Source organism: Sphingomonas sp. YR710 (genome assembly GCF_900101455.1).
In the GTDB taxonomy this organism is placed as follows: domain Bacteria; phylum Pseudomonadota; class Alphaproteobacteria; order Sphingomonadales; family Sphingomonadaceae; genus Rhizorhabdus.
Genome location: NZ_FMZJ01000007.1, coordinates 56,964 through 172,306 on the forward strand (window position 1 = coordinate 56,964; position 115,343 = coordinate 172,306).

Genomic DNA, 115,343 nt, shown 5'->3' on the forward strand with positions numbered 1-115,343 from the left:
CAATATCACGGTAGCCGCCGCCGCGCCGGTCTATTCCCAGCCAGCCCCCGCGGCGCCCGTCGCTGCTCCCGCCGCAGCGGCGCCCGCCGCACCAGAGCATGCCGCCGATCATCCCGGTGCCGTCAAGTCGCCGATGGTCGGCACCGCCTATCTTTCGGCCGAACCCGGCTCGCGCCCGTTCGCCTCGGTGGGCGACAAGGTCGCCGTCGGCCAGACGCTGTTGATCGTCGAGGCGATGAAAGTGATGAACAGCATCGCGTCGCCGCGCGCCGGCACCGTCAGGGCCGTGCTCGTCGAAAATGGCCAGCCGGTGGAATATGATCAGCCGCTTGTGATCGTCGAGTAAGATATGGCCATCACCAAGGTCCTGATCGCCAATCGCGGGGAAATCGCGCTTCGCATCCACCGCGCCTGCCACGAAATGGGCATCCAGACGGTCGCCGTGCATTCGACCGCCGACGCCGATGCGATGCATGTGCGATTGGCCGATCAATCGGTGTGCATCGGCCCGCCGCCGGCGACCGATAGCTATCTGAACATCCCCAGCATCATCGCCGCCGCCGAGATTTCGGGCGCCGACGCGATCCATCCGGGTTACGGCTTCCTCTCCGAAAATGCGCGCTTCGCCGAGATCGTTGAATCGCACAATCTGATCTGGATCGGCCCGAAGCCCGAACATATCCGCACGATGGGCGACAAGATCGAGGCAAAGCTGACGGCGGCCAAGCTCGGCCTGCCGCTGGTGCCGGGATCCGACGGGCCGATCAGCTCGTTCGAGGAAGCACAGAAGGTCGCGGCCAGGATCGGCTATCCGGTGATCATCAAGGCGGCATCAGGCGGCGGCGGCCGCGGAATGAAGGTCGTCGAGAGCGACGCGCTGCTCGAAACCGCGATCCAGCAGGCGGGCTCCGAAGCCAAATCGGCGTTTGGCGATGCCACCGTCTATATGGAAAAATATCTTGGCGATCCGCGCCATATCGAATTCCAGATCTTCGGCGACGGCAACGGCAACGCTATCCATCTCGGCGAGCGCGACTGCTCGCTGCAACGCCGCCACCAGAAGGTGCTCGAGGAGGCGCCCTCCCCCGTCATCACCCATGCCCAGCGCAGCGAAATGGGTGCGATCGTCGCCAAGGCGATGGCCGACATGGGCTATCGCGGCGCCGGCACGATCGAATTCCTGTACGAGAATGGCGAATTCTACTTCATCGAGATGAATACCCGGCTGCAGGTGGAACATCCGGTGACCGAGGCGATCACCGGCATGGATCTGGTGCGCGAACAGATCCGCATCGCCGAGGGCAAGCCGCTGTCGGTGAAACAGGAAGACCTCGAATTTCGCGGCCATGCGATCGAATGCCGGATCAATGCCGAGGATGCGCGCACCTTCGCGCCCTCGCCCGGCACGGTGAAGAGCTTCCACGCCCCCGGCGGCATGCATGTGCGCGTCGATAGCGGCATCTATGCCGGCTATCGCATCCCGCCATATTATGATTCGATGATCGCCAAGCTGATCGTCTATGGCCGCGACCGCGCCGGCTGCATCCGACGCCTCCGCCGCGCGCTCGAGGAGTTCGTGATCGAGGGTGTCAAGACCACGATCCCGCTCCACCAGGCGTTGATCGAGGACCCGGAATTCCAGCGAGGCGACTATACGATCAAGTGGCTCGAAGACTGGCTTGCGCGCGAGAACGAGGCCTGATCGATCTTTCGAAGGACGACACGGTTATGAAGGCGACCATCTGGCACAATCCGCGCTGCTCGAAATCGCGGGAGGCGCTGGCGATCCTGCAGGAGGCGCCCGGCCTCGACGTGGAGATCGTCGAATATCTCAAGACCCCGCCGGCCCGCGCCGAGATTGCGGCCTGGTATAAGCGCGCGGGGATGACCGCGCGCCAGGGACTGCGCACCGCCGAGCCCGGCGCCAAGGCGCTCGCCGGAGCGAGCGACGACGCTATCCTTGATGCGATGGCGGCGGAGCCGATCCTGATCGAGCGGCCGCTGGTCTCTACCGACAAGGGCGTGCGGCTGGGCCGGCCGCCTGAAAAAGTGCGCGAGATCCTCTGAGGTCGGCGCCACCGCCACAAGGCGGCGATCGGGGAAGCGGGCGTGCATCACCGGCGCACCTTCCGGAAAATTGCCTATTCCCTGTCGGCTGCGGAAGCGATCAAGATGTGGGGACCGCTTTTTTCCGAAGCCCGGAGCCATTGCCGGGGCGGATCGTTGGGCGCTCGCCACGATGGAGCACATGATGATTCGAATTCTTCCAGCGCTGACCATAGCCCTGCTTGCCTCGGGGGCCTGGGCGCAGTCGTCACCGCCGGCGGTCGTGTATAATGCGCCGCTCAATCCTGCGGTAAAGCTCGGCGGAGTCAAAGAGGGCTCTGCGCTGGCCGCCGGATATAATTCGTTCACGCAGGAGCAGGCCCGCGCCCGGATCGCCAAGGCGGGCTATACCAATGTGTCGCCCCTGAAGAAGGATGACACCGGGCTCTGGCAGGGGACGGCCACCCGCCAGGGCAAGACCGTACATGTCGCGCTTGATTACAAAGGCAATATCGCGAGCGACTGATTGTTGAAGGAAAAGCGACATGTCCAAGACGATTACACGATTGTTCGACCGTTACGCCGACGCCCATGAAGCCGTTACCGATCTTGAGCTTGCCGGCGTGAATGCGGACGACATCAGCCTCATCGCGAACAACACCGATGGCGTGCTCGGCCCCGATGACGTCGTGACCGCCGACATCGGCAAGGGGGCAACCGCAGGCGGCCTGATCGGTGGCGCGGGCGCCCTGCTCGCCGGCGTCGGCCTGATTGCCATACCCGGGCTCGGCCCCGTCGTGGCCGCCGGCTGGCTCGTAACGATGCTGCTGGGCGCTGGAGTTGGTGCGGCGGCGGGGGCCGCCACCGGGGGCATCGTCGGCGTGCTGCAGGCGCACGGCGAAAGCGAAGACGACGCGCATGTCTATGCCGAAGCCGTCAGACGCGGCAGCACACTCGTCAGCGCGAAGGTGGCTGACGAACTGATCGATGAAGCCGAAGCCATTCTGGCCCGCAATCGTTCTGTGGAAGCGGCAGCCCGCGCGGCCAAATATAAGGCGGCCGGCTGGAGCAGGTTCGACGATAAGGCCCCGCATTATACCTTGGAGGAAATCGAAGCAGAGCGCCGTCGCCACGCATCCGCAGCCGTCGATGAATGAGGGCGGGCGCGATGATTCGCTGAAGCCCTTGCTTGGCGCTTGCGCCGTGCGGTGGTAAACTGCTGGTCGGGGGCGTTAGACTCCAGCAGGAGAGTGAAATGCAACTCGAAAGCCAAACCGACCACATCGCCATATTGTCGCTGATGCTCGTCGGCATGCTGATCAAACGGCTGGAGGAAGTTGGGCAGCTCGACGACGGCACCGCGCGCCATATCCACCGCCTTGTCGGCAGCGTGCGAACCCATGCCACCAATGCGGGCCTCAAGGATCTCAACATCCTGTTCGACAATATTGATCGGTCGCTGGGCGAGCGTCAGCTCGTTTCCTGATCGGAGACGCGTTTCACATCGCCTCAGGCGCACCATAAGGCCGGGTGATCAATTCCAGCAGGTGGCCGTCGGGGTCTTCGAAATAGACGCCGCGCCCGCCCCAATGGCGATTGATCTCGCCAGCCTGGCTCCGCGCCGGATCGGCCCAATATGTCAGCTGAGCGGCCTGCGCTTTCGCAAGGCCGGCATCGAATTCGGTGTCGTCGACCAGAAAGGCATAATGCTGCGCGGCGACCGGCCCGGCCTTCTCCATGAAATCGAGCGACACGCCATTGGCAAGCTGCACCACCAGGAAGTGGGAAAAGGGCTCGGCCGGCGGCAGGCCGAGAATATCGGTAAGGAAATCGGCCGATCGTCGCTTGTCGCGGCACCAGACGATGCTGTGGTTGAGTTGTGCCGGCATATCATCGCCTTCCCGGTTCGAGGGGCGATAATATCACGGCGTCATGCCGTGAGCCAGTTCCGGCATAGTATCCATGTCGATCGGGTGAACAAGACAATGCTTCGCCGGTGAGGCTTTTCGCCCAAAATTGATCATCCCGACGAGCGCCAAGTTCAGACCGATATCACGGGAATGTAACATCTTTCGTCAAGAGGCGACCTCCCTTCACCTTCATTCCCGCGCAAGCGGGGACCCATGGACGGGGGCAAGTACCGACTCCAGTGTGTCGCGACCGTGGGTTCCCGCTTGCGCGGGAATGACGATCGGAGGCTGGCGTCGCTCGCATTCACCCGCTTGCCCTGCTTCCGCCTGCCCTCGACATGTCGCTGTTCGGGTCGCCGGGAATCTTTTCTCACGCACTGGCGCGGAACCACGACCGTTAGGCGCCGGCGGCAAAATCAAGCGGCACGGTGGGATACTGGTTGAGGTTCTGCGGCGGGCGCGATGTCGGCGGACTCCATCGCGATTTCGGCGCGGTGGATGATATCGTCGGCGTCGGCTTGCGGATCGTCGACGACCGCACTGCCGATCGAGCAGGTCGCGGTGATCGTCCCGCCCTGCAGCGCAACGGGCGTTGCCATCGCGTCCGACAGCCGCGCGCCGATAGCCTGTGCGTTGTCGCGGTTGCATCCGAGCGAGAGCACCACGATCGAAGTGGCCGAACGCCGCGCGATGATGCTGTCATCGCGACACAGCGACGCCAGCCGCTGCTCCGCAATGCCCATGAAACTTTCCCCCGCTGGATCATCGGCAGCCGCCAGAGCATCCTCGGACAAGGCGAAGCCGATGCAATGGACGACAAGGCTATCAATGCCCTGGCCCAGGCCGCCAATTTCCAGCGCGAGCTGATCCCGAAAGGTCGGAAATTCAACGATCACATAGTCATCTGCCGCGACAGGCCGCACGGCGCTCTGCGCAATCAGTTCATCGGCGAAGCCGAATATCCGGCGCAGCTGGGTGAACACCACAGCCAGCAGGATCAGGCATGCGATCAGGATTTGCGGCCAGAGCCGCCGCAGCATGCCATAGCCCGGGTTCAACGGATGCCATGCGAGCAAGGCGACCACCCGCCCGGTTTCGTCCGTTGCGGGGATCGACGTTTCACCTTCCGCCGCGAGCTGCCCGAGAAACCGCACGTGGACATCGTCAAACAGGAACCGGCTCGAAAAGCGCGACAGGAAGGACGGATCGACCGGCATCGTCGTAACGACAATGGGTGCGCGCGGGCCCGCCGGCATCGCGGTTCCGAAATCGGGTTGGACAAGGGTTACCGTCAATATCGTCAGGCTCCTGCCGACGACCTTGAGGGCGCTCGCCTGAATCGGGCGGGACATCATGCCCCTGGCACCGTCCTTGTGCAGCGGAGGGCGCTGCGATTCCTGCAGCCTCACCATCTGAATCAGATCGGCGGCCAGAGTGTCGATCGGCCGATAGGCGGAGATGGGCGCCTTCGCCCCCCTGAACGAGGCAAAGATCGGTCGGTTGGCAGCGTCGAGAACGAAACTGCGATCGAATCCATCGGTCTGATACAAGAATTTTCCGATATTGGTCTCGGCCCAGTCGGGGGCATAACGATTGTCGAGATTGCGCACGGCATCATCCCAGTCGGTCTGCGGCACAACCATGTTCGCCACCTCTGCCACACGCTGCGTGAACCCGTTCCGGGCGAGATTCTGTTCCCGGACTTCGCTCTCGCGATCGAAAGCCCCAAGCGCGAAATGGATGCCGAGCGTGAGGACAAGCACCGTCAATCCAGCAATGACAGCGAGCGGCCAGAAGAAGTCGCTTCGCCGGATCGGCATTTCGTCGCCCGGCCGAACGATCCCATAGCTTCGTCCAGAAATGCTCATCACATATGCTTTCCGATAGCGGCCAGCGGGGCCGACAATGTCTTGTAAACTTCCCATGCGACGCTGACCGCCACGCAGCCGCCGACTGCCAGAACGATCGCAAACTGCATCGAAGCGGAGCGGCGCCTGCTGCGCTCCGCTTCGGCACGTAAATCCGCACGGGACGTCCTGGGCTTCGGGTCTGCGGCGACCGGCGCCGGACGGACCAACCCGCCGCGACGGCCCCTGCTTTTCAGGATCGCCGCGACGTCCAGCTGGTCCTGCAAGCGCAGCCCGCATGACTGTCCCGACGCCCACATCGATCGCGCGGTGACGATTCCGTAGGGCAGCTCGAGATCGACATAGGTGCCGGGCGGTGGAGGCTTCACCGTGCGCAGCATCGCCCCCCGCCGGGAGATGTTCCGCACACTGGCGGCGCACCACTGCTTTTCCCAGCGGATGCGTGCCGGCATGACGATATCGTAACGGTCCTCGCGCTGAATCATCCGAAGCACGGGTCCTGATCGGCGAAATCTTCGCATGGCTTCGGCAGCAGCCGGATCGCCGCGGCATGCGTCCGCGCGCACCTCCCTGGCTCCCACTCCCGCAAGTTCCGCTCCCCAGCCACGCGCCTTCTCAACCGGGCGACTTCTATCGAGGCAACTTCTTGGCGGAGATTTCTTAATTTCGCGCTAATGCATGGCAGCATTTACATATGCACCGCCGCATGATCGAAATCTCTCCGCAATGACTGATCGGCACCTCAAAGGGTACTTCATCGGTTTGATCATTACCTGTCAGAAACATTTTGGTCTGCTGCGTCGCAATAAACGGCTTGTTCTGGCGTACCATATGTTGCATTCGACGAGGTGATAGTTCCCGCAACGCAGCGGGCGCGAATATAGCCACCGACCTCAACGATGAGGGCCGGAGGCGCATCGAACCATTGATCGGCGCGAGCCGGCCGATGGGAAGGATGATTGGCAAGGCCGCCATGTGGACACCCTGATGCGGGAGCCCACATGGCGGCCTTTTTCAGTTTCGGAGCACGAACATGAAGATACGCAGCGGCGGCGCAGGTAGATTTTTCCCAATAACTGTTCGCGCCTTTCAGCCGTCAGTCGTCCGATGACCAGGCATGTTGCGTCGCACAATTTTAACCATATTTCGTCCATGATCATGTCTGGATCTGGAATCCCATTTGCGGGCGAAATCGAGTTTCGGGTGACGATATGACCAGAACCGACGAATTTTTGGATACGGCCTCCGCACTGGGCCTGTTGATCAATCTTTCCGGCAAGATGCGCATGCTATCGCATCGGGCGGCGATGCTCATTCTTGTGAAAGATCGCAATATACGGAAAAATCCCGCGGCAGCGGATCTTCCCGACGCAAGGCTTCAGGCCGCGCTGGACGAGTTTCAGTTCATTTATTCGGCCATGCGCAAAGGCTGTTCGCAGTTGCGCATCGCCCCCGATGTGGCGCGATTGCTGCACGATCGGAATGCCCTGGGCGATGATGCCATCAGAACGATCGATTCCTTCCTTCAGCGCGCGGAATGGCTGAGCCAGGGCCGGCACGACGACCTGATCATGGAATTTGTCGACTTCGTCGCCGGCGCGCTGCTCACGCAACTGAACCAGACGACCGATGGCGTCAGCCGGCTGCTCGAACGGATCCACGAGGAACAGCGCGCGATCGCCCAAAAGAGCGAGACAACGATTTCCGAAACCTTGACCGCCATCGAACAGGTCAGCTTCAGCGTTCGCCTCATCGCGCTCAATGCCAGCACCGAAGCGGTACGAGCCGGGGATGTCGGAAAGGGATTTGCGGTGATCGCCCAGGAGATACGCTCGCTGAGCGACCGGGCATCCGAACTGGTGAGCTCCGCCCGATTGCTTCTGCAATGAGGGGCGGACAGCAATCGTCATGCTCGACGTTCTCGACTGCGGCGATCCTGCAGTGGTGGCAAAGCACAAGGCCCTCTATGTGGGTTATGGCTTTGTCCCCTTACTCTCCAACCCGCTGCGACTATCCCTACAAATGGCCACGGTTCGCACGCTTATAGAAAATCTCGATGACAGCGCACAAGGCGGGTAAGATTGATGCCGCAATCGCTCCACCGGCCCCGAAATCTACCCCAGCTTCACAGCCGCCACCTTGGCAATCGCCACAACATCCCCATGCTCCGCTCGCGGCACCTTCGTGGTCGCAGTTCCCTGCACCCTAAACACCGCACCCGCCCGCATCGCCTGACCGCCGGCCCCTGTCAGCGTCCCGCCTTCGGCAATCCCCCCGCCAAACACCCGCGCCAGCGCCAGCCCGCCCGCCGCGCGGCCATAGCCGGTCTTGAACAGCCGCACCGTCGCCCCCACGATCCCCAGCCGCTCGGCGGTCGCGGATGGTGGCGGGGTGTCGTGGCGGAGCATCTTGAGCAGGCGCCTGATGCCGAAGCCGTTGAGCGCCGATCCAAACAATACGGGCACGATCCGGCCGTCGGCCATCTCGCGGGTGAGATCGCCGAAGATCGTGTCGAGGCTCGGCACCTGATCGGAAACGAGTTGTTCGAGCAGATCGTCGTCATGATCGGCGAGTTGCTCGAGCATGTGCACCCGCGCCGCCGTCTCGTCCTCGCGCAGATGCGGGGCGAGCGGGACTTGCTGGGAGCGCTGGCCCGGCCGGTAATGATAAGCGCGTTCCAGCGCGAGATCGACGAAGCCCGCGACGCGCTCACCGGCGAGGATCGGGATCTGCCGCGCGACCAGGGTCGCCGCGCTCATCGGCGCGAGCGTCGCCAGCAGATCATCGATGCTGCCATGCGCGCGATCGATCTTGTTGACGAACAGGGCATGGGGCACGCGCGAAGCCTCCAGCCGGCGCAAGGTCGGCTCGACCGAGGCGGCATGCGCCGTATCGGGATCGATCACGACCAAAGCGAGATCGGCGATCGGCAGCGCCATCGCGGCATCGGCATCGCATGCCGCCGCGCCGGGCACATCGATGATCTGATAGGGATCGCCCATCCAGTCGAAGCGCATCAGATTGAGCTCGGTCGACGCCCCACGCTTGCGCGCCTCCGGGCTGGCATCGCCGACGCTGTTATGGCCATCGACCGAACCGAGCTTCGGGATCGCGCCGGCCGCGAACAGCAGCGCCTCCGCGAGGCTGGTCTTGCCGGCGCCTTCAGGCCCGACGAGCGCGATCGTCCTTGCACCGCCGCCGATCGCTTTCATGCATCTTCTCCTGCCGCCCGATCCCTCGTTGCGAAGATCGTAAGCCGAGCGAGGCTCGACCTTTACGCGGGCGAACGCAAGTGTGGAGAGGATCGCATCACGTTCGTCCACGCGGCGGTTGGCGCGGGCGCTCCATCGTCTGAGGATGTGCAGCACCCTTCATCGCCCTCGCCTCACGCGCAGTCGAAAGGTTCGTCGCCCTTCAGGACCGTGCGGTGCATCAGCCGTCCGCTATCCGCCGCATAAGGCAGCGCGCGGTGCAAGGTGCCGCTATTGTCCCACATCACCGTGTCGCCAATGCTCCAGCGGTGGCGATAGACGAATTGCGGCTGCGTGGCCCAATCGCGCAGACGCACCAGCAGGTCGAGGCTGTCGAGATAATCCATGCCCTCGACATAGGCGGCGGTCGCCCCGATCACGAGCGACTTGCGCCCGCTGCGGTGCTTCCAGACCAGCGGCTGCGAGCGCGAGGGGCCGCTGCGCTGGCGCTTGAAATCGGCATAGGATGGCTCCGGATCGGCATTGCGCTGAAGCGCCCAGGCCGCATGGACGACCCGCAGATGTTCGAGAGCCGCCTTCTCCAACTCGGGCAGCGCGTCATAAGCGGCATAGGTGCTGCAGAATTCGGTGTCGCCGCCCGTGTCCGACAGGCGCTTGGCCGAAAGGATCGACGCGAAGATCGGCACCTCAGCCATCGATCCGTCCAGATGCCAGAAAAACGAATTCCTGAGGCTTTTGGCGGTTCTGGCGACATTCTCGTCAAGGCTGACCTTGTAGATCCGCTCGCGCACGCCGTTTTCCGGCACCGTTCCGCTAAACTCATCGATCTGCTCGCCGATCGTCCCGGTGAAGACGACCTGCTGTTCGTCGCTGAGGCTGACCCCGGGAAAGACGAGCACCCCGCGCGCCTCCAGTAAGCTCCGGATCTCATCGGCATAGTCGCCGCTCAACATGGCATCGACGCCGATCTCAACGCGTGCGCCGATTGCCGGCGTCAGGTGGGTCACAGCCATGACCGGGTTTTTGATGAGCATTTTATATCCGATGCCAGACTAGAGTATCGCGCCGGGAAGCGTTTGCCCTTTTACAGAATCTGAAGGGCATGGTGCAAACACATCATATTGCGAAGCGACGATAAGACAGGCGCGCAGGCCGATCACCGATCGTCATTGCCGATCACGGTGAACGGCGCCCACGCCGCCGGCCAGGCCCAGCTCTCCCGCCAGCCGGGCAGCGGCGTACCATCGGCGCGACGGCCGGTGCGGACCGCGCGCATCGCGACCTGCAGCGCGGCGGCGCGCGGCAATCCGGCCTTGCGCGCGACCAGCGTCTCGACCGTCAGCGCGGCGGTGGCATCGTCGGCGACGCGCCAGCGGCTCGCGAGCAACGATCCCGCGCCGGCATAGAGAAACGCGCGGCCGAGGCTCGACAGGCTATCGGCACCCGGCGTGCCATCGGCCGAGGCGGTGTTGCACGCCGACAGGATCACCCAATCGGCCGACAGGTGCATGCCCGCCACTTCGGATGCCGACAGCACGCCGTCATCCTCGGGTGAGCTTTTGTCGGGCGGGGTGAAGGCGAGGCCGGGTTCGCGCAGGCCCTCGATCTCGCCGGGCAATATGCCATGGGTGGCGAAAGCGAGGATGCGCGCGCCGCTCACCGCCGGATCGGAGCGGACCGATGCTTCGGTCGCGGCCGTGCCGAGATGGAGAGTCGCCGCCGGCACCTGCATCGTCGTCGCCATCGCCTTCAGCTCGACCTCGGTGCCGGGCAGCGGGCTCAATTCGCGCAATGTCGCGAGATCGGCGAGACCCTGACCGGCGCTGTCGACCGGCTGCGGAATCCGGAGGAAGGTATCGAGTTGGCGATCGGAGCCCGCAGGCCCCACGAAATGCGGCGCGCCATAGCCGACGAACGGGGTTGCCCCGGTGCCTCCGCTGACGGCCGGCATGACGGGTGTTACGCGCAGCACCGAGACCGCGGGCAAGGTGCTGATCGCATAGCGATCGCCGAACCAGAGCGTGCGCTGGAGCACGGCCGCATCGTCATCCTTCTCGCCCGCAACCGGCGGGGCCACCGGCAGCAGGCTGAACGGCAGTTCGGCCAGCGCGCCGCCGGTCACCACGAACAGGCCTTTGACGCCCTTCAGCGCCGGCTCGACCGGCGCGACGAGATCGCGGTAGAGGCCGAAGGCCGCGGCACGATCGAAGGCCGGCCAGCCGCCCGCACGATCGCCGCAGCCCTGCGGATCGAGCTGGCAGCGCAGCCCGTGGACGGTCGCGGCAACCGGCGCGGCGGCATTCGCCTGCCGCGACCAGACGATCGTCCGCGGCCCGATCGCGAAACTGTAGAGATCACCACCCGCGGGCACGATCAGCAACAGCCCGGCGTGGTGATCGAGCCGCGCCTGCGTGGCAGCGAGCGGCAGACTATCGGAGCCGATCAGTCGGGCATAATCAGGGAAGGCCGTCTTGAGCCGGCGGTCGGCATCGGCGAGATCGCGCGCCGCGCCGTCGAGCTTCGCACGCGTCTTCGCGATCTGCGCCACATCGCCCTGCACCAGCTGGCGCAGCAACCGCGCATCGAGCTCGGCGGCGAGATCGGACAGGACCTGCTGGCGGCGCACAAGCTCGCCGAGCGGCCCCGGCCCTGCCGCCGTCCGCGCCGCCGTCCGCGCCATGCTGCGCGCCGCGGCCGAAATCGAGAGATCCTGCGCGGCGAGGAAGGCTTCAGCGCGCAGGCCCGCCGCCTCGCTCGGGGCCTGCGCGGCGCGGGCCCAGCTCGCGCGGAGCAGCGCCGCGAAGGCGCCCGCGAGCGGATCGAAGCGGCTGGCATCGGTCGCGTCGCGGCCCGCCGCCTGCTGGGTGCTGCCGCTGTCACGGGCGTCACCGATCCGGCCGAGCCGACGGCGGCGGGCGATGTCGGCGGCCTCGCGCGCGGCCGCCACGGCATCGGCGGTGCGCCCGACCGCGAGATAGAGATCGGCCTGATCGATCAGCGCCTCGGCGAGCGCGGGATGATCGGGCCCGAACGCCGCGCGCCGCGCCGCCACCGCCTGCGCGTAAAGCGGCAGCGCGGCGTCGAGCTTGCCCTGCGCGGCGAGCACATGACCCAGCCGCAGCTGCGCGGTGGCGATGTCGGGATGGCCGGCGCGCAGCGCGGCGACGCGGATCGCCAGCGCCTGTGCCAGCATCGGCTCGGCCTCGGCCGCCCTGCCCTGCCGCTCAAGATTGACCGCGACGTTGGACAGGCCGATCGCGGTGATCGGATGGTTTGGCCCGTACACCGTCTGCCAGATCGCGAGGGCCTTGGCATAAAGCGGCGCGGCGGCGGCATAATTGCCCTGGCGGTTCAAATTATGCGCGGCATTATTATAACTGGTCGCCGCCGCCAGCCCCTTGCTATCGATCGCGCTGCGGATGGCGAGCGCGCGGGCATAAGCCGGGGCGGCATCGGCATAGCGCCCCTGCCCGTCGAGATTGAAGCCCAGGTTGTTATAACTGGTCGCCACCGCCGGATCGTCGGGGCCCAGCTCGGCGATCCGCACCGCGAGCGCCTGGCGGTACAGCGGCTCGGCCTCCAGCGGACGCCCGAGCGCATCGAGATTGGCCGCGACATTGCTTTCGATCAGCGCGAGATCGAGATCGCCGGGCTCCCACCCCCGCGCGATCGCCAGCGCCTTCGCATAAAGATCGCGGGCCTCGGTGAAGCGGCCCTGACGCCCGAGCGCGAAGGCGAGATTGTTATAAGCGAGCGCGGCCGGCCGGCCGCTCGCGCCCTTCGCCAGCGCGCGTTGCAGCGCGCCGCGATAGAGTGCCTCAGCCTCGTCATATTGCCCGAGCGCCTGCAGATTGGCGGCAAGGTTGGACATCGCCTCCGCCGTCAATGCGTGATCGGGGCCAAGCTTGCTCAGGAAAATGCCGAGCGCCCGGCGATAGAGCGGGGTCGCCTCGGCAAGCTTGCCCTGTTCGACCAGCCAGCCGGCGATCAGCGACAAGGTGCCCCCCACTTCGGGATGATCGGGGCCTTTGCTGCGCTCCTCGATCGCGAGCGCCGCCTGGCCGAGTGCAACGGCATCGGCCCAGCGCCGTTCGGCGGTGGCGGATTGCAGCCTGTCCTCGATCCGCGCGATGTCCGCCGCCGGATCGGGTGCCGCGAGCGCGGGGACGGCGCCGGCAAGTGCGAGCGCGAGCGCGAAGGAGCGGCGCGCCATCAGCCGCCGAACGGCAGCTTGATGCCGAACGGGCTCGCCTTTTGCTGCGCCGCGGGCATCGCCGCCTTGCAGCGTTCGGTGATATAATCCCGGCCCTTGATCGCCATGCACGCGCTATAGTCCGATTGGGCGGCGGTGCTGTCGCCGGCCGCGAGATCGCGCTTGATTTCGATGCTGCGGAAGTGATCGGGATCCTTGAAGCGGCTCTTGCCCTCAGCGATCAGCGCGTCACTGTCGCGCACGTCGCCATTGCCGAGCTCCATCTCGGTATAGGTTTCGTAGAGCTGGAGATTCTGGACGCCGCTGCCATAGCGGCCGGCATCGAAATAACTTGCCGCCACCGGGACATTACCCTGATCGCGCGCGGCCAGTGCTGCGACATAGTTGACGAAGGTCGGCGCCGAACGGCTCCCCGCGCCGAGCGCGCGAAGCTGCGTGGTCGCGCCGGCATAATCCTGCGAGAAATAGCTGCCGCGCGCCCTCATATAGGCATTGCGGGTCGCGATCGCGCGGCCATAATCAGGCCTGGCCTTGATCCGGGCGACCAGCGCGCCGGTATCGATCGGCGGGTCGGCGGTCGGATAGCCGGCTTGGAAATAGGCCGCGAGGCCGTTGCGCCGTTCCTCCGGCGGCAAATGGGTATCGCCGCCCAGCGACTTGGTGATGCCGCCGAGATTGTTGAGCAAAGCGCCGCCCGCGCTCTTGAGCAGGCCCGATCCCAGGCCGCCGATGCCGCCGCCGCTCATCAGGCCGGCGGCCCCGGTGCCGGCGAACCCCTTCATCGCTTCGCCCATGCTCTTCTGGACGGCTTCGGCGGCCTGCTTGCGTTTGTCGCGCGACGCCTTCTCGGTCTCGAACGCCTTTTGCAGCCGCGCGAAGACATTGGCATAGCTGTCGATCGTCATATTGCTGCGGATCAGCAGATCGACCGCCAGCGCGTCGGCCTGATTTTCCTGATCGCGATTCCACGAAGGCGCGAAAATGTCGTCGACCGCGAAGCGCAGCGCCTCCGCGACGGGCGCCGCATGGCGGGCACCCGCCGCCATCCCACCCTGCGCGCTGGAGAGCATGTTGGTGCCGCCACTGTTCTTCATCGCGCTGACCGCGCTGCCTGCCTGCCAGGCGATCGAAACCGCCTGGGTCGCGTTCCTGGCGCCCGCGATCGTCTCGGCCTTGGTGAAATGGCCGAGCAGCAGGTGCGAATATTCATGCGCGAGCACGAATAGCACTTCGGAATCCGATTGGGCGGCCTCGATCAGCCCCAGCGACACGATGATCGTATTGTCGGGCAAAGCCTGCGCCTGATAGGCCTCGTCGGCGCGGAACAGGATTTTTGGCGTGCGTTCGAGCGGCGCATAGGGCCAGGCTTTGGCAAAGGATTCGAGCACCGGCCGCAGTTCAAGTTCAAGCGCGGGGATCGCCATCAGGTCCATCCGCGCCGAGCGGGTGTTCATCACCTGCGCCGACAGCCCCATCGATCCAGCCGTATCGCCTGCCCCGGCGCGCATCTTCTGATTGTTGGCGCAAAGATCAGCCGAATTGAGCGTCGAAATATAGGGCGCCTTGTCGATCGAGAATTTGCCGCGCGCCTTGGCGTCGACCTTCTTCACCGCTGCCAGCGTGCCGGGTGCCGGCGCCGGGCAACCGGTGAGCGGCACATATGGCGCATCGGGAAGCGCCATGACGGCGGGCGCGGAAGCAACCGGCGCCGCCGTCGGCACCGATCCGCCACCCTTTTTTCTGGGAGCGGCATCGACCGGCGGAGCCGCCCCCACAGCGGCCGCCACAACGACCAGAATTACGCCGTTTCGCACCTCAATACCCTCCAGCTATCCCCCCGGACGCCCGTTGCTTCCCCCTTATTTCGCTCCACTTCCCGCGCAGCCCAGCCCCAGCGACTGCTGCAACCCATCCTCTTCCATCTTGGCGAATTTCATCGCATTGGCATCGCACTTGATCGCCGAAATGTCCCCGACATAGTCGACCGTCGAGAGCCGCAGCCAGACGAGCTTGCCGTCGAGCTGAATCCCCGCGAACCCGGTCCTCGCGCGGATCACCTGCGCGCCGGGCGAGCCCACCGCCGGCATCGATGCGACCGGCACGTCGCGAACCTTGATCCCGGCATCGTCGTAAATCGGCAGCGGATCGCGCTTATAGGCCTTGATTGCCGGCGCTTCGGCCGCACTGCCAGCAACCGGCATGGCCACCGCCACGCCCAGCAGGCTGATCATGAAAAGGCGCGCTATCCGGTCGGCCATCGTCCCATCCTGTCTTGGCTGCCCTTCGTTATACGGTGCGAAGGGCCGCCGGGTTGCGCCCTCGGCAAAGGCAATCGCGTCGATGCCGAAGTCTAAGACTTTTCGAACCTAGCGCTGTGAGCACCGTCACGGCGGTACCCTCAAGGATGCGGCGGTTCGAAGCCCTTGGCGCCGATGTGCATCTTCATGCCGTTCGGGCCCATCACATCACCCGGCACCATCCCGCTTGGGCAGGCGCCGGTCCATTTGCCATCCTGCACCGATTGGGACTCGGTCTTGCCCATGAAGGGCGGTGAAAAGCTCGTATGGCTTTCGGTGTGGAAGGCGGTATCGCCCTGATAAGTGACCACCGAGTTCGTGGTCATCGTCGATCCGCCCATCTTGCACACCGCCTGGGTGGTTGCGACCGCCCCGCTCACCTGCGTCGCCATTTTCGAACACATCGACTTGACCATGCTATTGCCCATTCCGGTCAGGTTCGCCTGCGTCGACCGATCGATGCACATCTTCGTCTGGAAGCTCTGCTTGCCATGCATCTGGGTCATGACCCACAGCCCCGGCTTGGAAAATGGCGGCGCGGCAGCGATGGCCACCGATCCGGCCGCCAACACGCCGGATGCCAACAACAGGCCGCGGCCGGCGGCAATGACAGAGCGATGTCGTGCGGAGCCAGGAAGGTTTCGGATCATGGGAGGACCATCCTTTTGAAAAACAATGGCTATGCCAATCATCTCAAGCGCATTGTCGATGCCGGTCGCCCACCGGCTGCGTTCCTGACTCGTTAACTATCATGGATACCGAAGCCGGGCGAGACTGTTGATGTGCCCGGCTTTACGGGCATTTAGTATTACGTCCCCGAAACTACTTCTGGCAGGCGACGATTGCGGCAATGACCGACAATGTTTCTTCGGGATCGCGGACACGGACGGTATCGAGGCCGAGTTCTTTTGCCGGATAATCATTGCCGCCCGGAAAGATCGCATCGCCGATGAACATCATCGCATCGAGTGCGATGCCGCTGGCCGCGCTCAGCTTCTTCAGGCCGTAAGCCTTGTCGACTCCTTCGCGGGTGATATCGATCGAGGTTGCCCCGCCCATGTTGATCGAAAGGCCAGGGAGCCGCTGACGCAGATCGGCCTGGATGATCCTGCGCTTTGCGAAATCGGGATCCCAATGCTCCTTTGCCCCGATCGGCGCCTGCTGGCCCAGCGCCGAAAAGGTGATCTGGCTGCCGCGATCCTCGATGCGCTCGCCCCAGGTCTGTTCGGGCACGAAGCCGGTCGCCACCAGCGCGGCATCGAACGCCGAAAGAATGGCCGCTTTCTGGGCATCATCGAACAGTTCGGCATAGATTGGCTGCCAGCCGCCATCATGCCGATAGAGCTTGGTGCCCGTCGTCGGCATCAGCCACAGCCGGCTCGCATCGGCGCGATCCGGCAGCCGGCTGGCGACCTGCTTGTCGAACTGGGGCCAGTCGCCGCCGGAGATCACCGCGACATGCGCGACCTCCAGCAGATCGGCCAGTGCCTCCGCCATCGGCTCGCCGAGCGGCTGCTTGCTTTCGGCGAGGGTTCCGTCGAGATCGAAGGCGACCAGTTCTTTCATTATCGCTCCTGAATATCACTGAATAAGCAAAGATGGTGCCGGTAGCGGTGACGACCGGCGGTTCGCAACACCCTTCAGTGGATCAGCGCCATTTTGGTTCCGTCTCCGACCGGCTGCGACCCTATGCCTCCGGATCGATGAGGTCACCGGTGATGCGGATGCCGGCGCCGTCAACCTTGTAGGTCTTGTTGAGGAAGATCAGGATCGAGGTCAGCGCCTCAGCCGCCGCCGAATTGGCGAGTGCACCGGCGTGAAGTCCGCGCAGACCCGCGGCATTGGCAAGGCCGACGACCACGCTGCGGGCGGCCTTGTCATCGCCGAACACCAGCACGTCGCAGCCGATATCGGCATCGGTTGCCAGCTTGTGCGCGGCGACATTGTGGAAAGCCGAGACCATCCGCACATCCTCACCCAGCATCCCCTGCGCCCGCACCGCGGCCGATCCCTCGGGCGGGAGCTGCACACGCATCACCTTCGGCGGCACCAGCGGCACGGTGGTATCGACCACGATCTTGCCGCCGACATGCGGGGCGATATCGGCCATCGTCGAAGCCTGGGCCGCGAACGGCACCGTCACGATCACGACATCGCCGGCGGCCGCCGCATCCGGGTTGCTCATGCCCCGTGCGCCATGGCCGATCGCATCGGCGGTCGCCTGGGCGCTTTCGGCCGAGCGCGAACCGATGACGATCGCGATGCCGGCCTTGGCCAGGCGCCCGGCAATGGCTGCGCCAAGCGCGCCCGTGCCGCCGACGACGGCGACGATCTGCTGGTTTTCCATGATGATTGCTCCTGTTCTATGCTGTGCCACCCGCCCCGCGGGCAGGCCGGCGAAGGATTATTGGGCGTCGATTGGCTCTGGCGAGGCAATCTGCCCGTACAAGGTCGTGCGCTGCCGCGACGGCCGGCTAATCGACGCGGCGAGCGCCACCATCTCGGCCGGGCCATATTCCTGACCATTGATGCCGCCGGCCGCCCGCGTGATCGATTCGTCCATCAGCGTGCCGCCCAGATCGTTGGCGCCGGCGTTCAGGATCGCGGCGGCGCCATCGGCGCCGAGCTTGACCCACGATACCTGGATGTTCGGAATGATCGGATGCAGCACGATCCGCGCGATCGCGTGCATCAGCACGGTTTCGCGGTAGCTGGGGCCCGAGCGCGCCTTGCCCTTGCGCCACAAAGGCGCCTCCATATGGACGAACGGCAACGGCACGAATTCGGTGAAGCCGCCGGTCTCCTCCTGCAGCGCGCGGATGCGCAGCAGATGACGCGCCCAGTGGCGATATTCATCGACATGGCCGAACATGATCGTCGCGGTGGTACGCAGGCCCACGGCATGAGCGGTGCGCATCACCTCGATCCATTCGTCGGCGCTGACCTTGTCGGGACAGATGATTGCGCGCACTTCGGGATCGAGAATCTCGGCCGCCGTGCCCGGCAAGGTCGACAGCCCGGCCGCCTTCAGCCGACTCAGGAAATCCTCGAGCGGCAGGCCCAACGTCTGCGCGCCATGCGTCACCTCGAGCGGCGAGAAGGCGTGGATGTGAATATCGGGCGCGGCGGCACGAACGGCGTTCAGGACATTGAGATAGGTGTTGCCGTCATATTCGGGATGGATGCCGCCCTGCAGGCAGACCTCGGTCGCCCCGCGTTCGACGGCTTCAGCCGCGCGTCGGCCGACTTCTTCGAAATCGAGCTTGTAGGCCGGCCCGCGCATCTCGCGCGTGCTGCCCTTGGAAAAGGCGCAAAAACCGCAGCGATAGAGGCAGATGTTGGTGTAATTGATGTTGCGGTTGACGACATAGGAGACGATATCGCCCGCCATTTCACGCCGCAGCCGATCGGCAAAACCGGCGATCGCCACGACATCGTCACCATCGGCGCGAAACAGTGCGATGATATCCCGCTCGTCGAGCCGATTGTCGGCCTTCACCTTGTCGAGGATCTCCGCAATCCGGGGCGACGGTTCCTGTAATCCGCCGAGGCCGATCAGCGGCACCACATCGCCATGCCCGGGGAACCAATCGTCATTCCGCGGCAGGCCGCGCGCATCGATCGCGCGACGCACCCGCGTCACCAGCCCGGCATCGAGCCACTGATCGGCGTCGAGCGCATAAGCCGGCCCGATCGCCAGTCGCTGGGTGAGCAACCGCCCCGCCGCCTCGGTCGCATCGGCAAGCAGTTCGAGATGCGGCCACGGCGCCTCGGGATTGACATGATCGGGCGTCACCGGGGAGACGCCGCCCCAATCATTGACGCCGGCGCGCAGCAACGCCGCCAGTTCATCGGGGCGATGCAGGTTCGGCGGCGCTTGGATCGTCATCGCCGGGCCGAGGATCAGCCGTGCCATCGCGATCGTCCACAGATGCTCCTCGAGCGGCGGTTCGGGATGATCGGCCATCTTCGTATCCGGCTTCGCCCGGAAATTCTGGATGATGACTTCCTGAATATGCCCGTATTCGGCGTGCAGATCGCGGATTGCCACCAGCGCCTCGATCCGCTCCAGGCGGGTCTCGCCGATGCCGATCAGCAGGCCGGTGGTGAAGGGTACCTTCGCCCTGCCCGCAGCTTCAATCGCCGCCAGCCGCAGCGCCGGCGCCTTGTCCGGCGATCCGAAATGCGGCCCGCCGCGCACACCGAGCCGATCGGACGCCGTTTCCAGCATGATCCCCATCGACACCGCATGCGGGCGCAGCGCCGCATAATCTTCGGCATCCATGAGCCCGGGATTTAAGTGCGGCAGCAGCCCCGTTTCATCGAGCACCGCACGCGCCATCGCACCGAGATAGGAAAGCGTCGTCGCATGGCCGGCGGCATCGAGCGCATCGCGGGCCGCGGCATATCGTGCTTCGGGCTTGTCGCCGAGCGTGAACAGCGCCTCGCGGCATCCGGCCGCCACACCCGCGCGGGCGATGGCCAGAACCTCGTCGCGGCTGAGATAGGCGTTACCGACATGGCCCGGCGTCGTCGCGAAGGTGCAATAATGGCAGACATCGCGGCACAATTTCGTGAGCGGGATGAAGACCTTGCGCGAGTAAGTGACATTCCGGCCATGGGCGTCGAGCGTCGCCGCTTCGGCCACCGCCATCACTTGCCCGAGCGGCACGCGCTCGACATGCGATGCGATGTCGCCTGGCGACATTGTCCTGAACTCTTCGAGCATATTCGTCACCACGCATCTCCTTGCCGTCGCAAGGCCCTTCCCATTCCGTCGCTAGCCCCCGCACCCGACTCCGGCCCATCGATGCCCGCCTCCCGAGGGCGTTCGGACAAAGCGGCAAATCCCGTGCCCTCCTCGATCGGATCAGGCAACGGATTTCCACATTCACAATCTGGTAGATAGGGGCATTTTGATATGCCGCTGTGTATTCGGCACCCAAATTGCTGCCCAGGATCAGGGGGCGACGACGTTCAACGCACCCGGCTCGATGCTGAATCGCAGCGGTGATTGCAACCGCAGCAGCTCTCCGTCCAGCGCAATCTCGATCGAACTGCCGGACGACCACACCGTCAGCGCCTCGCAATCGCCGATCGCCACGAAATCGCGTTTCCGATCGGCCCGGCCTGCCAGCGCGCGCAGCGCAAACCAGATGAGACCTATCCGGGAGCGATGCGCGACCGCATAAACGGACAATTTTCCGTCGGACAGCGATGGTCGCCGACCGACTTCACCCGCGTCGAGCGCGTAATGATTGTTGCCGACGAACAGCAAGGGTGTGACCAGGGGCTGCGCGCCGGTGCCCATGTCGACGTGCAGCCTGTGATGCGTCAACCGCGAGAGCACCTGCCATGCGGCCGGAACCGTCGCCAGCCATTTCGGCCAGCCCGTACGCTCGCGGGTGTCATCCCGACTGCGGACCATCTCGGGATAGACGCCGATCGAGGCATTGTTGACGAAGCGGCGTCCGTTGACGTCACCGACGTCGATCGCGACCGCCCGACCATCAACGGCGAGCTTTGCAGCCGCATCTATTTCCGCCGGAACACCCAGATCGCGGGCAAGGTGGTTGAGCGTACCGAGCGGCAGCAACGCGATTTCGGTATCGGTTCCGCGCGCGGCCTCCGCCGCACAGGCCATGGTGCCGTCGCCGCCTGCGACCACCACCCTTCCGTGCCCGGCCAGACGGCGAAAGGTGTCGGGAATGTCCGCGCCCTCGATCAGATGAAGATCGATCGCCGTCCCGGCCTTCGCAAACGCCGCCGTCAAGGTATCGGCAAGGGCATCGCCGGCCGCGGCAGCAGCGCCCCCGGCGCGGTTCACGATCAGCGGCAGCGGAGAGTCAGTCACGGTGGCGTAACGGCCTCGCCCGAAAAAGGTTCACGGCTTTCGGTCGGCAAGCAATATTGCGCCGCCCGTCCACAGCAGCCCATATCCCCAGCCGGCCAGAACGTCGCTCGGCCAGTGGACGCCAAGCCCGATCCGGCTCAGCCCGACAGCCCCAGCAAAGCCCATCGCGGCGGCCACCCAGCGCGGACCACGGTTGAACGCGATCACGAGCGCAACGCCCGTCAGCATCGCGCCCGCGCTGTGCGAACTCGGGAAGCTCGCCGAATCGACGAGCACCAGCCGCTCGACCAGCAGCGGACGCGGACGATGGACTGCGATCTTGATCAGTTCGACGAGAATCCGTCCGCTGGCGATGGTCGCAAACAGCCAGATTGCAACGCGCATTCGGCCCGTCATCGCCAATCGGGCGATTGCCAGCAGCCCCACGGGAATCAGCGCTGCCGCCCCGCCGATTCTCGTCAGAACAATCGCAATCGGGGCATAGGGACTGGCGGGATCGAGCCGCATAAGATGATAAAGTTCGTCATCCCATCGGGCGAAGCCGCGCCACAGGCACAGGTCGGCCACCAACAGAATGATGCCGAATATGGCGAGCGGGGCCGCAACCGGCCGCATCGCGGCCCCGGTCGGGGGCTCAGCGATCGGTATGCCCGGGGGCCGGAAAGCTCAGATAAGCGAGCCGGCGAACCTCGCGCCGCCCGCGCACCACCGTGTCGAGGATCAGCCCGCAAAAGCCGTTGAGCACCGCCATGATCATCAGGCCGGTCGACAGCAAGGCGGTCGGCAGGCGCGGCACGAGGCCGGTCTGCCAATAAGTGATGCCGAGCGGGATCGACAGGATGATCGCCAGCAGGGCGAGCGCGACACCGATCGCGCCGAAGAACAGAACCGGCCTTTCGAGCCGGAACAGCGTTCCGATCGTCCGCAATATCCGCCAGCCATCGCGATAGGTGGACAATTTGGAGACCGATCCCTCGGGCCGCGCGCCATAGGCCGTCACCAGCTCGCTGACCGGCATCTGCAGCTCCAGCGCATGGACGCTGATTTCGGTTTCGATTTCGAAACCTTCGGACAGAACCGGAAAGCTCTTCACGAACCGGCGTGAAAAGACCCGATAGCCCGACAATATATCGGAGAAGCTGGTGCCGAACAGGCGCGCCAATATGCCCGTCAGCATCGCATTACCGAACCGGTGGCCGCGCCGATAGGCTTCCTCAACTTCGGAGCGGCGCGCGCCGACCACCATATCGAGCCGTTCATCGAGCATCATGCGGATCATCTCCGGCGCCGCGGCGGCATCATAGGTCGCATCGCCATCGGCCATCACATAGATGTCGGCTTCGACATCCGAAAACATCCGGCGCACGACATGGCCCTTACCCTGCATCCGCTCGGTCCGCACGATGGCACCAGCCGCCCGTGCAACCTCCACCGTGCGATCCCGGCTATTGTTGTCGAACACATATATGCGAGCGTCGGGCAACGCCGCGGCGAAGCCCTTTATGGTCGCGGCGATCGCCGCCTCTTCATTGTAACAGGGGAGGATGACCGCGATATCTGGCTGCATAGGGCCGGTGATAACCAGCCAGCGCATATCTGTCATCACCGGAGATGACGATCATTAATCCGCGCTTCGTAAAACGATCGGCAATCGCCTATCAATCATATGGGCAGCCCTAATGTCCGTGATTCGGAGCCCTCATATTCTGCAATGTTTCGAATGGACGGGATGAAGATCAGGCTGCTTTCCATATTGCTGCTGAGCATCGTGCTGCTGCTGCCCGCCCTGCGCAACGGCCAGCCGTTCATGATGAGCGATACCACAACCTATGTGCGCGGCGCCGATGCGGCGATCTACAAGCTAACCGGCATCCGGACGATGTGGACCGGCACCTTCCTAGAGCGTTACGAGCATGCCGAGCCGACGGCGCCATCTTCATCGACCGACCATCAGCCGCGCGATGCGGCCGACCTGCCTGTGACCATCAATGGGCGATCGGTCTATTACGGCATGCTGCTCTATCTCTCCTGCCTGTTCGGCAATTTCTGGGGCGCAGCGATCGTCCAGATCGTGCTGACGGCAACGGCAATCACGCTTGGCGTCGAGCAGATTTCACGGGCACTGGGAAAAGCCCCGCCCAGTATCGGAACGGTGCTGGTGATGGCCGTCGTGATCGGGCTTGGCCCCGCCGGCTATTTCGCCGGCTACATGATGCCCGACATCTTTCTGCCGCTGGCCGTGATAGCCTTTTGCCAGCTCGGCCTGCTGTGGCGCGTGCTGACCCGGAAAGAGCGGGGATTCTGGCTTGGCTTGTTGACCGCTGCCCTGCTGTTCCACGCGCTGCATGTCGTGATCATCGCGTCGGGATTTGCCGCGCTCCTGCTACGATCGGGACGTTCGCCCGAAGCAGACGGTCGATCGCGCCTGATCGCGATTCTCGCGACCTTGCTGTTGGCGCTGTCAGGACAGGCCATTTTTCACCTGGCGGTGCGCGAAGCCACCGGCGCCGGCCCGGTCGACGTGCCGTTTCTTACCGCGCGGCTCACGGCGGACGGCCCGGGCGAAGGCTATCTGAGGACGCATTGCCCAGCCGCCGGGTTGCGGCTGTGCAACTATCTGCACCGGCTGCCGATGGACAGCGACACCTTCCTGTGGAACCACGATCCGAATACCGGCATCTTCTCGGCGGTGCCACCGCGCGATCGACGCGCGATTGCCGCCGAACAATTCGCATTCGTCGCCGGCGTTGCCGTCGATCGGCCAATGGCACTTGCGAAATCGACGGTGGTTTCGATCGGTCGGCAGATCGCAAAATGGCGGCTGGCCGAATTCAATTATGGCCAGCGCCAACGCGAGACGTTCGACGCGAAATTGCCGGCCCCCATCATCGCATCGACATCGGCATCGGCCGCCTACCGGCAAGCCATGCCGGTGCGTTTCACCGAAATCGCGACACCGGTCCTCGCGCTGGTGGCGCTGGCGGCGATCGTGCTTTTCGCGCGATCGCCGATCGAGCGCAGGACGATCCTGCCCTATCTGGCATTCGCCATCGGCGCGCTGCTGCTCAATGCCATCATCTGCGGTGCCATATCGACACCGCACGACCGCTATCAGATGCGGCTGATCTGGATTTTGCCTTTCCTGGCGGTGGCATTACGACCCGATCTGGGCATGCGATCGGGGCGTCTCATCCGAATTACAACAGCCTGAAAGGACATCGGACATGATCGAGCCACTTCGCGATATCATGGCGCGCCTGCGCGATCCCGAAAATGGCTGCCCGTGGGACAAGGTTCAGGATTTCCGATCGATCGCGCCTTATACGATCGAAGAGGCTTATGAAGTCGCCGATGCGATCGCACGCGACGATATGGCCGCGCTCAAGGACGAACTCGGCGACCTGCAGCTGCAGGTCGTCTATCACGCTCGCATGGCCGAAGAGATCGGCGCGTTCGCCCTCGGCGACGTGATCGACATGATCTGTGCGAAGATGGTGCGCCGCCACCCCCATGTTTTCGGCGACGGCGAATCCCCGGGCTGGGAAGAGATCAAGGCCGCCGAACGCAGCGCCCATGACGACGATAGCGCGCTTGCGGGTGTTGCGCTCGCCCTCCCCGCGCTGCTGCGCGCCGAGAAGATCCAGAAGCGGGCGGCCCGTACCGGCTTCGACTGGCCCGACGATCGCGGTGCGCGCGCGAAGATCGACGAGGAAATAGCCGAAGTCCTGGAGGCCCGTTCACCGGAAGATCAGGCCGAAGAGATTGGCGATCTTCTGTTCGCGGTCGTCAACTGGGCGCGCCACCTGAAGATCGATCCCGAGGCCGCGCTGCGCGGCGCCAACGCCAAATTCGAGGCGCGCTTCCGCGCGATGGAGGGCATGGCCGGCGATGCCTTCGCAGGCCTGACGCTCGACGAGAAAGAGGCGCTGTGGCAACGGGCGAAGCGCGAAAGCAAGAATTGAAGGCTTCACATTCTCCCTTCAATCGAGGGGGAAAAGGCAATCACCTCAGCCGGCGACCCGTTTCCCCATGCTCAGAACGTCATCGAAGCCGTAGCCGATATTCTCATAAAAGCGGGTGACCGCGCGGTTTGCCATGCGGACCTGCAGATTGATCTTGGTGCATCCCATTTCCCGAAGGCGGGTTTCGGCGGCTTCGACCAGCGCGGCACCGATGCCACTGCCGCGGTGGGATCCCCGCACCGCCACATAATTGAGCCAGCCACGGTGCCCGTCATAGCCGGCCATGATCGTGCCAATGACTTCGCCGCCATCAACCGCGACCAGAAACAGGTCGGGCTGGACAGCCTGCTTCTGCCTTATGGCGACCTCCGCGCGGTTCCACGGAGAATCATTGGGAAATGCTTCCTCCCACACCGCCTTCACGCCGACAAAATGGCTGTCGCGATAGACTTGGATGTCCACCATAGGCCCTCCTACGGAATGAATATGACGCAGCGCGCATCCGTTGCAAAGTAAGACCGAGAGGGGAGAAGTACGTCGTCAGCCCCGTGAATCGAAACGGTCCATATCCGTATCCGACAGCCTGACCTCGACGATCATGCGATCGCCCTCGACTTCCTGCCCCAGCACTTCGCCATGGGCATGCAACCAGGCCATGCCGGCTCCGTTTGCAAGATCCACCGACAGCGTCCGCACCCTTTTGCCTCCGCTCAGCCGATCGGAGACGATCCGCCGCAGGGCATCCACGCCTTCGCCCGACAAGGCCGAGAGCAGCACGACATCATCGCGGCGTGCCGCCTCGCCCTCGACGCGAACGCGTTCATCTGGTCCGAGCCTGTCGACCTTGTTCCACACTTCGAGGATCGGCGCGCCCTCGCCCGCCAGCACTTCGGGCGCCTTGGGTCCGACGCCGATCTCGCCCAGCACATCGAGAACGTCGGCGGCCTGCGCGTCGCTGTCGGGGTGGGCGATGTCGCGGACATGGACAATCAGGTCGGCACCCGTCACTTCTTCGAGCGTTGCCCGAAACGCCGCCACCAGCTGTGTGGGAAGATCGGAAACGAAGCCCACCGTGTCGGACAGGATCGCCTTGTCGATACCGGGCAGCGTGATCTGCCGCATCGTCGGATCAAGCGTCGCGAACAACAGATCCTCAGCCATCACCGCCGCACCCGTCATCCGGTTGAACAGGGTCGATTTGCCGGCATTGGTATAGCCGACCAACGCGATGACCGGCCAGGGCGCACGCTGGCGCCGGGCGCGGTGCAGGCCACGCGTGCGGCGGACCTGCTCGAGCTCGCGGCGCAGCTTTGCCATGCGATCACGGATCAGCCGGCGATCCGCCTCGATCTGCGTTTCGCCGGGGCCCCCGAGGAAGCCGAAGCCGCCGCGCTGCCGCTCAAGATGGGTCCAGCTGCGGACCAGGCGCCCCGCCTGATAATCGAGATGCGCAAGCTCGACCTGCAGCCGCCCTTCGGCGGTCGCCGCCCGCTCGCCAAAAATTTCGAGGATCAGACCGGTCCGATCAATCACCTTGGCGTTGACCGACTTTTCAAGATTGCGTTGCTGGATCGGCGTGAGCGCACCATCGACGATCAGCAATTCGGCCTCGGCCATGCGCGCAGCCGTGGCGATCTGTTCGACCTGCCCCGATCCGAACAAGGTCGCCGGTTTGGGATCGCGGACGCGGAACGACAGCCGCTCAACGACATCGACCCCGATCGCGGCCGCCAGACCGGCGGCCTCGTCCAGGCGCGATTCGGCGCTGCGCTGGCTATCGCCCGCACGTTCGGGGAGAGCCACCAGCGCCCGTGCGCCGCGGCTCAACCCCTCATCGTCCTCGCGATCAAAAACGCTCAATCGTCGTCCGTGTCGTCGTCGTCACCGTCGATTTCGGCGAGATTCAGCGGATGCGCCGGCTGAACGGTGGAGATCGCATGCTTGTAAACGAGCTGCGACAGTCCATCGCGGCGCAACAGCATGCAGAACAGATCATAAGCCGCGATTTCGCCCTGAAGCATCACGCCATTGACCAGGAACATTGTCACCGGTTCACGCGTGCGCCGCACCGCCGATAGGAAAACATCCTGCAAAAGATGCGATTTGCGATCCTCGAAGGTCTTTTCGATATCCGAAAGGTCCACCGGGTGCGCGGGCATTACCGTTGAGATCGCATGCTTGTAGATCAGCTGCGATTGTCCATCGCGGCGCAACAGCACCGAGAAGTTATCGAACCAGGTGATGATCCCCTGGAGCTTCACGCCCTTCACGAGGAACATCGTGACGGGGGTTTTGGTCTTGCGGACCGAGTTCAGGAAAATATCCTGCAAGTTATTGACCTTATCGGCCATTTGCCGGTCTCCGGTCTTGGCGGATCATAGCCCGCTATTGCGCCGTTGCATGGCATCGTGCACCTGCCGCCGGGTGCGGAGGCAGGGGCATCTTATCGCCTGCAAATCGATCCGTCCATCTCGCAGACGCAGCATTTATTCGGAATCATCATCGCGCGGATCGACAAGGCCCAAGGTCTTGAGTTTACGGTGCAAGGCCGACCGCTCCATGCCGATGAACGAGGCCGTACGCGAAATATTCCCCGAAAAGCGCCGTATTTGGACGCGCAGATATTCGCGTTCGAAATTTTCGCGTGCCTCGCGCAATGGCGTGCCCATAATCGATCGCGCGGCTTCGCCAGGCGACATCCGCACCTGATCGCTCAAGATCTCGGCCGGCAGCATATCGAGTTCGATCCGACCGATGCGATCGCCCGGCGCCAATATGATCGTCCGTTCGACGATATTGCGAAGTTGCCGGACATTGCCCGGCCAGTCGAATGCCTGAAGCACACCCACAGCATCCTCCGTGACCTGCGGCGTCGGCACCCGGCGCTCGGACGCAAAGCGCGCGACAAAATGATCGATCAGGGCCGGGATATCCTCGCGCCGCTCGTTCAATGCCGGGATATGAACCGGGACAACATTCAGCCGATAATAGAGATCCTCCCGGAAGCGACCGGCGGCAATCTCCTCGGCCAGGTTGCGCGACGTTGCCGAGACGACCCGAACATCGACTTTGACGATCCGCTGTCCGCCGACCCGGTTGAACGCCTGCTCAGTCAGCACGCGCAGGATCTTTGCCTGCGTGGTCATCGGCATATCCGCGATCTCGTCGAGAAAAAGGGTGCCGCCGTGCGCGCGTTCAAGCAAACCCGATCGGATCAGCTCGCCATTTTCTTCAAGGCCGAACAATTCCTCCTCGACCCGTTCAGGCTCCATCCGCGCGCTGCTGACGATAATGAAGGGCGCCTGTGCCCGGTGGCTCCACAGATGAAGCAATCGCGCCGCAACCTCTTTGCCCACGCCCGCAGGGCCGCTGATGAGGACACGGCTGCCGGTCGCCGCGACTCGCTTCAAGGTCGCACGAATCGTATTGATCGCCGCCGAATTGCCGGTAAGTTCATCCTCCTGCCCGATCTGGGCCCGCAGCGTCGCATTTTCGCGGCGCAGCCGCTCGGTCTCGGTGGCACGCCCGACGAGCATGAGCAGACGTTCGGCCTCGAATGGCTTTTCGATGAAATCGGTGGCCCCCCGCCGGATCGCGGCGACCGCCGTATCGAGATTGCCGTGCCCCGAGATCATCAGCACCGGCAGCGTTGAATCCCGGCGTTTGATTTCGTCGAGCAAATCGAGCCCGTCGAGCCGCGACCCTTGCAGCCAGACATCGAGCAGCACAAGCGAAGGCCGCCGCTCGTCAATCGCCGCCAGTGCCGCGTCGCTGTTCGCCGCGGTCCGCGCGGCATAACCGTCATCCTCCAGCACACCGGCGACTAGATCGCGGATATCTTCCTCATCATCGACGATCAAAATCTCAAGCGCCATGATCTAGCCGTTCCCACTTCTGTTGAGCGCCGGAAGGCGCGTATCTTCGACCAAATCGTCAGAATCATCTTCATTGCCGGCCAGGCTGCGAAGCGTTTCCAGGTTGAAATCGAGTTCGACCAAAGTCCCGCCACCGGGCCGATCGCGGAAGGCGATCGCACCGAAATGGTCTTCGACGATCTTGCGGACGATCGCGAGGCCCAGGCCCGTTCCGCGCGAGCGGGTTGTCATATAGGGTTCGGTAAGCCGCTCGCGTTCGGGTGGTAACCCGGGGCCATTATCCGCCACCACCAGCCGCAACCGACCGTCGACAACGCGGATCGTCATCGCAATCACGCCCGGCGCCGACTGACTCCGATTCTCTTCGATCGCCTCGACCGCGTTCTTGACGATATTGGTCAGCGCCTGGCCGAACTGCCGGCGATCGCACACCATCAACGGATTTTCCTGATCGCTATCCAGGCTGAAGCTGATCGTCGGGTGGGCGACTTCGTGCAGGAACATCGCCTGCCGCGCGATATCGACGATCGCCTCTTCGCGGAACGTGGGCTTGGGCATGCGCGCGAACGACGAGAATTCGTCGACGATCCGGCGCATATCGCCCACCTGGCGGATGATTGTTGCGGTCAGCCGTTCGAATACGGCCGGATCCGAGGTGACTTCCTTGCCATATCGGCGCTGCAGCCGCTCCGCGGCCAGCTGGATCGGCGTCAGCGGGTTCTTGATCTCGTGCGCGATACGGCGCGCAACGTCTGCCCAGGCCGCACGGCGCTGATCGGCGAGCCGCTGAGTGATGTCATCGAAGGTCAGGATATGGCCGGATTCGTCGCTGACGCAGCGGACAGCCAGTGTCTTGGGTTCGCCGTCGACGATAAGCTGCGCCACCATTTCGCGGTTGCCGCCATCGAGCAGCCGGTCCATCTCCGCCGACACGTCCGCCAAAGCGAGGCCGTCGATCGAGTTCGGCAGCTTCAATATCGCCTTGGCCGAGGTGTTGGCGAGCGTGATGCAGCGCCGGTCGTCAACCGATATGATGCCTGCAGTCACGCCCGACAGCACCGCCTCCATGAAGGACCGGCGGCTTTCGAGCTGGGTGTTCGCTTCGATCAACGCCCCCGTCTGCTCGCCCAGCTTGCGCGTCATCCGGTTGAATGCGCTGCCGAGCGAACCGATCTCATCCTGCTTGGGCGATGGCTTCACCCGCGCCGACATATCCCCCGCGGCCACCCGCCGCGCAGCGGCCACCAGTTCGTTGACCGGCCGCACCAGGCGATCGGCAACCGTTATAGCCACCCAGATGGCGATGCCGAGGATCATCAGCGAGACGAACATCAGCGTGATGTTGAACCGAACCTGCAAGGCGCGTGCGCGATCGACCAGAGCGACATAATCGCCAAGCGCCGATCGCGCACGCGCGGCTTGCGCCAACACCACCGGATCGGATTTGCGTGAAACATAAAGATAGGTCTGGCTGGCCCGATCGATCAGGATCGAGCCTTCGATGCGGTCGCCAGCCTCGGCCGTGATCCGCGGCTGACCGCCTTGCATGAATTGCAGCGCCGCCAACGGCAGCCGCTTGAGAAGCGGGCGCTTGTCCAGGTCTGCAAGCGCGATAAGTTGCAGCGATTGATCACGCCCCACGCTGATGATCGCGGCTTCCGACAGGTTGCGGTAGGCAACCTGTCGCGCGAAGAACGGGCTGAACCGCGGATCATCGATGCTGATGCTGCCAAGCGCGTTGCGGATATCATCGGCCATCGGCACGATTTCGCCATGGACCCGCTCTTTGCCTTCGTTGACATAAGCCTGCGCGACCCGCTCGGCACTGACGAGCACGACGCGCGCCTTGTCCGAAAACCAGAATTCGATGCCGAACTGGAAGAGTAGCGAGGCGAAGATCACGACGAGCAATGTCGGAACTGTCGCAATCACCGAGAACAGGCCAACCAGCCGAACGTGCAATCGCGCCCGGCCCCCAAGTTCGGATCGCGCGGCGCGCCCCTGCGCGATCCGGCGCGCCGCGAGCACCATTAATCCCATGAACGGTACAAGGTTGGCCACCAGCAGCAGGGCGACCAGCTGCGGCGTCAGAAACTGTTCGGGAGCGCCCTCGCCCGAAATCGCCCGATAGCTGACGATCGCGACCGCCAACGCCAGCAACGGCGTGATCACTTCAAGCCAGGGGATCAGCCGCCTGAGCCGCCAGGTGACCGCCATCCGCCTCCGGAACCGCTGAACTTTGTACCTGACCGCCATCATCGTGGCTTCCTTACCACAATAGCGTGACCTCTGGAACACAGTTGCGGCAGGTGACCTGCCGCCCGGCCAGACTTAATCGGCGCGGCGCCCGGTTCCCGCATCGATTCCAAGATCGGTCAGCTTCTTGCGCAGCGTGTTGCGGTTGATGCCCAGCAGACGCGCGGCGCGCAGCTGATTTCCCTTCGCAGCGGCCATGCTGAGTCGCATCAGCGGTTGCTCGACCTCCGCCAAGATCCGATCATATAGTCCGTCGGGCGGCAGATCGCGGCCGAAGGTGGCGAAGTAGCGCGCAAGATGGCCTTCGACGGCATCGGCCAGGCCGCCCGCCGGCGACAGCGGAGCCGTGGCGGCCTCGACAGTCGGCGACAATTGAAACTGCAGTTCGATCACGCTGGCCGTGATCACATCCTCTCGGCTGAGGACGGCCAGGCGACGCATAAGATTTTCGAGCTCGCGGACGTTGCCGGGCCAAGCATAGTGCATCAACTGGTCGATCGCGCTGCCATCGAGCGCCTTGCGGGGGAGCCCATCGGCCGCCGCGCGATCGAGAAAATAGCGCGCAAGCTCACCGATATCCTCTCCACGCTGGCGCAGCGCGGGCAGACGGACCGGCACGACGTTGAGCCGATAATAGAGGTCTTCGCGGAAGCCCCCTTCGGCAATCAGCTTCGGCAGATCCTTATGGGTCGCGGCGATGATGCGGACATCGGCGCGGATCGACCGCGATCCGCCGACGGTGGTGAATTCGCCGGCCTGCAGCACGCGCAGCAGCCGGGTCTGCGCCTCCTTGGGCATGTCACCGATTTCGTCCAGAAACAGGGTGCCGCCCTGGGCCTGTTCGAACCGCCCGGCCGTGCGCGTCTGGGCGCCGGTAAAGGCACCCCGTTCATGACCGAAAAGTTCGGACTCGATCAGTTCGCGCGGAATCGCTGCCAGATTGACGGCAATGAACGGCGCTGCCGCGCGCGGGCCAAAATCATGGATCGCCCGCGCGACCAGTTCCTTGCCGGTCCCCGATTCGCCCAGCACAAGCACCGTCAGATCATTGGCGACAACGCGTGCGATCGTGCGATAAACCTCCTGCATCGGCGGGGAGCGGCCGATCAAGGGCAGGTCTTCGGTGGCCTTATCAACGGGGCTGCTGCCATTCGAACCCTTGCGCGCCGCCAGGGCGTCGGCGACCGCGCGGGTCAACTCGGCGAGATCGAACGGTTTGGGCAGATAATCGAACGCCCCCTGCTCGGTGGCGCGCAACGCCGTCGTAAAGGTATTCTGCGCCGACAGGACGATCACGGGCAGCCCGGGATTGGTCGCCAATACCTCCGGGATCACATCGAGGCCGTTGCCGTCCGGCAGCACCACGTCGGTCACCAGCACCTGCGGATCGAAGCTCGCGATCATCCGACGCTGCTCGGCCACGGAAGCGGCTGTTTCGACAGTGTAGCCCGCACGGCGCAAAGCCTCACGCACCACGGTGCGAACTGCGCCATCGTCGTCAACGACAAGAACCCTGCCCCCAGTGGTCATGCCGTCACGCGGGCACGTGGGAGGAGAAGCCGGAATACCGTCCGTGTCGGACTGCCCTCACGCGCATATTCGATGATTCCTCCTTGATCGGACACAAGCTTTTCCACCAGCGCGAGACCCAGGCCGCTGCCCGCGCGCTTCGTGGTGACGAACGGATCGAACAGGTGACCCTCTATCTCCTCCGGCGCGCCGGGTCCCTCATCGATCACGCACACCTCGATCGGCAGTGGCTGGCGCGCATCGTCGTCGGCACGGCGCATCGATACGCCATGGCGATAGGCGGTCGTCAACGTGATGGCGCCGGGTTCGCCGCTCATCGCTTCAGCCGCGTTCTTGAGCAGGTTGATCAGAATCTGGATCAGCGAATCGCGATGCCCGAGCACCGCCGGCAGCGAGGGATCATAGACCTCGCGGATCAGCCGCCCTTCGGCAAATCCCTTGAGCGCAACGGCGCGGGCATGACCAAGGATGGCGTGGATATTCTGCGGCCGCATCTCGATCGGGCGGGTATCGGTGAAACCCTGCATGCGATCGATCAGGCCGGCAACGCGATCGACCTCCTCGCGGATCAAGCGGGTCAATTCCCGCGAATCATCGTCCACGCAGCTTTCCAGCAACTGGGCAGCGCCGCGCACCGCGGACAGTGGATTCTTGATTTCGTGCGCGAGCATCGCCGCCGCCGCAACCGCCGTGCGCGTCCCGCCCTCGCGCTCGCTCGATCGCGCCACGAACGGCCCGCGTGCATGGCCATGGATGGAAACTACGCGCCATCCCATCCGATCGGGCACCGGCCCGACCATCAGATCGACCTTCATCCGGCGGCGGCCGGGCAGGAAAATATCGATGTCATAAGCCGCAAAAGGTGCATCATTCGGCATCGTCGTCAGCGGATGGCCGATCGCCTCGACGATCGGCCGTCCAACGATCTGGTTGCGGCTGAGATTGAACAAGGATTCGCAGGCCGAATTGACATCGACCACCCTGCCCTCAGGATCGATGACAATCACCGCCGTTGCCATCGCGGCCAGGATTTCCGACGCAATCGGGGAATCGACGGGCCTATCAGCCGCCGGTGCACGCCTGCCGAAACGGATCAGGCCGCTGCCCGGGAGAGCCATGGTGCATAGAATTCGGCCAGCATCGCGATGACACGGGCGGGATCGGCTTCCTGATTGGCCTTGAAGCGGAATTCGGCCGAGCCGTGCAGGCCCTTGGTGTACCAGCCGATATGCTTGCGGGCCATGTTGACCCCGACTTCGCTGCCATAATGTTCGAGCATTGCGACATAATGGCTTGCGATAACCTGATATTGTTCGTCGACCATCGGATCGGGACGGCGTTCGCCGGTCTGCAGATAGGTCATCACCTGCCTGAGCAGCCAGGGCCGGCCATAGCTGCCGCGGCCAATCATCAGCCCGTCGGCACCTGACTGATCGAGCGCCTGAACGGCATCGTCGATCGAGCAGATGTCGCCATTGACGATCACCGGGATCGACACAGCATCCTTGACGCGGCGCACGAACGCCCAATCGGCCGAGCCTTTGTACATCTGGCAGCGAGTGCGGCCATGGACGGTGATCATCTGGATGCCGAGATCCTGGGCGATACGAGCGAGTTCGGGCGCGTTGAGGCTGTCATGATCCCAGCCCATCCGCATCTTGAGTGTGACCGGCACATCGACCGCGGCCACCGTCGCCTTGATGATCGCGGTCGCCAGTTCGGGCACCCGCATCAGCGCGGAACCGGCGTCACCATTGACGACCTTGCGGACCGGGCAGCCCATGTTGATATCGATGATCGCGGCGCCCTTGTCCTGCGACAGTTTCGCTGCCTCGCCCATTTCATAGGGCGTGCAGCCAACGAGCTGCATCGACACCGGCTCCTCGATCGCATCCCACATCGCCTTTTGCAGCGATTGGCGAGTCTCGCGGATCGCAGCCTGGCTGGCGATCATCTCGGTCACGTTGAGCCCGGACCCATATTGACGGACGACGCGGCGAAACGGCAGATCGCTCACGCCAGTCATCGGCGCGAGGATCACGGGCGTCTCGATCCGCACGGGACCGATCTGGATGGGGCGCAGTCTGGGGGTCATCAGATCCATTTGCCTAAAAAAACGGCAAGGCTTCCGTAAACGTAAAGGCGCTGGCGGGCAAGGCCGGGCTCGGCTAAGCGCGCGCCATGCTGAACGACAAACGGATAGCCGGACTGATCGTTGCCGCCGGAGACGGCGTGCGGTCCGGACAGAATCTGCCCAAACAATATGTGCGGATTGCCGGCCGGGCCGTGCTGACGCATGCAATCGATGCGCTGTTCGCTCACCCGGCGATCGACATCGTACAGATCGTGATCGGATCCGGCCATGAGTCGCTGTATGCCGAAGCGATCGGCGATCGGCCCCTTCCTTCCCCTGTGCAGGGCGGCGCCACGCGCCGCGATTCGGTGATCGCCGGGCTCGAGGCGATCGACGCCGACATCGTACTGATCCATGACGCCGCGCGACCGTTCCTGCCACCCGAGGTGATCGACCGGCTGCTTGCGGCGCTTTCGGATACCGACGGCGCCGTGCCGGCGCTCCCCGTTGCCGACACACTCGCCCGTGGCGATAGTTCCGGGCTCGGCGACACGGTGGGACGCGACGGCCTGTATCGGATCCAGACCCCACAGACCTTCGCCCGTGCGGACATATTGGCCGCGCACCGCGCATGGGACGGGGCCCGGGAAGCGACCGACGATGCGCAGGTCGCCCGCGCCCACGGTCTGTCCGTGGCGATCATCGAGGGAGACCCAATGCTCGACAAGCTCACTTATGCGGCCGATTTCGCGCAGGCGGCCGAACGGATCCGGCCGACGATGATCAGTCGCAGCGCCAGCGGCTATGACGTGCACGCCTTTGCCGAAGGATCGGGCGTCTGGCTTGGCGGGCTGTTGATCGCGCACAACCGGGCGCTGGCCGGACATAGCGATGCCGACGTTGCGCTGCATGCGATCGTCGACGCGCTGCTGGGGACGATTTCGGCCGGCGATATCGGATCGCATTTCCCGCCGAACGATTCGCGGTGGCGGGGCGCGGCATCGGAGATTTTCGTCCGCCATGCCCGCGACCTCGTGGTCGCCGCCGGCGGGATTATCGATCATGTCGACCTGACGATCATCTGCGAAGCACCCAAAATCGGGCCGCATCGCGAGGCCATCCGGACGCGGATTGCCACCTTGCTCGACGTTCCGATCGCGAATGTCAGCGTGAAGGCCACGACGACCGAGAAGCTCGGCTTCACCGGGCGAAGCGAGGGAATCGCCGCACAGGCAATTGCAACCGTGCGCGTACCGGAATCGTATAGTAAGGCAAATTGACACCGGCTTCGGTGCTGAGGAAAATTGACGTGCCAGATTGCTGTGACACCACTTTGCCAACCGAACTCGTTACCCTGGCCCGTCAGGTGATCGAGGCCAATCGCGCCGCCGGCAAGCGGATCGCGGTGGCTGAAAGCTGCACCGGGGGCCTTGTTTCAGCGGCACTCACCGAAATCCCCGGATCTTCGGACGTTTTCGAAGCCGGCTTCATAACCTATGGCAATGATGCCAAGGTTTCGATGCTCGGCGTGGCGCTCGATCTAATCGACACATTTGGCGCGGTCTCGATCGCGGTCGCCTGGGCGATGGCGCGCGGCGCGCTGGAAAAGAGCGGCGCCGATGTCGCCGTCGCGATCACCGGCGTTGCCGGGCCCGACGGCGGCACCGACAAGAAGCCGGTCGGTACGGTGGTATTCGGCCGCGCGCACAAGAACAGCGATCCCGACGACGTCGTCGCCGACAAGCGGCAGTTCGGCGATCTCGGCCGCGGCGGCGTGCGCCTTCAAGCGGCGCTGTGCGCACTCGAATTGCTGATGCCCGGCGCGGCCTTCTCGGGAGACGCATAAAGCGCGGCCGCGCGTTCCTCGAACGCGCCGATCATGCGCCGGAGTGCCCGATCGAACATCTGCCCGGCGATCATCTCGAAAATCCGCGACTTGAATTCGAAATCCACCGTGAAATCGAGCAGGGTACCGCCGTGCCCATCGCTGCGGAACGTCCAGTCATTGCGCAGATATTTGAGCGGTCCGTCGATATAATCGACATGGATGCTGTTCGGCCGATCCTTCGTGACACGCGATCCGAAGCGTTCGCGCAGCGATTTGAACCCGACCATCAGATCGGCGACCATTTCGGTTTCGCTATCGGATCGCACCCGTACCGCCGATACCCATGGCAGGAATTGCGCATAGGATGGCACATCCGCGACCAGATCGAACATCTGTTCGGGGCTGTAGGGCAGCGTACGGGTTTCGCTATGACGCGGCATATCAGATCGAAGCGGTGGCCTTCGCCCTGGCGAACTGCTCTGCGCGCGCCGCCTGCATCTTCGCGAAATCATCGCCGGCATGATAGCTGGAGCGCGTGAGCGGGCTCGATGCGACAAGCAGGAAGCCCTTGGCGCGGCCGATCGCGGCATAGGCATCGAACGTTTTGGGCGGCACGAATTCGATCACCTTGGTGTGCTTCGGCGTTGGCTGCAGATATTGGCCGATCGTCAGGAAATCGATGCCGGCCGAACGCATATCATCCATCACCTGATGGATTTCGAGCCGTTCCTCGCCGAGCCCGACCATCACGCCCGATTTGGTGAAGATCGTCGGATCGAGCCGCTTCACGCTTTCTAGCAGCCGCAGCGAGGCATAATAACGCGCGCCCGGCCGGATCGTCGGGTAAAGGCGGGGGACCGTTTCGAGGTTGTGATTGTAAACATCGGGGCGCGCCGCGACGATCATCTCCACCGCGGCATCGGCCTTGTTGCGAAAATCCGGGGTCAGAATCTCGATCGTCGTCTTCGGCGTCGTGCGCCGCAGCGCCTCGATCACCTTGACGAAATGCTTCGCGCCGCCATCGGGCAGATCGTCACGATCGACCGACGTGACGACGATATGTTCGAGCCCGAGTTCGGCGGCGGCATCGGCGACATGCTGGGGCTCGGCCTGATCGATCGCCTTCGGCATGCCCGTCTTGACGTTGCAAAAGGCGCAGGCGCGCGTGCAAACGTCGCCCAGGATCATCACCGTCGCATGCTTCTTGGTCCAGCATTCGCCGATGTTCGGGCAGGCCGCCTCTTCACACACCGTCGCCAGGTTGAGCCGGCGCATCAGGTTGCGGGTTTCGGTAAAAGCCACACCCATCGGCGCCTTGACGCGGATCCAGTCGGGCTTGCGCTGCTTGGCCGGCGCTGCGGCAGGGAGTGCTTCGGTCATGCCGCCCAGATAGGCGATATGGTCCGGTCTTGCCAGTCCCCGCTTCGCAGCCTAACTGGCGGCGCGGCGCGGTTTCATCCAATCAGGGAGACTTTGGACCATGACCGACTTTTCGGGTCTGATCGACGGCTATAAGCGGTTCAAGACTGGGGGCTGGCAAAGACAGCGTGCGCGCTGGGCAGAGCTTGCCGACGGGCAAAACCCCAAGGTGATGGTGATCGCCTGCTCCGACAGCCGAGTCGATCCCACCCAGATTTTCGATACGTCGCCTGGCGAGATGTTCGTCGTCCGCAACGTCGCCAATCTGGTGCCACCATTCGAAACCAATCCAGGCTATCATGGCGTTTCCGCCGCGCTGGAATTCGCGGTGACGCAGCTCGAAATCCCGGAGATCGTCGTGCTCGGCCATCAGGCGTGCGGCGGCTGTGGCGCCGCGCTCAGCAAACGCTTCGAGCATGCGCCGAAGGGCGCCGGCGGCTTCATATCGGACTGGATCCAGCTGCTCGACGAAGCCCGCGAACGGGTGGTTGCCGAACATGGCGAGGGGGAAGCCGCGATTCGTGCGCTGGAACTGGAGGCCGTGAAGGTGTCGATGGTCAACCTGCGCACTTTTCCCTGCATCCCGCAACGCGAGTCTGCCGGAAAGCTGCGTATCCACGGCGCCTATTTCGCGATCGCCGACGGCATGCTTCACGTTCTGAACACCGGGACCGGGCAGTTTGAGCCGCGCTGATTGTGAGAACTGTGATTCTGTGATACTGTGCGTCACGTGAAAAATGTAACGATCGCTCTGGACGATGACACCCACCGGCTCGCGCGGATCAAGGCCGCGGAGATGGGAACGTCCTTGTCTGCGCTGGTGAAAGCCTATCTGAGCGGGCTGATCTCGGGTGATGCGTCCGAACATACCGGCGTCAGGGAGACGCCATCGACCTATACGCCCCCAGCCAAGCTGCCGCCGCGGAAATTCGGCCAGATGAAGGGGGAGATCTGGATGGCCGACGATTTCGATACCTGGCCGGACGACATCCAGAAGATCTTCGACGAGATGCTTGACGGCGCGCTGGAAGGCCAGACCAAGAAACAGCCGTGAAACTGCTGCTCGACACCCATGCACTCATTTGGGCCGTTCAGGACAACCCCAGGCTCGGCAGGCGGGCACGCGCCCGAATAGGGGATCGGAAGAACAAGGTGCTTTTCAGCACCGTTTCGATCTGGGAGATATTGATCAAGATCCGGACCGGCAAGCTCCACATCGATTGGCGCAAACTGACGGGCGCTGCGGGAGAAGCAGGTTATGCGAGGCTCGACATCGGCATCGACCATATGGAAGCGCTCGACGCTCTGCCGCTCCGTCACGGCGATCCCTATGACCATCTGATCCTCGCACAGGCGATCTCCGAAAGGGCGACTTTGGTCACCGCCGATCAGAATATGAAGCTGTACGACGTCCCCATCCTCGAATGCGGCTGAGCAGAAAAATCGGAACGGCCCCCTCACCATCGGCGTTATCCCCACCATCAGAATGGAAAGGATTGCCCGATGCCTATCAAGCCCCATTGGCTCGCCGCCGCCGCAATACTGGTGAGCGCGCCCCTGCTGCAGCCTTTGGCCGCCCAGTCGACGGCCAAAGATGCGCCCCACGCCGCCGCCGATGCGCGCGAGATGCCGGTGACGGCCGCGCTCAATACCAAGGTCGACAGCAGCATCGCCGCCACCGAAGCCGTGAACGCCAACGCCGAGGCGCTAAACGCCGAACAGCAGGCACAATATGCCGCCGATCGGCAAGCATATCTGGCCGCAATGCGCGCACATCATCGCGATGTCGTCGCGACTGACGCGCATTATATCCATCAGCAGGATGCCTATGCCGCCGCGATGCATGACTGGCGCGTCCAGGTCGCGCTTTGCAAACATGGTCACCCCCGCGCCTGCGACCTGCCGACGCCGGATCCCGCCAACTATATGTAAAAGCTTCTTTCCTCCCCGAGACTGCTCGGGGAGGAAAGAAAATTCAGCGCGTCAGCTTCTTGTACGCAAGGCGGGTCGGACGATCGGCGGCGTCGCCCAGACGGCGGCGCTTATCCTCTTCGTACGATTCGAAGTTCCCTTCGAACCATTCGACATGGCTGTTGCCTTCGAACGCCAGGATATGGGTCGCCAGGCGATCGAGGAAGAAGCGATCGTGGCTGATCACCACGGCGCAGCCCGCGAAATTCTCGAGCGATTCTTCGAGCGCGCGCAGCGTTTCGACATCGAGATCGTTGGTTGGCTCGTCGAGCAGCAGCACGTTGCCGCCCTTGCGGAGCATCTTGGCCATATGAACGCGGTTGCGCTCACCGCCCGATAGCTGACCGACCTTCTTCTGCTGGTCGCCGCCTTTGAAATTGAACGCGCCGACATAGGCACGGGTGGCGACGTCGTGCTTGCCGAAGGTGAAGCGATCGAGCCCGTCCGAGATTTCCTCCCACACGTTCTTGTTCGGATCGAGATGATCGCGGCTCTGATCGACATAGCCGAGTTTGACGGTCGAACCGATCTTGATCTCACCGGCATCGGGCACTTCCTGACCGGTGATCATCTTGAACAGGGTCGTCTTGCCGGCGCCATTCGGCCCGATGATACCGACGATGCCGCCCGGCGGCAGGGTGAAATCGAGATTTTCGAACAGCAATTTGTCGCCGAAGCTCTTGGTCAGCCCCTTGGCTTCGATCACGTTGCTGCCGAGCCGTTCGGGAATCTGGATCAGAATCTGCGAGGCGCCGGGGCGGCGATCATTCTGCTTTTCGACGAGCTCGTCGAACGCACGGATACGCGCCTTGCTCTTGGTCTGGCGCGCCTTGGGGCTTTGCCGGATCCACTGGAGCTCCTGCTGGATCGCCTTCTGGCGGCCCTCCTCCTCGCGGTCCTCCTGCTCCATGCGCTTGGCCTTGGCTTCGAGCCAGGCCGAATAATTTCCCTCGAACGGAAGCCCGCGACCGCGATCGATCTCGAGCACCCAACCCACGACATTGTCGAGGAAGTAGCGATCGTGGGTGACCAGGATCACGTTACCGGCATAATTGATCAGGTGATTTTCGAGCCACTGGACGCTTTCGGCGTCGAGATGGTTGGTCGGTTCGTCGAGCAGCAGGATTTCCGGCTTTTCGAGCAACAGCTTGCAGAGCGCGACGCGACGGCGCTCACCACCCGACAAGGTGGTGACATCGGAATCGCCGGGCGGGCAGCGCAAGGCCTCCATCGCGATCTCAAGCTGGTTGTCGAGCGTCCAGCCATCGACCGCATCGATCTTTTCCTGAAGCTCGCCCATCTCGGCGAGGATCGTATCATAATCGATGTCCTCGGGCGGATCGACGAGGATATTCGAAATCTCGTTGAAACGATCGACACAGTCGGCGACCTCGCGGACGCCGTCCATGACGTTGCCCTTGACGTCCTTGGTCGGATCGAGCTGCGGCTCCTGACTCAGGTAGCCGACGCGATAATTTTCGGCAGCCCAGGCCTCGCCGACGAATTCCTTGTCATACCCGGCCATGATTTTCATCAAGGTCGACTTACCGGCGCCGTTGACGCCGATGATCGCGATCTTGGTGCCCGGCAGGAACTGCAGGTGGATATCGTTCAGAACCGGCTTCGGTGCGCCGGGGAAGGTCTTGGTCAGACCCTTCATAACATAACTATATTGCACGGCCATCGGCTGTGGATCCTCGTCGGGCAAGCGGGCTGGAATTTTGCGGCCGCCCTAGCTCAGGAGCGGCCGATTGGCAAACGCCTAACCGGGAGATAGGGTCTCCCCATGAGCAGATTCAAGATGCTGGCGCTGGCCGCCGCTTCCGCCCTTTCCTTCCCACTGCCCGTCCAGGCGTCGCCGGAACAAACCGCGCGGCTTCGCGATGCAGCGCTTGCCGACACGCTCGCGTGGGACATCACCGAAGGCCTGACCACCGAGATCGGCCAGCGCAAGGCCGGCAGCGACGCCGAAGCACGCGCCCGCGACTGGGCGGTGGCGAAGCTCAAGGCGCTTGGCTTCAGCAATGTCCGAATCGAGACGTTCGACATTCCCTATTGGGAACGCGGCATCGCGACAGCCGAGATCACCGCCCCTTTCCCCCAGCAGCTCATATTGACCGCGCTCGGCAATAGCGGCGCGACGCCGGACAAGGGGCTGACAGCCGAAGTCATCGGCTTCGACAGCCTCGATGAGCTGAAGGCGGCCGATCCAGCGGCGGTGAAGGGCAAGATCGTATTCGTAACGCATCGGATGGCGCCCGCGCAGGACGGATCGCCGTACGGCCCCGTCGGCAACGTCCGCCGACAGGGGCCATCGATAGCCTCGAAGCTTGGCGCGGCGGCGATCCTGATCCGATCGATCGGCACCGATCATCACCGCGTGCCGCACACCGGCGTGCAGGACTGGAGCAACGGCGCGAAGCCGATCCCGGCGGCGGCGCTCTCCAATCCCGATGCCGATCAGCTCGAACGTGTCCTCAAACGCGGCAAGCCTGTTTCGATCGCGCTGACGATTACCGCGAAGATGGCGGGCAAGCGCCAGTCCGGCAACGTCATCGCCGAGATAACCGGCCGCGATCCCGCCGCCGGAATCGTACTGGTCGGCGGACATCTGGATAGCTGGGATCTCGGCACGGGCGCGATCGACGACGGCACCGGCGTGGCGATCACGACCGCGGCCGCGAAACATATCCTCGACGCCGGGCAACCCTTGCGCACGATCCGGATCGTCTGGTTCGGATCGGAGGAGATCGGCTCGTTTGGCGGGACCAATTATTTCGATCGGCACAAGGCCGAGAAGCATCATGTCGCCGCCGAATCGGATTTCGGCGCCGATCGGGTGTGGCGCTTCGAAACCCGGGTGACCGACGCCGCCGTGCCGGCGATGAAGCCGATCGCCGCGGCGCTGCTGCCGTTAGGCATCGTGCAGGGCCACAACGGCACGGCAGACGGCTCCGATCTCGACGAACTGGCGAAAAGCGGTGTGCCGATCATCGCGCTGAGCCAGGACGGCACGCGCTATTTCGATCTGCACCACACCGCCGACGACACGCTCGACAAGGTCGACCCCGCCCAGCTCCGCCAAAATGTCGCGGCCTGGACCGCGATGCTGTCGGTGGTCGCGAACGATCCCACCGAATATGGGCCGGTAACGGGCAAGACGGAGTAGGCTTCAGCCCGTACACGTTTATCTACGTATCCTCCAGGGTCGAGCAGACGGGTTAATCACCGGCAGCCTTCGACGTACCGAAGGCGTTCGGGCAAATATTTGCCCGAAATTGCTGGAGTCGCCGCCGTGTCGAGCCCTGATCCTGCCGATCCTGTTTTGGAGCGCGCCGCTTCCGCCATCGCGTCCGCACGCGGCAATGCCGCGGAGCGCCCACTGATCAAAACCTTCTTCGACGAGACCACGTTCACCGCCAGCCATGTGGTGCACGACCGGACAACAGGAAAGGCGGCGATCGTCGACTCCGTACTCGATTTCGATCCTGCCGCGGGGCGCACCTCCCATGCGTCGGCCCAGAAGATTGCGGATCATGTTCGCGCCGAGGGGCTAAGCGTCGACTGGCTGATCGAAACACACGCCCATGCCGACCATCTTTCTGCCGCGCCATGGTTGCAGCAGCAACTCGGCGGCAAGCTGATGATCGGGCGGCAGATCGTCACCGTACAGCGGGTGTTCGGCGAGATTTTCAACGAGAACAGCGCCTTCAAGCGGGACGGTTCGCAGTTCGATCGGCTGGTCGACGATGGCGACACGTTCAAACTGGGAAACATGGACGTGATCGTCATGCATGTCCCCGGCCACACGCCGGCAGACATGGCCTATGTCGTGGGTGACGCGGTGTTCGTCGGCGATACGCTTTTCATGCCCGATTATGGCACGGCACGGGCCGATTTCCCGGGCGGCGACGCGCATCAGTTATATCGTTCCATTCGTCGGCTTTTGGCGTTGCCCGCCGAGACGCGGCTATTCCTCTGCCATGATTACAAGGCTCCGGAGCGCGCCAATTTCCTGTGGGAAACGACCGTGAACGCCCAGCGATCCGGCAATGTCCATGTTCATGACGGTGTGAGCGAGGAGGCGTTCGTCGCGATGCGGGTGGCGCGCGACGCGACGCTCGATATGCCCCGGCTGATCCTGCCCTCGGTACAGGTCAATATGCGCGGCGGGCAGCTTCCGCCCCCGGAATCGAACGGCATACGCTATCTCAAACTGCCGCTGGATATATTGTGATGGACTGGTCCCACGCCATGCCGCTCGCCGGACTGACCGGCGGACTCCTGATCGGGCTGGCCGGCGCGGCGATGCTGCTCGGCCTTGGCCGGATCGCGGGGGTGAGCGGGCTTGCGGCACGTGCCGTCGGTATTTCGCGAACCGGTGCCCCCTGGGGCATTGCCGCCGCTTTCGTTGTCGGCCTGCCGATCGGGTGCGGAATATTGAGCCTGATCGCAGGTCCGGTCATGACGCGCTTCCCGACATCGCTGGCGGTGATCCTGATCGGCGGGCTGCTCGTCGGCTTTGGCACGCGGATGGGAAGCGGCTGCACCAGCGGCCACGGCGTTTGCGGCCTCTCGCGCCTATCCCCCCGCTCGATCGTCGCGACATTGAGTTTCATGAGCTTCGGCTTCGCGACCGTCGCGATCATGCGCCTGCTGGGCATTTCGTGGTGATGAAGCGCGTCCTCATCGCCCTCGTGGCGGGCATCCTGTTTGGCGCCGGGCTCGCCTGTTCGGGCATGTCCGATCCGACCCGCGTTCGCGCCTTCCTCGATCTGTTCGGCGGGCGCTGGGATCCGACGCTGGCCTTCGTGATGGGGGGCGCTATCGCGCCGATGGCCTTGGCGTGGGCGATTCGGCAGCGAATGGACGCGCCGATCGCCGACAGCACCTTCTCCTTGCCCGATACCAGCGAGATCACCCCGCGCCTCATCGGTGGCGCCGCGATCTTCGGCATCGGCTGGGGGATAGCCGGCCTCTGCCCTGGGCCGGCCATCGCGGACCTCGCCATCCGCCCGGCGCTCGCCGCGCCGTTTGTCCTTGCAATGCTCGCCGGCTTCGTACTGCACCGCCTCGTTGATCACCCAAAGAACTGAGCGGGAGCCCGCAATGCTCGATCCCATCCAATATGCTTTGGGGGCGCTGTCCGGGGGCCTCGTTGGCTTCACGCTGGGGCTCGTCGGCGGCGGCGGATCGATCCTTGCCGTACCGCTGATGGTCTATCTGGTCGGTGTGAGCAGCCCACATGTTGCGATCGGGACGAGTGCGCTGGCAGTTTCGATCAACGCCGCGACGGGCCTGGCGAGCCACGCCCGCGCGCATACTGTAAAATGGCGGTGCGGCGGGATGTATGCGGCGGCCGGCGTGGCGGGCGCATTTGCCGGGTCGAGCCTGGGCAAGGCACTCGACGGGCAGAAACTCCTGTTCCTGTTCGCGATCGTGATGCTGATCGTCGGCGGGCTGATGCTGCGGGCGCGCAAGGCAACCGGTGTCCCCGGCGCGCAGTGCAACCGCACGAATGCGCCGAAGGTTCTGGGATTTGGCTTCGGCACCGGACTCTTTTCGGGCTTCTTCGGAATTGGCGGCGGGTTTCTGATCGTGCCGGGGCTGATGGCCTCGACAGCGATGCCCATGATCAACGCGGTTGGTACCTCGCTTGTAGCGGTAACCGCCTTCGGCCTTACCACCGCGCTCAATTATGCGCTGTCCGGCCTGATCGACTGGCCACTGGCCGGTGTGTTCATCGCCGGCGGTGTCGTGGGTGGCTTTGCTGGCAGCATCATCGCCAAGCGGGCATCGGGGACGGGCCATCTGACGACGGTCTTTGCGATCCTGATCTTCGCCGTTGCCGCTTATATGCTGTGGATGAGCGCTTCGTCGCTTTGAGAGATCAGTCCGGCTCGACTTGCGGCGCCACGAGCAGTTCCGGCCCCGCCTCGCGCGCCAGCACCTCGACGGCGACGACCTCGTCAATATCCTTGCCGCCGGTTTCAATATTCAGATCGCGGAACTTACGGCCCGTCACGAGCACACGCCCCTCGAAGCTCGCCACGAACTTGTTGTAATTCTCTACCGCGCTGGTGAGCCCCCCGCCGACCCGCTTGAGGTGGCCAGCCGCGACCGACAGCCGTTCGAACAATTCCTTGCCCAGCTTGCCAATCTCGCGCGCTTCCTCCGCTACCTTTTCCTGCCGCCAGAAGCTGGCAACTGTGCGGGCCAGCGCCACCAGGTTGATCGGTGTCGCGATCAGCACGCGGCGTTCGTGCGCCCAGTCCCATAAGCCGGGATCCTGTTCCATCGCAGCCGACAGGAAATGTTCGCCGGGAATGTACATCACTACATAGTCGGCCGCATCGCCGAACCGGTCCCAATAGGCCTTCTGGCCGAGCTGGCTGGCGTGGGTGCGCAACGCCGCCGCATGAGCCTTCAGCAGGGTGATCCGCACCGCATCGTCGACCGACTCGCTCGCATCCATATAGGCGTTGAACGAGCATTTGGCGTCGATGATGAGCCGTCGCCCGCCCGGCAGGCGAACGACGACATCGGGGCGCAGCCGGCCGTCCTCGGTATCGACCGACACCTCGGTCGCGAAATCGGCATAAGGCGAGAGGCCGGCCTGTTCGAGCACGTTGCGCAGCGATTGCTCGCCCCACCGCCCCCGCGCCTTGGGACTGGCGCGCAGCGCGTTGACGAGCTTGGCGGCCTCATCGCGCACCTGCCCCTGCCCCACCCGCACCTGATCGACAGCCTCGCGCAGGCCCGCATAGCTGTCGACGCGCTCCTTCTCGACCTTCTGAAGTCCTTCCTCATAGCGCTTCAGCGTCGTTTCGACCGGGGTCAGCAGCGCCTTCAACTGAGCCTCATTCTTTTCGCCGGCCTGATGAAAGCGCTGATCGGCGCGTTCGAGGAACTGGCGTTGGGCCGTATCGAGCAATTTGGCGCCAACTTCGGAGAACTGCGCGGAGAGCTGATCCTTCGCCTCGCGGAGCTGGAGGAGTTGCGCCTCGAAAGCCTCAATCCGCGCTTCACGTTCGGCGACGAGCCCCGCACGCTCGGCCTCGCTGCCGGCAAGCGCGGTCCTGGTCGCGTCCAGGGTGGTGCGTGCTTCGGTCAGCTCGACGCGGATCGTCGCCACCTGTTCAGCCTGGCCCCGCGCCAGATAGAGCTCCGCCGTGGCGGCAGCGAGGTTGGCGCGCAGCCCCTCCCGTTCGCGCTCGACCGCCGCCAGCGCGCGCGCCCTGACCGACCAGCCGATGGCCAGCCCGATAAACAGGAACAGAGGAAGCGCGAGCGTCAGCAGCGGCAGCATTATGATCGACAGCCTCGAAAGAACAGATAGTGAACCCTGCAACGACGAACCGCGAATTGCAATGGGTTAGAACATAGCGCACGCGGTCGCCACCACGAAGGCCGGGTTCTTTCTTCACGCGACGCTAACCATTGGCGTGCTAGCCCTTGGATCCCACTTTGGAGCGTGCGAATGCGGCAGTCGATCGCAATATCCTATTGGCGCCGAAGAGTGGCGCCATTTGTTGATCGATCAGGCCAGCTGATCCCATTCGTGTGCGTGATCCTGATCGCAATTGTCGGCTCGATCATCACGATGACATCACTCGTCGGGCAGATCGACCGTAATGTGGGCGCAAAAGTACACGATCTCGTTGCTGGCGCACTCGCCCTCGAAGCGCAAAACCTTGCCGATTCGGCCAGTTCGACGGCGCATTGGGATGATGCCGTAGATCATATTTACGGCAAACTCGATACGGATTGGGTGCAGACCAACCTGTCCTACCCGATGCACAGCTTCGTTATAGACGCGCGCGGGCGGACGCTGCGTTCCATCGGGCCCGACGGCGATCGCGGTACCAAGACTTTGGCGCAGCTGATTCCGACCGGGCTCACTACCCTTCTCGCTCGGTTGCCGCATGATCAAAATACAGCCCAGCGCATGAAAAGCGGGGTCGCGCTGCTGACAAGCTATGGAGGCAAGCCGGCGATCGTCGCCGGGATGGCTGTATTGCCGTTGCTGCACCCGAAGCCAATTCCCGGCGGCGGGTTGCGGTACATCGTGTTCGTCAGGGAAATCGACGCCCGCATGTTAGCCGCATGGCAGGTGGCGTTCAAAATTCAGACCATCCGGTGGGTTCGCCCGACCAGCGATGACATGGCAAACGTGCTTAACGTGCGCGATTCGGGCGGCATCCTACTTGGCACACTGTACTGGCCTCCAGCGCAGGCCGGCCTGCGTGCGTGGCGCGAAATTCTACCGCTGCGGATTGCCGTCGCCTTAAGCTTCGCGAGCGCATGCGGATGGCTGATCATACGATCACGACGACGGCTGGAGATGAGCATGCTCGCCGCCCGTGATGCCGCCAACGCGGCCAATATCAGCCGCCAGGATGCCGAGGCCCATGCACAAAAGACCATGGCCGCGCTCAAAACCGCGAATGAAGCGCGCGTGCGTGCATCCTGGCTATCGCAGCGGGAAATTGCCGAGCGCGCGCGCCACCGCGAGCAACTGCGCGAAACCCAACTCCGCATCGCCGCCGATCTCCGATCTTCGCTGACCAGGCTGGTCGATAAATTGCTGGCCTCGGCAAGCGCGCTCGAGGAAAGCGCGGATTTCGCCCTTGCAACTTTGCACGAACAACGGACACATGCCGACGGGATCCGCGATCGGTCACACGACGCCAACAGTGCCGCGCAGACCATCTCGGCCACGCTCGATCAGCTCACAATATCGATCGGCGAGATCGGTATGACATCCGATCGCGCCTGCGCCGCCGCCAATGCCGCCAGCGAACGATCGGCCAGGGCGCGTAGCACCAACGACAATCTTTTGCACCACGTCGCCTCGATCGATCAGGCTGCCGGGTTGATCGCCCAGATCAGCGGCCAGACCCGGCTGCTGGCCCTCAATGCGACGATCGAGGCCGCCCGCGCCGGCGAAGCCGGCCGCGGCTTCGCCGTAGTGGCCAGCGAAGTCAAATCGCTCGCCCAGCAGACCGGGCAGACCACCGAAGCCATTCACAGCCGCGTTAACGGCATCGGCAGCGCCGCGCGATCCACCGTCGAGCTGGTCGACTCGGTCGATGCCATCATGACCGATCTCGTTTCGACGATCACCGCTTTCGCCACCACCATCGATCGGCAACGCGAGGCCGTGGTCCGTATCCAGGGCAGTTCCCGCGGCCTCAGCGACAATGCACGCGTTGCTGACGAGACGATCAAGGCGATCACGACATCACTCGATATCGTGGCCGCAAATGCCACGTCGACGCGCAGCATCGGCCAGGCCGTCCGTGGCCATGCCGAGCAGCTCAATGCGCAATTCGCCCGGCTGGTAGGCGAACTCGAGGCGGCGTGAGCGGATGTGCCTTTGGGCAGCGGCGATTCCAAGGCATCGCCATCGACAGAATGGCGCAATACACTCGAGACTTCCCTTAATCGCCATGACCGTTAATATGATTTCGGGGGCAATTTTGGCGGGCCGCTTCGAAGACCGCCGCCATTGGGGGGGAAAGCCATGTTAGACGGCGCAGCCAGCGCGAATGATATCGGCGCCCGCGCCCGCGCCGTATCCGGGGACTTCGTCGCGCGCAGCCGCAAGACGCTGAAGCAAATCGGTCCCACGCGGTTGATCACGACGACCGTCTTCATCATCCTGGCACTCGCTTTCGCCCGTTACAGCTGGTCGGTGATGCTGGCCAAGGATGCCGAGCGCGCGCTGTATGACGTGCGATCGCTGCTCGCTTCGCCGAAGGTCGATACCGATCCACGCATCGCGATGGTGACCTTTACCGAGGACACCTTGCGCGCCACCGGGCGCCGCTCTCCGCTCGATCGATCCATGCTGGCGCGCGGCCTCGCCCAGCTCGACAAAATGGGCGCCAAGGCGATCGGCATCGATATTTTGCTCGACCAGCCGACCCCCGAAGACCCGATTCTGATCAACGCCTTCAAGACGATGAAGACGCCGACCTTCGTGGGTCTCGCGACCAACGCGACCAATCCGACCTTCATGACCTTGGACCAGGAGACCTTCCTGCGCGGTTTCGTTGCGCAGGCGAAGCCGGGCAATGTCCATTTCACCAGCATCCGGCTGCAGGCTGATGATGACGGCGTCGAGCGGAGCTGGCCCGATCAGCCGCGCGAGCTGCCGCCGCTGATGGCCAATTCGCTGGCGCCCGGCCATGAGCAGTTCCGCGACTTTCGCGGCAGCATCCGCTATCGGCTGCCGCTGTTCGTCGAACGGCCGGTGTTCGACAAATTTCCGATCGACATCATCTCCAATCCCGACCTGCTGGAGGCGATGAAGCCCAGCATCCAGGGGCGCTATATTCTGGTCGGCGGCGACATTCCCGATATCGACCAGTTCATCACGCCCTCGTCGCGTATCCGCAAGGGCGAGACCACAATCGGGCTGGAGATCCACGCCAATCTGCTCGCGCAGATGCTCGACAATGTCATGCCGCCGAAGGTTCCCGGCTGGGGACTGTGGCTGATCGCCGTCGGCATCGTGCTGATGGGGGCGCTCACCAGCGTCGCCAACATGCGGATCATCTGGCTGTCGCTGGCATTGCTCGTGCAGCTTGCGATCGTCGCCGCTTTGCCCTTCCTGCTCCAGTTCAAAGGAATCGACACGCAGGGCCTGCCGGTCTTCGGCTGGATTCTCGGCTGGGTATTCGCTTATTCCGCCGTCGGCACCGCCGCGCGCGGCATCGGTTCGGAACAGCGCAACTTCGCGCAGTCGGCGCTCGGCAAATATCTGCCGCGTGACATCGCGAACGATATCATGAAGAATCCCGAGCGGCTCGCCCTCCATGGCGAAAAGCGCGAGATCTACGCATTGTTCAGCGATCTCGAAGGCTTCACCAAACTCAGCCACCAGATCGAACCGGAAATGGTGGCTTTCCTGCTCAACAACTATCTCGATGTGCTCAGTGAAACCGTCCTCGAATATGGCGGCACGATCGACAAATTCGTCGGCGATGCGATCGTAGCCTTCTGGGGTGCGCCGATCAGCCGGCCCGACGATCCCGACCGCGCCGTCAAATGCGCGATCGCCATGTACGAGGCGGGTGAAGCCTTCCGCCGGCGCGCGCCGGAAGGCGTGCCGCCGATCGGGGTAACCCGAGTCGGGCTCCATCGCGGCGAAGCGATCGTCGGCAACTTCGGCGGCGAAGGTCGTATTCAATATACGGCGCTCGGCGACTCGATGAATACGGCATCGCGGCTCGAAGGCGCCAACAAATATCTGAAGACGAAGACGCTCGTCAGCGACACGATCGTGGAAAAATCGACGTTAGGATATTTCCGGCCGATGGGCAGAATCGCGGTTTCGGGCCGTTCAACGCCGATGGAAGTCTATGAACCGGTCCCTAACCAAAGTTTGGAAGATGTGATCAGCTTCACAGCGCTGTTGAAGCGTTTCGACGATAACGATCCTCAAGCGATGTCGGAACTCGAAGCCATGGTGGTAGCGAATCCTGATGATAAGGCTCTGGCCAATCTGGTAGAGCGTCTTCGTGAAGTTGGACCTGGAGGGTATAGTGCACTCGATAAATAAAAGCCGGCCGCAGCTATTGGCGGCATTGTTGGCCCTTTCTCTTGCGGGATCGGCAGTCGCGGCTCCCCTCGTCGTGCGATCGGCTGGCCCTTCTGCAAAGGCTTATCCGGCAGGGAAGGCCATTCCCGATGATGCCAAGATCGTCCTCAAGGCGAACGACATGGTCGTCCTGCTCGATGGCAAGGGCACGCGTACGCTGACCGGCCCGGGCACGTTCAGCGCCACCGCCTCGGCGGTCGCCGCCCAGACCGGATCGACCTTGTCCGCACTGGCCAGCAGCGGCGGCGAGCGCCGGGCCCGCATCGGAGCCGTGCGCAGCGTGAAATCCACGGACTCGCACAATCCCAGCGTGTGGTTCGTCGATCTTGAGCGCAGCTCGAACATGTGCATCGCCGACCCAACCTCGGTTACGCTCTGGCGCCACGACAGCGAAGCCGCTGCCACGGTCACCGTGACCCGCGTATCGGACGGCAAGGCCGCTTCGCTCGATCTCGCCGCGGGCCAGGCCCGTGCCGCCTGGCCGGCCGCGTTGCCCGTCGCCGACGGTGGCCAGTACAAACTGAGCTGGGTAGGCGCGAAGACGCCGACAGCCGTCAAGTTCATCGTCATCAAGGCCGGCTCGCCGGGGCTCGAAGACATGGCGCAGTCGCTGATCAAGGCCGGTTGCGATGCGCAGCTCAACCTGCTGATCGAAACAGTGTCGGTTCCGGGACAGCCGCAGGGCTGACCCGAAACCTCTCACCTGACAGAATTGAAGGGCCGACGGAGACTCGTCTCCGCCGGCCTTTTCTGTGTTTGCGTGGTTTTATCCGGCGAAAAATCGGCTAGGAGCGAGGGAACTCCCCTCCCTGCAAGGGAGGGGTGAGGGGGTGGGTGCGAGCGCAGCGAGCTCACCGCTCTCTCCGAAAGCGAAGCCAGAGGCATCGAGCCTCTGACTTCGCCACCCACCCCCGGCCCCTCCCTTGCAGGGAGGGGAGACTGTTGAGTGACCGATGACCGATACCGCAATGACCGGCGCCCCCTTGATGCTGTTCGACAGCCTGACCCGCGCGACGCGGCCGTTCACGCCGATCGATCCGACGATGGCCCGCGTCTATAGCTGCGGCCCGACCGTCTATAATTTCGCGCATCTCGGTAATCTGCGCGCCTATATTTTCACCGATACGCTGCGCCGGGCGCTCAATTGGAAAGGGCTGCCGGTCAATCATGTCATCAACATCACCGATGTCGGACATCTGACGTCCGATGCCGATGAAGGCGACGACAAGATGGAGGCCGCCGCATCGCGGGCCGGCAAGACGATCTGGGATATCGCTGCCTTCTATACACAGGCTTTCAAGGCCGATCTGTCAGCGCTCAACATCCGTCAGCCGACTTTGTGGAGCGTCGCCACCGATCATATCCAGGACATGATCGGCTTTGCCCGCCGCATCGAAGAGGCCGGCGCGAGCTACGAGCTCGATAACGGCCTCTATTTCGACACGTCGAAAGTGCCTGATTATGGTCGACTCGCGGGTGCGCGCGGCGACGCCGACGATGTCGTGGCACGCATTGCCGAGGTCGAGGGCAAGCGCAATGCCGCCGACTTCGCCTTGTGGCGCAAATCGGCCGAAGGCGAGCAACGCCAGATGGAGTGGCTGTCGCCATGGGGGCCCGGCGCCCCCGGCTGGCACCTCGAATGCTCGGTGATGAGCATGAAATATCTGGGCAACCAGTTCGATATCCATACCGGCGGCATCGATCATCGCGAGATCCATCACTGCAACGAGATCGCGCAGAATCAGGCATTCACCGGCACGGAAAATTCGGGCGCCAATTTCTGGATGCACAATAATTTCCTGGTCGATCGCGGCGGCAAGATGTCGAAGTCTAAGGGCGGTTTCGCAACCCTAACCAGCGTGACCGATCGTGGCGTGCATCCGCTTGCCTATCGCATGCTCTGCCTGTCGGCCCATTATCGCAGCGAACTCGAATTCTCGCCCGAAGCGCTGGCGGCCGCGCTGACCCGGCTGACCCGGCTGGTGATGGCCGTCGGGCAGTTGCGTGCGCAGGCCGGCGAGCAGGCGTGGATGCGGATCGTCGCCGAAAGCACCGCCACGCGCGGCGCGTCCTTCGCCTATCAGCGGTCGGTGATCGAAGACGGGCTCGATCGCAAGGCTCGCGACATCCTCGAAAAGTTCGACGCGTCTTTGTCCGATGACCTGATGGTGCCGCAATTGCTGCCCCTGCTCGAACAGGCGCTGGCCGATCGCGCCATCCCGGCCGATCAGCGGCTGCGGCTCGTGGCGACGATGGACCTCGTGCTGGGTCTCGATCTCGCAGCCCTGCGCCGCGCCGACCTGCGCATGCGTCCCGCCGAAGCAGCGATCGGCGAGGACGAAATCGAAACCCTGCTCACCGACCGACTCGCCGCCCGCGCGGCCAAGGATTTCGCGACATCGGATCGCATCCGCGATGCGCTTGCCGCACGAGGCGTTTCGGTGATGGACGGCCCCGGCGAGATCGCCTGGGACTGGGCGGTCCAGCTTTCGTAAATCGTGCGCGATCCTTCGAAAAAAGCGCCTGTTCGTCGGCAGAGAAATGACATAGCAGTTGTGCCCGGCGCGACGCGTCGATTGAAAATGGCCAAGATCAGGGGATCGATGGCCGAAGAGGGGGAAGCGAAATGGCCACGAAGGCATCCGACCTGTTCATTCAGTGTCTGGAAGAAGAAGGCTGCGAATATGTGTTCGGCGTGCCGGGCGAAGAGAATCTCGATTTCCTCGACAGCCTTTCGCGTTCGACCAAGATCAAGCTGATCCTGACCCGCCACGAACAGGGCGCCGGCTTCATGGCCGCGACCTATGGCCGTCATACGGGCAAGACCGGCGTCTGCGTCGCCACGCTCGGGCCCGGTGCAACCAACTTCGTGACCGCGGCCGCTTACGCCTTTCTCGGCGGGATGCCGATCCTGATGATCACCGGCCAGAAGCCGATCAAGAGCAGCAAGCAGGGCCGCTTCCAGATCCTCGACGTTGTCGACATGATGCGCCCGATCACCAAATATACCCACCAGCTCGCCTCTTCGGACAATATTCCGAGCCGCGTGCGCGAGGCATTCCGCCTGGCCGAGGAAGAGAAGCCGGGCGCGACCCATATCGAATTTCCCGAGGATATCGCCGACGAGCATACCGACAGCGTGCCGCTGAAGCGCAGCCAGGTCCGCCGTCCGTCCGCCGATCCGAAATCGGTGCGTGCAGCCGTCAAGCGGATCGAAGACGCCAAATCGCCTTTGCTGGTGATTGGTGCCGGCGCCAACCGCACGATGACGAGCCGCATGCTGCTCCAGTTCATCGAGAAGACCGGCATCCCGTTCGTCACCACCCAGCTCGGCAAGGGCACGATCGACGAAACCCATCCGAAATTCCTGGGCTGCGCCGCGCTTTCGGCGGGCGATTTCGTCCACCGCTCGATCGAGCATGCCGATCTGATCATCAACGTCGGCCATGACGTGATCGAAAAGCCGCCCTTCTTCATGAAGCAGGGCGGAACCGACGTGATCCACGTCAGCACCAATACGGCATCGGTCGATCCGGTCTATTTCCCGGCGATCGAGGTAATCGGCGATATCGCCAACGCGATCTGGCAGATCCGGGAAGATATCGTGCCGTCGGGCGCATGGAATTTCGATTTCATGATGAAGGCGCGCGCGGCCGAAGTCGCCCATACCGCATCGCTGGACGGCGATGCCCGCTTCCCGATATTCCCGCCCTTCCTGGTCCGCAAGATTCGCGAAGCGATGCCGCCGAGCGGGATCATCTGCCTCGACAACGGCGTCTATAAGATCTGGTTCGCGCGCAATTATCCGGCGCGGCAGGCCAATACCGTGCTGCTCGACAATGCGCTGGCGACGATGGGCGCGGGCCTGCCCTCGGCGATGGCATCGGCGATGGTCTATCCGGATCGCAAGGTGATGGCGATCTGCGGCGATGGCGGGTTCATGATGAACAGCCAGGAAATGGAAACCGCCGTCCGCCTGAAGCTGAATATCACCGTGCTGATCCTGAACGACAGCAGCTACGGCATGATCCGCTGGAAGCAGGCGAACATGGGCTTCAAGGATTGGGGCCTCACCTATGGCAACCCCGATTTCGTCAAATATGCCGAAAGCTATGGCGCGATCGGCCACCGGGTGGAGAGCGCCGAAGGCCTGCCGGCCCTGCTCAAGCATTGCCTCGACACGCCCGGCGTGCATCTGATCGACTGCCCGGTCGATTATTCGGAAAACGACCAGATCCTGAACAAGGACATCAAGACACTGAGCAAGGCGGTCGAGGGCTGAACCCCTTTCACGTCAGCCATTTTTGTGCCTTCTCCCGCTTGCGGGAGAAGGTTGGATGAGGGGCTTCTTTCTTCTACTGGAGCACCCTTCGCCAAATGCGTGAAGAAGAAGACCCTCACCCTTCCCTCTCCCGCAAGCGGGAGAGGGTCTAAAGACACAGAGGTCATCATGAAACTCCAGGACACCTATCCGCTCTATCTGGCCAATGAGGCTCAGCAACCAAACACCGATCTGGCGGTGACCGACAAGTTCACCGGTGAAGTCGCGACGCGGGTGGCGTTGGCCGATGCGAAGACGATCGACGCCGGCATCGCGGCAGCCGTCGAAGCCGCCGAGCCGATGCGGCATATGGCGAGCTATGAACGGCAGGCCGTGCTCCAGCATTGCGTGAACCGGTTCACCGAGCGCAAGGACGAACTGGCTTATGCCCTGTGCGTCGAAGCCGGCAAACCGATCAACGACAGCCGCGGCGAAGTCGGCCGCCTGATCGACACGTTCCGGATCGCCGCCGAGGAATCGGTGCGGATGACCGGCGAGGTGCAGCCGCTCGATATTTCGCCACGCGCGAAAGGCTATCAGGGCATCTGGAAAAGGGTGCCGATCGGCCCCTGCTCCTTCATTTCGCCGTTCAACTTCCCGCTGAACCTGGCCGCGCACAAGATCGCGCCGGCGATTGCCGTCGGCTGCCCGTTCGTGATGAAGCCCGCGAGCCGCACGCCGCTGGGCGCGATCATCATGGGCGAAGTGCTAGCCGAGACCGACCTGCCCAAGGGCGCCTTCTCGATCCTGCCGGCCAGCCGCGACGGCGCCGACCTCTTCACCACCGACGAGCGGCTGAAGCTGCTGTCCTTCACGGGATCGCCCGACGTGGGCTGGGATCTCAAGGCGCGCGCCGGCAAGAAGAAGGTCGTGCTCGAACTCGGCGGCAATGCCGCCGTCATCGTCGATCAGGACGCCGATCTCGATGATGCGGTTGCGCGCACCGTGTTCGGTGCCTTCTATCAATCGGGTCAGTCGTGCATCGGTGTCCAGCGCATCCTGGTCCACGACAAGGTCTATGACGCGTTCAAGGAAAAGCTCGTCGCGAAGACGAAGACGTTGATCGCCGGCAATCCGCACGACGAAGCGACGTTCGTCGGCCCGATGATCGACGTGAAGGAAGCCGCGCGCCTCGACAACTGGATTCAGGAAGCCGTCGGCAAGGGCGCAACCCTGCTGTGTGGGGGCAAGCGCGAGGGCGCGATGCTCGAGGCGACGTTGCTCGAAAATGTCGATCGCAATACCAAGATCAACATCGAAGAGGCCTTCGGTCCGGCCGCGTTCCTCATCCGCTTCCACGAGTGGAAGGAGGCGATGGACATCGTCAACGATTCCAAATTCGGCCTCCAGGCCGGGATTTTCACGCGCGACATCTTCAAGGTGCTTGATGCCTGGGATGAGCTTGATGTCGGTGGCGTCGTTGTCAATGATGTGCCGAGCTACCGTGTCGACAATATGCCTTATGGTGGCGTCAAGGATTCGGGTCTCGGCCGCGAAGGCATCCGCTTCGCGATGGAAGACATGACCGAAATCCGGAATCTCGTGATCCGTCGCCGACCTGGCTGAATCGAACAAAATCAGTGATGAAGACAACAAAATCTGATCCGAAACGGGTTCGTCGATTGCGCTTCTGTTCATAACGCGCAATAGAATGCACCAATAGCGCAACGACCTGGGGCCAATGATCGTTGCGGAGTCGGAGCGGCTGTGAGGGAGCGCCGAATTGGGGGGTAGCGTGTCAGGCAGGCGATCCTGCGTTCATGGTTTGCTCTGCGTCCTGCTGATTGCCGGCGCAGCGCTGATCCTCGCCATCGGCAACTGGGGCAGCGCCGCTCTTGCCGAATCCGCGTCCGCATCATCACATGATATGCATGTCGGGGTCGCATCCTGCGCGGGCTCGACCTGCCACGGGCGCAGCGAGCCGACCGGTAAAGTCGTTCGTCAGGATGAATTGCTGCGCTGGCAGGACCCCGCCAGCCCGACGGGCGCGCACAGCCGCGCATATACGGTACTTTCGGGCGCCCGGGCGCGTGACATCGCCGCGCGGCTCAATATCGGGCCTGCCACCGACGCGCCGATGTGCCTCGGATGCCATAGCGATCCGGCTTATGCCGGCAAGGGACCGCAATTTCACACCAGCGACGGCGTTGGTTGCGAGGCTTGCCATGGCGGCGCGCAATCGTGGCTTTCGAGCCATTATGCCGTGGGCGGCACCCATGCCGCAAACGTAGCCAGAGGCATGTACCCGCTCGACCGTCCTCGCGCGCGCGCCGAAAAATGCCTCGATTGTCACTTCGGCAGCGATCGTTCGGGCCAGTTCGTTTCGCATCGGATCATGGCTGCCGGTCATCCGCGCGTCTCGTTCGAACTCGACCTGTTCAGCGCGCTGCAACAGCATCATCTCGAAGATGCCGATTATGTCAGTCGCAAGGGCCGCACCAATAATGTGAAACTCTGGGCGATCGGGCAGGCCGTCGCGGTAAACCGGGCGACGACCCTGTTCGCCGATCCGAAGCTCGGTCAGGAAGGCGTCTTCCCCGAAATCACTTTCTTCGATTGCCAGACCTGTCATCGCCAGTTCGTCGACGGGCCGAAGGGCAAGGCGAATTGGGTCGCCAACCCGGGCCGGCCGATCCCATCCGGCATGCCGGCCTTCAACGACGAGAATATGATCATGCTATCGGCCGCAGCCAGGGTTGCAGCCCCCGTATTGTCAGCAAAGTTCGAAGCCGACAGTCGCGACTTCCATGCCGCTCTGGCCAAAGACCGGGCATCGGCCGTCAAGGCCGGCAAGAAGCTTGCGAGTTCGGCCGATCAACTGGCTTACGCCTTCGCCCGGGCGGACCTTGGTCGGAATGCCACGTTTGATATGATCGAGTCGATCGCCGGCCCGACCCTCGCGCCCCGCTTCACCGATTATGAGGGCTCGGTCCAGGCGGTTATGGCGGTCGATACCTTGCTCAATGCGCTGGTCCGCGGCGGATATGTTTCCGACAAGAGCGCGGCGGCAATCCGTGGATCAATCGATCGCGCCTACAAAGCGGTGGGCGATTCAAACAATTATCGCCCTGCGGACTTCCGCGCCGCACTATCCCAGGCCGCTTCGTCGATAAGGGCGCTCAAATGACCTTCCGGCGCTTCACGGCACTTCTGACGATCACAGCGTTCACGCTCGCCTCATGCGGTGGGGGTGGCAGCAGCAGCGGCACCGTGTCGACGGGCGGCGGTTCGACCTTTTCGTCGCCTGCGGCGATTGCCTTCCCGGCGATCACCCAGCAGGCGCTGACCTCTGTCGACGTCCAGCAGATCATGGCGCAGGCGATTGAGGAAGCGGCGGCGCGCGGCAAGCCCGCAGTGATCGCGGTCACCGATCGCGTCGGCAACGTGCTTGCGGTGTTCCAAATGAATGGCGCGCCGACCACATTGACGATCAAGACGCGCCCAGAAGACCGGGCCGTCACACCGACCGACGTCGAGGGCCTGGTCGTCCCCGGCAGCTCCGCGGCCAACCCTCTGACGGCCGCAGCGATTTCCAAGGCGATCACCGGCGCCTATCTGTCATCGGGCGGCAATGCCTTTTCCACCCGCACGGCAAGCCAGATCGTTCAGGAACATTATCCGCCCCGCCCCGGCGGCGCCGGCGATCAGCCGGGCGGGCCGCTGTTCGGCGTGCAGTTCAGCCAGTTGCCCTGTTCGGACCTGTCGGCGCGCTTCACGGCCGCAGGCGGGCCTTCGGCCTTCATTGGCCCCAAGCGGGCGCCGCTGGGCCTCGCGGCCGATCCGGGTGGCTTCCCCCTCTACAAGAATGGGCAGGTGGTCGGCGGTATCGGCGTGATGTCCGACGGACTGTACAGCTACGACACCAATATCGACGATGTCGACACTGACGATGACGAATATATCGCGCTGGCCGGTACAAGCGGCTTCGACGCCCCATCGACGATCACCGCCGACAAGATCCAGGCGGGGATCCAGCTGCGGTACAGCGATGCCGTCGCCGCAAATCTGAAAAAGACGCCGAGCGCCGCGCGCAGCTTCGCATCGCTCAACGGCAGCGTCGGCGCGCTCGCGTCGGTTACCGGCTATTATGCGCAAGGGACCACGCCGACCGTGCTGGCCGGCACGCCTTATGGCACCGAAGCGTCAGGTATCCGGCAGGTCACTGCCGCCGAACGTAGTGGCGGTACCGTGATCGACAATGCGGACGCCTATATCCTGACCAACGGTTCGGGCGCGAACCGCTATCCGATCAAGGGGGGCACCGACGGAAGCGAAGTTTCGACACCGCTGACGGCCGCCGAGGTCAAGGCCGTCCTCGAAGAGGCCTTCAAGATCATGAGCCGCGCCCGCGGCCAGATCCGGAAGCCCCAGGACAGCCAGGCGCAGGTGACGATCTCGGTAATCGATACGCAGGGTAGTGCACTCGGCATAGTCCGTTCGCCCGACGCGCCAATCTTCGGCACTGACGTGTCGTTGCAGAAGGCGCGGACTGTAGCCTTCTTCTCCAATTCGCGCGCGGCCGCCGATCTCCAGGACAATCCCAGCCCGGATGTGCAAGGGTTCGTCGGCAAGATGGGCGCCTTCATCAACGCTTCCACGCTGACCGGTGCTTATGCATTTGGCGATCGGTCCGTCGGCAATCTGGCCCGCCCCTATTTCCCGGACGGCGAAACCGGCCGGCCAAACGGCCCGTTGTCGCGGCCGTTCAATCAGTGGAGCCCCTTCTCGACCGGCTTGCAGAGCGCTTTGATCCTGACCAACATCGCCCAGCATGTCGGATTCGTGCTCGGGGCATCGACGACGGATACACCGCAACGCTGCACCTTCGGGCCCGACGTGCCCGGCAAGGCGCAGAATCGACTGCAGAACGGCATCCAGATCTTCGCCGGCGCGGTGCCGATCTATCGTGGCAACACCCTGGTGGGTGCGATCGGCATTTCGGGCGACGGCATCGATCAGGACGATATGATCGCCTTCCTGGGGCTCTATAATGGCGGCCAGCGGATCACCACGATCGGCGAGGCTCCAGCGGCGATCCGGGCCGATCAGATCGTGGTTCCGGTGGGGGCCGGCGTGCGGCTGCGCTATGTGAGCTGCCCGTTTGCCCCGTTCCTGGATACGTCCGATCAGAATGTGTGTGACGGCAAATAATGGCTGCGCATCTCATCTCCTCGCTGTTGCAGACGGTCGCGCTGATCACGGGAACACCCGACGCTGCCTCCCCCGCCGTCGATGCCCCCTTGGCGTCCGAAAGCGCACCGGAGACAAGAACCGACACATCCACCGATACCTCGATCGATGGCCGCCGGCGGCCAGGTGTTCAGCAGGAACTTCCACCGGCGATCACGCAGAACAATCCGGGCGCGGTCGCCGCGCCGCCGCCCGAAGCCTTCCCGACCGACGAATTCCCGATCCCCGATCGCTGGCGGCTCGCCAAGGCTTTGTGCCCCGACAAGCATTTCGTCGGGCTGCAGAACGACTGCCATTCGCCGTTCGATCCCTATCATCAGAACAGCCTGAAGGGTGATCGGCCGATCCAGGTCGATAAATTGCCCAAGTGGATCCCGCTGAAGGGCGATGACTGGTTCCTCAACCTCAATGCCATTTCCGATACGATCGTCGAGCCGCGGTCGTTCCCGACTCCCGTCTCGAATCCCGGCAGCGAACGCGCAGGCGAGATCGATCAGTTCGGCCGCGACCGCAGCCTCGTTGCAGCGCAGACCTTCATCTTCGGTGCGGCGCTGATCAAGGGATCGACCGCGTACAAGCCGCCGGACATCGAATATCATGTCACGCTGGCTTATAATGTGAACTATGTGAACGTCGAGGAACGCGGCGTGCTGCGCGTCCAGACGTCGCGCGCGAGCCACCGGACCGACAGTTTCCTGGGCGTGCAGGAACTCTTCATCGACAAGCATCTGGGCAACCGTTCGGATCGCTACGATTTCGATTCGGTGCGTATCGGCATCCAGCCGTTCCAGGCCGATTTCCGGGGCTTCCTGTTCAACGACAATCAGCTCGGCATTCGTTTCTTTGGCAACCGTGATAACAACCGCTACCAGTATAATGTTGAGCTGATCTGGCGGCTCGACAAGGATACCAACAGCGGACTGAACGATCTCACCAAGAAGCCGCGCGATGATTATATCATCTTCGGCAATCTGTTCGTGCAGGATTTCCCGCTGCCAGGGCTGACCTCGCTCGTCTCGGCAACCGTCAATCTCAACCGCGAAACCGAACGTGCCGTCGACAAGAACGGATTCCCGGTCCGCCCTGCCCTGCTCGGCGACCAGCGCCCGCGTTCCTATGACGCTTATTATCTGGGCTACAGCCTCGACGGACGGATCGGCCGGTTCAACCTTTCGAGCAGCGTCTATGGCGTGTTCGGGCAGGACCGCTACAGCGTCTTCACATCGAAGACATCGTCGATCGAGGCCTATTTCGGCGCGGCCGAACTCAGTTACGATTTCGACTGGATTCGGGTGAAGCTGTCCGGCCTGTATGCCAGCGGCGACAAGAAGCCATATGACAATAAGGAAAACGGCTTCGATTCGATCTTCGAAAACCCGGTCTTCGCAGGCGCCGACACCAGTTACTGGATCCGCCAGTCGATCCCGTTCGTCGGCGGCGGCGGTGTGGCTATCAACCAGCGAAACGGCATTTTGGCCGATCTGCGCACGTCGAAGGACGAGGGCCAGTCGAACTTCAACAATCCCGGCACAATGTTACTGGGGGTCGGCGCCGATTTCGACATTCTGCCGCAACTCCGCCTTTCGACCAACGTGAACCATCTCTGGTTCCAGAATACCTCCTCGCTGCGCGAGCTGCGCAACGAGGGCAGCATTCCGAAAGCGATCGGCTGGGATCTTTCGGCCGCCGCGATCTGGCGCCCGAAGATGGTGCAGAATGCCGTGTTCCGGCTATCGGCAGCCATGCTCGATCCGGGCAAGGGCTTTTCGGATCTCTTCACCAATTCACGCGGTGACAGCCGTTATTATTCGGTCTTGTTCAACGCGATATTGACGTTCTGAGGATGTACATGGGGGATCGGGGCAGCAGGGTGGTACGGTGGGCGGCGCGCGGCGCGATGGCGCTGGCGGCGGCGCTGACCGTGTTCGCCACGGCGCCATCGCCGGCGTCCGAGGGTGAGAAGCCCGTCAAGCGGATCTATGCCGTCACGCCTCCTTCCCCGCAGACCCAGGACTGGTCCGACGCGAAGCCGAAAAGCGATGGCTGCGTGTCCTGCCACACGGCCAGCGACCAGAAGACGATGCATGCGAGCCAGGCGGTCGTGCTGGGCTGCACCGATTGCCATGGCGGCGATTCCAAGGTGTTCGTCGGCGCCGGGCTGAAGCCCACCGATGCAGCCTATGTTGCCGCGCGTGACAAGGCACATGTGCTGCCGCGCTATCCCGAGGCGTGGCACTGGCCGTCCTCCGCGAACCCGAAGCGCGGCTATACGTTGCTCAACAAGGAAGCGCCCGAGTTCGTGCGCTTCGTCAATCCGTCCGACTATCGCGTCGCACGCCAATCCTGCGGCGCATGCCATATGGAGATCATCCAGGCGGCCGAACGGTCGCTGATGTCCACCGGCGCGATGCTGTGGGGCGGCGGCGCCTATAATAACGGCATCGTCCCGTACAAGAATTACATCTTCGGTGAATCCTATACGCAAAAGGGCGAGCCCGCGGTGATCAAGTCACCGGGCAGCCCCGCCGGATCGGTGACGCCCGAGCAGAAGGCACGCGGCGCGCTGCCGATCATGTATCCGCTGCCAACCTGGCATGTCGTACCACCGGGCGACATCTTCCGCGTTTTCGAACGCGGCGGTCGCAATATCGGCACGCAATTCGCCGAAATCGGTCTGCCCAACCTGACGGGCAGCATCCAGCGCCTCGAAGAGCCGGGCCGGCCCGACCTCAAACAGTCGAATCGCGGCCCCGGCACCGGACTGCGCACCGCGATTCCGATCCTGAACATCCACAAGACCCGCCTCAACGATCCGTTCATGTGGTTCATGGGCACCAACGACCAGCCGGGCGACTATCGTTCGTCGGGCTGCGCCGGTTGCCACGTAATCTATGCCAATGACCGCGAGCCGACACACAGCCTGATTTACGCCAAATTTGGCCGTGACGGGCAGACCGCGACCGTCGATCCCACCATCGCCGACAAGATGGAGCCCGAAGACGAAGGCCATGGCCATCACAAGGGATTGCCCGGCCATGGCGACGTGCCCGCCCATCCGATCGGCGCGATGAAGGAAAAAGGTCACCCGATCGAGCACGCCTTCACCCGCGCAATCCCAACTGCCCAGTGCATGAACTGCCACATGCACCAGCCCAACATCTTCCTGAACACCTATCTCGGCTACACGATGTGGGATTATGAATCCGACGCGCCATTGATGTGGCCGGCCAAGCAAAAATATCCGACGATGGCTGAGCGCCACGCAACGCTCGAGCGCAACCCGGAGGCAGCCGCCGCGATCGGCAAATGGTCCGACATCGATTTCCTGCGCAACGTGTTCGACGATGTGAACCCGAAGGCCAAGGATACGCAGTTCGCCGACTATCACGGCCATGGCTGGAATTTCCGTGCGATCTACAAGCGCGATCGCGAGGGCAATCTGCTCGATGCCGCCGGCAAGGTCGTCAGCGCCGACGATCCCGAGAAATTCCACATCAAGGGCACCCCGGAATTCCAGCAGGTCGGCACCCAAAAAGGCAAGGCCGTCCATATGATGGACATCCATGCCGAAAAGGGCATGCAGTGCGCCGATTGCCACTTCGCGCAGGACAGCCACGGCAATGGCCTGATCTATGGCGAAGTCGCCAATGCGATCGAGATCGGCTGCAAGGATTGCCATGGCACGCCCGATGCACTCCCCACGCTGTTGACCTCGGGCCCTGCCGCGCGGCCGGGCGGCACCAATCTGGCGCTGCTGCGCAATCCTGATGGCAAGCGCCGCTTCGAATGGTCGACCGACGCCAATGGCGAAAAGATGCTGATTCAGCGCTCGCTGGTCGATCCCAAGCTGGAGTGGAAGGTATCACTGGTCGCCGAGACCGTCGATCGGTCGAGCGCCCACTTCAATCCGCTGGCGGCGCGCGCCAAATTGATGAGCAAGTCCGGCATCGAGGACGGCAAGTTCGCCTGGGGCCCGGGCGTCGCGAAATCCGATCGCGCGCACGACACCGACAAGATGGCCTGTTTCACCTGCCACCTGTCCTGGACGACATCGTGCGGCGGCTGCCATTTGCCGATCGAGGCGAACTGGAAGACCAGCAGCCACAAATATGACGGCATCGAAACGCGCAACTTCGCGACCTACAACCCGCAGGTGGCGCGCGACGAGATCTTCATGCTCGGCCGGCACGAGACCACCAAGGGCAATATCATCGCCCCGGTCCGTTCGACTTCGGCGCTGGTGCTGTCATCGACCAACATCAACCGCGAGCGCATCTATGTGCAGCAGCCGCCAATCTCCGCGGCCGGCTATTCGAGCCAGGCGTTTGCCCCGCATTTCCCGCATACCGTGCGCAAGACCGAAACCAAGACCTGCACCGATTGCCATTTGTCGGCGAATGACGACAACAATGCGATAATGGCGCAGCTCAACGCGCTCGGCACCAACTTCATCAACCTGGTTGGCTTCAACGCCTGGACCGGGCTCGAGCGCGGCATCGAAGCGGTGCGCGTGACCGAGTGGAGCGAGCCGCAGGCGGTGATCGGTTCCTATCTGCACAAATATGCCTATCCGGATTTCTACAAGCAGCATCAGGATCATGGCCGCGAGCTGATCAACTGGGTCCGCGGCAAACGATTCGACAAGAATTTGTCGGGTGAACCCGACGCGACCGAGGAATTCAGCAACAACACCCATGCGACGGCCGATGCCGCCCGCTGTGTGCAGCTGCGCGGCGAATATCTGTTCGTCGCCGAGGGCAAGGGCGGCTTCCGCGCCTATGACGTCGCCTCGATCGCCAACAAAGGCACGTCGGAGCGCATCCTGACCGCGCCCTTCTCGCCGCTCGGCCATGACACGCATATCGGCAGCAAGAATGCGACGTGCATGGCGCTGCCGACCGGCCAGGCGATCAGCACGCTGCGCAACGATCAGATCACCAAATATTATGCCGAGAATCAGGAACAGAAGATGGGCGAGATCTATCGCTACGCCTTCGTGACCGATTCCGAGGAAGGCCTTATCGTCGTCAATGTCGAAACGCTGGCCGATGGCGATCCGCGCAACAACTTCTTCAAGCGCGCGGCGACCTGGAACGAAGGCGGCGTGCTCAACGGCGCCCGCCACATCACGATCGGCGGCAACTATGCCTATATCGCCGCGCAGGCGGGCATGGTGGTGGTCGACATCAGCGACCCGCTCCACCCGCGTCATGTCGCGACCGTGCCGCTACGCGACGCCCGCGCCTCAGCGCTGCAGTTCCGCTATCTGTGGGTGACCACAGCCGATGGCCTCCAGCTGCTCGACGTGACGCACCTCGACAAGCCGCGGCTGATCCCGCAGGCGACGCTGCCGCTGGCCGACGCCCGCCGCATCTATCTCGCCCGCACCTACGCCTATGTCGCGGCGAAGCAGGACGGCTTGGTGATCGTCAACATCACTAAGCCCGAGCATCCGACGGTCTATCAGCGCGTGACTTTCGACGGGAAGCTCAACGACGCCGAAGACGTGATCGTCGGCACCACCAACGCCTCGCTGTTCGCTTATGTCGCGGACGGGCGGAACGGCCTGAAGGTGCTCCAGCTCACGTCGCCCGAGAGCCAGCCGAACTTCTACGGCTTCTCCCCCGCGCCGAAGCCCGAACTGATCGCCTGGGCGAAGACCCCCTCGCCCGCGCTGTCCCTCTCCAAGGGCCTCGACCGCGACCGCGGCGTCGACGAAAGCGGCAACCAGATCGCGATCTTCGGCCGGGTCGGCTCGCGTCCGTTCCACCGCAGCGAGATGGAGAAACTGTTCCTGAACTCGCGCGGCGAACCGTGGAAGGTGAGCGATACGCCGAGCTTTGCGGACTGGGTGCCGGCGAGGGTGGCGGGGCGGTAGCTCCCATAGGCGCATTACGGCGTCTCTTCGATATGATGAGAGGCCCAACCCAACTCGTCATTCCCGCGAAGGCGGGAACCCATATCCTCTGAAGCTCGAACCTCTTGTGGTTCGGAGATTATAGGTTCCCGCCTTCGCGGGAATGACGAATTCGGAGAGCTGATACCTCATGCGCTCAGCATTCAGCGCATAGATAATAGCATCATTCGGTGATAGAATCGTGCCTCAACACGAGGACGATCACCCATGCGAACAACCCTTGCACTCGATGACGATCTCGTAGCCAAGGCCCAGGCCTATACGGGACTCAAGGAGAAATCCGCGCTCGTCCGCGAGGCGCTCAAGGCCCTGGTCGAACGCGAGAGTGCGCGCCGACTGATCTTGCTTGGCGGAACAGAGCCGGACATCGTCGCGGCGCCCCGGCGGCGCAGCGGGGACGAATGATCCTCGTCGACAGTTCCGTCTGGATAGATCATCTCCGAAGCGCCGATGCTGACCTCTCCCGCTGCCTCGCAGCGGACCAGGTTCTGTCCCATCCGTTCGTCCTCGGCGAGATCGCTTTGGTCAGTCTACGTCAGCGGGATATCGTGCTCGGAGCGCTCCGCGGATTGCCCACAGCGACGCTCGCCAGTGACGACGAGGTGCAAATCCTGATCGATCGGGAATCGCTCCATGGCATCGGGATCGGCTATGTCGATGCCCACCTGCTGACCTCCGTGCGCCTCATGCCCGGATCCCGGCTGTGGACCCGCGACAAGCGGCTGCACGGAGTGGCGGCAAAGTTGGGGCTCATCGATTAAGCCCGCGGGTGGGCATTCCGGTACACATCGAGCAGATGCGCCGCATCGACGCCCGTATAGACCTGCGTCGACGACAGGCTCGCGTGCCCAAGCAATTCCTGCAGCGAGCGCAGATCGGCACCCCGCCCGAGCAGGTGCGTCGCAAAGCTGTGCCTTAACGCATGCGGCGTGGTACGCTCGTTCAAACCCAGACGCACCCGCGCCGCCTGAACCGCGCGGCGGATGATCTCCGGGGCCAGCGGGCCGCCGCGCGCACCCCGGAACAGGATTTCGCCGGGAGCCGTGCCGTAGGGGCACAGGCCGACGTAAAGCTCGATCGCGGCACGTACCGGCGCGATCAACGGCACGATCCGCGTCTTGGCGCGCTTGCCCGTCACCGACAGCGTTTCGCCGAGCGGCAATATGTCGCCGGTCAGCGCCATCGCCTCGCCGATGCGCAAGCCCGCGCCGTAGAGCAGCAACAGCACCGCCTCATCGCGCGCGGCGATCCAGGGTTCGCTCGCAGATTCGGCGGCGTCCTCGGCGATGGCGGCGATGTCGGCCGGAGCGACCGGGCGCGGGACGCCCTTCTTGACCCGTGGCCCCTTCATCTTGACGGAGTTGCCGCTGCCACCCTGCCCGGCCCGGACGAAATCGAGAAAGCCCCGTACCGCCGACAGTTCGCGCGCGGCCGAACTGTTGCCCAAGCCATCGCCGCGTCGTTCGGAGAGGAAGCCGCGCAAATCGCCGCGATCGATGCTGGCAAGCATGGTGGCGTCCACCATCTGGCCGCGATGCTGGCCCAGAAAGCCGATCAGCCGATGCGCGGTCGCCTGATAGGCGCGGATGGTATGTTCGGACCGCCGCCGGTCGCGGCGCAGATGATCGGCCCAGGCGACGGCGAGCGCGCGGGCCGGGTGGTCATCCAGTGCTATGTTCACGTTCGTGAACTCGCACCGGATATTTGGTTGCGCGATTTCCGAGCCGCCGAGTGATTCCACTCGGCTCGAAATCGCTGAAGGGTCAAGGGAGCAGCCACCGCCCGATCATGCGCGAAAGCATCGCGCCGAGGAAGCCCAGCAATTCGGAACCCGCACGATTGTCGAACCCCTGCGGGCGCCTTTGGCCCAAAGCGAGCACACCGCCGGGCAGCGGCGGTTCCGATGGCAGCCGTACCAGAGCCTCGGCACGGATCAGTTCGGATGCCGGCCCGAACAAGGGATGCCCGCGATCGACCCCGCGCATCACCACGCCGTCAATGTCCTGGATCGATCGCTCGACGATGCGGCGTTCGACGAATTGCAGTCCCGACGCATCGGCGCGCAATCCCCGATCGCCGACGAACAACGCCACCGATACCGCGTCGAGGCCGAGAAGATCTGGCCACAATTGGGTGACGATGTGAATCAGATGATCGAGCCCGTCGGCATCGGTCGCCGCCAGCACCGCGGCGTGGATCGAGGAAACAGCGCCCGAATGGCCGCGCGCGAAAGCGATCAGATCCTGATTCGCCTCCTCCACCTCCGCCATGCGGCGGCGGAGCGAGGCCATCGCGCCACCTTCAAAATCGATCACACTGCCCATCGGCGCAGTCTATGCCACATTGGTTAACAGGCAATGGCGATATTATTACGCGCTCGGAATTTGGGTTTCCAACTCCTCCCCCGAGATTGCTCGGGGAGGAATTTAGGATTTTAGTCAGAGAATCGACTGACCCGTCTTCGCCCAATCGGCCATGAAGCCCTGGATACCCTTGTCGGTGAGCGGGTGATTGAACAGCGCCTTGATGACGGCTGGCGGCGCGGTCATCACGTCGGCGCCGATCTTGGCCGATTCGAGGATGTGGATCGGGTGGCGGACGCTGGCGACAAGGATTTCGGTGCCGAAATCATAATTGTCGTAGATCTGGCGGATATCGGCGATCAGGGCCATGCCGTCGAAGCCGACATCGTCATGCCGGCCGACGAAGGGCGAGATGAACGAGGCGCCGGCCTTGGCCGCGAGCAACGCCTGATTGGCCGAGAAACACAGGGTGACGTTGACCATCGTTCCCTCGTTGGTGAGCGCCTTGCAGGTCTTCAGCCCGTCGATCGTCAGCGGCACTTTGATGCACACGTTCGACGCGATCTTGCGAAGGATCTCGGCTTCCTTCATCATCGTCGCATGATCGAGCGCGACGACCTCGGCCGATACCGGCCCTTCGACGAGACCGCAGATTTCCTCGACGACTTCGACGAACTTGCGGCCCGATTTGGCGATCAGCGAGGGGTTGGTCGTGACGCCATCGAGCAGGCCGGTGGCGGCGAGTTCGGCAATGTCCGCGGTATCGGCTGTGTCGACGAAGAATTTCATGGTTGCTTCCCTGATGATCTCTGATTCCCCGGCGCTATAGCCGCTGATCGACCATCGCGCATTTCCTTTCCGCGCCATGGCCCCTAATCAGGCGCCATGGCCCGTGCCCATGTGCTCCTGCTCAACCCCGCCCTCGGGCCGCTCGATTATCGCGCCGATCGCGAGCATGCGGTCGCGCCCGGCAGCATCGTGCTCGCGCCGCTTGGGCCCCGCCAGCTTGTCGGCGTGGTGTGGGAAGAGGAAAGCCTGCCGTCGGACAATCAGGTCGGCGACAATCGGCTGCGACCGTTGCTCAGCGTCTATGACGTGCCGCCGATCGCCGCGCCGCTCCGCCGCTTGATCGAGTGGACCGCCGATTATTATCTGGCACCGCCGGCAGCTGTGCTGCGCATGGCGCTGCCGTCATCGAGCGCGCTCGACGGCACCCGCAGCATCACGGAATATCGACTGACCGGCGTGGCTCCGGACCGAATGACGCCGCAACGCGAACAGGCGCTCGATCGGATCGGCGCGCGACAGGGCCTGATCCGCGAACTGGCGACGATAGCCGAGGTCAGCGAGGCAGTGATTCGCGGCTTGGTGAAGTCCGGCGCGATCGAGGCGGTAACGGTGTCGATCGATTCGCCCTGGCCGGCGCCCGATCCCGATCATGCCGCGCCCGACCTGTCCGACGAGCAGCAGCTTGCGACCGGCATGCTGGTTGACGCTGTCGACGCGAAGGCGTTCCATCCGTTCCTGCTCGACGGTGTTACCGGATCGGGCAAGACCGAGGTCTATTTCGAGGCGATCGCCGCTGCGCTGCGCCAGGATCGACAAAGCCTTGTGCTGCTCCCCGAAATCGCGCTGACCGAGCCGTTCCTGAAGCGCTTCGAAGCGCGGTTCGGCGAGCGGCCGGTCGCATGGCACAGCGAATTGCGGCAATCGCAGCGCCGACGGGCGTGGCGATCGATATCGAGTGGCGATGCCAAGGTGGTGGTCGGGGCGCGATCGGCCTTGTTCCTGCCCTATCGCAACCTCGGCTTGATCGTGGTCGACGAGGCGCATGAGACGAGCTTCAAGCAGGAGGATGGCGTCCTCTACCATGCCCGCGATGTTGCCGTGATGCGCGCGAAACTCGAGGACATTCCGGTCGTCCTGGCTTCGGCCACCCCGGCGATCGAGACGCGCCAGCAGGCGGCGATCGGACGCTACACCGAACTCAAGCTCACCGCGCGCCACGGCGTTGCCGAAATGCCGGAGATCATCGCGATCGACCTGCTCGCCGATCCGCCGCCGCGCGGCCGATGGATCGCGCCGACGTTGATCAGGGCGCTGGCCGAGACACTCGCACGCGGCGAACAGAGCCTGATGTTTCTCAACCGGCGCGGATTTGCGCCGTTGACCCTGTGCCGTCATTGCGGACATCGCTTCCAATGCCCCAATTGCACGTCTTGGATGGTCGAGCACCGGCTGGTCGCACGGCTGCAATGCCACCACTGCGGGCACACCATGGCGCCGCCGCGCGCCTGCCCCGAATGCAAGACCGAAGACAGTCTGGTCGCCTGCGGCCCCGGCGTCGAGCGGATCGCGGATGAGGTGACGGCGCTCTTCCCCGACGCACGGATGGCGATCGCGACATCGGACACGCTCTCGACCCCGGCGCGCGCCGCCGAATTCGTCGAGCGGATGGAGGCTGGTGCGATCGACGTGGTGGTCGGCACCCAGCTCGTCACCAAAGGCTATCATTTCCCGAACCTGACATTGGTCGGCGTGATCGATGCCGATTTGGGGCTGTCCGGCGGCGACCTGCGCGCCGCCGAGCGCAGCTTCCAGCAGATCGCGCAGGTGGCCGGCCGCGCTGGGCGCGGCGAGAAGCCCGGGCATGTCTATGTCCAGACGCATGAGCCGACCGCGCCGGTGATCCAGGCGTTGCTCTCCGGCGATGCCGCGAGCTTCTATGCCGCCGAAACCGAGGCGCGGCGGATGGCGCATGCGCCGCCGTTCGGCCGCTATGCCGCGATCATCGTGTCGAGCGAACATGCCGACGAAGCCGCGGAGACGGCACGGCTGATCGGACGCAGCGCGCCCGAAGTGGACGGGATGCATGTGTTCGGCCCCGCCCCTGCCCCGCTCGCCATGCTGCGCGGGCGGCACCGCCAACGGCTGCTCGTCCATGCGCGGCGGACGCTCGACGTGCAGGAAGTGATCCGGGGCTGGCTCGGCGCACTGACCTGGCCGCGCGGCGTGCGCGTGGCGGTGGATGTCGACCCGTATAATTTCCTGTGAATTGAGCCGGCGAAAGCGAGAAATTAACGCGTGCTAACGCGAAATTAACCCTTTGGCGTGTTGAAAGGACTAGGAAATGACCATGACCTTTCGCCTCGCTTCCAATTCCTCCCCGAGCTTTCTCGGGGAGGGGGACCATCCGCAGGATGGTGGAGGGGCCTGCGCGCGCTTCGGATGTAGCGCAGGCCCCTCCACCGCTCTTCGAGCGGTCCCCCTCCCCGTTCCGGGGAGGAATTGGATACTCGTAGCGATAGCCCTTCTATTGCTGCTGTTCGCCGTACCATCGTTCGCCGCCGATATCCCGGGCTCGCAACTAGGCCCCGCCCAGAGCGGCGCGCTGGACAAGGCGATGACGACGATCGCAGGCGACGGCAAGCCGCTGTCGCTGTCGCTCCAGATCCTCATATTGATGAGCCTGCTGACGGTGCTGCCGTCGCTGGTGCTGATGATGACGAGCTTTACCCGGATCATCATCGTGCTTTCGCTGCTGCGGCAGGCGCTTGGCCTCCAGCAGACCCCGCCCAATCAGGTTCTGGTCGGGCTGGCTTTGTTCCTGTCGATGTTCATCATGCGGCCCTCGCTCGATCAGATCAACGCCAGTGCGTTCAAACCGTACGGCGCCGGCCAAATCACGATCGAGGAAGCGGTGACCCGTTCGGGCACGGTGCTCCACGGCTTCATGATGCGGCAGACCCGGCAGACCGATCTCAAGCTGTTCGCCGACCTCGCCAAGGTTCCGGCATTCGCATCACCCGCCGACGTCCCCTTCTCGATCCTGCTGCCGGCTTATGTGACCAGCGAATTGAAGACCGCGTTCCAGATCGGCTTCCTGATCTTCCTGCCCTTCCTCGTCATCGATCTGGTGGTAGCCTCCACCCTGATGTCGCTGGGCATGATGATGCTGTCGCCGGCGATCATATCGATGCCGTTCAAGCTGCTGCTGTTCGTGCTGGTCGATGGATGGGCGCTGACAATGGGTTCGCTCGCGGCGAGTTTCGGCGGTGGTTGACTTGGCGTATCTCCCTCTCCCCCGCTTGCGGGGAAGAGGGCCGGGGAGAGGGGGCAGTGCTGGAGACTTTGTCGCGAACCTCTTCCCCACTGCCCCCTCTCCCAATCCTCTCCCCCTAAAGGGGGCGAGGGCTATTTGCTTTCGCGGAAAGTCGAGGAAAGACGCATGAACAGCACCGCCTCCCCCGATTTCTTCATCGGCATCGCGCAGCAGGCGCTGTGGATTCTCGCGCTCGCATCGGCACCGATCCTGATCCCGGCACTCGCGGCCGGTGTCATCCTCGGCATGATTCAGGCGGCGACATCGATCAACGAGCAGACATTGAGTTTCGTGCCGAAGCTGATCGTGGTCGGCGCGGCTCTCGCCTTATTCGGCGGTGCGATCATGATGCTGATGGTCGATTTCACCCGCGAAATGTTCGCGCGCATTCCCGATCTCATGCGATGATGCCGACCGCCTTTGCCGGGCTTGAAACCCAGCTCTGGCTGTGGATGGTTGCGATGATCCGGCCGGGCGCCGCGTTCATGGCGGCACCGGTATTCGGCGCGCCCGCGGTACCCATCCAACTTCGACTGGTCGTATCGCTGGCGATTGGAATCCCCGCGCTTGCCGCTACCCATTTCGTGCTGCCGCAGGGCGGGATCGCCTCGTTCGAAGGCGTGATGATGGTGGCAGGCGAGATCATGATCGGGCTCGCTCTGGGCTTCGCCGTTCAGATCGGTTTTGCGTCGGCGCTGGTGGCAGGCGAAGTGATCAGCAATGCGATGGGCCTGGGTTTTGCCGCGATGATGGACCCGGCTAGCGGCGCGCCGACACCGGCCATTTCGCAGCTCCTCTCAATCATCGCCCTGTTCCTGTTCTTGGGCATCGGCGGCCATTTGCAGCTCGCGGCAATCATCGTCGAAAGCTATCGCGCGATGCCGCCAGGTGAAGCCTGGCTTGGAGCGCGGAGCATCCAGGAACTGGTCCTGTTCGGCGGCGACGTGTTCGCGGCAGGCCTCGCCATCGCCCTGCCGGTCGGCTTCGCGCTGATTTTGGTCCAGCTCGTGATGGCTATGCTGGCGCGATCCGCGCCGCAGATGAACATCTTCTCGGTCGGCCTGCCTGCCACTTTGATGGCGGGACTGGTCCTGCTCGCCATCGCCGCGCCCTCGATCGGCGACGGCATCACCGCAGCGGTGCAGCGTAGCCTGGCCACTGCACGGCACCTGGCGCTGGGATAGACCATGGCAGACGGTCCCGAGAGCGACGAAAAAACCGAAGCCCCAACCGCGAAGCGCCGCCACGACGCCGCGGAGGAAGGCGATGTCCTTCAATCGCGCGAACTCGGCACCGCGCTGGTGATGCTGGTCGGCGCCGGCTGGATCGCGATGGCCGGCCCATGGATGATGGAATCACTGCGTCGAATGCTGGGCAACGCGCTCAGTTTCGACTCCAGCGCCGTCGAGCATTTCGATCCTGTCGGGGCGATCCTGTCGATGGTCATGACGGTCGCCATGCCGGTCGCCCTGCTGTTCCTGCTGACCTTCCTGGCGGCGATCGCGGCACCGGCCTTGCTCGGCTCGCTGGGTTTTCGCTGGTCGGCGATCGCGTTCAAGGCAAGCAAGCTCAACCCGGCGGCGGGCCTCAAGCGCGTGCTGGGAGTGCAGGGGCTCGTCGAGCTCGGCAAGGCGCTGGTGAAGATCATCGCACTCGGCACGGTCGGCTACTGGCTACTCAGCGGCCAGATCAAGTCGATCGTGACGTTGGGGCAGCAGGATCTGCGCGCCGCACTCGATCAGTTGGGCAGTGCCTTCGTCTATGCCGTGATCGTGATGTCGATGGCGCTCGGGCTGGTGGCCGGTGTCGACGTGCCCGCGCAGATATTTCAGCGCATGAAGCGCCTTCGCATGTCCAAACAGGAATTGAAGGACGAGAGCAAACAGACCGAAGGTTCGCCAGAGATGAAATCGGCGATCCGCCAGCGGCAGATGGCAACGCTGCGCGGATCGGCGCGTACCGCGGTAATCGAGGCCACGGTTGTGCTCACCAACCCGACCCATTTCGCGGTCGCGCTCAAATATCGACCGGGCTTCGATGTCGCTCCGATCGTAGTGGCTCGCGGCCGCGGTGCGACGGCGCAGGCCATCCGCGAACTGGCGGCCGAAGCCAACGTGCCGGTTTTGTCTTACCCCCAGCTCACCCGTGCGATCTACTATACGACGCGCGCCGGTCAACTGATCCGCGAAGACCTGTTCATCGCGGTCGCCGCGATCCTGGCGTTCGTGTTCAACCTCGATCGGGCGATGGCCGAAGGCTATGTCCAGCCCGATGTGGTGGTGCCCGAACAGGCGCGCTTCGACGAGGAAGGTCGCCCGGTCGGCTAGCCCGGCAATTTGCGAATAATAAAGGATTTAGCACCTAAAGCAGAAGCCTGCGCGGCCGTTATCTCGGTCGGTAAGGGATAGTGACACATGGTATCTTCGGTCGGATCGACAATCACGCAGGCGCTTGGCGCAGGTTCGATCGATACGGCGTCGCTGGTCGATCAGCTGGCAAACGCCAACAGCGCCAACCAGACGGCCGCCCTCAACGCCAAGGATACTGCCAACGCCGCGAAAATCTCCGATCTTGCGTCAGCCATCAGCACGATCGGCACATTTTCGACCTCGCTGCAGACGCTGACCGCCGGCGGAACCCTTTTTACACAGCCTACGACATCGAACAGTTCGATCCTGCAGGTCAGCGCGCTGCCTGGCGCCCGGCTTGGCGAGCTTTCGTCAACGATCAAGGTGGGCCAGCTTGCGACTGGACAAACACTGAGCTCCCCTGCGCTCGCCAGCAGTGCGACGTCGGTTGGCCAGGGCACATTGCTGCTGACGGTCGGCACGAAGACCGCGACGATCACGATCGATTCTACCAATGATTCGATGGCCGGGCTCGCCCTTGCGATCAAGAATAGCGGGCTGGGCGTTTCGGCGAGCACGGTAACCGACAATGCCGGCACGCGACTGGTGGTTAAGGGCGCAACCGGAACGGCCAACGCCTTTTCGCTGAGCATGTCGAGCGGAGACGCCACCGGCATCGGGCGCTTCACCTTTGATCCGACAACCTATGACCCCAATAATATCACGGGATTCGAACGCACCCAACAAGCGCAGAATGCCGAACTGACCGTCGATGGCGTCGCCATCAGCAAGGCGAGCAACAGCTTCTCCGACGTGATTCAAGGCGTGAAGATCGATTTGCAGTCGGCCGCGCCCGGCACCTCCGTCACTATCGGCGCAAACCGCCCGACCGCGGGCATCTCGCAAGCCGTGAGCGACTTCGTCAGCGCGTATAATGAGATGAAGACCACGCTGAACAAAATGACCGATCCCAAGACCGGCAGCTTACGCGGTGACAACGGCATTCGCGAACTTGTACGTCGCCTATCCCAGCTTACTAGCACCGCGCTAACCTATGCGACCGACGGCGGCCCCACGACGCTGGCCGAAATCGGCGTATCGACCAATCAGGATGGCTCGCTGTCGCTGGACACCGCGCGACTGTCGACGGTGATGTCGTCCAACCCGGACGCCGTGGAGGCGATGTTGAATCCTGCCCAGCGCAGTGACAATGCGCTGATCCAGATCACCAGCGCGGTCGGCAAAACCAAGGGCGGAATATATACGGTCACCAACGCCACCGCCGCCAACAGCACGACACCGGCACGGGCGGATATCGATGGCTCGCCGGCTCTGCCCTATAATGACGGCGTCATTGCGTCTTTCTTCTCGGCCGCGAACGGGCTGACATTCACCCCGCTCGGCACTGTGGCCAGCGCGACGATCACAGTCGACCTGGGGCTGCAGGGCGCGCTTGCGGCGATCAAGGATACGCTCACCTCAAGTTCGGGCGCGCTGACCGCCTCGCAAAGCGCGCTCGACGCCGAAAAAACGTCGATCGCCGCCGCCAAGGATAAACTGGCCGCGCGCGACACGACCTATCGCGCCCAGCTCACCACCCAGTTCGCAGCCATGCAGAAGGCACTGCTCGCCTATAGTTCGACCCAGAGCTACCTGACCCAGCAGGTCAAAGTCTGGACGAACAGCACCAGCGGCAATTGAACGCGTCCGTTTGCGACACTGAAAGGAAAGACGCATGTTTCTCTCCCCCGGCTATCCCGGCGGCGCCCGCGCCCGCTATCAGAACGTCGATCTCACGAGCCAGGTCGAAGGCGCATCGCCGCACAAGCTGATCGCGATCCTGTTCGACGAGCTGATAAAATCGATCGATACGATGATGGCCGCGCACCGCATGGGCAATCGTGCCCGGATGATCGAGAAGCAGGCCCGCGCGGCAAATGTGCTGATCGCGCTCGAAACCAGCCTCGATTATCAGAATGGCGGCGAGCTGGCGGTGCATCTGGCGCAGGTGTATCGCGAAAGCCGCCGCTTGGTTCAGCATGGCGGACGGGCCGGCGATATGGAGCCAGTGGCGCAGGCGCGCGCGATGATCGCTGAACTCTCCACCGCCTGGGAACAGATCGGCTGAAATAAGACGCGATTAACCACGCGCGTTCAGGCAATCTTTACCGAAACGGTGCACCTCAAGGGCTCGGGAGGCAGATATGGCGGCATCGCAAAGACAGATTCGGGACGGCGGCACATTGGTGCCGACACCGGCACCCGCCGCAAAAGCGCCGATACAGCCGGTGGTTCCCGGCATGATCACCCAGCCCGTGCCCTCACCTGCGCGTGCACTGCAGGAGGAGCTCGGCCGGCACGCCGCGGCCGACTTCGCTTTGCCTCATGTCACGGGATCGCGGCGCGAACTGGGTCAGTTCATTCTCTCGGCCATCGCCCTGTGGGGCGGCGCGCTGGGGCTCATCACCGCCCTGATGGTTCTGGCGCGCTGATCTCCGCGCCGTCGAGCACCTTGTCGGCCCGATCGCGTTCGATCTTGTCGCGCGCCTTTTCGGCCTTCGTCCGCCCGAAGGCCCGGCGATTGGCATCGGCCTGAGCCCGCTCCGCTTCCCGGGCCCTCGCCTTGCGCGCCTTGTTGAGATTGATCACCGCCATCGCTCGAACCTGCCCGATTGCAGGCGATTTGACCAGTATCCAGCCGCAAGGATGACGCGTTAAGAGCATGCGCGCATTCACGCAGTCGCAAGCGATTCGCCCCACATCACGCCCACAGGTGACGCATCCCGGCCAATCGGCTAGGAGCGCGCGATGAATGAAGAACAGATCCGAAGCTGGATAAGTGCGACGCTGGGCCATGAGCCGCGCGACCTGTCGCTGTTCGTGCGCGCGCTGACCCATGCCAGCTACGGTCCGGACAATTATGAACGGGTCGAATTCCTCGGCGATCGCGTGCTCGGCATGGTCGTCGCCAGCTGGCTGTATGAAATCTATCCCGACGAACCCGAAGGCAAATTATCGCGTCGCTTCAACGTGATCGTCAGTCGCGAAAGCTGCGCCGCGATTGGCCGCGAGATCGGTGTCGCCACCCATATGCGGCTGGGCAAGCAAGCGCGCGACGATGGTGCTGTGCGCAGCGATAATGTGCTGGGCGACGTCGTCGAGGCGCTGATCGGTGCCCTTTTTCTCGAAGGCGGTGTGCCGGCGGCAGGCACGTTCATCCGCAAGGCATGGGGCGGACTCGTGACCGGCCAGCTCCAGGCGCCCAAGCACCCCAAGTCCGCATTGCAGGAATGGGCCGCGTCACACGGCTGCCGTCCACCCGTTTACACCACCGGCGCGCGCACCGGCCCACACCACGCGCCGCGCTTCACCATCACCGTATCGATCCCCGGCCGCGCCGAAGTCAGCGCCGAGGGAGCATCGAAACAGGAAGCCGAAACCGCGGCCGCCAAGGCCCTGCTGGAGAAATTGTCTTGACCCAAAAATGCGGCTTCGTCGCAATCGTCGGCGCCCCGAACGCTGGTAAATCGACCCTCGTCAACGCGCTCGTCGGCCAGAAAGTGGCGATCGTCAGCCCCAAAGCGCAGACCACGCGCACCAGGATGATGGGCGTCGCGATGGAAGGCGAGAGCCAGATCATGCTGGTGGACACGCCGGGCATCTTCGCGCCGCGCCGCCGGCTCGATCGCGCGATGGTCGCCGCGGCCTGGAACGGCGCGCAGGATGCCGATCTCATCGCGTTCGTGCTCGACGCCAAGACCGGGCTCAACGCCAAGATCGCCGAACTGGTGAAGACCCTGGCCGAGCGGCGCGAGCCCAAATTGCTGATCCTCAACAAGGTCGACATCACCGCCAAGGAGAGCCTGCTCGACCTCGCGATGCAGTTGCAGGAGGCGCTGAACCCGGAGGCGATTTTCATGATCTCGGCCTCGACCGGCGATGGCGTTGCCGACCTCAAGCAGGCGCTGGCCGAGCGCATGCCCGAGGGACCATGGCATTTCCCCGAGGATCAGGTGTCCGACGCGACCGACCGCATGCTGGCCGCCGAAGTCACGCGCGAGCAGATCTACCTCCAGCTCCACGCCGAGCTGCCTTATGCGAGCGCCGTCGAGACCGAGAAATATGAGGAGCGCAAGGACGGATCAGTGGCGATCCACCAGCAGATCCTGGTCGCGCGCGATACCCAGAAGGCGATCGTACTCGGCAAGCGCGGCGCGCGGCTGAAGGAGATCGGCACCAAGGCGCGCGAGGAGATATCGAACCTGCTCGGCCGCAAGGTGCACCTGTTCCTGCACGTGAAGGTATCGGAGAAGTGGGAAGAGGATCGCGGGCTGTATCGCGAGATCGGGCTCGACTGGGTGGAGTGAGCGACACCCCAGGAATGCAGTTTCGCACTACAGCTTGCCGCATCTGTGGGCCGGAGCGGGCGCACCCGCTCCGGTCGTTATTGCGCTGCGTATAGGTCCGCGTGCGAACGCCAACCGGCAATCTGGTCCTTGACGGCGAGCTTGAGCTTCTTGAGCCGCTTCAACTCGGCGCTATCGGGCCTCAACTTCCGACTTTCCTCGGCAACGGCGCGTTCGAGCCGGCTATGTTCTCGTTCGAGATAAGCGAGAAACTTGTTCGACATCTGGCTATCCCCTTCAACTATCGAGCGAGCGAAGTGCGGCCAGAACGTCGTCCAGCGGGACCGGTCGATCGAGCACATAGGGCTTGCGAAGCGCTGGCTGGCCAGGGACGGCTGCAGCATCGGACGCCCAGGATGCGAGGATGGCGCGCTTGACCTCAGGTTCGAAGGTTGGATGGCGCGCAATATCGAACGGGTGTCGAAAATGGGAGTAGGACACGGGTAGCCTCCTTTCTTCCTGTCACTCCTTCCACGTCGGCGGAATCGCCAGCTCCTATTTTGGAATGTCGAACAACCTCGTCAAGAGACTATAATCATGAGAAACATTCTTACCTGAACATCTTGACGGTGGCACAGCCAACCCTATTTCGCCATCCGCCGGGTGCAGAACTGGCCCGGTAGCGAGAGCGTCGGCGCATGTCCCGGCGCTTCTCATGATCAAATTGCTTTTTGGAGGATTTGGCTATGAGGACAAATTTCGATTTCTCGCCCTATCGTCGTTCGACCGTGGGGTTCGACCGGCTCTTCGACATTCTTGAAGCCAGCGTTCGCAACGATGCCGACGGCTGGCCGCCTTTCGATCTCGAACGCGAGAGCGAGGACAGCTATCGCATTACGATCGCAGTCGCTGGCTTCCGGCCCGACGAGATCGAGATCGTGGCGCAGCAGAACCAGCTCACGGTGACAGGACGCAAGGCGGAAGACCCCGCCAGTCGCAGGTTCCTCCACCGCGGCATCGCCAGTCAGGCCTTCGAACGCTGCTTCCAGCTCGCCGACTTCGTAGAGGTCCAGAAGGCGCGCTTCGAAAATGGCCTGCTGATCATCAACTTGAAGCGCGAGGTGCCCGAGGCCATGAAGCCACGCCGCATCGCCATCGACGGCGTTGGCAAGGACCGCCTCTCCGCACCCGGCACGCTGCAGGCGGCCTGAAGACAGGCGGGTTGAACGGTTCGGCGGCGGACAAAATTCCGCCTTTACGAACCGTTCAGCTCCGCCACCCATTCCGGCACCAGTCTGCTGGCTGGCCCGATCCGGCTCTCGTCGAAATGGAAGCTCCCCGCGGACGGTTCCAGATTGAGTTCGAGCGTCTGCGCGCCATAATGCCGCGCGGTCTGGACGAAGCCGGCGGCCGGATAGACCGCGCCCGATGTACCGATCGACACGAACAGATCGGCGCGGGCCAGCGCGCGGTCGATCACATCCATCTGATAGGGAATTTCGCCGAAGAACACGATATCGGGCCGGAGCGCCCCCTTCGCTCCGCATGAGGGGCAATCGGCGTGGCCGATCATCGGCCCGGCCCATGGCAGGCGCACCTCACAGGCCTCGCACAAGGCCGACTGGAGTTCGCCGTGCATATGGAGCATGCGCTTCGCCCCGGCCCGCTCGTGCAGATCGTCGACATTCTGGGTGACGATCAGAAGTTCGCCCGGCCATTCTGCATCGAGGCGGGCCAGAGCATGATGGGCGGGGTTGGGCTCGACCGTCGTCAGCGCGGCGCGGCGGGCGTCGTAGAATTCGAGGACGAGCGGGCGGTCGCGGGCGAGCGCTTCGGGGGTACAGATATCCTCAACCCGGTGGCCTTCCCACAGGCCACCGGGGCCGCGGAAGGTGGCGAGGCCGGATTCGGCGGAGATGCCGGCGCCGGTGAGGATGACGATGTTTTGGATGGCAGACATGGACAGTTGATAGTATGATTGAAAAATAGCAGTTAGGCTCGTTTCACAAGGCTGCGGCATCTCTCAGGTGGCTAATTCAAAGCCCTGTTCGGCAAATACAGTATTGGCTGAAGCTCACAAACTAGCTCGTTGCTTCCCGGCTCCCAAGGATAGAGCCCGTCCTTCGCGCCGGGCCAGAAGAGCTGATAGGCCAGCAAAATCATGCCCTTTTTGACCGGATCGCCCCAGAACCAAATAGCGGAGTTTAAGTATTCGCGGATCACATTCGTCGAATGTACGGGCCGACTGATGCAATCAAAACCTTCGATCAGATTCGACCAGCGTTCGCCATCGCCGATAGTCTTGCCGTCCCTGATCTGACGGAACACTTCCCATAGCATCGAATGCATCAGCCTCGTGTCGAGACCGAAGATAATGAATTCTGGCGCCGAGAGCGTTTCGGTAAAACCGACGGAATAGCTGAACGACGGATCGGATTCATCAGAACCAAAAACGGATGTGCAGAACCAGCCATGGTCACGCACATTGTCGATTATGTTCTGTTCGTAATCGTCCATGCAGCCGGCATGCTAACATCGTTGTTGCCGGCGGCAAGTCGAGTCCCAGAAGAAATGCCCGCCCGGCACCTACACCTTAATGCCCGAAGCCAAACTCCAGAAAGCTCGGGATCGGACCATTCCAGCCATCATCAGGCTCGTCCTGCGGCTGACTCCGACGATCGTCTCTCCGCGGGCGATCGTCGCGGCGGGGGCGTTCTTCCTGGCGAGGACGATCTTCCTGACGCGGACGTTCCTCGCGACGCGGTGCCGGCTCGCGATGCACGGGCGCCTCGACGACCTCGGGCTCGGCTTCGCGCGCGACCACCGGTTCCTCGGTGCGGGTACGACCTCCACGGCCGCGGCGGGGCTTGCGCTCCTCGCGAGTGGGTGCGGCCTCTTCGACTTCCGCGCGTTCGGGTTTCGCGCCGCCCGCAAGGCGCGGGATCTTGAAGCTGGTCAGCTTCTCGATGTTGGCGATCGCCTCGGCATCGGCTTCGGTGACCAGAGTGATCGCCTTGCCGGTCAGTCCGCCGCGGCCGGTGCGGCCGATGCGGTGGACATAATCGTCCGGATGCCATGGCACGTCATAGTTGAAGACGTGGCTGACGCCCTTGATGTCGAGCCCGCGGGCGGCGACGTCGGAGGCGACGAGGACGTTGATGTCGTTATTCTTGAACCGATCGAGTTCGCGGATCCGCTCCGACTGTTCCATGTCGCCATGGATCTGACCGACCGAAAAGCCGTTCTGGGCAAGGTTGGTCGCCAGTTCGCGGACCGTGGTCTTGCGGTTCGAGAAGATGATCGCGTTCTTCATGTCGTCGGCGCGCAGCAGGCCGCGCAGCGTCTCGCGCTTGCCGCGTGACGTCGTCTCGACGAGCAATTGCTCGATCGCGAGATTGGTGCTCGCCGGGCGCGACACCTCGATCTGCTTGGGGTTCGACAGGAACTTGTCGGCCAGCTTCTTGATCGGCCCGGGCATCGTCGCCGAGAACAGCAAAGTCTGGCGGGTGGCCGGCAGCTTGGTGCAGATTTCCTCGATATCGGGGATGAACCCCATGTCGAGCATGCGATCCGCCTCGTCGATGACCAGCAGGCTGCAGCCGTTGAGCATGATCTTGCCGCGCTGGAACAGATCCATGAGGCGGCCCGGCGTGGCGATCAGCACGTCGACACCCTTTTCGAGCGCCGCGACCTGTTCGCCCATGTTCACGCCGCCGATCAGGAGGGCCATCGTCAGCTTGTGATATTTGCCATATTTCTCGAAATTCTCGGCAACCTGCGCGGCAAGCTCGCGGGTGGGCTCGAGGATCAGCGAGCGCGGCATGCGCGCCCGGCTGCGGCCATGGGCGAGGATGTCGATCATCGGCAGCACGAAACCGGCGGTCTTGCCGGTGCCCGTCTGAGCGATGCCGATAAGGTCCCGCATCATCAGGACAGACGGGATCGCCTGCGCCTGAATCGGAGTGGGTTCGGTATAACCCGCTTCGGTTACCGCGCGGAGAAGTTCATCGGAAAGGCCGAGGTCGGCAAATGTCATGCTGTGTCCGGAAAAGGGCGGCACGGAGCACCGCTTCATCGGCCCCGCGCTTGGGCGCAGACCGGCGATTTGTCAAGAATGTTGGGCGTTTTAGAAGCATGATTGGGGCATCATCCGACTCTTTCTCTCCTCCCCCGCCAGGGGGAGGTGGCGCCGAAGGTGACGGAGGGGGCGGGCGACGATCGGCTTTAGCCTGGCCCCCGCCAGCTTCCGACTATTCCCGGCGCATTGCCGTCCGCCCCTCCGTCAGCCTGCGGCTGACACCTCCCCCTGGCGGGGGAGGACAGAAAAATACGCAGCTATAATGTGTTACCCTGAAGCAGGACCAGATTATTCAATCGCGTGGGACGAGTATTCGGAAGCGCTGGATTTCGCACTGGCCACCCGATCGGGTGCGAATCACGTCGCGGTCGGCGCAGATCTGGCCGTCGTCGGTGGGCAGGATATAGAAGCCCGAATAATAATCGAGCGCGGGGCAGCTGGACGAAAATTGCGCGCGCATCCGCTGCCCGCCGCGCAACGCGAGATCGATCGCATCGTCCGCGACGATCGCGGCACCGGCGATCGTCGCCATGGCGATGCATTTCGGGCCTTTCTTCTCCTTCCAGCGCAGCGGCTTTGGCCGCGGCACGCGCTTCGGGACTCGGACGATCACCGATTGCTGGATCGTGATTTGGGTAACGGTGATTTCAGCGGCCGGCGCTGGCGGGTGCCGCGGTGGCGGCGTCGACCCGATCGCGGATGGGACGCAGCAGAGAAGGACAAACCATGACGGCCCGGATTTCACGGTTCGCGATCCATATCGCCGCCGCCATCGGACGAAGGCATCAGCTGGCATTTCGGCAAGGCGCAGCACGCCAAAAAAAACATCGCCCCGACCAAGGCCCGAACCCATGATCGCGACGAAGACGGAGACAGCCCGCCGCTGTGCATTTCCACCTGTGTGCCAAGCCCTAAGAATCCCGGCTTTCGCCGGGATGACGGGATGGAGGCGTTCGCGCGTTCACTGAATTACCCTGACCATATCGTCCACAATGCTACAGCCGTTCGTCATTGGCGCAATGGCTTGAACAGCGGATTAACTGGCCAATCGTCCGAACCCTGAATAATGTTCCGCCACATGGCCGATCTCCGCCCCCCTTCCGACGATCTGCTCGCCCGCCTGGCCCGGCTGCTGGGGCCACAGGGGTTCATCACCGACCGATCGGATATCGAACCCTGGCTGACCGACTGGCGCGGCCGATATCATGGCGAGAGCAAGGTGCTGCTGGCGCCGAGGACCGTGCAGGACGTTGCCGAAGTCGTCCGGCTGGCGGCCGAAGCGCATGTCGCAATCGTGCCCCAGGGCGGCAATACCGGCACGGTCGCCGGCGCGACGCCGCCCGCCGACGGAACGGCATTGTTGATGTCGCTACGCCGGATGAACAGCATCCGATCGATCTCCACTGCGGACAATGCGGTGATCGCGGAGGCCGGCGTGATCCTGTCGGTGCTGCACGATGCCGCGGCAGAAGTCGGCCGCCGCTTTCCGCTGTCGCTGGCTGCCAAGGGATCGGCGACGATCGGTGGGCTCGTCTCCACCAATGCCGGCGGCACGCAGGTGTTGCGTTTCGGGTCGATGCGCAACCTGCTGCTCGGGATCGAGGCGGTGCTACCCGACGGATCGATTTTCGACGGGCTGGCGACCTTGCGAAAGGACAATCGCGGCTATGATCTGCGCCAACTACTGGCGGGCGCGGAGGGAACTTTGGGGGTGGTCACCGCCGCCAGCCTGCGGCTCGTACCAGCGATCGCGGGCCGGGCGGTAGCATGGATCGGCCTGGCCAGCCCCGATGCCGCGCTGACCCTGCTGCGCGATCTCGAAGGAACCATCGGCGACTCGGTCGAGTCGTTCGAACTGGTGCCCGCCGATGCCCTGGCGCTGGTCCTGCGCAACATTCCCAACACGCGGGCCCCGCTGGCCAAGCCTCATCGGTGGAACGTGCTGGTCGAGGCGGTCGGGCTCCACGGAGGAGCCGATCCGGTGGAAGCCCTTCAAGATGCGCTGGCCGCGGCGTTCGAGGCCGGCCTGATCGAGGATGCGACGATCGCCGCCACCGACGTTCAGGCCGAGGCGCTGTGGGCGTTGCGCGAATCGATATCGGAGGCCGAACGCATCGACGGCCCATCGTTGAAGCATGACATTGCCGTGCCGGTGTCGGCGATGCCGGCGTTCCTGCGCGAGGAGCGAACCGAGGTGGAAGCGCATTTCCCCGGCGTCCGGATCATCGCGTTCGGTCATCTCGGCGACGGCAATATCCATTTCAACCTGCTGCCGCCCGAAGCCGAGGATCGCGACCACTGGATCGCCCGCTTCGGCGCGGCGGCGAGCGCGGCGGTGCATGATCTGGTCGTCGCCCGCGGCGGCACGCTTTCGGCCGAACATGGCATCGGCCAGGCCAAGCTCGCCGAATTCGTGCGGCTGAGCGATCCCGTGCGGCTACGCACGCTGCAAGCCATAAAACAAGCGCTGGACCCGCACGGGATCATGAACCCGGGCAAGCTGCTGCCTCTTGCGCCGAAACCCGCCGCACCATAGACGGCTTGCGCGTTTGCGAGTTCCGCTCGCCATCGATCAACGATCAGACTGGGTTTCAGGAGAAATATTATGGCGAGCGCCCCGGCTAACGCCCTGCCACTATTCTACAAAGAATTGCAGCCGCTTTCGAGCAACCTGCACGGCCAGTGGAAGTCCCGCAAGGTCGAATCCGCGCCGTTTTTCGCGCAGAACCACGCCGTGCCGCTGACGATCGAGGAGTTCGTCTTTGCACAACGCCATTATCCGATCGTCTTTTCGTCGGGAACTCCTTCGGTTCCGCTCGCGCTGATGGGCCTGAACGAAGGCGTCAACGTCTTCACCGACGAAAATGGCATGCCGACCCGCGACATCTATGTGCCGGCTTACGTCCGCCGCTATCCGTTCATGCTCGCCCGCCTGCGGCAGGAGACCGATGAACTGTCGCTCTGCTTCGATCCGACGGCCGGCGTGATCGGCGATTTCGAAGAGGGCGACCCCCTGTTCGATGGCGCCGAGCCTTCGGCTTCGGTGAAGGCCACGCTGGAATTTTGTGAGCAGTTCGAACAGGCCGGCGCACGGACGGGCCTGTTCGTCGAGGAGCTGATCCAGAACAAGCTGCTGATCGACGGCGAAGTCACGATCCAGCCCGACGGCGGCGGCCAGCCCTTCGTCTATCGCGGCTTCCAGATGGTTTCGGAAGAGCGGTTGCGCGATCTGCGCGGCGATGTCCTGCGCAAGATGACGCAATCGGGGATGATGGCGCTGATCTTCGCGCATCTCTTCTCGCTGAACCTGCTCCGCGACATTTTCGCTATGCAGATGCAGCAGGGAAAAGTGCCGCTTCCCGATCTCGGCATCCCCGCCTGACACGCGACTGGAGGAACAAATGACGGCAGCATAAGGAATTTCCCGGACTGGGACGATCCGCCCTTGAAACCGGAAAAATATCTCCCTATCTTGCTGTTGTGCGGCGGTTGTGCCCCCCTTTCGCAACCTCGCACTAGCGCGTCCTGCGGGATGCGTTCCTCCCTGAACCTTGGCCACCTCGTGCGGAAGCACGGGGTGGTTTTTTTATTGGCTGAAGCCAATCATTCGGCGGCGACGGGAAGACCCGTTTGGCGGGACAGCAACGCAGACAGACGCCGCGCGACATCGGCTAGCAGCGATCGGCACCGATCCAATCCCGTCAATACCGGCTGCCCAACGCCATCCAGATAGAGCGCACGCGCGAATTCGAGCTGAATGGCGTGCACGCCGGCCCGGCGGTTGCCATGGCGATCGAGCGTATAGCCCCCCGCATAAGGCGCATTCCTGACCGCCCGCAGGCCATGCGCCTCGGCCGCCATCAACGCGCAATCGACAATATCGTCGTCCGCGCTGCGGCCAAATCTGTCCCCCACGACGATGTCGATCGCCCGGCCGGCGGCATCGCGCGGCAAGGCCGGCATCGAATGGCAGTCGATCAGCACGGCATGGCCATGATCGCGCCGCATCGCCGCAAGCAACAGCGCCACGGTGCGATGATAAGGCGCATGCACACCATCGAGACGAGCCTGAATCTCGGCCACTATCAAACGCCGGTTCCATAATTCGCCGAGTGCCGGCAATCGCCGCGGGACAAGCCCCAGCCCGCCCCGCACCTTGATGCTCAATATCGCCCGGCCGGGATCGAGCGAGAAGGCCACCATCCCCGGATCGATCTCGCGCGGATCGCGATTGAGATCGATCCAGGCGCGCGCGCGCCGCGCAACCACCGCCGACGTACCGCCTGCGACGGCATCGTCGATCAGCAGATCGGCGAAACGATCCTCCAGCCCGACCAGCGCCTCGAGCGGATGACGGCACAGCCCCGCCAATTCCGGCGGATATTCGCGCCCAGCGTGCGGAACCGAGATCAGGATCGGGCCAACCGGCCGATCGGAGCCGATCACCTGAAAGGGGCATTCGTCGCGGGCCATGGTCACATCTCTTGCTATGCGTTCCGGTTCCGTCGGGCAACGGTCGATCGCTGCCGCCATGAAGGACGACGCCAATATTCGCCGCCGCGGGCCCCACCGGAGCCGACTCGTCAGCTTCCGCTCCTATTTTTCAGGCCACGCTGGAATTTATTAATGGATTGCAGCATAAGTATGCTCCGGGGCGGCCGCGTGGCCGCAGGGCATTCGGGACGACAGACAAAAACGATGATCCGGATATTGCTGGCCGAAGATGATGATTCGATGCGCGAGTATCTGGCGCGCGCGCTGGAGCGCACCGGATATTCGGTGAAGGCCGTCGACCGCGGCACCGCGGCTCTGCCCTTGCTGGAAAGCGAGGCATTCGATCTGCTGCTGACCGATATCGTGATGCCGGAAATGGACGGCATCGAACTGGCGCAACGCGCAAACGTGATCGCGCCCTCGATGCGCGTGATGTTCATCACCGGCTTCGCCGCCGTAACGCTGAAAAGCGGAGCGACGCCGCCCGATGCAAAGGTGTTGTCCAAGCCGTTTCACCTGCGCGATCTGGTGCTGGAAGTCGATCGCATGTTCCAGGTGGGTAGCGCCTCGGGCCTTTGAAATCCTGCGCGGGCCCGGCGCCATGGCTCGCTTCTGCTTGGCACAGAAGCTTTTTCCGCCTTTCAACCGAATGACGCTGGCGGGGCTTGCGCAGGCCGATCCTCTCGGCTAGTGAGCCCCCCGTTGGGCGCGTAGCTCAGTGGTAGAGCACTGTGTTGACATCGCAGGGGTCGCAAGTTCAATCCTTGCCGCGCCCACCATTCTTCCAACCGGCTGGAAAGCCGGAAGAATGTGAGGCTCCTAAGGGAGCCTTTACCCCACCTTTCGGATGGCTCGGCGGAGAATGCAGCGCATGGCTCCGCAGCCCGGCTGGACTAGAACCGCTTACCATCATCGGGAGTCGCTGTTGTCGCGTTCGAATCGGCGGCAGTTTTCGTCCATATCATTGAACTGCGGCTGCATATAATAAGTTACTTCCAGCTCATTACTGTCCGGCTCTTCTGAATTATAATATTCTGCCTTGGAGCAATATTCTGTTCTGTGCCGCTTTTTTCCGGAAAATTCATCATATTCAACCCATCCGTAAATATACAACATCTTCTTCTTGTTTATTACGGATCGCACCTCATCCAGGCTCATATGCCCCGTGGAGCTGTTGAAAATTCCGCCAGGCCCTAGAGTGCCGACCGAATTGGGTGAATATCGATTTGGAAAGTTAAAGTTTGCTGGAAGATCCCCATCAGCCAATATATAATTGGCTTGTGATGCCACATTGATTGCCGGCGTTTTTCCTTCATTTTTCCAGGATATCTCGAAGCGCCTGCCGACGACGACATTTTCTTGCTTCTTATCAATCTCGCGAATATTCAATTTTCCTGCGGCGAAGATATAGGGCCGCAATTCCTTGTAGGACATGTCGCGCGCCTGCTGCGCCGTCGCATTCGCAATCTTCACGGCTTCGGCGGCCGCATTGGTGGCCTTGTGGCTGTAGTACACGGTGACCACCAGCGCGACCGTGCCAATTCCCGATACGAAAATTCCAAGCAGCGTTACGATGTTAAGCGTCTGCGCGGCATTCAAATTTTGACAGGCAATATCCTGGGATGAATGGCATGGATCGGGAAAACTTCGAAGCAAACTATAGCAAATATAGCAATATATCGAAACCATCATAATCGTAAATATTGCAATCCAAAGCCCTTTGATTTCCATATAATCGCCGGAATCTTTGTTCATAAATACGAATTCCACCCTGCAACTTCAATTCATGTCGCAAAATACGATCACGCAAACGTGCCAAAAATCGGCGTCGACGCCGATCAGATGCCGATCGCACGTTCATCGTCAATGCGCCTATTTGGCGGATTCGATGGGCGGGCGCAACCGGGCCAGGATTTGCGCGCGCACTGATCCTCGCCGCCAGTAGTCGGCAGCGGCGTGCAATTTGGAAGACTGCGACAGGAGGGCGAGGCGCTGCGTTAGGCGCGTGCCCCGGCTTTGGTGGCGGCAAGGTGCCTTCGCGCTGCGTTGAGGGGTTTCGGCCTCTGGTGCTTTTCCGGTTCAGGCGGCGGCAGCCCGATCTTCCGCTGCCGCTATGATACCGCCATCAGGTGGCTCGATGAGAGAGCGGGCGCAATGACAGCCGACCCTAGAGACCGCCAATCTCGTGCGCGACAAGGAAGCCGTCAAACAGGTGATTCAGCATGGTTTCAACGGCGGCGATGGCCTTTGGCGCGACCCGAATGATCGTGCGGCGGCCATCTTTGTCGTCCGGCTCACGCCAGATCAGTTCGTGCTGTTGAAGCACCCCCATCCAGCGCAATGCGGTGGTGGCCGGCACTGCGGCGCCCGCCGCCAGCGTCGACACCGAAAGCGGCCCGCCCGACATTTCGGCAATGTAGAGATCGAGGAGCATATCCCATGCCGGATCGGCAAATAGATCCGGCCCCAATAAAGCCTCACGCCGGCGTCGCGTTCGAACCACCGACAGGGCAACCTGCACAAGCTGCGCGTTCGACAGGTTGACGCGGCCGCTCGGCACGGCGTCCAACGGAAGATTATGCCCACCGAACAAGCCAGCCAATGTGCGCGGCCGCCGAGCGCTACCGTTGTTGCATTCGATCATAGGTGCCCCCACCGTACAAGATATCGCCATCAGAACAGTCGCTTTCGGATCAACTGCTCAAACCACCAGCCGCACGAGCCACGCCTCATCCATCCGCGGGCTTCGTTCGAACTCGACGCGCGCACCGGGCTGGGCGACCGACCAGGGCGGGAAGAAACTGAACCGCGTGAATTCGACCATGTTGCCGCCCCCATCTGGGGTGATCATGCCCGTCCCCCACGCCGTCCGCGCCGCAATCATCCCCGTTTCCATCGCCATCCGGCCCTCCCCCGGCAGTTGCGCGCCAACAGCCATCGCGTGCCCCGGCGCGAATCCGGTCGAACGAACGATCCCCTGCCGCATAAAGCCCATCTTCAATCTCCCGCCGACGGCTGCTGCGATAAGGCGTGAACAGCGCCCCGCCCTTCGAACTTCGTTACCTTAGCGTAGAGATGATGATCATGAGCGTGACGGCCATCACGTCCTGGGAATTGCGGGAAAGCCGGCGGCTGACGTGAAGACGGGACACGGAACGGAAATTGCTGGTCGCCGACATAGCCCCGGAGTCGTCCAGCGATAACAACTTCGCTTCCCATCACGAACATTTCTGGTTCGCACGGCGCGGCGCCGATGCCATCGCAATCCGGCACCGGTTGACTTGCACTGCGCGGCGTACGGCTAAAACCGAAAGGGGAACGCCCGTTCCCGGACGCTCCCAGATGCCTTACCAGCCGCGGCGGCCATGGTCCCCGCGATCATGGTCCCAGTGATCGTGGCGACCACGATCATGATCCCAGCGGCGATGTTCGCGCCATCCATCTCGATAATAAAACCCCGGCCTACCATAATAATAAGCGGGATAGCTGTAATAAGCAGGGCCATAGTAATAGCCCGGGCCATAATAGCCTCCATAAGGGTAGCCGCCGCCAACCGAAAACTCTACGATGGTGCGGGCGGATGCCGCGCTAGGCAAGAAGGCGCATGCGGCCGATGCTGCGAGCGCTAGGGGCAATACAAGCTTGCGGATCATTTCGGATCTCCAACATTTTCAGGCATCTCGACAAAAGCCAAAGGCACCGATGTTGGACTTATATCCGATTCGAGATGGAGCGACGCTGAATGCCACGTTTAACGCAGGTTCAGCTTGCGCCCATCAATCGACGTGCTGAACCTCCTCGGTCGTCACCACGAATGAAGTCAGTTCCGCCGGGCCAAAATTGGTGGTCAGCGCGGTGTCCGTGGCATCCCGCCCCCGCGCCATCAGAATGCGGCCGATACGCGGGGCATTGTGGCGGGCATCATAGGTGTACCAGTCACCATCTACGAACACGTCGAACCACGCGCTGAAGTCCATCGGCGCATCGGATACCGGCACGCCGATATCGCCGAGATAGCCGGTGCAGTAGCGCGCGGGGATGTTCATGCAGCGGCACAAGGTAACCGCGAGATGCGCGAAATCACGGCAGACACCGAGCTTCTCCTGATAGCCGTTCCAGGCTGTCTTGTCGGAGCGGGCATGTTCATAGCCGAAGCTGATATGGTTATGAACAAACGCGACGATCGTTTCGACACGATCGCGCGCCGATTGCAGATGGCCGAACTCGCCCCAAGCCATCTCCATCAATCGATCGGTTTCGCAATAACGGCTGCCCAGCAGGAAGATCAGCACATCGTCAGGCAGATCTTCGACCCGCATCTGCAAGCCATCGGGCGCGCGGACATCGGGTTGACCGTCATCCTCGATCAGGAAATCGGCGGACAGGGTTACGCCGCCCCGGGGAACGGTAAGCCGCGAAGCGACATTTCCGAACCCATCGATATAATCGTAGATCGGCACATCGGGCGAACCCATGATCCGATGAGGGGTGCGCAGATCCTTGTTCCGCGACGGATGAACGCTGAGCAACGCCATCATCGCTGCGGGCGCCTTCGTTTCAAACCGCATTTCATATCCTGCGCGGATCAACATCTCTTTAGCTTTCCTTCGGGTTATTGAGGCGGCTGTTGACGGCGCCGTCGGAAACGGAAACGCCGATGGACGCCGCAGGGTCCACGATGTGGACATCCACATCGACGGTCATGCCGGTGCTGCTGTTGGGAAAGCCGCTCCAGGTGCCGGACAGGGGCACCGCCTGATAGGGATCGCGCGCGACCGCGACGCGGATCAGGCCGCGATTGCCAATGATGCCGTTCGTCGGATCGAATTCGACCCACCCGGATCCCGGCAGGAAGATCCGGACCCAGGCATGGGTATTGCCGCCCCCGACGACGCCCTCCCCCCGTGATGGGTTGTACACATAACCGGAAACGAAGCGCGCTGCGAAGCCCAGCGCACGCACCGCCTCAATCATCAGCACCGCATAATCGCGGCACGTACCTTGTTTCTTTTTCAACGTTTCGATCGGGGTCTGTGTCCCCTTTTCGTGGCGCGCGACATAGGTGAATTCCTCGCGAATCTGCAGCGCCATCGCACTCAACATGTCGACCGTCCCGGTCGTACCGTCGTTTCGGACGAAGCGACGCGCCCATGTGTCGATCACCCGATAGGGGTCGAGGTGCTGGCGCTCGATCGAGCGCAGCAGATCGGGCATGTCTTCCGACGAATAGGTGAATGGGTAGAGCCGGGCATAATCCTCGACATCGACATGGTGGGCGGGCAACGGCGCATGATCAAGCCGGGCGAAGCTTTCGACCCGCAACCGCTTCGCCCGTTTGTCGAACCGGGCGATCGCCACCGAATTGCCGAACACGTCGTGCAACCAGCGCAGCTCGGCGGGCTCAGGATCGATCTCGAGCCGCGCCTCGACCAGCCGTTGATCATAGCTTTCGCGCGGGCGCATCATGATGCGATGCTCGCCGAACGTCACCGGCTGGCGATAGGTATATTCGGTGACATGGCGTATCGTCAGCAATGGCATCAGAGAAAGCGTTCCTCATGGCGACCCAACAGCCGCTGACATTGCTCGGCCTGGGCGATCCCGCCCCCGTCATAGCGTTCAACCCCGATCGGCCGTCGCCGTTCCTGCTGATCGGCGATCATGCGGGAATTTCGGTGCCGGCGGTGCTCGGCAATCTGGGCGTAAGCGCGGCGGATTTCGGTCGTCACATCGCCTCCGACATCGGCGTTCGGGGATTGGGCGAGGCATTGGCACAGCGGCTCGACTGCGGATTCGTCCATCAGGCCTATTCACGGCTGGTGATCGACTGCAATCGCGATCCGGCGGCGGACGATGCGATACCGGACTCGTCGGACGGCACCGCCATCCCGGGCAATCGCGATCTGAGCGAGGAAGCCCGCGCGGCACGGATCGGCGCAATCCAGATGCCCTATCACCAGGCCATCGCGCTGGAGATCGAACGACGCGCCCAGGCCCGCCATGATACGATCCTCGTGTCGCTGCACAGCTTCACGCCGGTGATGATGGGCAAGCCGCGGCCATGGCACGTCGGCGTGCTTCATGAGGGCGGAAATGAGGGCTTTGCGCAGGCAGTCCTCGTCCGGCTGCAACAGGAGCACGGGCTGATCGTGGGCGACAACCAACCTTATCATATGGATGCGACCGACTATACGGTGCCGCTGCACGCCTTCCCGGCGGACATGCCTTATGTCGAACTCGAGGTCCGGCAGGATCTGCTCGCGGACACCGCCGGGCAGCGCCACTGGAGCGAGATCATCGCAACGGCGCTGCTCGACGCGCTCGAGGATTAGGCGGTTTCGAGCGCCGCCATCACCATCGCGCGCCAGATTACCGGATCCCCCACCTGCGCCATCGTGCGGTCGGGCTCGCGCAACGTGTGCAGGATCGCCACCGCGTCCGAAACATGGTTTGGCCAGCCATCGTCAACGGCCTCGGCGCAATGCGCCGACGCGCCATCACCGTTCACGCTCAGGCGCTGACCGGCCAGAACCCGCGCAATCCGTTCGACGACAGCAGTTTCGGATACAGGCATCTAACCCTCCAATGTTGGCCCTCTTCTGGGACTAACGACAAAGTCGCGCCTTGGCTCCGCGATGTCAAACGCCGTGTGGCAATTAACCCCGCTTCGCCGCGATAATGGGACCGCCGCGCCCCGCCTGGATGAGGATCGCCGTTTCCAGCCCGGCCGCGCCGGGTGGCACCGCATAGCTTGCCATCGCGCCATGCCAGCGCCCAATCTCCACCAGTTGCCGGACGATGTTCCGATGCGGCAAGGTCCGCCCGCCATTTTCGCCCGCGCGGATGGCGACATCGATCGTCCGCGGATCGTAGCGCACCGCCCAGACGATCGCTTCCTTCCCGGGATGCCCGGCGGAAACGCTGACCTTCCCGTTCGCCACGGCGATCATGGGTTCGTCCGCGCCGCGATCGAAGCGCGCAAGCGCCGCCTCGACGTCGGCTTGGCGACTGCCCACCAGCGCGTAGCGGCCGTTAACGATGATCTGGGGCGTATAGACCTGGCTCCGTCCGCCGCCTTTCGCATAATCCCACTGGCGCGCGGTGAAAGCCGCCTGGCCGAAACTGTCCTTCCAGCCGAGCTGATCCCAATAGGTGACGCTGAAATTGAGCGCGATCAGATCGGGGCGGTCGGCGATCGCGTTGAGCACAGCATTGGCCGGCGGGCAGGACGAACAACCCTGGCTTTGATAGAGTTCGATCACCGCGGGATGCGCGACATTGGCGGCATGGGCCGATCCGGCAAAAGCGATGATCGGCAATAGCAGCATCGTTCGCATGCACGCACTCCCCGGCTTGCTTATATCTCCATTCGGTAAAGATGGCGATAAAGTTACGAGGCCGCCCGCCCGATCATGTACGAGATATGGCGCCGCAGCGGATGATCCAACGAGAAGCCCGGAAAATCGAAATCCAGATCGTGCCGCCGCGTCATGCCGATTCGCTCCATGAGGCCCCAGGAGCGGACATTGGCAGGCACCGTGATCGCCCAGATCGCATCATCCGCCAGATTTTCCCATCCCCAGGTGAGGCTCGCCAGCGCGGCCTCCTTGGCATAGGCCTGCCCCCAATGCCTGGCTGCGAGACGCCAGCCGATCTCGGGCAGGTTTTCGATCGGCGTGCCGACGGCACCCGGCTTGATCCCGCAAAAGCCCAGAAATTCATGGTCGGACCGGCGTTCGATCGCCCAGAATCCATGACCGAGCCGATCGATGAAGTCATTCTGGCGCTTTATCCCGGCATCGACATCATCGAGCGACTGCGACGCGCCGAGAAACGCCATCACGCGCGGATCATTGCCCATCGCGTGGAAGGGCGCGCGATCGCAGTCCTGCCAGCGGCGGAGGATCAGCCGCGCGGTTTCGATCATCGCATCTCAGCCACCCATCAGCCGCGCCGCATGCAACGCGTGATAGGTCAACACGCCCGACGCCCCTGCCCGTTTGAACGACATCAGCGTCTCGAGCACCAGCGCGTCGCGATCGCCGGCGCCCACGGCCGCCGCCGCCTCGATCATCGCATATTCGCCGGACACCTGATAAGCGAACACCGGCACCCCGAACCGATCCTTCACCAGCCGGACGATATCGAGATAGGGCAGACCCGGCTTCACCATCACGCTGTCAGCGCCCTCGGCCAGATCGAGCGCGACCTCGCGCAACGCCTCTTCGGAATTGGACGGGCTCATCTGATAGCCCTTCTTGTCGCCCTTCAGAAGGCCGCGCGTATCGACGGCATCGCGGAACGGGCCGTAGAAGGCGCTCGCATATTTGGCGGCATAGGCCATGATCTGCACATCGACATGGCCTGCCGCCTCCAGCGCATTGCGGATCGCGCCGACCCGGCCATCCATCATGTCGGACGGGGCGATAATGTCGCTGCCGGCATGAGCTTGGACCAGCGCCTGTTCGACCAGAACCGCGCTCGTCGGATCGTTGAGCACGCGCCCCTGGGCGTCGACGAGTCCGTCATGGCCGTGGCTGGTATAGGGATCGAGCGCGACATCGGTGAGCACGCCAATATCGGGCACCGCATCCTTGATCGCCTTGATCGCGCGGCACATCAGATTATCGGGATTGAGCGCCTCACGGCCATCGTCGCTGCGCAGTTCGCGCGGCGTGTTCGGGAACAGGGCGAGGCATGGGATGCCCGCAGCCTTTGCTTCACGGGCGCGATCGCCGATCATCGCGATTGGCCAGCGCGACACGCCGGGCAGCGACGCGATCGGCTCCTCGACATCGCCCCACGCGATGAACAAGGGCCAGATCAGATTGGCCGGCGTCAGGACATTCTCCGCGAACATTGCGCGGCTCCAAGCATAGCGACGCGAGCGGCGGAGGCGGAGGGCGGGAAAGGCGGCGTGAGTCATGGCGCCGCTCTAACGCTTAAGCCGCATCGCTGCATCATTTTCCGTAGCCGAGAGTCTGTTATGAAATGCGGCAAAGACGCACCTTCACAAGCCACTCTCAGCCGACGGGGGCCAGCTCCGCATGCTCGGCGCGTTCGGCAATGTCGGCGAAGGTATTGCTGCGCCAGTCGCCATAACGATAATAGAGCCACGTCAGGAACGTCGCCAACGCCGAACCGAACGGATAGCTCCACCACAGGCCGTCGGTGCCCAGCCAATGTTCGGTGGCAAACGCAAAGCCGACCCTGCCCGGCAGGAACGCCACCGTCATGATGATCAACGGCGCGATCACGACGCCATTCGCGCGGACGACGCCGGACCACACCATCATGACGCCCGAGATGATGAAGCTCCAGCCGGCAATATGCTGAATATGCTCGGCGATAGGCAAGGCCGGACTGTCCATTCCGAGGAAGAGGCCGACGACCTGCCGATTGAAGAACAGGAGCAACGCCACGAGCAGCCCCGTCATGCCGATATTGGCGATGATGCCCTGGCGCGTGATCGCATTGACCCGGTCCCAGCGACCGGCGCCGATATTCTGCGCCGCCATCGCACTGACCGCGGCGCCCACCGCCATCGCCGGCATCTGAACATAGTTCCAGAGCTGCGAGGCGACGCCATAAGCCGCAACCGTGCTGACGCCCGCCCGGTTGATCAGCCCGATCATCGCGATGCCCGCCAGGGTCAGAACCGTCATCTGAAGGCCCATCGCGATACCGCGCGAGAGGATCAGCCGGAGCAACGGCCAGCCGGGCGCCAGCAGATAGCGCCACTCGCGGCCGCGCAAACGCAGCGGTAGATCGCGCGCATAGATGAAGGCGATCAAACCGGCGGCCGATACATAGTTGGCGATGATCGTCGCCACCGCCGCGCCCTCGATCCCGAGCCGCGGAAACGGGCCGATCCCCGCGATCAGAAACGGGTTGAGCCCTGCATCGAGCGCCACCGACAAGATCATGAATAGCAAGGGCGACATCGAATCGCCGGTGCCGCGTAGCCCCATCATGAGGAGCGTAAGCATGAACAGCGGCGGCACCGACAGGAAGATATAATGTAGATAGATGCTCGCGAGTTCACTCGCACCGGGCGGTGTCGCCAGGAAATGCAGGATGCGATCGGTCAGCAGCCAACCGAAGACCGACGCCGCAAGACCAAACAACAGGAACACCGCGATCGCAGCACCGATCGTCCGCCGCACGCCATCGATATCGCGCCGCCCCATATGCTGACCGATCAACACCGTCGACGCCATGCCGAAGCCGAATGCGCCGCTGATCATCAGGAACAGCACGTTGCTGGCATTGGAGGTCGCGGCCAGCGCGTTCTCACCGAGGAAACGCCCCACCCACACCATGTTGATCGACGCATTGAGCGACTGCAGAATGTTAGCGCCAAGCGTCGGCAAGGCGAACATCAACAGGGTGCGGCCAATCGGCCCCTCCGTCAGATCGCCCCGCCGGGGAGGTCCGCTCATGCTAGACGCGCCAGTGCGGCCGCCAGGCGTTCGGCCTCCAGCGATTTTTCGGCATGGTCCTCGCGCGCCTTCGCGACCGCCTCGGGCTTGGCACGTTCGACGAAGCTCGGATTGCCAAGCCGCCCGGCCAGCGCATCGCGTTCCTTCTCGGCGGCGGCAATACCCTTGGCGAGGCGGGCGCGTTCGGCATCGAGATCGATCACGCCTTCGAGCGGCAGCACGAAGGTCGCCTCATCGACGACGATCTGGGCGGCACCTCCGCCCGTCGCATCGCCCTCCGCGAGTTCGATCCGGGCAAGCCGCGCGATCGCCGCCGCCTGCCGCTCGAGCCGCGCACTCGTGAGCGCGCTCGCATCGCGGACATGCGCCTTGAGTTTCGCACCGGGCGGCACGTTGAGCCCGGTCCGCGCGGTGCGGACCTCGTTCACCAGCCGGATCAGCCAGTCGATCTCTTCCGCCGCCGCCGGATCAAGCGCGCGTGCATCCGCCATCGGCCAGCGCGCGACGATGATGTCGTTTGGCCGGTCGCCCAGCGCATGCCATAGTTCCTCGGTGATGAAGGGCATGAACGGATGGAGCATGACGAGGATCTGATCGAGCACCCAGCCGGCGACCGCGCGACACTCATCGGCGCCCTCGCCCGAGGCAAAGCTTGGCTTGATCAGTTCGAGATACCAGTCGCAAAAGCGCGACCACGCAAACTGATAGATGATGTTCGCGGATTCGTCGTAGCGCAGGTCGGCAATCGCGAGATCGAGCGCCTGCACCGTCTTGACGGTCTCGGCGATGATCCAGCGGTTGACGGGCAGATCGGCCACCGGCGGCTCCAATGTCGCCGAGGCGCCGATGCCGTTGGACTGGGCGAAGCGCGCGGCGTTCCAGAGCTTGGTCGCGAAGTTGCGATAGCCCTCGACCCTCTTCTCATCGAGCTTGATGTCGCGGCCCTGGCTCTCCATCGCGGTCAGGGTGAAGCGCAAGGCATCGGCGCCGAAGCGATCGATCAGGCCGAGCGGATCGACCGTATTGCCCTTCGACTTCGACATCTTCGAGCCATCGGCCGCGCGGACGAGACCGTGCAGATACAAGGTCTTGAACGGCACTTCTTTCATGAAGTGCAAGCCCTGCATGATCATCCGGGCATCCCAGAAGAACAGGATGTCGAAACCGGAGATCAGCACGTCATTGGGGTAGTGGCGGGCCAACTTACTCCCCCTCCCTGCCAAGGGAGGGGGTGGGGGGGTGGGTCCGTCCGGCAGGGGAGTTGATGTTTGGGCAATCCCACCGCTTTTCTCTGCGGACTGCCCCTCCCCAACCCCTCCCTTGGCAGGGAGGGGCTTTTCGGCATCGGGCCAGCCGAGCGTGCCGAACGGCCACAAGGCCGACGAGAACCAGGTATCGAGCACGTCGCTGTCGCGGGTCAGGGCGACGCTGTCGCCGGCCAGCGCTTGCGCGCCGGCTTCATCTTCGGCGACATAGCATTTGCCGTCATCGCCATACCATGCCGGGATCTGATGCCCCCACCAGAGCTGGCGCGAGACGCACCATGGCTGGATATTGTCGAGCCAGTTATAATAGGTCTTGGTCCAGCTTTCGGGGACGACCTTGATCGCGCCCGATCGCACCGCCTCGATCGCCGGTTTGGCCAAGGTTGCGGCATCGACATACCATTGATCGGTGAGCCACGGCTCGATCACCACGCCAGAGCGATCGCCGTACGGCGTCTGGATGACGCGATCCTCGACCTTTTCCAGCAGGCCAGCCTCGTCGATCAGAGCGACGACCCTCTTGCGCGCTTCGAACCGTTCCAGCCCGAGCAGATCGGCCGGGATCAGGCCGTCGGCGGTCTGGATCACGTTCGCTTCGGCATCAAGCATGTTGAGCATGTCGCCGGCCTTGATGCCCGCGCGCTTGCCGACCTCGAAATCGTTGAAGTCATGCCCCGGCGTGATCTTCACCGCGCCTGAACCCAGTTCGGGATCGGCATGCTCGTCGGCCACGATCGGGATCAGCCGGCCGGTGATCGGCAGTTTGACCATCTTCCCGATCAGCGACTTGTAGCGATCATCCTCGGGATTCACCGCGACCGCCATGTCGGCGAGCATCGTCTCCGGTCGCGTCGTCGCGACCGAGATCGTGCCGCTGCCGTCAGCGAGCGGATAGCTGAAGTGCCAGAACTTTCCCTGGATCTCCTTGGTCTCGACCTCGAGATCGGAGATCGCGGTCTTCAGGCCCGGATCCCAGTTCACAAGCCGCTTGTCACGATAGAGCAGCTTCTGGTTGTAGAGCTCGACGAACACCTTGATGACCGCCTTCGAAAAGCCGGCATCCATCGTGAAGCGCTCATTCGCCCAGTCGCATGAGGCGCCCAAACGGCGGAGCTGGCCGGTGATCGTGCCCCCGCTCTCTTCCTTCCACGCCCAGACCTTCTCGACGAATTCGTCGCGGGTGAAATCGGTGCGCTTTTGCTGGTGCAGCGCCATCTGGCGTTCGACCACCATCTGGGTCGCGATGCCGGCATGATCGGTGCCGACCACCCAGAGCGCATCCTTGCCCTTGAGGCGGGCATGGCGGATCAGCACATCCTGCAGCGTATTGTCGAGCGCGTGGCCGATATGCAGGCTGCCGGTGACGTTCGGCGGCGGGATCACGATCGTGAACGGCTCTGCATTGTCGCGCGCAGGACGGAACAGGCCGCCCTGCTCCCAATGCGGATACCAGCGGGCCTCGATGGCGGCGGGGTCGAAAGTCTTGTCGATGGTCATGATGGCCACGGCTTTAGCGGGGACTGCGCCGCTTTTGCTACCCCATCTTGGCCATTATCCGATTTTTGCCCGACAGCGTCCGTCGAGCGTCAATTCGTATTGGTCCACTTATCCATCCAGCCCAGCACCTCATGATACCATTGGACGCTGTTCTTCGGCTTGAGCACCCAGTGATTCTCGTCCGGGAATATCAGCAGCCGCGACGGCACCGCACGGCGCTGGGCGGCGGTAAAGGCGGCCAGGCCCTGGGTGTCGGGGATGCGATAATCCTTCTCGCCATGGATGATCAGCATCGGTGTCCGCCACTGATCGACATGGAGCACCGGGTTCCATTTTTCATAGTCGGCGGCCTTTTCATAATAAGGCCCGCCATGTTCCCATTCGTCGAACCACAGTTCCTCGGTTTCATAGGCCATTGCGCGGGCATCGAACACGCCGTCATGGGTGATGAGGCAGCGGAAGCCGTCCGGCCAGTTGCCGGCGATCCAGTTGACCATATAGCCGCCATAAGAGCCACCCGCCGCACAAGCGCGGCCGCTGTCGATCCATCCGTAACGGGCAGTCGCGGCGGCAAGGCCGAGCTTGAGATCCTGAAGCGGCTTGCCGCCCCAATCGGTGCTGATCGAATCGGTGAAGGCCTGCCCGTAGCCGGTCGATCCGTGGAAATCGATCATCACAGCGGCATAGCCGGCTCCGGTGAACAAAGCCGGATTCCAGCGATAGGACCAACTATTGCCGAAGCTGCCCTGCGGCCCGCCATGGACCAGAAAGGCGAGCGGCGCCTTCGCATCCTTTGCCAGCCCGACGGGCTTCAGCGCATAGCCCCACACCGTGTCGCCATTGGCGCCCTTGAAGCTGAAATGCTCGACCGTCGGCATATCGATGCCCGCGAGTTTCGTGGCGTTGACCTCGGTGAGCCGCGCCGGTTTCCCGCTATCGGCGATGCCGTAAAGATCATTGGGCGCGGTCAACGAATTGAGCGTGAAGATCAGGCCCCTGTAGGTCGGGATTACCGAACCGGCACTGCCCTCCCCCGTCAGGCGGGTCGGCTTGCCGCTGTCGACGTCAATCGCAAAAATCGCTTCATCACCGACATCCTGCGCGGTGACGTAGATCGTCCTGCCGTCCTTCGCCCAGTCGACGCTTCCAACCGATCGGTCCCAATCCCTGGTGAGCGCGCGCGTCGCCCCCGTCGCGATGTTGCGAAGATAGAGCACCAGCCGGTCCGATTCGAAGCCGGGGCGCTGCATCGCCGCATAAGCGAGCGAGCGGCCGTCGGGCGAAACCGCCGGCATCGTATCGGTAGCCTTGTTCGCTGCCGTCAGGTTCACCGGCGCCGCAGATCCGTCGGCCGGGGCCGAGAAAATATCGAGATTGGTCGACAAGGGCTCGATCCGACCGGCTTCGCGCAGCGCGAAATAGACCGTTCTGCCATCGGCCGACCAAGCGAGTTCATTGGCGCCACCGAACGGTTTTGACGGCGTATCGCCCACCAATCCGCCCGTCAATGCGACACCCGCCCCCGCGGCCTTGCCATCGACCAGCGGCAGCACGAACAATTGCGAGCGCTGGCCATCTTCCCACGTATCCCAATGGCGCACGAACAGTTGATCGTAGATGCGGGCACTGCCGCCGTTGCCAACGGTCTTCACATCGGCCAGCGTCTTCGCGCCGATCGGACGATCCGCCCAGACGAGAAGCCGGTCATTGGCGGGTGACAGCCGGAAACCGCCGATATCTTGATCGCCGGTGACAGGCATCGCCTCACCACCTTCGATCGCAATCCGCCAGACGCCCTGATGGCCGCCTTTATCCGACAGGAAATAGACCCAGCGCGCATTGGCGGAGAAAGACGGGCCGGATTCGTTGACAACCGGGTCGGCCGCCAGCTTTTCGGGCTTCGCGCCCTTTCGCGTCAGATCGAGGCGCCACAGATCGGTGCGGCCGCGATTGGCGGCCATATCGGTTTCGCGCTGATCCCAGACGAGCCAATGACCGTCCGGCGACGCATCCGCCGATCCAATCCTCGATAGCGATGCGACGTCTTCGATGGTGAGCGGACGGGCTTCAACGGCAGGGTTGCTGAGCCCGCCAAGCAAGCCGGCAGCAACGAGCAAAATCTTTTTCATGACCAAAGGCTAGAAGCGCGGCGACCACGGTGCAAGCGGCGCGATGATCAGAGCTGATCGTCGTTGATCCCACTCATCTCCTGCTTCACCAGCCGCTCGACAATGCCGGGCAAGTTCGTATCGATCCAGTCGCTGAGCATCGGCCGCAACATATCGCGGACCAGCCCCTCCAGCGTCTGCCCGGTCCCCGCCGGATTGATGATCAGCGACGATAAAGATGGCCCTGCATGCGCAGAAGCGGCAGGCTCCGCGATGCTGGCGACAGCGGCCACCGACGCCGCCCGCGCCTGCGACGAGGCTGCTTCCGACTGCCGTAGCCGCTCGACCACCCGCCGGACAGCAGGCGGTTCGCTACGCGAATCAGACGGTGTCGGATCAGGCTCGACTGTTGGCCACACATGCTCATCGACACGCGGCCGCGGTGTCGGGGAGATGTTCGGGATATGATTTGTCAGTTCGAGAATGGAATCGTCTGCCGGCTCCGGCGCCGAAGCCACGGGCGCGCGCGGCGGAAATGGCGGTCGAGATTCCGCCCGGTGTTCGGTCGGCTTCTGCGATTCAATCCCCGCCGGCGGCGGCATCTGCGGAACAGGTATCGGAGCGGCCGCGGGTTCGGTTGGGTTGGGGCCGGGCGGAGAAGAGAAACTCCGCCGCGGCAACGGGCTATCATCCGCAATGATGCGTTTGATGGAAGCCAATATATCTTCCATCGAAGGTTCGGAACGCGGGTCGCTCATGGCACAGATCTGTGCCCTATTTCGTATCCCCTGTCACGGGGGCAAGCGGCACGACGGCCGAAACACTCGGCTGCTTGCGCGTCGACGTCGCGATCGGCATCGGCTTCGAATCGGCGGTCCAATCGAACACCTTGCCGCGAACGCGCTTATAGTTGGCAACGGGGTCGTACAGCGCCCCGCCATCGAGGCCGAGATCCTTCGCCTGTGCGCGGCCCATCGCCGCGACGAGCGCGAAACCCGCAACATATGCATCGCGCCGCGCCGAGGTGAGCGTCACCCGTGAATTGAGCAACTCCTGTTCGGCGTTGAGCACATCGAGTACGTTACGCGTACCCACGCTCTGTTCGGCGCGCACACCCTCCAGCGCAAGTTCATTGGCAGACACCGCGGTTTCCGATGACTGAATCACGCCGAGCGACGCCTGATATCGCGAGAAGGCGGTACGGGCTTCTGCTATGATCTGCCGCTCGACCGCGGTCGTCTGTTCGAGCGCCTGGCTCTTGCGCGCCTGCGCCTGCCGCACGCGCGCGCCCGGTTCGCCGCCCTGATACAGGGGTACGGTAGCCTGAACGCCTGCTGTTGCCGTCTTGTCGGTCTGAGGCAAGTTACCGGTAAACAGCCCGCCGCCGCCGAGCGTGCCGACATAATCGACATAATTGCCCTGGCCGAAGGCCGAGATCCGGGGCAGGCGCTGCGCACGGGCCGTGCCGATGTCATAATCGGCGGCGCGGCTGGACTGCCTGGCGGCCTCGAGCTGCGGGTTGTTGGCGACGGCCACGTCGACCGCATCGTCCGGGCTTGCCGGCAGCGGCGGCAGCGGCGGCGGCGGCGCAAGATTATCGGGGAACTTCCCGACGATCCGCATATATTCCTGCCGGCTGGCGTCCAGCTGCGCCTGCGCGGCTTCGAGCTGGCTCTTCGCCAGCGCCAGCCGGGCATCGGACTGCGCCACGTCGGTGCGCGTCAGATCGCCGACCTGGAAGCGATCCTTGCTCGCCTGCAGGTTGGTTTCGAGCACGCGGACATTACCGCCGTTCAGATCGACGATCGCGGTATCGCGGATCACATCCATATAGGCCGCGACGGTGGCGGTGAAGATATCGCTCTCCGTGCCCTGCAGGCTGGCGCGACCGGCGAGGACGCGCGCGTCCGCGGCCTTGATCGAATTACGCACCTGCCCGCCCTGGAAGATCGGCAGCGAACCAGAGACCCCACCGCCGATCGATCGCCTGGGTGCGATCGTGTTGAACTGCGAAGATCGCAAAAATTCGTTATAGGTGGCCGTCCCGTTAATCGCCGGCAACCCTTTGGCCCGCGCGATCACCACGTCCTCGTCAGACGCGCGCAGACCGGCGCGTGCGCCTGTCAGCGAAGGGTTGGTCGCATAGACCTGGGCAAAGGCGTCACGCAGCGTGTCGGCCGAAGCTGGCGAATGGCCGATCACGGCGATCGCCGCCGCGCCCAAGACCACTGTCGTGGCAGCGGAGGATTTCACCCCACGCAGTGCCCCTTTGAATGTCACAAGCCCACCCTTTTGCTTTCTTATCAAAAACTGAATGTCTTCGGCCGCGCGAATCCGGGAAGGCGCACGGCATCGGCGTCCGCGAACGCCTTCGTGCCGAAACCCTTGCCAATCCGCACTCCCGATACCAGTCGCGTCACCCCATCCTGCACGATCGCGCCGACCAGCCGGCCTCCATCGGCGAGCTGATCGACGATCGCCGCCGGGATTTCCTCAACGGCGCCGTCGATGACGATCAGGCTGTACGGTGCGCCGCCCGCATAGCCGGCGGACAACGGTGCTTCGACCCATGTGACCGAACCGGCTGCAGCCTTGCCCATCGCAACAAGCGCAGGATCATCCTCGACCGCGGTCACCTCTGCGCCCAGCGCGGCCAGAACGGCCGCCGCATAGCCGGTCGCAGCACCAATCAGCAGCACCTTGTCGCCAGGCACGATCTGCCCCTCGGTCAGCAGTCTGCCGGTCACCATCGGCGGATTTAGCGCACGCCCGCCCCCGAGGGGGACCGGCGTATCAAGATAAGCAAGTGCGGCACGATCCGGCCCCACGAAACGTTCGCGCGGGACCGATCCCATCGCACTGACGACGCGCGCGTCGCTGACCCCCGTTGTGCGCAACTGGCTCACCACCATCGCGCGGCGCATCTGCTCGAAATTCTGCTCGGTCACTCGCCCATCCCGTCGAACTAGTGTCTTATCCGTACAATACAGCACGGACAGGATCAAGGCTTTACCGCGTTGCCGCGAATCCGCCAAGGGCGATAAAGATCCTATATGGACGGGCCAGTACCGGGGCCTGTTTTTGCTATCCCGGCCTCGATAAGCAGGCGCCTCTAGTAGGGGATATTCATGAAGCCGAATCCGTTCCAGATCATCGCACTCGTGATGGCAGCAGCTTCCGCCACGCCATCGCTCGCCATCGTGCCGCCGGATGTTGGCGCCGCGCAGATCGAGCACCCCCTGCCCTTGCCCTATTCCGAGCATGCCGATGCCGAGGTGGAGATTGCGAAGGCCACGGTCCGCGCGCGGCGCACGCACAAGCTTCTGCTGCTCGATCTCGGCGGCAATTGGTGCCTCGATTGCAGGGTACTTGCCGCGGTCATGGATATTCCGGCCGTCGCCCAATTCGTGAAGCAGCATTACGAGCTGGTTTCGATCGATATCGGCAGAATGGACAAGAACCAGCAGGTCCCCGCGCGGTACGGGCTCGACCATATACAGGGGGTGCCGGCGCTGCTGGTCGTCGATCCGCGCACGAAGCGTCTGATCAACGCCGGCCAGATCTCCGCCCTTTCGGATGCCCGCAGCATGACCGCGCAGGCCATGGTCGACTGGCTGGCGCGCTGGATCTGAACGCGCGCGCAGGGGAAAGCCCCGGATGCGGGTGCAACCGGGGCTTCCAGCGGTGTCGGGGAGCGTGAATACCGCCGATCAGTTCGGCGTAGTCGTCACCGTCGTCTTCGTTCTTTCGGTCACGGCGTGAGAACGCGCGCGATGATGATGGACGACACGGTGAACGGTCGTCGTTGGCGCCGATGTCGCCTGTTTCGTGGTTTCGGTGGTTACCGTGGTGGTGGGCGGCAGCGGTGCCGCCTGCGCGACGACAACCGGCGGAGTGGCGCGCGCAGTGGCGGCATCGGCAGCCGCAGCCGCGGCGGCCTGCTGCGCCGAGTCGGCCCGCGCATTGGCGGCAGCGGCATCCTGCTGCGCGGACACTGCTGCGTTTACCACATTGGCGTGATCTTCGGCGCGACGTTTCTGCGTCGTACCTATCGCAGTGTCAGCGAGTTCGGATGCGTGGTTCGCATCGGCAATCGCCTGCTCCTTGTCACCACGCGAGAGATCTTCCTGTGCGGTGCGCAGCGCAGCTGCGGCCTGGGCCTGCAGATGCGGGACTTCCCCGGTCGCGCCGACCTTATTGGCCGCATCGACCTTCGCTGAGGCAGCGGCGATGGCGGCACGAGCGCGATCCGCCTTGCCTTCGGCCGATGCCGGCGTTGTCAGGACCAGCAGTGCCGATATGGCGATACCGGAGCCCGTCAAGAATAAGCGATTCATGTACCATCTCCTCAAAGTTATCATCGCGCCGTCAACGGTCACGCCAATTGAGAAGTTCCGTGCCCGGCCATGCACGGGCCGCTCCCCCGGGGGGCAGCTACCGCCCGGGCAGATCGGCGAACGCTTTTACGGGCGCCGGTTATGAAATGCGATGGCGCCTGATGCGCGGCGGCGCGGACCCCGGCGAATCCGATGCGCATTGCCACCGGAAAATGGACTATGCCCGAAGCGCGCCGAACTCACCGCGCAGGATACGGTGGGGCCACCAGCCGCTGCGCCCCCGTGGCGGAATCAGGCTCTCCTGACGAGGCGGCTGGCATGCAATGCCGCCGAGGTCCGTCGCTGCGAGCGCCGAAGCCAATTGCACCGCGCCAAAGGGCTTTTGAAGGATCCGGCTGGCCGAAACGGCCTCCGCCTCCCACTCATGGCTACTGTCGCCCGTCATATAGATGATGTCGGCCGTCGGATTGATCTGCCGGGCATAACGGGCGACGTCCCAGCCATTCGGCCCGCTACCCAGGCGGATATCCGTGACGATCCCGGACAAGGTGTGACCTTCCTCCCTCAGGAATTGCAGCGCAGCTGCACCGCTCGACCGCACGACGACGGTGTGCCCGCTTCCCAGCAAGACGCCTTTGACGAGTCTTGCGATAACCGGCTGATCCTCGACAACCAGGATGTTCGAGGCGACCGTCGAGCGCGCGGCGGCTGGTTCGAGGAGGCAGACGCGATGACGACTCCAAATGCCTTCGACGCAGGCAGAAACTCTCTTCTTCAATGGACGCCCCCATGTCCGCGATACCGAGATAGGTCCAGAATGGATGCAGCTGATAAACAAAACATTAATTTCGGGTGCGGGTCAGATTGCGGCTACTATCGGCCGAAGTCCACCGAACTTCGTACTGTTTCATCGAATCATAGCCCGCGTCAGGAGTTTTCGGACAACGCGATGAGGCAAATCCCCTTGGCTAGGTTTGCTGCGCGCGGGCGAATAATAGGCAAAATATGCTGCGTACATCGCATGTACCTCAGCAAGGGGGGCTGATGACGGAATCATTCTTCGTTCGCGATGGCGATCATTTCTATCCGAACGGGATATGCACCAGCCCGTGGCAACCGACGGCGCTAAGCGGCGCGGCACTTGCCGGACTTGCGGCGCATACGCTGAATCGCGTGCCGGCGCCGACCGCGATGGTCACCGCGCGGCTTACGATCGATATTCTCGGCACGGCGCCGGTGGGGCCAGTGACGACAACCTCACGCGTCCTGCGCGAGGGGCCCCGGCTCCAGCTGATCGACGTGGAGTTGCTGGCCCGAGGGCGCAGCTGGCTGCGCGCGACCGCGCTGCGTGTGCGCACCGCAAAATCGCCCGAGCAGAGCGTTCCGCCGACGCGCGCCTTCCCGACAGTGCCGGAAACCCAGGCGCTCCGCTGGGGTGAATTTGTGCCGATAGACCGCGACACCAGCGCCCCACGCACGGGTGCCTCATGGGTTCGCGTAACGAGCATGGTCGTCGACGGCGAACCGCTGTCCCCGCTCGAGCGGATCGCGATCACATCCGACGTAGGTTCGGGCACCGCCCGCCTCCTTTCGCGGAAGGACTGGACCTACGCGAATATCGACATCGCGACCCACATGACCCGCGAGCCGCGCGGCGAGTGGCTGCTCGTCGATGCGCGGGGCGAGAGCGCGGGGAACGGCATCGGCCTGATCCACAGCATGCTGGGCGATCGTGACGGCATGATCGGCATGGCCCACCAGACGCTGTTCCTCCAACCTCGGAGTTCCTGAATCGAAAGTGTTGCTGCTGCGAGAATTACCTATCGAGGGCATGTAAAGCAGAGCGGAAACAGCCGATGCCCGCTGACAGAAGACCAGCTTAAGGCCTAAAAAAAGGAGAGGAATCATGGACAATTTCACGCTGAAGACGGCTTTGCTGCTGACGGCATCAGTCGCCGGCATCGTCGCCACACCCGTTTGGGCGCAGAAGGCCGATGGGGATGCGAGCGACATCATCGTCACCGCTCGCCGAATTCAGGAACGCCTTCAGGATGTGCCGGCGTCAATCAATGTGTTCGGCCAGCAGAAGCTCGACGAGAAGAATGTGCGGTCGGTGCTGGATCTCGCAACCTTTGCCCCGTCGCTGTCGGTCAATACCCGGTTCGGCGCGAAGGGCGCCAGCTTCTCGCTGCGCGGTTTCTCGCAGGCGACGCGCACGGCTTCATCGGTGGGCGTCTATTTCGCCGACGTCGTGGCGCCGCGCGGCGGCAACGGCTCGACACCTGCGGGCGATGGCGCCACCCCCGGCTCCTTCTTCGACCTTGAAAACGTCCAGGTGGTGAACGGACCACAAGGCACCTTGTTCGGCCGCAACACTACCGGCGGCGCGGTTATCCTCGTGCCGAAGCGCCCGACCGACAAATATGAGGGCTATGTCGAAGGCAGCTACGGCAATTATGATTACAAGCGCCTGCAAGGCGTGCTCAACATCCCGATCACCAACACGATCAAGTTCCGCGGCGGCGTCGATTATCTGGATCGCGACGGCTTCATCAAGAATATCTCGGGCATCGGGCCGAGCAAATATGGCGATCAGTCCTATATCGCCGCCCGTGCCAGCCTGCTCATCGACGTGATGCCGGACGTGGAAAACTACACCGTCGCCACCTATAGTTATGCGCACGACAAGGGCCCGGTTTCAAAAATCACGAACTGCACGAACACCTTCCCGTTCGGCCTGCTTTCCTGCCAGCAACTCGCACGAGACGCCGGCCGGGGATTTTACACCGTCGAGGGGGCACTACCCAATCCGCACAGCAAGGCGCTGCAGTGGCAGGTGATCAACACGACGACGTGGAAAGCCAGCGAAACGCTGACACTCAAGAACATCGCCAGCTATTCGCAGGTCCGTACCAATTTCATCACAGACATCCTGGGCGCCAACTATGTGATCCCGGTGGGGGCCTTCGGACCGATCCCCAGCACCGGCGCGCTCGGCGGCAGCACGCTCGGCTTCGCGCAGGCGACCCGGGCACCGGGCGCCAACAATGCCGATCAGCAGAATGTCGTAGAGGAATTCCGGGCACAGGGCACCGCCGCCGACAGCCGGCTGAACTGGCAGGCCGGCGCCTATTTCGAGCATAGCACGCCGCGCAAGCCAACCGGCACGCAAGCACCGAACCTGATCGCCTGCTCTGATTCGGACAATTACGTGTGTACCGACGTGATCGGTCTGCTCTTCGCCAATCTTCCGCCGGCCAATCGCGCGCGCTCGATCGGCTTCCTGGGCAACCAGGCAGGTGAGGTTTCCTTCCTGAATCGCGCGCTCTACGCCCAAGCGACCTATGCCGTGCTCGACAATCTCAAGCTGACCGGCGGCTTCCGCTACACCTGGGACAAGACCCGCGCGCGCGGCGAATTGCGCGCCTATCGCTTCGTGTCGCCGACCGGTGCCGCCCTGACGGTGCCGATCGTATCGTGCACACTGGGCGCCGCCGCCGACGCCAATTGCCGGACCGATGGCACGCAGAAATCCAGTGCGCCGACGTGGCTGCTGGGTGTCGATTATAATCCGCGCGACAACATCCTGCTCTACGCCAAATATACGCGCGGCTATCGGCAGGGCGCGGTGACGTACAACGTGCCACCGCCCTACCAGTCGTTCGGCCCCGAGCAGGTCGATGCATATGAGATCGGCGCAAAGACCAGCTTCTCGGGCGCGATTTCCGGCACGTTCAATGTCGCGGCGTTCTATAACAATCTCAAGAACCAGCAGATCAACGTCAACCTCGCCAGCTCGACAAATGCGACCACGGCGACCAGCGCGACCCTCAACGCGGGCAAATCGGAGATTTCGGGGGTTGAGGTCGACGCTTCGCTGCGCCCCTTCAGCGGGTTCACGATCGACGGGAACCTCGAATATCTGCACACCGTGGTGAAATCGCTGGACGTCCAGAAGGTGCCTGGCGGCATCTATGACGTCTTTACGCCGGCGGCGGTGGTCGGCGGGCGCCTGCCTCTGGTTCCGAAATGGAAATGGAACCTGACGGGCACATATCAGCTGCCGGTGCCGGCGTATCTCGGCCGCGTTTCTGCATCGATGACCTACTCGCGCGCGACCGGCTACATCTATACGACCGGCGTATTCGGAACCGTCGATGGCGTCGGACTGCTCAGCGCCAACCTGAACTGGAAAGCGATATATGGGAAGCCGATCGACATCAGCCTGTTCGGTACCAACCTGACGGCCAAGAAATATTACACGGCCGTGAATGACCTGAGCGGAAGCGGCGGCTTCGTTTCGAAATATTTCGGCGAACCGCGGACCTATGGCGTGCGGATCAAATATAGCTTCGGCGAGTAATCCCGCCAAAAATGATGCGCCCGTGCCGCGATCGCCGCACGGGCGCATCAACACCCGCCCCCCGCACGGCCCGCCAGACTTGCGCATCGACAGCGGGTTCGCGCCGCCTTAACAAGGAGCCATGTCGCAACCAGCCCCTTCGCAAGAGGAGATCGGGGCGCTCGCGCCCCTGATCGAAGCCGTGCTCGATCCGGCTTTGATCGTCGACGCGCGCGGCGGAATCCTGGCCTGGAACGGATTTGCCGCAGCATCTTTCGGCTGGAGCAAAGAAGAAGCCGTTGGCCGGGCAATGCTCGAGCTGATCATACCGGAGGCCTATCGCAAACCCAAGAGCCCCTATTTGCTGCGCGAGAAGGACGGCGGCATCAGCGACCAGCGGGCGGATATCATCACCATGCACCGCGACGGCCGCAAGCTCCCAATGGAGATGTCGACAGCCGCCGTGCCCGGCACCAACCGGGCGATGTTCATGGTGATCCTACGCGATCTCAGCCAGCGGCGCACCAACGAGCAGCGCCTGGCGCTGAGCGAGGAATCGCTACGTTTGGCCACCGAGGCGGCGGAAGTCGGTACATGGGATTTCGATGTTCCGAACAATATTCTGAACTGTTGCCGCCGCACGCGGGCAATGTTCGGTATCTTCGACGACTCCCCCTGCACGAACGTTGATTTCTACGCGCGACTGCATCCGGACGATCATGCCGAAACCGCACGGCGTTTCGCAGCAACGCTCGATCCCGAGCTGCGATCGAACTACGATGTCGAATATCGAACGACAGGCCGCGATGACGGCGTCGTGCGATGGATCGCGGCCAAGGGCAAGGGCGTGTTCGATCGGCGCGGTCGCTGCATACGCGCGGTCGGCGCAACAATTGACATCACCGCGCGCAAGCAAGCCGAAGCGCGCAACCTGTTCATGCAGGAGTTAAAGGACGTATTACGCCGCACTAATGTCGAGACGGCGTTGCGCGATGCGTGCGAAATGATGGGACGATTTTTCGACACCTCCCGAGTTGGCTTCGGCACGCTGGACCCATCCGGCGACTATCTCGATTTTCCGGTCTGCTGGTCTGCCGAAGGGATACGGCCACTGATCGGCCGCCTGCCCTCCGCGACGTTTGGCCGCAGGATCGTGAAGAAGCTCAATGACGGCGAGACCGTCGTCATCGACAATCTGGCGCGGGCCGCGATCGCGGATGATGTCGACCTGACGCTCGGCGGCCAGGAAATCCACACTCGCGCCATCCTGGTGGTGCCGTTCGTGCGCGCGGGGCGACTGCGCTCGATCGTCTATCTCAACAATCGCGAACCCCGGGCATGGAGCAGCGAAGACATAGCCTTCATGGAGCAGGTCGCCGAACGCACCAGCGAGAGTATCGCCCGAAATGAAGCCGAAGAGGCTTTGCGGGCGCTCAACGCCTCGCTGGAGGCGCGGGTGGAGGAACGCACGGCCGCGCTTCACGCAACCGAGGACGCACTGCGTCAGGCGCAAAAAATGGAAGCCGTGGGCCAGTTGACGGGCGGGATCGCCCACGACTTCAACAACCTGCTGACCGTTATCATGGGCAATATCGACATGGCGACCCGCCGGCTGCCCGACAATGTCGACGACCGCGCGCGCCGCGCCATTGAAAATGCCCAACGCGGTGCGGAGCGGGCCGCGACACTGACGCAGCGGCTGCTCGCCTTTTCCCGGCGCCAACCGCTCAAACCCAAGCCCACCCGTATCGACGAATTGATTACCGGCATGTCCGAGTTGCTCGCACGCGCCATTGGCGAAACCGTGCGGATCCAGACCACAGCGCCGCCGGACACCTGGCCTGTCGAAATCGACCCCAGCCAGCTCGAAAACAGCCTGCTAAATCTGGCGGTCAATGCCCGCGACGCGATGCCGGACGGAGGGCATCTCGTGATCGGCGCCACAAATCAGGTGGTCAGCACAAGCAATCTGGCGGACCATTCGGGGATCGATCCGGGTGCCTATGTCGTCATTACCGTATCGGACACAGGCACGGGCATGACCGAGGATGTCGCTGCGCGCGCATTCGAGCCCTTTTTCACGACCAAGGATGTCGGCAAGGGAACCGGGCTCGGTCTTTCGATGGTATATGGATTCGTCAAACAATCCGGCGGCGATACCATCATCCGCTCCGCTGTCGGCCAGGGCACTACCGTCAGCCTGTATCTGCCGCGAATGTTCGGGCGCAATGTCGAACATCCGGTGGTGATCGAAGCGCGCGGGGATTTCGGAACAGCCCATGAAACGGTTCTGGTCGTGGAAGATGATGCAAGCGTCCGCCACCTGTCGG

Annotated in this window: 108 protein-coding genes and 1 tRNA gene (2 of these 109 cut by a window edge); 53 read left to right on the forward strand and 56 right to left on the reverse strand. The window is 63.3% G+C overall.

Going from position 1 to position 115,343, the window contains the following annotated elements; translation table 11 throughout:
* The 6 genes from accB to BLS13_RS10055 form a co-directional block, all read left to right on the forward strand.
* Positions 1–346 carry the 3' portion of an acetyl-CoA carboxylase biotin carboxyl carrier protein gene (gene accB / locus BLS13_RS10030; protein WP_176943529.1) on the forward strand. Its footprint begins 134 nt before the window's first position, so the window shows 346 of its 480 coding nt (coding positions 135–480); the start codon falls outside the window, past its left edge; the stop codon is at positions 344–346.
* 3 nt (positions 347–349) lie between these two features.
* Positions 350–1,702, forward strand: coding sequence for an acetyl-CoA carboxylase biotin carboxylase subunit (gene accC / locus BLS13_RS10035; RefSeq protein WP_093451805.1), 1,353 nt, complete (start codon positions 350–352; stop codon positions 1,700–1,702).
* Positions 1,703–1,728: 26 nt separating this feature from the next.
* Positions 1,729–2,067, forward strand: coding sequence for an arsenate reductase (glutaredoxin) (gene arsC / locus BLS13_RS10040; protein WP_093451806.1), 339 nt, complete (start codon positions 1,729–1,731; stop codon positions 2,065–2,067).
* 184 nt (positions 2,068–2,251) lie between these two features.
* On the forward strand, positions 2,252–2,572 hold the full coding sequence (locus tag BLS13_RS10045) for a hypothetical protein (RefSeq protein WP_256325800.1): 321 nt from the start codon (positions 2,252–2,254) through the stop codon (positions 2,570–2,572).
* Positions 2,573–2,591: 19 nt separating this feature from the next.
* A complete protein-coding gene (locus tag BLS13_RS10050) occupies positions 2,592–3,203 on the forward strand; it encodes a hypothetical protein (protein WP_093451809.1) in 612 nt (203 codons plus the stop codon).
* Between the two features lie 98 nt (positions 3,204–3,301).
* A complete protein-coding gene (locus BLS13_RS10055) occupies positions 3,302–3,532 on the forward strand; it encodes a hypothetical protein (protein ID WP_093451810.1) in 231 nt (76 codons plus the stop codon).
* 13 nt (positions 3,533–3,545) lie between these two features.
* Here BLS13_RS10055 and BLS13_RS10060 read toward each other — a convergent pair whose 3' ends face one another.
* The 3 genes from BLS13_RS10060 to BLS13_RS20340 all read right to left on the reverse strand — a co-directional run bounded on the left by BLS13_RS10060 (position 3,546) and on the right by BLS13_RS20340 (position 6,309).
* The gene (locus BLS13_RS10060; RefSeq protein ID WP_093451811.1) at positions 3,546–3,935 is read right to left on the reverse strand and encodes a VOC family protein; all 390 of its coding nucleotides are present in this window, start codon (positions 3,933–3,935) and stop codon (positions 3,546–3,548) included.
* A gap of 437 nt (positions 3,936–4,372) precedes the next feature.
* A complete protein-coding gene (locus BLS13_RS10065) occupies positions 4,373–5,824 on the reverse strand; it encodes a CHASE4 domain-containing protein (RefSeq protein WP_176943530.1) in 1,452 nt (483 codons plus the stop codon).
* Positions 5,824–6,309 (reverse strand): PilZ domain-containing protein, encoded by a 486-nt coding sequence (locus tag BLS13_RS20340; protein ID WP_176943531.1) that lies wholly within the window; start codon positions 6,307–6,309, stop codon positions 5,824–5,826. Before BLS13_RS20340 ends, BLS13_RS10065 begins: the two co-directional genes overlap by 1 nt.
* A gap of 726 nt (positions 6,310–7,035) precedes the next feature.
* On the opposite strand from BLS13_RS20340, the gene BLS13_RS21160 reads away from it, so the two are divergent.
* A complete protein-coding gene (locus BLS13_RS21160; RefSeq protein WP_093451815.1) occupies positions 7,036–7,713 on the forward strand; it encodes a methyl-accepting chemotaxis protein in 678 nt (225 codons plus the stop codon).
* Between the two features lie 19 nt (positions 7,714–7,732).
* Positions 7,733–7,903, forward strand: a complete 171-nt coding sequence (locus BLS13_RS20680; protein WP_176943532.1) for a hypothetical protein — start codon at positions 7,733–7,735, stop codon at positions 7,901–7,903.
* A gap of 35 nt (positions 7,904–7,938) precedes the next feature.
* Here the strand turns inward: BLS13_RS20680 and BLS13_RS10075 are convergent, their stop codons facing one another.
* The 12 genes from BLS13_RS10075 to BLS13_RS10130 form a co-directional block, all read right to left on the reverse strand.
* Positions 7,939–9,036 (reverse strand): GTP-binding protein, encoded by a 1,098-nt coding sequence (locus BLS13_RS10075; RefSeq protein ID WP_093451816.1) that lies wholly within the window; start codon positions 9,034–9,036, stop codon positions 7,939–7,941.
* Between the two features lie 173 nt (positions 9,037–9,209).
* Positions 9,210–10,070, reverse strand: coding sequence for a TauD/TfdA dioxygenase family protein (locus BLS13_RS10080; protein ID WP_093451818.1), 861 nt, complete (start codon positions 10,068–10,070; stop codon positions 9,210–9,212).
* A 122-nt stretch (positions 10,071–10,192) separates the two neighbouring features.
* Positions 10,193–13,249: a CHAT domain-containing tetratricopeptide repeat protein gene (locus BLS13_RS10085; protein ID WP_093451819.1), complete on the reverse strand. Its 3,057-nt coding sequence runs from the start codon at positions 13,247–13,249 to the stop codon at positions 10,193–10,195.
* Positions 13,249–15,063: a M48 family metalloprotease gene (locus BLS13_RS10090; RefSeq protein ID WP_093451820.1), complete on the reverse strand. Its 1,815-nt coding sequence runs from the start codon at positions 15,061–15,063 to the stop codon at positions 13,249–13,251. Before BLS13_RS10090 ends, BLS13_RS10085 begins: the two co-directional genes overlap by 1 nt.
* Before the next feature lie 45 nt (positions 15,064–15,108).
* Complete coding sequence (locus BLS13_RS10095) at positions 15,109–15,507, reverse strand: hypothetical protein (protein WP_256325801.1); 399 nt, start codon at positions 15,505–15,507, stop codon at positions 15,109–15,111.
* A gap of 140 nt (positions 15,508–15,647) precedes the next feature.
* Positions 15,648–16,196 carry a DUF3617 domain-containing protein gene (locus tag BLS13_RS10100; protein WP_093451822.1) on the reverse strand — a complete coding sequence of 183 codons (549 nt, stop codon included), beginning with the start codon at positions 16,194–16,196 and terminating at the stop codon, positions 15,648–15,650.
* Positions 16,197–16,368: 172 nt separating this feature from the next.
* Positions 16,369–17,112 carry an HAD-IIB family hydrolase gene (locus BLS13_RS10105; protein ID WP_037526323.1) on the reverse strand — a complete coding sequence of 248 codons (744 nt, stop codon included), beginning with the start codon at positions 17,110–17,112 and terminating at the stop codon, positions 16,369–16,371.
* Between the two features lie 121 nt (positions 17,113–17,233).
* Positions 17,234–17,893: an NADPH-dependent F420 reductase gene (gene npdG / locus BLS13_RS10110; protein ID WP_093451823.1), complete on the reverse strand. Its 660-nt coding sequence runs from the start codon at positions 17,891–17,893 to the stop codon at positions 17,234–17,236.
* Positions 17,894–17,950: 57 nt separating this feature from the next.
* Positions 17,951–20,254 carry a 5-amino-6-(D-ribitylamino)uracil--L-tyrosine 4-hydroxyphenyl transferase CofH gene (cofH, locus tag BLS13_RS10115; protein ID WP_256325816.1) on the reverse strand — a complete coding sequence of 768 codons (2,304 nt, stop codon included), beginning with the start codon at positions 20,252–20,254 and terminating at the stop codon, positions 17,951–17,953.
* 252 nt (positions 20,255–20,506) lie between these two features.
* Entirely contained in the window at positions 20,507–21,400 is an 894-nt protein-coding gene (locus BLS13_RS10120) for a diacylglycerol/lipid kinase family protein (RefSeq protein ID WP_093451827.1), read from the reverse strand.
* A 30-nt stretch (positions 21,401–21,430) separates the two neighbouring features.
* A complete protein-coding gene (locus tag BLS13_RS10125; RefSeq protein WP_093451828.1) occupies positions 21,431–22,015 on the reverse strand; it encodes a phosphatase PAP2 family protein in 585 nt (194 codons plus the stop codon).
* Between the two features lie 19 nt (positions 22,016–22,034).
* Positions 22,035–22,994, reverse strand: a complete 960-nt coding sequence (locus BLS13_RS10130; protein ID WP_256325802.1) for a glycosyltransferase family 2 protein — start codon at positions 22,992–22,994, stop codon at positions 22,035–22,037.
* Between the two features lie 135 nt (positions 22,995–23,129).
* Here BLS13_RS10130 and BLS13_RS10135 point away from each other — a divergent pair, with 135 nt between their 5' ends.
* Both BLS13_RS10135 and mazG read left to right on the forward strand, forming a co-directional pair.
* Entirely contained in the window at positions 23,130–24,611 is a 1,482-nt protein-coding gene (locus tag BLS13_RS10135; RefSeq protein WP_143011930.1) for a hypothetical protein, read from the forward strand.
* A 13-nt stretch (positions 24,612–24,624) separates the two neighbouring features.
* On the forward strand, positions 24,625–25,362 hold the full coding sequence (gene mazG / locus BLS13_RS10140) for a nucleoside triphosphate pyrophosphohydrolase (RefSeq protein WP_093451831.1): 738 nt from the start codon (positions 24,625–24,627) through the stop codon (positions 25,360–25,362).
* Between the two features lie 45 nt (positions 25,363–25,407).
* Here mazG and BLS13_RS10145 read toward each other — a convergent pair whose 3' ends face one another.
* From BLS13_RS10145 to dusB, 8 genes are all read right to left on the reverse strand, one after another.
* Positions 25,408–25,827: a GNAT family acetyltransferase gene (locus BLS13_RS10145; protein ID WP_093451833.1), complete on the reverse strand. Its 420-nt coding sequence runs from the start codon at positions 25,825–25,827 to the stop codon at positions 25,408–25,410.
* Between the two features lie 75 nt (positions 25,828–25,902).
* Positions 25,903–27,222, reverse strand: a complete 1,320-nt coding sequence (gene hflX, locus BLS13_RS10150; RefSeq protein ID WP_093451834.1) for a GTPase HflX — start codon at positions 27,220–27,222, stop codon at positions 25,903–25,905.
* Positions 27,219–27,713, reverse strand: a complete 495-nt coding sequence (gene hfq / locus BLS13_RS10155) for an RNA chaperone Hfq (protein ID WP_093451836.1) — start codon at positions 27,711–27,713, stop codon at positions 27,219–27,221. The genes hflX and hfq overlap by 4 nt, the downstream gene beginning before the upstream one ends.
* Before the next feature lie 135 nt (positions 27,714–27,848).
* A complete protein-coding gene (locus BLS13_RS10160) occupies positions 27,849–29,237 on the reverse strand; it encodes a nitrogen assimilation response regulator NtrX (protein WP_093451837.1) in 1,389 nt (462 codons plus the stop codon).
* 3 nt (positions 29,238–29,240) lie between these two features.
* Positions 29,241–31,496 (reverse strand): sensor histidine kinase, encoded by a 2,256-nt coding sequence (locus BLS13_RS10165; protein WP_093451839.1) that lies wholly within the window; start codon positions 31,494–31,496, stop codon positions 29,241–29,243.
* A 72-nt stretch (positions 31,497–31,568) separates the two neighbouring features.
* Entirely contained in the window at positions 31,569–33,023 is a 1,455-nt protein-coding gene (gene ntrC / locus BLS13_RS10170) for a nitrogen regulation protein NR(I) (RefSeq protein ID WP_093451840.1), read from the reverse strand.
* Positions 33,020–34,141 (reverse strand): two-component system sensor histidine kinase NtrB, encoded by a 1,122-nt coding sequence (locus BLS13_RS10175; protein ID WP_093451842.1) that lies wholly within the window; start codon positions 34,139–34,141, stop codon positions 33,020–33,022. The genes ntrC and BLS13_RS10175 overlap by 4 nt, the downstream gene beginning before the upstream one ends.
* Positions 34,117–35,118, reverse strand: a complete 1,002-nt coding sequence (gene dusB / locus BLS13_RS10180) for a tRNA dihydrouridine synthase DusB (RefSeq protein ID WP_093452013.1) — start codon at positions 35,116–35,118, stop codon at positions 34,117–34,119. The genes BLS13_RS10175 and dusB overlap by 25 nt, the downstream gene beginning before the upstream one ends.
* A gap of 86 nt (positions 35,119–35,204) precedes the next feature.
* On the opposite strand from dusB, the gene BLS13_RS10185 reads away from it, so the two are divergent.
* Complete coding sequence (locus tag BLS13_RS10185) at positions 35,205–36,377, forward strand: bifunctional 2-C-methyl-D-erythritol 4-phosphate cytidylyltransferase/2-C-methyl-D-erythritol 2,4-cyclodiphosphate synthase (protein WP_093451843.1); 1,173 nt, start codon at positions 35,205–35,207, stop codon at positions 36,375–36,377.
* Between the two features lie 29 nt (positions 36,378–36,406).
* A complete protein-coding gene (locus BLS13_RS10190) occupies positions 36,407–36,943 on the forward strand; it encodes a CinA family protein (protein WP_093451845.1) in 537 nt (178 codons plus the stop codon).
* Here BLS13_RS10190 and BLS13_RS10195 read toward each other — a convergent pair.
* Positions 36,880–37,365, reverse strand: coding sequence for a type II toxin-antitoxin system RatA family toxin (locus BLS13_RS10195; protein WP_093451846.1), 486 nt, complete (start codon positions 37,363–37,365; stop codon positions 36,880–36,882). The genes BLS13_RS10190 and BLS13_RS10195 overlap by 64 nt on opposite strands.
* A gap of 1 nt (position 37,366) precedes the next feature.
* Positions 37,367–38,305: a lipoyl synthase gene (gene lipA, locus BLS13_RS10200; RefSeq protein ID WP_093451848.1), complete on the reverse strand. Its 939-nt coding sequence runs from the start codon at positions 38,303–38,305 to the stop codon at positions 37,367–37,369.
* Between the two features lie 100 nt (positions 38,306–38,405).
* Between lipA and BLS13_RS10205 the strand changes: the two genes are divergently transcribed.
* The 4 genes from BLS13_RS10205 to BLS13_RS10220 all read left to right on the forward strand — a co-directional run bounded on the left by BLS13_RS10205 (position 38,406) and on the right by BLS13_RS10220 (position 40,276).
* The gene (locus tag BLS13_RS10205) at positions 38,406–39,038 is read left to right on the forward strand and encodes a carbonic anhydrase (RefSeq protein WP_093451849.1); all 633 of its coding nucleotides are present in this window, start codon (positions 38,406–38,408) and stop codon (positions 39,036–39,038) included.
* 36 nt (positions 39,039–39,074) lie between these two features.
* A complete protein-coding gene (locus BLS13_RS20685; RefSeq protein WP_093451851.1) occupies positions 39,075–39,398 on the forward strand; it encodes a hypothetical protein in 324 nt (107 codons plus the stop codon).
* Positions 39,395–39,778, forward strand: a complete 384-nt coding sequence (locus BLS13_RS10215) for a type II toxin-antitoxin system VapC family toxin (protein ID WP_093451852.1) — start codon at positions 39,395–39,397, stop codon at positions 39,776–39,778. The genes BLS13_RS20685 and BLS13_RS10215 overlap by 4 nt, the downstream gene beginning before the upstream one ends.
* A 69-nt stretch (positions 39,779–39,847) precedes the next feature.
* Complete coding sequence (locus BLS13_RS10220) at positions 39,848–40,276, forward strand: hypothetical protein (protein WP_256325803.1); 429 nt, start codon at positions 39,848–39,850, stop codon at positions 40,274–40,276.
* Between the two features lie 43 nt (positions 40,277–40,319).
* Here the strand turns inward: BLS13_RS10220 and ettA are convergent, their stop codons facing one another.
* On the reverse strand, positions 40,320–41,999 hold the full coding sequence (gene ettA, locus BLS13_RS10225; RefSeq protein WP_093451854.1) for an energy-dependent translational throttle protein EttA: 1,680 nt from the start codon (positions 41,997–41,999) through the stop codon (positions 40,320–40,322).
* A 102-nt stretch (positions 42,000–42,101) separates the two neighbouring features.
* Here ettA and BLS13_RS10230 point away from each other — a divergent pair, with 102 nt between their 5' ends.
* From BLS13_RS10230 to BLS13_RS10250, 5 genes are all read left to right on the forward strand, one after another.
* Complete coding sequence (locus tag BLS13_RS10230) at positions 42,102–43,484, forward strand: M28 family peptidase (RefSeq protein ID WP_093451855.1); 1,383 nt, start codon at positions 42,102–42,104, stop codon at positions 43,482–43,484.
* A 126-nt stretch (positions 43,485–43,610) separates the two neighbouring features.
* Positions 43,611–44,552 carry an MBL fold metallo-hydrolase gene (locus BLS13_RS10235; RefSeq protein WP_256325804.1) on the forward strand — a complete coding sequence of 314 codons (942 nt, stop codon included), beginning with the start codon at positions 43,611–43,613 and terminating at the stop codon, positions 44,550–44,552.
* Complete coding sequence (locus tag BLS13_RS10240) at positions 44,552–44,989, forward strand: YeeE/YedE family protein (RefSeq protein ID WP_093451857.1); 438 nt, start codon at positions 44,552–44,554, stop codon at positions 44,987–44,989. Before BLS13_RS10235 ends, BLS13_RS10240 begins: the two co-directional genes overlap by 1 nt.
* A complete protein-coding gene (locus BLS13_RS10245) occupies positions 44,989–45,411 on the forward strand; it encodes a DUF6691 family protein (protein WP_093451858.1) in 423 nt (140 codons plus the stop codon). Before BLS13_RS10240 ends, BLS13_RS10245 begins: the two co-directional genes overlap by 1 nt.
* Before the next feature lie 13 nt (positions 45,412–45,424).
* Positions 45,425–46,201 carry a sulfite exporter TauE/SafE family protein gene (locus BLS13_RS10250; RefSeq protein ID WP_093451860.1) on the forward strand — a complete coding sequence of 259 codons (777 nt, stop codon included), beginning with the start codon at positions 45,425–45,427 and terminating at the stop codon, positions 46,199–46,201.
* A gap of 4 nt (positions 46,202–46,205) precedes the next feature.
* On the opposite strand, the gene rmuC is transcribed toward BLS13_RS10250, so the two are convergent.
* The gene (gene rmuC, locus BLS13_RS10255) at positions 46,206–47,624 is read right to left on the reverse strand and encodes a DNA recombination protein RmuC (RefSeq protein ID WP_093451861.1); all 1,419 of its coding nucleotides are present in this window, start codon (positions 47,622–47,624) and stop codon (positions 46,206–46,208) included.
* A 210-nt stretch (positions 47,625–47,834) separates the two neighbouring features.
* Between rmuC and BLS13_RS10260 the strand changes: the two genes are divergently transcribed.
* From BLS13_RS10260 to BLS13_RS10315, 12 genes are all read left to right on the forward strand, one after another.
* Positions 47,835–49,682: a methyl-accepting chemotaxis protein gene (locus BLS13_RS10260; RefSeq protein WP_176943533.1), complete on the forward strand. Its 1,848-nt coding sequence runs from the start codon at positions 47,835–47,837 to the stop codon at positions 49,680–49,682.
* Between the two features lie 159 nt (positions 49,683–49,841).
* A complete protein-coding gene (locus BLS13_RS10265) occupies positions 49,842–51,884 on the forward strand; it encodes an adenylate/guanylate cyclase domain-containing protein (protein ID WP_093451865.1) in 2,043 nt (680 codons plus the stop codon).
* 28 nt (positions 51,885–51,912) lie between these two features.
* Positions 51,913–52,611 carry a hypothetical protein gene (locus BLS13_RS10270; protein WP_256325805.1) on the forward strand — a complete coding sequence of 233 codons (699 nt, stop codon included), beginning with the start codon at positions 51,913–51,915 and terminating at the stop codon, positions 52,609–52,611.
* A gap of 265 nt (positions 52,612–52,876) precedes the next feature.
* Positions 52,877–54,418: a cysteine--tRNA ligase gene (cysS, locus tag BLS13_RS10275; protein ID WP_093451868.1), complete on the forward strand. Its 1,542-nt coding sequence runs from the start codon at positions 52,877–52,879 to the stop codon at positions 54,416–54,418.
* A 131-nt stretch (positions 54,419–54,549) separates the two neighbouring features.
* A complete protein-coding gene (locus BLS13_RS10280) occupies positions 54,550–56,205 on the forward strand; it encodes an acetolactate synthase large subunit (protein WP_093451870.1) in 1,656 nt (551 codons plus the stop codon).
* Between the two features lie 168 nt (positions 56,206–56,373).
* Entirely contained in the window at positions 56,374–57,810 is a 1,437-nt protein-coding gene (locus tag BLS13_RS10285; RefSeq protein ID WP_093451871.1) for an aldehyde dehydrogenase family protein, read from the forward strand.
* 157 nt (positions 57,811–57,967) lie between these two features.
* Positions 57,968–59,371 carry a multiheme c-type cytochrome gene (locus BLS13_RS10290; protein ID WP_256325806.1) on the forward strand — a complete coding sequence of 468 codons (1,404 nt, stop codon included), beginning with the start codon at positions 57,968–57,970 and terminating at the stop codon, positions 59,369–59,371.
* Positions 59,368–61,395 carry a GlcG/HbpS family heme-binding protein gene (locus BLS13_RS10295; protein ID WP_093451873.1) on the forward strand — a complete coding sequence of 676 codons (2,028 nt, stop codon included), beginning with the start codon at positions 59,368–59,370 and terminating at the stop codon, positions 61,393–61,395. Before BLS13_RS10290 ends, BLS13_RS10295 begins: the two co-directional genes overlap by 4 nt.
* Complete coding sequence (locus BLS13_RS10300; protein ID WP_093451874.1) at positions 61,395–63,275, forward strand: hypothetical protein; 1,881 nt, start codon at positions 61,395–61,397, stop codon at positions 63,273–63,275. Before BLS13_RS10295 ends, BLS13_RS10300 begins: the two co-directional genes overlap by 1 nt.
* An 8-nt stretch (positions 63,276–63,283) precedes the next feature.
* Entirely contained in the window at positions 63,284–67,312 is a 4,029-nt protein-coding gene (locus BLS13_RS10305) for an LVIVD repeat-containing protein (RefSeq protein WP_371128201.1), read from the forward strand.
* A gap of 246 nt (positions 67,313–67,558) precedes the next feature.
* Positions 67,559–67,756: a type II toxin-antitoxin system VapB family antitoxin gene (locus BLS13_RS10310; protein WP_093451876.1), complete on the forward strand. Its 198-nt coding sequence runs from the start codon at positions 67,559–67,561 to the stop codon at positions 67,754–67,756.
* The gene (locus tag BLS13_RS10315; protein ID WP_093451877.1) at positions 67,753–68,112 is read left to right on the forward strand and encodes a type II toxin-antitoxin system VapC family toxin; all 360 of its coding nucleotides are present in this window, start codon (positions 67,753–67,755) and stop codon (positions 68,110–68,112) included. The genes BLS13_RS10310 and BLS13_RS10315 overlap by 4 nt, the downstream gene beginning before the upstream one ends.
* On the opposite strand, the gene BLS13_RS10320 is transcribed toward BLS13_RS10315, so the two are convergent.
* From BLS13_RS10320 to fsa, 3 genes are all read right to left on the reverse strand, one after another.
* Positions 68,109–69,026, reverse strand: a complete 918-nt coding sequence (locus BLS13_RS10320; RefSeq protein WP_371128203.1) for a tyrosine recombinase XerC — start codon at positions 69,024–69,026, stop codon at positions 68,109–68,111. The genes BLS13_RS10315 and BLS13_RS10320 overlap by 4 nt on opposite strands.
* An 88-nt stretch (positions 69,027–69,114) precedes the next feature.
* Complete coding sequence (locus BLS13_RS10325; RefSeq protein ID WP_093451879.1) at positions 69,115–69,675, reverse strand: DUF484 family protein; 561 nt, start codon at positions 69,673–69,675, stop codon at positions 69,115–69,117.
* Between the two features lie 114 nt (positions 69,676–69,789).
* Complete coding sequence (fsa, locus tag BLS13_RS10330; RefSeq protein WP_093452022.1) at positions 69,790–70,443, reverse strand: fructose-6-phosphate aldolase; 654 nt, start codon at positions 70,441–70,443, stop codon at positions 69,790–69,792.
* A 96-nt stretch (positions 70,444–70,539) separates the two neighbouring features.
* Between fsa and BLS13_RS10335 the strand changes: the two genes are divergently transcribed.
* The 8 genes from BLS13_RS10335 (at position 70,540) to BLS13_RS10370 (ending at position 78,596) form a co-directional block, all read left to right on the forward strand.
* A complete protein-coding gene (locus BLS13_RS10335) occupies positions 70,540–72,708 on the forward strand; it encodes a primosomal protein N' (RefSeq protein WP_093451880.1) in 2,169 nt (722 codons plus the stop codon).
* An 82-nt stretch (positions 72,709–72,790) separates the two neighbouring features.
* Positions 72,791–73,717, forward strand: coding sequence for a flagellar type III secretion system pore protein FliP (gene fliP / locus BLS13_RS10340; RefSeq protein ID WP_093452024.1), 927 nt, complete (start codon positions 72,791–72,793; stop codon positions 73,715–73,717).
* Between the two features lie 165 nt (positions 73,718–73,882).
* Positions 73,883–74,164: a flagellar biosynthesis protein FliQ gene (gene fliQ / locus BLS13_RS10345; RefSeq protein ID WP_037526370.1), complete on the forward strand. Its 282-nt coding sequence runs from the start codon at positions 73,883–73,885 to the stop codon at positions 74,162–74,164.
* A complete protein-coding gene (gene fliR, locus BLS13_RS10350; RefSeq protein ID WP_093451882.1) occupies positions 74,161–74,940 on the forward strand; it encodes a flagellar biosynthetic protein FliR in 780 nt (259 codons plus the stop codon). The genes fliQ and fliR overlap by 4 nt, the downstream gene beginning before the upstream one ends.
* A gap of 3 nt (positions 74,941–74,943) precedes the next feature.
* Complete coding sequence (gene flhB / locus BLS13_RS10355; RefSeq protein ID WP_093451884.1) at positions 74,944–76,083, forward strand: flagellar type III secretion system protein FlhB; 1,140 nt, start codon at positions 74,944–74,946, stop codon at positions 76,081–76,083.
* An 87-nt stretch (positions 76,084–76,170) separates the two neighbouring features.
* Positions 76,171–77,805, forward strand: a complete 1,635-nt coding sequence (fliD, locus tag BLS13_RS10360) for a flagellar filament capping protein FliD (protein ID WP_093451885.1) — start codon at positions 76,171–76,173, stop codon at positions 77,803–77,805.
* Positions 77,806–77,839: 34 nt separating this feature from the next.
* Entirely contained in the window at positions 77,840–78,232 is a 393-nt protein-coding gene (gene fliS, locus BLS13_RS10365) for a flagellar export chaperone FliS (protein ID WP_093451887.1), read from the forward strand.
* A 76-nt stretch (positions 78,233–78,308) separates the two neighbouring features.
* On the forward strand, positions 78,309–78,596 hold the full coding sequence (locus BLS13_RS10370) for a hypothetical protein (RefSeq protein WP_093451889.1): 288 nt from the start codon (positions 78,309–78,311) through the stop codon (positions 78,594–78,596).
* On the opposite strand, the gene BLS13_RS10375 is transcribed toward BLS13_RS10370, so the two are convergent.
* The gene (locus BLS13_RS10375; protein ID WP_093452026.1) at positions 78,568–78,759 is read right to left on the reverse strand and encodes a DUF4169 family protein; all 192 of its coding nucleotides are present in this window, start codon (positions 78,757–78,759) and stop codon (positions 78,568–78,570) included. The two genes, BLS13_RS10370 and BLS13_RS10375, sit on opposite strands and share 29 nt — an antisense overlap.
* 153 nt (positions 78,760–78,912) lie before the next feature.
* Between BLS13_RS10375 and rnc the strand changes: the two genes are divergently transcribed.
* Positions 78,913–79,581 carry a ribonuclease III gene (gene rnc, locus BLS13_RS10380; RefSeq protein ID WP_093451890.1) on the forward strand — a complete coding sequence of 223 codons (669 nt, stop codon included), beginning with the start codon at positions 78,913–78,915 and terminating at the stop codon, positions 79,579–79,581.
* Entirely contained in the window at positions 79,578–80,471 is an 894-nt protein-coding gene (gene era, locus BLS13_RS10385; RefSeq protein WP_093451892.1) for a GTPase Era, read from the forward strand. The genes rnc and era overlap by 4 nt, the downstream gene beginning before the upstream one ends.
* Before the next feature lie 77 nt (positions 80,472–80,548).
* Here era and BLS13_RS10390 read toward each other — a convergent pair whose 3' ends face one another.
* Together BLS13_RS10390 and BLS13_RS10395 are read right to left on the reverse strand one after the other, a co-directional pair.
* Positions 80,549–80,734: a DUF465 domain-containing protein gene (locus tag BLS13_RS10390; RefSeq protein ID WP_093451893.1), complete on the reverse strand. Its 186-nt coding sequence runs from the start codon at positions 80,732–80,734 to the stop codon at positions 80,549–80,551.
* Between the two features lie 13 nt (positions 80,735–80,747).
* Positions 80,748–80,951: a hypothetical protein gene (locus BLS13_RS10395; protein WP_093451895.1), complete on the reverse strand. Its 204-nt coding sequence runs from the start codon at positions 80,949–80,951 to the stop codon at positions 80,748–80,750.
* A 245-nt stretch (positions 80,952–81,196) separates the two neighbouring features.
* On the opposite strand from BLS13_RS10395, the gene BLS13_RS10400 reads away from it, so the two are divergent.
* Positions 81,197–81,661 carry an Hsp20 family protein gene (locus BLS13_RS10400; RefSeq protein WP_093451897.1) on the forward strand — a complete coding sequence of 155 codons (465 nt, stop codon included), beginning with the start codon at positions 81,197–81,199 and terminating at the stop codon, positions 81,659–81,661.
* Between the two features lie 44 nt (positions 81,662–81,705).
* Here BLS13_RS10400 and BLS13_RS10405 read toward each other — a convergent pair whose 3' ends face one another.
* The 4 genes from BLS13_RS10405 to BLS13_RS10420 form a co-directional block, all read right to left on the reverse strand.
* Positions 81,706–82,410 carry an NAD-dependent deacylase gene (locus BLS13_RS10405; protein ID WP_093451899.1) on the reverse strand — a complete coding sequence of 235 codons (705 nt, stop codon included), beginning with the start codon at positions 82,408–82,410 and terminating at the stop codon, positions 81,706–81,708.
* Positions 82,411–82,481: 71 nt separating this feature from the next.
* Positions 82,482–82,967, reverse strand: coding sequence for a DUF4262 domain-containing protein (locus BLS13_RS10410; RefSeq protein WP_093451901.1), 486 nt, complete (start codon positions 82,965–82,967; stop codon positions 82,482–82,484).
* A gap of 76 nt (positions 82,968–83,043) precedes the next feature.
* On the reverse strand, positions 83,044–84,486 hold the full coding sequence (locus BLS13_RS10415; RefSeq protein WP_093451903.1) for a DEAD/DEAH box helicase: 1,443 nt from the start codon (positions 84,484–84,486) through the stop codon (positions 83,044–83,046).
* Positions 84,487–84,820: 334 nt separating this feature from the next.
* A complete protein-coding gene (locus BLS13_RS10420) occupies positions 84,821–85,141 on the reverse strand; it encodes a hypothetical protein (protein WP_256325807.1) in 321 nt (106 codons plus the stop codon).
* A gap of 465 nt (positions 85,142–85,606) precedes the next feature.
* Between BLS13_RS10420 and BLS13_RS10425 the strand changes: the two genes are divergently transcribed.
* Positions 85,607–87,064 carry an FAD-binding oxidoreductase gene (locus BLS13_RS10425; protein WP_093452027.1) on the forward strand — a complete coding sequence of 486 codons (1,458 nt, stop codon included), beginning with the start codon at positions 85,607–85,609 and terminating at the stop codon, positions 87,062–87,064.
* 69 nt (positions 87,065–87,133) lie between these two features.
* Positions 87,134–87,910: a SapC family protein gene (locus BLS13_RS10430; protein WP_093451905.1), complete on the forward strand. Its 777-nt coding sequence runs from the start codon at positions 87,134–87,136 to the stop codon at positions 87,908–87,910.
* Positions 87,911–88,131: 221 nt separating this feature from the next.
* Here BLS13_RS10430 and BLS13_RS10435 read toward each other — a convergent pair whose 3' ends face one another.
* Positions 88,132–89,001, reverse strand: coding sequence for an N-formylglutamate amidohydrolase (locus tag BLS13_RS10435; RefSeq protein ID WP_093451907.1), 870 nt, complete (start codon positions 88,999–89,001; stop codon positions 88,132–88,134).
* 225 nt (positions 89,002–89,226) lie between these two features.
* On the opposite strand from BLS13_RS10435, the gene cpdR reads away from it, so the two are divergent.
* Positions 89,227–89,601, forward strand: coding sequence for a cell cycle two-component system response regulator CpdR (gene cpdR / locus BLS13_RS10440; RefSeq protein WP_037526388.1), 375 nt, complete (start codon positions 89,227–89,229; stop codon positions 89,599–89,601).
* A 125-nt stretch (positions 89,602–89,726) separates the two neighbouring features.
* Positions 89,727–89,801: transfer RNA gene (locus tag BLS13_RS10445), tRNA-Val, on the forward strand.
* A 130-nt stretch (positions 89,802–89,931) separates the two neighbouring features.
* Here BLS13_RS10445 and BLS13_RS10450 read toward each other — a convergent pair.
* From BLS13_RS10450 to BLS13_RS10475, 6 genes are all read right to left on the reverse strand, one after another.
* Positions 89,932–90,777, reverse strand: a complete 846-nt coding sequence (locus BLS13_RS10450) for a hypothetical protein (protein WP_093451908.1) — start codon at positions 90,775–90,777, stop codon at positions 89,932–89,934.
* Positions 90,778–91,189: 412 nt separating this feature from the next.
* Entirely contained in the window at positions 91,190–91,591 is a 402-nt protein-coding gene (locus BLS13_RS10455; protein WP_143011931.1) for a MarR family winged helix-turn-helix transcriptional regulator, read from the reverse strand.
* 132 nt (positions 91,592–91,723) lie between these two features.
* Positions 91,724–92,017 (reverse strand): hypothetical protein, encoded by a 294-nt coding sequence (locus BLS13_RS10460; protein ID WP_093451911.1) that lies wholly within the window; start codon positions 92,015–92,017, stop codon positions 91,724–91,726.
* 352 nt (positions 92,018–92,369) lie between these two features.
* Positions 92,370–92,675 (reverse strand): hypothetical protein, encoded by a 306-nt coding sequence (locus tag BLS13_RS20350; RefSeq protein WP_143011932.1) that lies wholly within the window; start codon positions 92,673–92,675, stop codon positions 92,370–92,372.
* Positions 92,676–92,798: 123 nt separating this feature from the next.
* Positions 92,799–93,614 carry a transglutaminase-like domain-containing protein gene (locus BLS13_RS10470; protein ID WP_093451915.1) on the reverse strand — a complete coding sequence of 272 codons (816 nt, stop codon included), beginning with the start codon at positions 93,612–93,614 and terminating at the stop codon, positions 92,799–92,801.
* 4 nt (positions 93,615–93,618) lie between these two features.
* Positions 93,619–94,563 carry a transglutaminase family protein gene (locus BLS13_RS10475; RefSeq protein WP_093451917.1) on the reverse strand — a complete coding sequence of 315 codons (945 nt, stop codon included), beginning with the start codon at positions 94,561–94,563 and terminating at the stop codon, positions 93,619–93,621.
* Between the two features lie 17 nt (positions 94,564–94,580).
* Between BLS13_RS10475 and BLS13_RS10480 the strand changes: the two genes are divergently transcribed.
* The gene (locus BLS13_RS10480) at positions 94,581–95,354 is read left to right on the forward strand and encodes an N-formylglutamate amidohydrolase (protein ID WP_093451919.1); all 774 of its coding nucleotides are present in this window, start codon (positions 94,581–94,583) and stop codon (positions 95,352–95,354) included.
* Here the strand turns inward: BLS13_RS10480 and BLS13_RS10485 are convergent.
* The 10 genes from BLS13_RS10485 to BLS13_RS10530 all read right to left on the reverse strand — a co-directional run bounded on the left by BLS13_RS10485 (position 95,351) and on the right by BLS13_RS10530 (position 107,282).
* Positions 95,351–95,596 (reverse strand): hypothetical protein, encoded by a 246-nt coding sequence (locus BLS13_RS10485; protein ID WP_093451921.1) that lies wholly within the window; start codon positions 95,594–95,596, stop codon positions 95,351–95,353. The genes BLS13_RS10480 and BLS13_RS10485 overlap by 4 nt on opposite strands.
* A gap of 82 nt (positions 95,597–95,678) precedes the next feature.
* Positions 95,679–96,359 carry a DUF1223 domain-containing protein gene (locus BLS13_RS10490; RefSeq protein ID WP_093451922.1) on the reverse strand — a complete coding sequence of 227 codons (681 nt, stop codon included), beginning with the start codon at positions 96,357–96,359 and terminating at the stop codon, positions 95,679–95,681.
* 53 nt (positions 96,360–96,412) lie between these two features.
* Entirely contained in the window at positions 96,413–96,949 is a 537-nt protein-coding gene (locus BLS13_RS10495) for a GNAT family N-acetyltransferase (RefSeq protein ID WP_093451924.1), read from the reverse strand.
* A gap of 6 nt (positions 96,950–96,955) precedes the next feature.
* Entirely contained in the window at positions 96,956–97,948 is a 993-nt protein-coding gene (gene hemB, locus BLS13_RS10500) for a porphobilinogen synthase (protein WP_093451925.1), read from the reverse strand.
* Positions 97,949–98,045: 97 nt separating this feature from the next.
* A complete protein-coding gene (locus BLS13_RS10505) occupies positions 98,046–99,464 on the reverse strand; it encodes an MATE family efflux transporter (protein ID WP_093451927.1) in 1,419 nt (472 codons plus the stop codon).
* Positions 99,461–102,226 carry a valine--tRNA ligase gene (locus tag BLS13_RS10510; RefSeq protein WP_256325808.1) on the reverse strand — a complete coding sequence of 922 codons (2,766 nt, stop codon included), beginning with the start codon at positions 102,224–102,226 and terminating at the stop codon, positions 99,461–99,463. The genes BLS13_RS10505 and BLS13_RS10510 overlap by 4 nt, the downstream gene beginning before the upstream one ends.
* 89 nt (positions 102,227–102,315) lie before the next feature.
* Positions 102,316–104,355: a S9 family peptidase gene (locus BLS13_RS10515; RefSeq protein ID WP_093451929.1), complete on the reverse strand. Its 2,040-nt coding sequence runs from the start codon at positions 104,353–104,355 to the stop codon at positions 102,316–102,318.
* 47 nt (positions 104,356–104,402) lie between these two features.
* The gene (locus BLS13_RS20690) at positions 104,403–104,753 is read right to left on the reverse strand and encodes a DUF2497 domain-containing protein (protein WP_176943534.1); all 351 of its coding nucleotides are present in this window, start codon (positions 104,751–104,753) and stop codon (positions 104,403–104,405) included.
* 355 nt (positions 104,754–105,108) lie between these two features.
* Positions 105,109–106,614, reverse strand: a complete 1,506-nt coding sequence (locus tag BLS13_RS10525; protein WP_256325809.1) for a TolC family outer membrane protein — start codon at positions 106,612–106,614, stop codon at positions 105,109–105,111.
* Between the two features lie 23 nt (positions 106,615–106,637).
* Positions 106,638–107,282 carry a protein-L-isoaspartate O-methyltransferase family protein gene (locus tag BLS13_RS10530; protein WP_256325810.1) on the reverse strand — a complete coding sequence of 215 codons (645 nt, stop codon included), beginning with the start codon at positions 107,280–107,282 and terminating at the stop codon, positions 106,638–106,640.
* Positions 107,283–107,462: 180 nt separating this feature from the next.
* On the opposite strand from BLS13_RS10530, the gene BLS13_RS10535 reads away from it, so the two are divergent.
* Positions 107,463–107,966: a thioredoxin family protein gene (locus BLS13_RS10535; protein ID WP_093451932.1), complete on the forward strand. Its 504-nt coding sequence runs from the start codon at positions 107,463–107,465 to the stop codon at positions 107,964–107,966.
* Between the two features lie 78 nt (positions 107,967–108,044).
* On the opposite strand, the gene BLS13_RS10540 is transcribed toward BLS13_RS10535, so the two are convergent.
* Together BLS13_RS10540 and BLS13_RS10545 are read right to left on the reverse strand one after the other, a co-directional pair.
* Positions 108,045–108,671: a hypothetical protein gene (locus BLS13_RS10540; protein ID WP_093451933.1), complete on the reverse strand. Its 627-nt coding sequence runs from the start codon at positions 108,669–108,671 to the stop codon at positions 108,045–108,047.
* A 217-nt stretch (positions 108,672–108,888) separates the two neighbouring features.
* Positions 108,889–109,449: a response regulator gene (locus BLS13_RS10545; protein WP_176943535.1), complete on the reverse strand. Its 561-nt coding sequence runs from the start codon at positions 109,447–109,449 to the stop codon at positions 108,889–108,891.
* A 266-nt stretch (positions 109,450–109,715) separates the two neighbouring features.
* Here BLS13_RS10545 and BLS13_RS10550 point away from each other — a divergent pair, with 266 nt between their 5' ends.
* The 3 genes from BLS13_RS10550 to BLS13_RS10560 all read left to right on the forward strand — a co-directional run.
* Entirely contained in the window at positions 109,716–110,462 is a 747-nt protein-coding gene (locus tag BLS13_RS10550; RefSeq protein WP_176943536.1) for a thioesterase family protein, read from the forward strand.
* Positions 110,463–110,577: 115 nt separating this feature from the next.
* Positions 110,578–113,034, forward strand: a complete 2,457-nt coding sequence (locus BLS13_RS10555; RefSeq protein ID WP_093451938.1) for a TonB-dependent receptor — start codon at positions 110,578–110,580, stop codon at positions 113,032–113,034.
* A 121-nt stretch (positions 113,035–113,155) separates the two neighbouring features.
* Positions 113,156–115,343 carry the 5' portion of a PAS domain S-box protein gene (locus tag BLS13_RS10560; protein ID WP_093451939.1) on the forward strand. 302 nt of this gene lie beyond the right edge of the window, so only the first 2,188 of its 2,490 coding nucleotides appear in the window; its start codon is at positions 113,156–113,158; its stop codon lies beyond the right edge, outside the window.

What these genes read in the sequence shown, in the direction of transcription:
- BLS13_RS10400 (WP_093451897.1), top strand. Translation starts at nt 81,197, where the DNA reads ATGAGGACAAATTTCGATTTCTCGCCCTATCGTCGTTCGACCGTGGGG.
- ntrC (WP_093451840.1), bottom strand. Translation starts at nt 33,023, where the DNA reads ATGACCACTGGGGGCAGGGTTCTTGTCGTTGACGACGATGGCGCAGTT.
- BLS13_RS10375 (WP_093452026.1), bottom strand. Translation starts at nt 78,759, where the DNA reads ATGGCGGTGATCAATCTCAACAAGGCGCGCAAGGCGAGGGCCCGGGAA.
- fliQ (WP_037526370.1), top strand. Translation starts at nt 73,883, where the DNA reads ATGAACAGCACCGCCTCCCCCGATTTCTTCATCGGCATCGCGCAGCAG.
- cysS (WP_093451868.1), top strand. Translation starts at nt 52,877, where the DNA reads ATGACCGATACCGCAATGACCGGCGCCCCCTTGATGCTGTTCGACAGC.
- BLS13_RS20350 (WP_143011932.1), bottom strand. Translation starts at nt 92,675, where the DNA reads ATGATCCGCAAGCTTGTATTGCCCCTAGCGCTCGCAGCATCGGCCGCA.
- BLS13_RS10470 (WP_093451915.1), bottom strand. Translation starts at nt 93,614, where the DNA reads ATGTTGATCCGCGCAGGATATGAAATGCGGTTTGAAACGAAGGCGCCC.
- BLS13_RS10410 (WP_093451901.1), bottom strand. Translation starts at nt 82,967, where the DNA reads ATGGACGATTACGAACAGAACATAATCGACAATGTGCGTGACCATGGC.
- BLS13_RS10240 (WP_093451857.1), top strand. Translation starts at nt 44,552, where the DNA reads ATGGACTGGTCCCACGCCATGCCGCTCGCCGGACTGACCGGCGGACTC.
- BLS13_RS10450 (WP_093451908.1), bottom strand. Translation starts at nt 90,777, where the DNA reads ATGAACAAAGATTCCGGCGATTATATGGAAATCAAAGGGCTTTGGATT.
- fsa (WP_093452022.1), bottom strand. Translation starts at nt 70,443, where the DNA reads ATGAAATTCTTCGTCGACACAGCCGATACCGCGGACATTGCCGAACTC.
- BLS13_RS10205 (WP_093451849.1), top strand. Translation starts at nt 38,406, where the DNA reads ATGACCGACTTTTCGGGTCTGATCGACGGCTATAAGCGGTTCAAGACT.
- BLS13_RS10485 (WP_093451921.1), bottom strand. Translation starts at nt 95,596, where the DNA reads ATGCCTGTATCCGAAACTGCTGTCGTCGAACGGATTGCGCGGGTTCTG.
- BLS13_RS10085 (WP_093451819.1), bottom strand. Translation starts at nt 13,249, where the DNA reads ATGGCGCGCCGCTCCTTCGCGCTCGCGCTCGCACTTGCCGGCGCCGTC.
- accC (WP_093451805.1), top strand. Translation starts at nt 350, where the DNA reads ATGGCCATCACCAAGGTCCTGATCGCCAATCGCGGGGAAATCGCGCTT.
- BLS13_RS10095 (WP_256325801.1), bottom strand. Translation starts at nt 15,507, where the DNA reads ATGGCCGACCGGATAGCGCGCCTTTTCATGATCAGCCTGCTGGGCGTG.
- BLS13_RS10065 (WP_176943530.1), bottom strand. Translation starts at nt 5,824, where the DNA reads ATGAGCATTTCTGGACGAAGCTATGGGATCGTTCGGCCGGGCGACGAA.
- BLS13_RS10480 (WP_093451919.1), top strand. Translation starts at nt 94,581, where the DNA reads ATGGCGACCCAACAGCCGCTGACATTGCTCGGCCTGGGCGATCCCGCC.
- BLS13_RS10535 (WP_093451932.1), top strand. Translation starts at nt 107,463, where the DNA reads ATGAAGCCGAATCCGTTCCAGATCATCGCACTCGTGATGGCAGCAGCT.
- BLS13_RS10280 (WP_093451870.1), top strand. Translation starts at nt 54,550, where the DNA reads ATGGCCACGAAGGCATCCGACCTGTTCATTCAGTGTCTGGAAGAAGAA.
- BLS13_RS10495 (WP_093451924.1), bottom strand. Translation starts at nt 96,949, where the DNA reads ATGATCGAAACCGCGCGGCTGATCCTCCGCCGCTGGCAGGACTGCGAT.
- BLS13_RS10195 (WP_093451846.1), bottom strand. Translation starts at nt 37,365, where the DNA reads ATGCCGCGTCATAGCGAAACCCGTACGCTGCCCTACAGCCCCGAACAG.
- BLS13_RS10370 (WP_093451889.1), top strand. Translation starts at nt 78,309, where the DNA reads ATGGCGGCATCGCAAAGACAGATTCGGGACGGCGGCACATTGGTGCCG.
- cofH (WP_256325816.1), bottom strand. Translation starts at nt 20,254, where the DNA reads ATGTCGCCAGGCGACATCGCATCGCATGTCGAGCGCGTGCCGCTCGGG.
- BLS13_RS10460 (WP_093451911.1), bottom strand. Translation starts at nt 92,017, where the DNA reads ATGGGCTTTATGCGGCAGGGGATCGTTCGTTCGACCGGATTCGCGCCG.
- lipA (WP_093451848.1), bottom strand. Translation starts at nt 38,305, where the DNA reads ATGACCGAAGCACTCCCTGCCGCAGCGCCGGCCAAGCAGCGCAAGCCC.
- BLS13_RS10305 (WP_371128201.1), top strand. Translation starts at nt 63,284, where the DNA reads ATGGGGGATCGGGGCAGCAGGGTGGTACGGTGGGCGGCGCGCGGCGCG.
- ettA (WP_093451854.1), bottom strand. Translation starts at nt 41,999, where the DNA reads ATGGCCGTGCAATATAGTTATGTTATGAAGGGTCTGACCAAGACCTTC.
- BLS13_RS10105 (WP_037526323.1), bottom strand. Translation starts at nt 17,112, where the DNA reads ATGAAAGAACTGGTCGCCTTCGATCTCGACGGAACCCTCGCCGAAAGC.
- BLS13_RS10300 (WP_093451874.1), top strand. Translation starts at nt 61,395, where the DNA reads ATGGCTGCGCATCTCATCTCCTCGCTGTTGCAGACGGTCGCGCTGATC.
- npdG (WP_093451823.1), bottom strand. Translation starts at nt 17,893, where the DNA reads ATGGAAAACCAGCAGATCGTCGCCGTCGTCGGCGGCACGGGCGCGCTT.
- BLS13_RS10165 (WP_093451839.1), bottom strand. Translation starts at nt 31,496, where the DNA reads ATGATGGCGGTCAGGTACAAAGTTCAGCGGTTCCGGAGGCGGATGGCG.
- BLS13_RS10130 (WP_256325802.1), bottom strand. Translation starts at nt 22,994, where the DNA reads ATGCGCTGGCTGGTTATCACCGGCCCTATGCAGCCAGATATCGCGGTC.
- BLS13_RS10325 (WP_093451879.1), bottom strand. Translation starts at nt 69,675, where the DNA reads ATGGGCAGTGTGATCGATTTTGAAGGTGGCGCGATGGCCTCGCTCCGC.
- BLS13_RS10045 (WP_256325800.1), top strand. Translation starts at nt 2,252, where the DNA reads ATGATTCGAATTCTTCCAGCGCTGACCATAGCCCTGCTTGCCTCGGGG.
- rnc (WP_093451890.1), top strand. Translation starts at nt 78,913, where the DNA reads ATGAATGAAGAACAGATCCGAAGCTGGATAAGTGCGACGCTGGGCCAT.
- fliS (WP_093451887.1), top strand. Translation starts at nt 77,840, where the DNA reads ATGTTTCTCTCCCCCGGCTATCCCGGCGGCGCCCGCGCCCGCTATCAG.
- BLS13_RS10510 (WP_256325808.1), bottom strand. Translation starts at nt 102,226, where the DNA reads ATGACCATCGACAAGACTTTCGACCCCGCCGCCATCGAGGCCCGCTGG.
- BLS13_RS10490 (WP_093451922.1), bottom strand. Translation starts at nt 96,359, where the DNA reads ATGCGAACGATGCTGCTATTGCCGATCATCGCTTTTGCCGGATCGGCC.
- BLS13_RS10145 (WP_093451833.1), bottom strand. Translation starts at nt 25,827, where the DNA reads ATGGTGGACATCCAAGTCTATCGCGACAGCCATTTTGTCGGCGTGAAG.
- BLS13_RS10220 (WP_256325803.1), top strand. Translation starts at nt 39,848, where the DNA reads ATGCCTATCAAGCCCCATTGGCTCGCCGCCGCCGCAATACTGGTGAGC.
- BLS13_RS10505 (WP_093451927.1), bottom strand. Translation starts at nt 99,464, where the DNA reads ATGAGCGGACCTCCCCGGCGGGGCGATCTGACGGAGGGGCCGATTGGC.
- BLS13_RS10295 (WP_093451873.1), top strand. Translation starts at nt 59,368, where the DNA reads ATGACCTTCCGGCGCTTCACGGCACTTCTGACGATCACAGCGTTCACG.
- BLS13_RS10060 (WP_093451811.1), bottom strand. Translation starts at nt 3,935, where the DNA reads ATGCCGGCACAACTCAACCACAGCATCGTCTGGTGCCGCGACAAGCGA.
- BLS13_RS10435 (WP_093451907.1), bottom strand. Translation starts at nt 89,001, where the DNA reads ATGGCCCGCGACGAATGCCCCTTTCAGGTGATCGGCTCCGATCGGCCG.
- BLS13_RS10100 (WP_093451822.1), bottom strand. Translation starts at nt 16,196, where the DNA reads ATGATCCGAAACCTTCCTGGCTCCGCACGACATCGCTCTGTCATTGCC.
- BLS13_RS10415 (WP_093451903.1), bottom strand. Translation starts at nt 84,486, where the DNA reads ATGACATTTGCCGACCTCGGCCTTTCCGATGAACTTCTCCGCGCGGTA.
- BLS13_RS10315 (WP_093451877.1), top strand. Translation starts at nt 67,753, where the DNA reads ATGATCCTCGTCGACAGTTCCGTCTGGATAGATCATCTCCGAAGCGCC.
- BLS13_RS10550 (WP_176943536.1), top strand. Translation starts at nt 109,716, where the DNA reads ATGACGGAATCATTCTTCGTTCGCGATGGCGATCATTTCTATCCGAAC.
- BLS13_RS10230 (WP_093451855.1), top strand. Translation starts at nt 42,102, where the DNA reads ATGAGCAGATTCAAGATGCTGGCGCTGGCCGCCGCTTCCGCCCTTTCC.
- fliP (WP_093452024.1), top strand. Translation starts at nt 72,791, where the DNA reads ATGACCTTTCGCCTCGCTTCCAATTCCTCCCCGAGCTTTCTCGGGGAG.
- BLS13_RS20680 (WP_176943532.1), top strand. Translation starts at nt 7,733, where the DNA reads ATGCTCGACGTTCTCGACTGCGGCGATCCTGCAGTGGTGGCAAAGCAC.
- BLS13_RS10055 (WP_093451810.1), top strand. Translation starts at nt 3,302, where the DNA reads ATGCAACTCGAAAGCCAAACCGACCACATCGCCATATTGTCGCTGATG.
- BLS13_RS10185 (WP_093451843.1), top strand. Translation starts at nt 35,205, where the DNA reads ATGCTGAACGACAAACGGATAGCCGGACTGATCGTTGCCGCCGGAGAC.
- BLS13_RS10515 (WP_093451929.1), bottom strand. Translation starts at nt 104,355, where the DNA reads ATGAAAAAGATTTTGCTCGTTGCTGCCGGCTTGCTTGGCGGGCTCAGC.
- BLS13_RS10135 (WP_143011930.1), top strand. Translation starts at nt 23,130, where the DNA reads ATGAAGATCAGGCTGCTTTCCATATTGCTGCTGAGCATCGTGCTGCTG.
- rmuC (WP_093451861.1), bottom strand. Translation starts at nt 47,624, where the DNA reads ATGCTGCCGCTGCTGACGCTCGCGCTTCCTCTGTTCCTGTTTATCGGG.
- BLS13_RS21160 (WP_093451815.1), top strand. Translation starts at nt 7,036, where the DNA reads ATGACCAGAACCGACGAATTTTTGGATACGGCCTCCGCACTGGGCCTG.
- BLS13_RS10080 (WP_093451818.1), bottom strand. Translation starts at nt 10,070, where the DNA reads ATGCTCATCAAAAACCCGGTCATGGCTGTGACCCACCTGACGCCGGCA.
- BLS13_RS20340 (WP_176943531.1), bottom strand. Translation starts at nt 6,309, where the DNA reads ATGATTCAGCGCGAGGACCGTTACGATATCGTCATGCCGGCACGCATC.
- BLS13_RS10390 (WP_093451893.1), bottom strand. Translation starts at nt 80,734, where the DNA reads ATGTCGAACAAGTTTCTCGCTTATCTCGAACGAGAACATAGCCGGCTC.
- BLS13_RS10160 (WP_093451837.1), bottom strand. Translation starts at nt 29,237, where the DNA reads ATGGCGCTTGAGATTTTGATCGTCGATGATGAGGAAGATATCCGCGAT.
- BLS13_RS10405 (WP_093451899.1), bottom strand. Translation starts at nt 82,410, where the DNA reads ATGTCTGCCATCCAAAACATCGTCATCCTCACCGGCGCCGGCATCTCC.
- BLS13_RS10430 (WP_093451905.1), top strand. Translation starts at nt 87,134, where the DNA reads ATGGCGAGCGCCCCGGCTAACGCCCTGCCACTATTCTACAAAGAATTG.
- flhB (WP_093451884.1), top strand. Translation starts at nt 74,944, where the DNA reads ATGGCAGACGGTCCCGAGAGCGACGAAAAAACCGAAGCCCCAACCGCG.
- BLS13_RS10245 (WP_093451858.1), top strand. Translation starts at nt 44,989, where the DNA reads ATGAAGCGCGTCCTCATCGCCCTCGTGGCGGGCATCCTGTTTGGCGCC.
- BLS13_RS10175 (WP_093451842.1), bottom strand. Translation starts at nt 34,141, where the DNA reads ATGGCTCTCCCGGGCAGCGGCCTGATCCGTTTCGGCAGGCGTGCACCG.
- fliD (WP_093451885.1), top strand. Translation starts at nt 76,171, where the DNA reads ATGGTATCTTCGGTCGGATCGACAATCACGCAGGCGCTTGGCGCAGGT.
- arsC (WP_093451806.1), top strand. Translation starts at nt 1,729, where the DNA reads ATGAAGGCGACCATCTGGCACAATCCGCGCTGCTCGAAATCGCGGGAG.
- hfq (WP_093451836.1), bottom strand. Translation starts at nt 27,713, where the DNA reads ATGGCCGATAAGGTCAATAACTTGCAGGATATTTTCCTGAACTCGGTC.
- BLS13_RS10540 (WP_093451933.1), bottom strand. Translation starts at nt 108,671, where the DNA reads ATGAATCGCTTATTCTTGACGGGCTCCGGTATCGCCATATCGGCACTG.
- BLS13_RS10075 (WP_093451816.1), bottom strand. Translation starts at nt 9,036, where the DNA reads ATGAAAGCGATCGGCGGCGGTGCAAGGACGATCGCGCTCGTCGGGCCT.
- fliR (WP_093451882.1), top strand. Translation starts at nt 74,161, where the DNA reads ATGATGCCGACCGCCTTTGCCGGGCTTGAAACCCAGCTCTGGCTGTGG.
- BLS13_RS10310 (WP_093451876.1), top strand. Translation starts at nt 67,559, where the DNA reads ATGCGAACAACCCTTGCACTCGATGACGATCTCGTAGCCAAGGCCCAG.
- BLS13_RS10265 (WP_093451865.1), top strand. Translation starts at nt 49,842, where the DNA reads ATGTTAGACGGCGCAGCCAGCGCGAATGATATCGGCGCCCGCGCCCGC.
- mazG (WP_093451831.1), top strand. Translation starts at nt 24,625, where the DNA reads ATGATCGAGCCACTTCGCGATATCATGGCGCGCCTGCGCGATCCCGAA.
- hemB (WP_093451925.1), bottom strand. Translation starts at nt 97,948, where the DNA reads ATGACTCACGCCGCCTTTCCCGCCCTCCGCCTCCGCCGCTCGCGTCGC.
- dusB (WP_093452013.1), bottom strand. Translation starts at nt 35,118, where the DNA reads ATGACCCCCAGACTGCGCCCCATCCAGATCGGTCCCGTGCGGATCGAG.
- BLS13_RS10475 (WP_093451917.1), bottom strand. Translation starts at nt 94,563, where the DNA reads ATGCCATTGCTGACGATACGCCATGTCACCGAATATACCTATCGCCAG.
- cpdR (WP_037526388.1), top strand. Translation starts at nt 89,227, where the DNA reads ATGATCCGGATATTGCTGGCCGAAGATGATGATTCGATGCGCGAGTAT.
- BLS13_RS10425 (WP_093452027.1), top strand. Translation starts at nt 85,607, where the DNA reads ATGGCCGATCTCCGCCCCCCTTCCGACGATCTGCTCGCCCGCCTGGCC.
- BLS13_RS10285 (WP_093451871.1), top strand. Translation starts at nt 56,374, where the DNA reads ATGAAACTCCAGGACACCTATCCGCTCTATCTGGCCAATGAGGCTCAG.
- BLS13_RS10335 (WP_093451880.1), top strand. Translation starts at nt 70,540, where the DNA reads ATGGCCCGTGCCCATGTGCTCCTGCTCAACCCCGCCCTCGGGCCGCTC.
- BLS13_RS10125 (WP_093451828.1), bottom strand. Translation starts at nt 22,015, where the DNA reads ATGCGGCCGGTTGCGGCCCCGCTCGCCATATTCGGCATCATTCTGTTG.
- BLS13_RS10555 (WP_093451938.1), top strand. Translation starts at nt 110,578, where the DNA reads ATGGACAATTTCACGCTGAAGACGGCTTTGCTGCTGACGGCATCAGTC.
- BLS13_RS10250 (WP_093451860.1), top strand. Translation starts at nt 45,425, where the DNA reads ATGCTCGATCCCATCCAATATGCTTTGGGGGCGCTGTCCGGGGGCCTC.
- BLS13_RS10050 (WP_093451809.1), top strand. Translation starts at nt 2,592, where the DNA reads ATGTCCAAGACGATTACACGATTGTTCGACCGTTACGCCGACGCCCAT.